At 62.9% G+C, this 115,343-nt stretch carries 85 protein-coding genes, 4 tRNA genes, 7 rRNA genes and 1 pseudogene (2 of these 97 running past the window's edge); 57 read left to right on the top strand and 40 right to left on the bottom strand.

Annotation, left to right across the window (positions count from 1 at the left end):
* Together AC1MEM_RS02750 and AC1MEM_RS02745 are read left to right on the top strand one after the other, a co-directional pair.
* A protein-coding gene (locus tag AC1MEM_RS02750) for a DEAD/DEAH box helicase (RefSeq protein WP_499475161.1) crosses the window boundary here: on the top strand, positions 1-452 show its 3' end. The gene continues 1,339 nt to the left of window position 1, outside the view; only the last 452 of its 1,791 coding nucleotides appear in the window; its start codon lies beyond the left edge, outside the window; its stop codon occupies positions 450-452.
* Between the two features lie 2 nt (positions 453-454).
* On the top strand, positions 455-2,407 hold the full coding sequence (locus tag AC1MEM_RS02745) for a DEAD/DEAH box helicase (protein ID WP_499475160.1): 1,953 nt from the start codon (positions 455-457) through the stop codon (positions 2,405-2,407).
* Here the strand turns inward: AC1MEM_RS02745 and AC1MEM_RS02740 are convergent, their stop codons facing one another.
* A complete protein-coding gene (locus tag AC1MEM_RS02740; protein ID WP_499475159.1) occupies positions 2,408-3,439 on the bottom strand; it encodes a lysozyme inhibitor LprI family protein in 1,032 nt (343 codons plus the stop codon).
* A 472-nt stretch (positions 3,440-3,911) separates the two neighbouring features.
* Here AC1MEM_RS02740 and AC1MEM_RS02735 point away from each other — a divergent pair, with 472 nt between their 5' ends.
* Positions 3,912-5,087, top strand: a complete 1,176-nt coding sequence (locus AC1MEM_RS02735; RefSeq protein ID WP_499475158.1) for an MFS transporter — start codon at positions 3,912-3,914, stop codon at positions 5,085-5,087.
* A 186-nt stretch (positions 5,088-5,273) separates the two neighbouring features.
* On the opposite strand, the gene AC1MEM_RS02730 is transcribed toward AC1MEM_RS02735, so the two are convergent.
* Entirely contained in the window at positions 5,274-6,113 is an 840-nt protein-coding gene (locus AC1MEM_RS02730; protein ID WP_499475156.1) for an AraC family transcriptional regulator, read from the bottom strand.
* A gap of 153 nt (positions 6,114-6,266) precedes the next feature.
* On the bottom strand, positions 6,267-8,105 hold the full coding sequence (locus tag AC1MEM_RS02725; protein ID WP_499475155.1) for a glycoside hydrolase family 2 protein: 1,839 nt from the start codon (positions 8,103-8,105) through the stop codon (positions 6,267-6,269).
* A gap of 90 nt (positions 8,106-8,195) precedes the next feature.
* Between AC1MEM_RS02725 and AC1MEM_RS02720 the strand changes: the two genes are divergently transcribed.
* Genes AC1MEM_RS02720 through AC1MEM_RS02710 form a run of 3 tightly spaced genes read left to right on the top strand, consistent with a single transcriptional unit; the run spans position 8,196 to position 10,963 of the window.
* A complete protein-coding gene (locus AC1MEM_RS02720) occupies positions 8,196-8,936 on the top strand; it encodes a DUF4254 domain-containing protein (RefSeq protein ID WP_499475154.1) in 741 nt (246 codons plus the stop codon).
* On the top strand, positions 8,821-9,666 hold the full coding sequence (locus AC1MEM_RS02715; RefSeq protein ID WP_499475152.1) for a glycosyltransferase family 2 protein: 846 nt from the start codon (positions 8,821-8,823) through the stop codon (positions 9,664-9,666). Before AC1MEM_RS02720 ends, AC1MEM_RS02715 begins: the two co-directional genes overlap by 116 nt.
* Positions 9,667-9,715: 49 nt before the next feature.
* On the top strand, positions 9,716-10,963 hold the full coding sequence (locus tag AC1MEM_RS02710; RefSeq protein WP_499475150.1) for a glycosyltransferase family 9 protein: 1,248 nt from the start codon (positions 9,716-9,718) through the stop codon (positions 10,961-10,963).
* A gap of 199 nt (positions 10,964-11,162) precedes the next feature.
* On the opposite strand, the gene AC1MEM_RS02705 is transcribed toward AC1MEM_RS02710, so the two are convergent.
* From AC1MEM_RS02705 to AC1MEM_RS02695, 3 genes are read right to left on the bottom strand one after another with little or no spacing between them, the layout of a single operon-like run.
* Entirely contained in the window at positions 11,163-12,215 is a 1,053-nt protein-coding gene (locus AC1MEM_RS02705) for a glycosyltransferase family 9 protein (protein ID WP_499475149.1), read from the bottom strand.
* Positions 12,216-12,264: 49 nt separating this feature from the next.
* Positions 12,265-13,623, bottom strand: a complete 1,359-nt coding sequence (locus AC1MEM_RS02700; protein ID WP_499475148.1) for a N,N-dimethylformamidase beta subunit family domain-containing protein — start codon at positions 13,621-13,623, stop codon at positions 12,265-12,267.
* Positions 13,620-15,299 (bottom strand): carbamoyltransferase family protein, encoded by a 1,680-nt coding sequence (locus AC1MEM_RS02695; RefSeq protein WP_499475147.1) that lies wholly within the window; start codon positions 15,297-15,299, stop codon positions 13,620-13,622. Before AC1MEM_RS02695 ends, AC1MEM_RS02700 begins: the two co-directional genes overlap by 4 nt.
* Positions 15,300-15,534: 235 nt before the next feature.
* On the opposite strand from AC1MEM_RS02695, the gene nudC reads away from it, so the two are divergent.
* Positions 15,535-16,353, top strand: a complete 819-nt coding sequence (gene nudC, locus AC1MEM_RS02690) for an NAD(+) diphosphatase (RefSeq protein WP_499475145.1) — start codon at positions 15,535-15,537, stop codon at positions 16,351-16,353.
* 6 nt (positions 16,354-16,359) lie between these two features.
* On the opposite strand, the gene AC1MEM_RS02685 is transcribed toward nudC, so the two are convergent.
* Positions 16,360-17,271 carry a hypothetical protein gene (locus AC1MEM_RS02685; protein WP_499475144.1) on the bottom strand — a complete coding sequence of 304 codons (912 nt, stop codon included), beginning with the start codon at positions 17,269-17,271 and terminating at the stop codon, positions 16,360-16,362.
* Positions 17,272-17,416: 145 nt separating this feature from the next.
* On the opposite strand from AC1MEM_RS02685, the gene folE reads away from it, so the two are divergent.
* From folE to AC1MEM_RS02670, 3 genes and pseudogenes are all read left to right on the top strand, one after another.
* Positions 17,417-17,983, top strand: coding sequence for a GTP cyclohydrolase I FolE (folE, locus tag AC1MEM_RS02680; protein WP_499477548.1), 567 nt, complete (start codon positions 17,417-17,419; stop codon positions 17,981-17,983).
* Between the two features lie 61 nt (positions 17,984-18,044).
* Positions 18,045-18,320: pseudogene (locus AC1MEM_RS02675) on the top strand (transposase); the annotation flags it as partial.
* 237 nt (positions 18,321-18,557) lie between these two features.
* Positions 18,558-19,190, top strand: a complete 633-nt coding sequence (locus tag AC1MEM_RS02670; protein ID WP_499475143.1) for a phosphatase PAP2 family protein — start codon at positions 18,558-18,560, stop codon at positions 19,188-19,190.
* 294 nt (positions 19,191-19,484) lie between these two features.
* Here the strand turns inward: AC1MEM_RS02670 and AC1MEM_RS02665 are convergent, their stop codons facing one another.
* The gene (locus AC1MEM_RS02665; protein ID WP_499475142.1) at positions 19,485-19,895 is read right to left on the bottom strand and encodes a hypothetical protein; all 411 of its coding nucleotides are present in this window, start codon (positions 19,893-19,895) and stop codon (positions 19,485-19,487) included.
* On the opposite strand from AC1MEM_RS02665, the gene AC1MEM_RS02660 reads away from it, so the two are divergent.
* Genes AC1MEM_RS02660 through AC1MEM_RS02645 form a run of 4 tightly spaced genes read left to right on the top strand, consistent with a single transcriptional unit; the run spans position 19,894 to position 23,859 of the window.
* Complete coding sequence (locus AC1MEM_RS02660; RefSeq protein ID WP_499477765.1) at positions 19,894-20,061, top strand: hypothetical protein; 168 nt, start codon at positions 19,894-19,896, stop codon at positions 20,059-20,061. The two genes, AC1MEM_RS02665 and AC1MEM_RS02660, sit on opposite strands and share 2 nt — an antisense overlap.
* Positions 19,997-20,656, top strand: coding sequence for a (2Fe-2S)-binding protein (locus tag AC1MEM_RS02655; protein WP_499475141.1), 660 nt, complete (start codon positions 19,997-19,999; stop codon positions 20,654-20,656). Before AC1MEM_RS02660 ends, AC1MEM_RS02655 begins: the two co-directional genes overlap by 65 nt.
* Before the next feature lie 9 nt (positions 20,657-20,665).
* The gene (locus AC1MEM_RS02650; protein ID WP_499475139.1) at positions 20,666-21,652 is read left to right on the top strand and encodes an FAD binding domain-containing protein; all 987 of its coding nucleotides are present in this window, start codon (positions 20,666-20,668) and stop codon (positions 21,650-21,652) included.
* Positions 21,649-23,859: a xanthine dehydrogenase family protein molybdopterin-binding subunit gene (locus tag AC1MEM_RS02645; RefSeq protein ID WP_499475138.1), complete on the top strand. Its 2,211-nt coding sequence runs from the start codon at positions 21,649-21,651 to the stop codon at positions 23,857-23,859. The genes AC1MEM_RS02650 and AC1MEM_RS02645 overlap by 4 nt, the downstream gene beginning before the upstream one ends.
* Positions 23,860-24,130: 271 nt before the next feature.
* Here AC1MEM_RS02645 and AC1MEM_RS02640 read toward each other — a convergent pair whose 3' ends face one another.
* The 7 genes from AC1MEM_RS02640 to AC1MEM_RS02610 all read right to left on the bottom strand — a co-directional run bounded on the left by AC1MEM_RS02640 (position 24,131) and on the right by AC1MEM_RS02610 (position 32,318).
* Positions 24,131-25,561, bottom strand: coding sequence for an efflux transporter outer membrane subunit (locus AC1MEM_RS02640; protein WP_499475137.1), 1,431 nt, complete (start codon positions 25,559-25,561; stop codon positions 24,131-24,133).
* A complete protein-coding gene (locus AC1MEM_RS02635; RefSeq protein WP_499475135.1) occupies positions 25,561-26,478 on the bottom strand; it encodes an efflux RND transporter periplasmic adaptor subunit in 918 nt (305 codons plus the stop codon). Before AC1MEM_RS02635 ends, AC1MEM_RS02640 begins: the two co-directional genes overlap by 1 nt.
* A gap of 1 nt (position 26,479) precedes the next feature.
* Positions 26,480-26,686: a DUF1656 domain-containing protein gene (locus tag AC1MEM_RS02630; RefSeq protein WP_499475133.1), complete on the bottom strand. Its 207-nt coding sequence runs from the start codon at positions 26,684-26,686 to the stop codon at positions 26,480-26,482.
* On the bottom strand, positions 26,683-28,689 hold the full coding sequence (locus tag AC1MEM_RS02625) for an FUSC family protein (RefSeq protein WP_499477547.1): 2,007 nt from the start codon (positions 28,687-28,689) through the stop codon (positions 26,683-26,685). Before AC1MEM_RS02625 ends, AC1MEM_RS02630 begins: the two co-directional genes overlap by 4 nt.
* 68 nt (positions 28,690-28,757) lie before the next feature.
* Complete coding sequence (locus tag AC1MEM_RS02620) at positions 28,758-29,225, bottom strand: MarR family winged helix-turn-helix transcriptional regulator (RefSeq protein ID WP_499475132.1); 468 nt, start codon at positions 29,223-29,225, stop codon at positions 28,758-28,760.
* Positions 29,226-29,763: 538 nt separating this feature from the next.
* Entirely contained in the window at positions 29,764-30,393 is a 630-nt protein-coding gene (locus AC1MEM_RS02615; RefSeq protein WP_499475130.1) for an HAD hydrolase-like protein, read from the bottom strand.
* 50 nt (positions 30,394-30,443) lie between these two features.
* Positions 30,444-32,318 (bottom strand): AI-2E family transporter, encoded by a 1,875-nt coding sequence (locus AC1MEM_RS02610; protein WP_499475129.1) that lies wholly within the window; start codon positions 32,316-32,318, stop codon positions 30,444-30,446.
* 244 nt (positions 32,319-32,562) lie between these two features.
* Between AC1MEM_RS02610 and AC1MEM_RS02605 the strand changes: the two genes are divergently transcribed.
* Entirely contained in the window at positions 32,563-34,191 is a 1,629-nt protein-coding gene (locus AC1MEM_RS02605) for an ATP-binding domain-containing protein (protein WP_499475128.1), read from the top strand.
* 168 nt (positions 34,192-34,359) lie between these two features.
* Positions 34,360-35,484: an acyltransferase family protein gene (locus tag AC1MEM_RS02600; RefSeq protein WP_499475126.1), complete on the top strand. Its 1,125-nt coding sequence runs from the start codon at positions 34,360-34,362 to the stop codon at positions 35,482-35,484.
* Between the two features lie 64 nt (positions 35,485-35,548).
* On the opposite strand, the gene AC1MEM_RS02595 is transcribed toward AC1MEM_RS02600, so the two are convergent.
* A complete protein-coding gene (locus AC1MEM_RS02595) occupies positions 35,549-35,989 on the bottom strand; it encodes a very short patch repair endonuclease (RefSeq protein ID WP_499475125.1) in 441 nt (146 codons plus the stop codon).
* A gap of 48 nt (positions 35,990-36,037) precedes the next feature.
* Between AC1MEM_RS02595 and AC1MEM_RS02590 the strand changes: the two genes are divergently transcribed.
* The 7 genes from AC1MEM_RS02590 to AC1MEM_RS02560 all read left to right on the top strand — a co-directional run bounded on the left by AC1MEM_RS02590 (position 36,038) and on the right by AC1MEM_RS02560 (position 49,868).
* On the top strand, positions 36,038-37,690 hold the full coding sequence (locus tag AC1MEM_RS02590; protein WP_499475124.1) for a DNA cytosine methyltransferase: 1,653 nt from the start codon (positions 36,038-36,040) through the stop codon (positions 37,688-37,690).
* Between the two features lie 195 nt (positions 37,691-37,885).
* Positions 37,886-40,000, top strand: a complete 2,115-nt coding sequence (locus AC1MEM_RS02585) for a sigma-70 family RNA polymerase sigma factor (RefSeq protein WP_499475123.1) — start codon at positions 37,886-37,888, stop codon at positions 39,998-40,000.
* An 8-nt stretch (positions 40,001-40,008) separates the two neighbouring features.
* Positions 40,009-41,523, top strand: a complete 1,515-nt coding sequence (gene mzaB / locus AC1MEM_RS02580) for an MZA anti-phage system associated ATPase MzaB (RefSeq protein ID WP_499475121.1) — start codon at positions 40,009-40,011, stop codon at positions 41,521-41,523.
* Entirely contained in the window at positions 41,520-44,372 is a 2,853-nt protein-coding gene (locus AC1MEM_RS02575; RefSeq protein ID WP_499475120.1) for a Z1 domain-containing protein, read from the top strand. The genes mzaB and AC1MEM_RS02575 overlap by 4 nt, the downstream gene beginning before the upstream one ends.
* Positions 44,356-45,363, top strand: a complete 1,008-nt coding sequence (gene mzaD / locus AC1MEM_RS02570) for an MZA anti-phage system associated PD-(D/E)XK motif protein MzaD (RefSeq protein WP_499475119.1) — start codon at positions 44,356-44,358, stop codon at positions 45,361-45,363. Before AC1MEM_RS02575 ends, mzaD begins: the two co-directional genes overlap by 17 nt.
* 2 nt (positions 45,364-45,365) lie before the next feature.
* A complete protein-coding gene (gene mzaE / locus AC1MEM_RS02565) occupies positions 45,366-47,177 on the top strand; it encodes an MZA anti-phage system associated AIPR family protein MzaE (RefSeq protein ID WP_499475118.1) in 1,812 nt (603 codons plus the stop codon).
* Positions 47,178-47,207: 30 nt separating this feature from the next.
* Complete coding sequence (locus AC1MEM_RS02560; RefSeq protein WP_499475117.1) at positions 47,208-49,868, top strand: AIPR family protein; 2,661 nt, start codon at positions 47,208-47,210, stop codon at positions 49,866-49,868.
* Positions 49,869-50,247: 379 nt separating this feature from the next.
* Here AC1MEM_RS02560 and AC1MEM_RS02555 read toward each other — a convergent pair whose 3' ends face one another.
* The 5 genes from AC1MEM_RS02555 to dnaA form a co-directional block, all read right to left on the bottom strand.
* Positions 50,248-51,378 carry a DUF262 domain-containing protein gene (locus tag AC1MEM_RS02555; RefSeq protein ID WP_499475116.1) on the bottom strand — a complete coding sequence of 377 codons (1,131 nt, stop codon included), beginning with the start codon at positions 51,376-51,378 and terminating at the stop codon, positions 50,248-50,250.
* Positions 51,379-51,990 carry a hypothetical protein gene (locus tag AC1MEM_RS02550; protein ID WP_499475115.1) on the bottom strand — a complete coding sequence of 204 codons (612 nt, stop codon included), beginning with the start codon at positions 51,988-51,990 and terminating at the stop codon, positions 51,379-51,381.
* Positions 51,991-52,259: 269 nt separating this feature from the next.
* Positions 52,260-54,761, bottom strand: coding sequence for a DNA topoisomerase (ATP-hydrolyzing) subunit B (gyrB, locus tag AC1MEM_RS02545; protein ID WP_499475114.1), 2,502 nt, complete (start codon positions 54,759-54,761; stop codon positions 52,260-52,262).
* 89 nt (positions 54,762-54,850) lie between these two features.
* The gene (gene dnaN / locus AC1MEM_RS02540; RefSeq protein ID WP_499475113.1) at positions 54,851-55,957 is read right to left on the bottom strand and encodes a DNA polymerase III subunit beta; all 1,107 of its coding nucleotides are present in this window, start codon (positions 55,955-55,957) and stop codon (positions 54,851-54,853) included.
* An 87-nt stretch (positions 55,958-56,044) separates the two neighbouring features.
* Entirely contained in the window at positions 56,045-57,433 is a 1,389-nt protein-coding gene (gene dnaA / locus AC1MEM_RS02535) for a chromosomal replication initiator protein DnaA (RefSeq protein WP_499475112.1), read from the bottom strand.
* A gap of 334 nt (positions 57,434-57,767) precedes the next feature.
* Between dnaA and rpmH the strand changes: the two genes are divergently transcribed.
* The 7 genes from rpmH to AC1MEM_RS02500 all read left to right on the top strand — a co-directional run bounded on the left by rpmH (position 57,768) and on the right by AC1MEM_RS02500 (position 63,177).
* Positions 57,768-57,902 (top strand): 50S ribosomal protein L34, encoded by a 135-nt coding sequence (rpmH, locus tag AC1MEM_RS02530; RefSeq protein WP_040378179.1) that lies wholly within the window; start codon positions 57,768-57,770, stop codon positions 57,900-57,902.
* Positions 57,903-57,977: 75 nt separating this feature from the next.
* Positions 57,978-58,343, top strand: a complete 366-nt coding sequence (rnpA, locus tag AC1MEM_RS02525) for a ribonuclease P protein component (protein ID WP_499477546.1) — start codon at positions 57,978-57,980, stop codon at positions 58,341-58,343.
* Positions 58,340-58,600 carry a membrane protein insertion efficiency factor YidD gene (gene yidD, locus AC1MEM_RS02520; protein ID WP_499475110.1) on the top strand — a complete coding sequence of 87 codons (261 nt, stop codon included), beginning with the start codon at positions 58,340-58,342 and terminating at the stop codon, positions 58,598-58,600. Before rnpA ends, yidD begins: the two co-directional genes overlap by 4 nt.
* 11 nt (positions 58,601-58,611) lie before the next feature.
* Positions 58,612-60,291: a membrane protein insertase YidC gene (gene yidC, locus AC1MEM_RS02515; protein ID WP_499475109.1), complete on the top strand. Its 1,680-nt coding sequence runs from the start codon at positions 58,612-58,614 to the stop codon at positions 60,289-60,291.
* Between the two features lie 128 nt (positions 60,292-60,419).
* A complete protein-coding gene (mnmE, locus tag AC1MEM_RS02510) occupies positions 60,420-61,799 on the top strand; it encodes a tRNA uridine-5-carboxymethylaminomethyl(34) synthesis GTPase MnmE (protein ID WP_499475108.1) in 1,380 nt (459 codons plus the stop codon).
* Positions 61,800-62,049: 250 nt separating this feature from the next.
* Positions 62,050-62,628, top strand: coding sequence for a DUF1439 domain-containing protein (locus AC1MEM_RS02505; RefSeq protein ID WP_499475107.1), 579 nt, complete (start codon positions 62,050-62,052; stop codon positions 62,626-62,628).
* A 342-nt stretch (positions 62,629-62,970) separates the two neighbouring features.
* Complete coding sequence (locus AC1MEM_RS02500; RefSeq protein ID WP_499475106.1) at positions 62,971-63,177, top strand: hypothetical protein; 207 nt, start codon at positions 62,971-62,973, stop codon at positions 63,175-63,177.
* A 19-nt stretch (positions 63,178-63,196) separates the two neighbouring features.
* Here AC1MEM_RS02500 and AC1MEM_RS02495 read toward each other — a convergent pair whose 3' ends face one another.
* Both AC1MEM_RS02495 and AC1MEM_RS02490 read right to left on the bottom strand, forming a co-directional pair.
* On the bottom strand, positions 63,197-63,817 hold the full coding sequence (locus tag AC1MEM_RS02495; RefSeq protein ID WP_499475105.1) for an Hpt domain-containing protein: 621 nt from the start codon (positions 63,815-63,817) through the stop codon (positions 63,197-63,199).
* Between the two features lie 4 nt (positions 63,818-63,821).
* The gene (locus tag AC1MEM_RS02490; protein ID WP_499475104.1) at positions 63,822-64,868 is read right to left on the bottom strand and encodes a CAP domain-containing protein; all 1,047 of its coding nucleotides are present in this window, start codon (positions 64,866-64,868) and stop codon (positions 63,822-63,824) included.
* Positions 64,869-65,005: 137 nt separating this feature from the next.
* On the opposite strand from AC1MEM_RS02490, the gene pssA reads away from it, so the two are divergent.
* Positions 65,006-65,794 carry a CDP-diacylglycerol--serine O-phosphatidyltransferase gene (gene pssA / locus AC1MEM_RS02485; protein ID WP_499475103.1) on the top strand — a complete coding sequence of 263 codons (789 nt, stop codon included), beginning with the start codon at positions 65,006-65,008 and terminating at the stop codon, positions 65,792-65,794.
* A gap of 9 nt (positions 65,795-65,803) precedes the next feature.
* Here pssA and AC1MEM_RS02480 read toward each other — a convergent pair whose 3' ends face one another.
* The 11 genes from AC1MEM_RS02480 to AC1MEM_RS02430 all read right to left on the bottom strand — a co-directional run bounded on the left by AC1MEM_RS02480 (position 65,804) and on the right by AC1MEM_RS02430 (position 75,958).
* Positions 65,804-66,112 carry a metal-sensitive transcriptional regulator gene (locus AC1MEM_RS02480; protein ID WP_499475101.1) on the bottom strand — a complete coding sequence of 103 codons (309 nt, stop codon included), beginning with the start codon at positions 66,110-66,112 and terminating at the stop codon, positions 65,804-65,806.
* 2 nt (positions 66,113-66,114) lie between these two features.
* Positions 66,115-67,029: an aldo/keto reductase gene (locus tag AC1MEM_RS02475; protein ID WP_499475100.1), complete on the bottom strand. Its 915-nt coding sequence runs from the start codon at positions 67,027-67,029 to the stop codon at positions 66,115-66,117.
* A gap of 323 nt (positions 67,030-67,352) precedes the next feature.
* Entirely contained in the window at positions 67,353-68,498 is a 1,146-nt protein-coding gene (locus AC1MEM_RS02470) for a D-alanyl-D-alanine carboxypeptidase family protein (protein WP_499475098.1), read from the bottom strand.
* 139 nt (positions 68,499-68,637) lie between these two features.
* Entirely contained in the window at positions 68,638-69,273 is a 636-nt protein-coding gene (locus AC1MEM_RS02465) for an alpha/beta hydrolase (protein ID WP_499475097.1), read from the bottom strand.
* Between the two features lie 15 nt (positions 69,274-69,288).
* Complete coding sequence (locus tag AC1MEM_RS02460) at positions 69,289-69,615, bottom strand: (2Fe-2S) ferredoxin domain-containing protein (protein WP_499475096.1); 327 nt, start codon at positions 69,613-69,615, stop codon at positions 69,289-69,291.
* A gap of 58 nt (positions 69,616-69,673) precedes the next feature.
* Positions 69,674-70,834 carry a VanZ family protein gene (locus AC1MEM_RS02455; RefSeq protein WP_499475094.1) on the bottom strand — a complete coding sequence of 387 codons (1,161 nt, stop codon included), beginning with the start codon at positions 70,832-70,834 and terminating at the stop codon, positions 69,674-69,676.
* Complete coding sequence (locus tag AC1MEM_RS02450; RefSeq protein WP_499475092.1) at positions 70,831-71,457, bottom strand: ABC-type transport auxiliary lipoprotein family protein; 627 nt, start codon at positions 71,455-71,457, stop codon at positions 70,831-70,833. Before AC1MEM_RS02450 ends, AC1MEM_RS02455 begins: the two co-directional genes overlap by 4 nt.
* The gene (locus AC1MEM_RS02445) at positions 71,454-72,401 is read right to left on the bottom strand and encodes an MlaD family protein (protein WP_499475091.1); all 948 of its coding nucleotides are present in this window, start codon (positions 72,399-72,401) and stop codon (positions 71,454-71,456) included. Before AC1MEM_RS02445 ends, AC1MEM_RS02450 begins: the two co-directional genes overlap by 4 nt.
* A 1-nt stretch (position 72,402) precedes the next feature.
* On the bottom strand, positions 72,403-73,281 hold the full coding sequence (locus AC1MEM_RS02440; protein WP_499475090.1) for an ABC transporter ATP-binding protein: 879 nt from the start codon (positions 73,279-73,281) through the stop codon (positions 72,403-72,405).
* Positions 73,281-74,411 (bottom strand): MlaE family ABC transporter permease, encoded by a 1,131-nt coding sequence (locus AC1MEM_RS02435; protein ID WP_499475089.1) that lies wholly within the window; start codon positions 74,409-74,411, stop codon positions 73,281-73,283. The genes AC1MEM_RS02440 and AC1MEM_RS02435 overlap by 1 nt, the downstream gene beginning before the upstream one ends.
* 56 nt (positions 74,412-74,467) lie before the next feature.
* The gene (locus AC1MEM_RS02430) at positions 74,468-75,958 is read right to left on the bottom strand and encodes a B12-binding domain-containing radical SAM protein (protein WP_499477545.1); all 1,491 of its coding nucleotides are present in this window, start codon (positions 75,956-75,958) and stop codon (positions 74,468-74,470) included.
* Between the two features lie 145 nt (positions 75,959-76,103).
* Between AC1MEM_RS02430 and rrf (AC1MEM_RS02425) the strand changes: the two genes are divergently transcribed.
* The 15 genes from rrf (AC1MEM_RS02425) to AC1MEM_RS02355 all read left to right on the top strand — a co-directional run bounded on the left by rrf (AC1MEM_RS02425) (position 76,104) and on the right by AC1MEM_RS02355 (position 94,638).
* Positions 76,104-76,216, top strand: a 5S ribosomal RNA gene (rrf, locus tag AC1MEM_RS02425).
* 207 nt (positions 76,217-76,423) lie between these two features.
* On the top strand, positions 76,424-78,859 hold the full coding sequence (locus AC1MEM_RS02420; RefSeq protein ID WP_499475088.1) for a penicillin acylase family protein: 2,436 nt from the start codon (positions 76,424-76,426) through the stop codon (positions 78,857-78,859).
* 459 nt (positions 78,860-79,318) lie between these two features.
* Positions 79,319-80,851, top strand: a 16S ribosomal RNA gene (locus AC1MEM_RS02415).
* A 76-nt stretch (positions 80,852-80,927) separates the two neighbouring features.
* A tRNA-Ile gene (locus AC1MEM_RS02410) sits at positions 80,928-81,004 on the top strand.
* Between the two features lie 11 nt (positions 81,005-81,015).
* Positions 81,016-81,091, top strand: a tRNA-Ala gene (locus AC1MEM_RS02405).
* A gap of 213 nt (positions 81,092-81,304) precedes the next feature.
* Positions 81,305-84,196: ribosomal RNA gene (locus tag AC1MEM_RS02400) — 23S ribosomal RNA — on the top strand.
* Positions 84,197-84,320: 124 nt separating this feature from the next.
* Positions 84,321-84,433: ribosomal RNA gene (gene rrf, locus AC1MEM_RS02395) — 5S ribosomal RNA — on the top strand.
* Together the 16S, 23S and 5S rRNA genes with 2 tRNA genes alongside form the textbook arrangement of a ribosomal RNA operon.
* Positions 84,434-84,666: 233 nt before the next feature.
* Positions 84,667-86,310 carry a DUF418 domain-containing protein gene (locus AC1MEM_RS02390; RefSeq protein WP_499475087.1) on the top strand — a complete coding sequence of 548 codons (1,644 nt, stop codon included), beginning with the start codon at positions 84,667-84,669 and terminating at the stop codon, positions 86,308-86,310.
* Positions 86,220-88,667: a penicillin acylase family protein gene (locus tag AC1MEM_RS02385; protein ID WP_499475086.1), complete on the top strand. Its 2,448-nt coding sequence runs from the start codon at positions 86,220-86,222 to the stop codon at positions 88,665-88,667. The genes AC1MEM_RS02390 and AC1MEM_RS02385 overlap by 91 nt, the downstream gene beginning before the upstream one ends.
* 426 nt (positions 88,668-89,093) lie before the next feature.
* A 16S ribosomal RNA gene (locus AC1MEM_RS02380) occupies positions 89,094-90,626 on the top strand.
* A 76-nt stretch (positions 90,627-90,702) separates the two neighbouring features.
* A tRNA-Ile gene (locus AC1MEM_RS02375) sits at positions 90,703-90,779 on the top strand.
* An 11-nt stretch (positions 90,780-90,790) separates the two neighbouring features.
* A tRNA-Ala gene (locus tag AC1MEM_RS02370) sits at positions 90,791-90,866 on the top strand.
* Positions 90,867-91,092: 226 nt separating this feature from the next.
* Positions 91,093-93,968: ribosomal RNA gene (locus AC1MEM_RS02365) — 23S ribosomal RNA — on the top strand.
* Between the two features lie 125 nt (positions 93,969-94,093).
* Positions 94,094-94,206: ribosomal RNA gene (rrf, locus tag AC1MEM_RS02360) — 5S ribosomal RNA — on the top strand.
* 174 nt (positions 94,207-94,380) lie between these two features.
* Positions 94,381-94,638, top strand: coding sequence for a hypothetical protein (locus AC1MEM_RS02355; protein WP_499475085.1), 258 nt, complete (start codon positions 94,381-94,383; stop codon positions 94,636-94,638).
* A 152-nt stretch (positions 94,639-94,790) separates the two neighbouring features.
* On the opposite strand, the gene AC1MEM_RS02350 is transcribed toward AC1MEM_RS02355, so the two are convergent.
* Positions 94,791-95,423, bottom strand: a complete 633-nt coding sequence (locus AC1MEM_RS02350) for a hypothetical protein (RefSeq protein WP_499475084.1) — start codon at positions 95,421-95,423, stop codon at positions 94,791-94,793.
* Positions 95,330-95,893, bottom strand: coding sequence for a hypothetical protein (locus tag AC1MEM_RS02345; RefSeq protein ID WP_499475083.1), 564 nt, complete (start codon positions 95,891-95,893; stop codon positions 95,330-95,332). The genes AC1MEM_RS02350 and AC1MEM_RS02345 overlap by 94 nt, the downstream gene beginning before the upstream one ends.
* A gap of 756 nt (positions 95,894-96,649) precedes the next feature.
* Here AC1MEM_RS02345 and AC1MEM_RS02340 point away from each other — a divergent pair.
* The 8 genes from AC1MEM_RS02340 (at position 96,650) to AC1MEM_RS02305 (ending at position 104,091) form a co-directional block, all read left to right on the top strand.
* Positions 96,650-97,756 carry an S-(hydroxymethyl)glutathione dehydrogenase/class III alcohol dehydrogenase gene (locus tag AC1MEM_RS02340; protein WP_499475082.1) on the top strand — a complete coding sequence of 369 codons (1,107 nt, stop codon included), beginning with the start codon at positions 96,650-96,652 and terminating at the stop codon, positions 97,754-97,756.
* A 36-nt stretch (positions 97,757-97,792) separates the two neighbouring features.
* Positions 97,793-98,371: an S-(hydroxymethyl)glutathione synthase gene (gene gfa, locus AC1MEM_RS02335; protein ID WP_499475081.1), complete on the top strand. Its 579-nt coding sequence runs from the start codon at positions 97,793-97,795 to the stop codon at positions 98,369-98,371.
* 57 nt (positions 98,372-98,428) lie between these two features.
* Positions 98,429-98,770, top strand: a complete 342-nt coding sequence (locus AC1MEM_RS02330; RefSeq protein ID WP_499475080.1) for a hypothetical protein — start codon at positions 98,429-98,431, stop codon at positions 98,768-98,770.
* Between the two features lie 232 nt (positions 98,771-99,002).
* Positions 99,003-100,808, top strand: a complete 1,806-nt coding sequence (locus AC1MEM_RS02325; RefSeq protein WP_499475079.1) for a methanol/ethanol family PQQ-dependent dehydrogenase — start codon at positions 99,003-99,005, stop codon at positions 100,806-100,808.
* Between the two features lie 93 nt (positions 100,809-100,901).
* Positions 100,902-101,324, top strand: coding sequence for a c-type cytochrome (locus AC1MEM_RS02320; protein WP_499475078.1), 423 nt, complete (start codon positions 100,902-100,904; stop codon positions 101,322-101,324).
* Positions 101,321-102,208 (top strand): quinoprotein dehydrogenase-associated putative ABC transporter substrate-binding protein, encoded by an 888-nt coding sequence (locus tag AC1MEM_RS02315; RefSeq protein ID WP_499475076.1) that lies wholly within the window; start codon positions 101,321-101,323, stop codon positions 102,206-102,208. The genes AC1MEM_RS02320 and AC1MEM_RS02315 overlap by 4 nt, the downstream gene beginning before the upstream one ends.
* A complete protein-coding gene (locus AC1MEM_RS02310; RefSeq protein WP_499475075.1) occupies positions 102,205-103,041 on the top strand; it encodes a hypothetical protein in 837 nt (278 codons plus the stop codon). Before AC1MEM_RS02315 ends, AC1MEM_RS02310 begins: the two co-directional genes overlap by 4 nt.
* A gap of 57 nt (positions 103,042-103,098) precedes the next feature.
* Positions 103,099-104,091: an ATP-grasp domain-containing protein gene (locus AC1MEM_RS02305; RefSeq protein WP_499475074.1), complete on the top strand. Its 993-nt coding sequence runs from the start codon at positions 103,099-103,101 to the stop codon at positions 104,089-104,091.
* A 37-nt stretch (positions 104,092-104,128) separates the two neighbouring features.
* Here AC1MEM_RS02305 and AC1MEM_RS02300 read toward each other — a convergent pair whose 3' ends face one another.
* The 3 genes from AC1MEM_RS02300 to AC1MEM_RS02290 are packed head-to-tail and all read right to left on the bottom strand — an operon-like array spanning position 104,129 to position 107,708.
* On the bottom strand, positions 104,129-105,094 hold the full coding sequence (locus tag AC1MEM_RS02300) for a beta-propeller fold lactonase family protein (protein WP_499475072.1): 966 nt from the start codon (positions 105,092-105,094) through the stop codon (positions 104,129-104,131).
* The gene (locus AC1MEM_RS02295) at positions 105,091-105,684 is read right to left on the bottom strand and encodes a cytochrome b (RefSeq protein ID WP_499477544.1); all 594 of its coding nucleotides are present in this window, start codon (positions 105,682-105,684) and stop codon (positions 105,091-105,093) included. The genes AC1MEM_RS02300 and AC1MEM_RS02295 overlap by 4 nt, the downstream gene beginning before the upstream one ends.
* 2 nt (positions 105,685-105,686) lie before the next feature.
* Complete coding sequence (locus AC1MEM_RS02290; protein WP_499475070.1) at positions 105,687-107,708, bottom strand: sigma-54-dependent Fis family transcriptional regulator; 2,022 nt, start codon at positions 107,706-107,708, stop codon at positions 105,687-105,689.
* A gap of 371 nt (positions 107,709-108,079) precedes the next feature.
* On the opposite strand from AC1MEM_RS02290, the gene AC1MEM_RS02285 reads away from it, so the two are divergent.
* The 3 genes from AC1MEM_RS02285 to AC1MEM_RS02275 all read left to right on the top strand — a co-directional run bounded on the left by AC1MEM_RS02285 (position 108,080) and on the right by AC1MEM_RS02275 (position 113,568).
* Positions 108,080-109,561 carry a DUF2868 domain-containing protein gene (locus tag AC1MEM_RS02285; RefSeq protein WP_499475069.1) on the top strand — a complete coding sequence of 494 codons (1,482 nt, stop codon included), beginning with the start codon at positions 108,080-108,082 and terminating at the stop codon, positions 109,559-109,561.
* Positions 109,558-111,042: a DUF3482 domain-containing protein gene (locus tag AC1MEM_RS02280; protein WP_499475068.1), complete on the top strand. Its 1,485-nt coding sequence runs from the start codon at positions 109,558-109,560 to the stop codon at positions 111,040-111,042. The genes AC1MEM_RS02285 and AC1MEM_RS02280 overlap by 4 nt, the downstream gene beginning before the upstream one ends.
* 168 nt (positions 111,043-111,210) lie before the next feature.
* Positions 111,211-113,568, top strand: a complete 2,358-nt coding sequence (locus tag AC1MEM_RS02275; RefSeq protein WP_499475066.1) for a TonB-dependent receptor — start codon at positions 111,211-111,213, stop codon at positions 113,566-113,568.
* Between the two features lie 152 nt (positions 113,569-113,720).
* On the opposite strand, the gene AC1MEM_RS02270 is transcribed toward AC1MEM_RS02275, so the two are convergent.
* Positions 113,721-115,343 carry the 3' portion of a TonB-dependent receptor family protein gene (locus AC1MEM_RS02270; protein WP_499475065.1) on the bottom strand. 537 nt of this gene lie beyond the right edge of the window, so only the last 1,623 of its 2,160 coding nucleotides appear in the window; its start codon lies off the right edge, out of view; its stop codon occupies positions 113,721-113,723.

The following is a 115,343-nucleotide window of genomic DNA, read 5'->3' as shown; positions in this document are numbered from 1 at the left end:
ACGAGCGCGCGCGCAGCCGCAATCCGGACGATGCGCAACTGGTGGCCGACCTGTGCGCGGCGGCCCTGGACGGCGGCTTGAAACCGGAGGAGATCGGCATCGTCACGCCGTTTCGCGCGCACGGGCGGGCGGTGCGCAATGCCCTGGTCGAGCAATTCGGCTGGCACACGGCGCGCGCCATCGTGGCCGACACGGTCGAACGCATGCAGGGCCAGGAGCGCGAATTGATCATCCTGACGCTGGCCGCGGGAGACTTGCGCTTCCTGGCGGCGGTCGCCGAATTCTTCTTCCAGCCCGAGCGCCTGAACGTGTCGGTGACGCGGGCGATGACCAAACTCGTGATCATCGGCCCCGAGCTGCCGCCCGAATTCAATTCGAACGACGAACGCATGGCGCGCAACTTGTCCCTGTACCGCAGCCTGCTGGCCACGGCGCGGCGCATCGAATTCTGATCATGGCGCTGTTTATCCCCGAATGGACGCGCGCCAGCGGCCGCCAGCTGCAACTCAAGCGCGTGCTCAATGCGTTGGACGAGGCGACCATCGTGCGCAAACCCTTGCGCGAGGAGGAGGAGGCGCCCGAACTGTTCATCGAACATGCCGAGCGCGGCTGGCTGGCGCTGGCCGTCGTCGACACGCCTTTCGATGGCCTCGACGCGCGCCAGCTGTTCGCCAGCGAAGCGCGCGCCGCCTTCGATGCCCGCTTGCAGGCCTGGCGCGCGGCCTTGCCCGAAGCGCTGCCGCTGCTGCTGGTGCTGTGGGCCTGCAGCGAGGACGAAGTGGCCGAGCTGGCCGGACAGGTCGACGCAAACAGCGTGCGCCTGCTGTCGCGCGAACGCTACCTGGAACGCGGCGCGGACGGGCTGGCGGCCTTGCAGCGATCCCTTGCGCCAGAGGATGAAGACGCACTGCGCAGGCGCTTCTTTCCCGAGTCGGGCGTCCCGCTGCCCTCGGTGGCACGTCGTCGCTTCCAGCGCAACAATGGCGCTAATTTGGGCGGATTGTTCCTCGATCCGCAACAAGAGTGGGCGAGCAAGCTGGACCTGGACTTGCCGGACGAACAGAGCCACGCTGCGGCCGACCTCTCCGTGCGCCTGGTGAACGGCGTCGCCGGCAGCGGCAAGACCCTGATCGCCCTCAGCCGCGCCCTGCTGCTGGCCGAGATGCATCCGCGCGAACGGGTACTGATCCTGATCCACAACACGCCGATCGTGGCGGATATTCGCGAACGCCTGCACCGCGCCCACGGCCGCCTGCCCGCCAATCTCGAGATCACGACTTATTCCGCCTGGGTCCACCGCCAGTGGCGCCGGGTGTATGGAACGCCGCTGGCGATGCCGGGTGACCCCATGCACTTGCCGCAGCTGGTGCGCAGCCTGCGCCTGCGCTGGCCCGACCTGAAACTGACGGACGCCCAGCTGGTCGAGGAATGCGACTTCCTCAACGAGATGCTGGTGACAAGTGAAGCCGAATACATGGACGCCAGCCGCGCCGGCCGCGGCTTTTCGCTGCGCGCGAAAGAGCGGCGCGAGGTGTGGGCGCTGTTCGAAGCGGTGACCGCAGCCTTGCGCACGGAGGGCCTGCGCATGTGGAGCGCGGTCGCCTCCGACGTCTGCCGCGCCCCAAGCCACGCCGCGCTCGAGCGTTACGAACACATCCTGGTCGACGAGGCGCAGTTCTTTGCGCCGTCCTGGTTCCATACCGTCAAACTGGCATTAAAACCGCAGGGGCGGCTGTTCCTGTGCGCCGATCCGAACCAGGGTTTCATGAAGAGCCGCCTCAGCTGGCGCAACGCCGGGCTCGATGTCGCCGGGCGCACCAAGAAGCTGCTGCGTTCCTACCGCACCACGCAGGCGATCCTGCGCACGGCCGGCACCCTATTGGCGCGCGCGGTGCAGGCCGATCCCGAGGATTACCTGGAGCCCGATTTCACCGGCATGGAAGAGGGCGCCGCGCCGATCCTGCTGCGCCTCGACACGCCGCAGGATGCGGTCGACCGCGCCGTCAACGAAATCGTCGCGCTGGTCGACACGCATGGCCTGCCCTTGTCCGCCTTCCTCGTGATCTATGGCCCGGACACGCCCAAGCAGCTGCTGTACCGTCGCCTGTGCGCGGTGCTGGGTATCAAACGTGTCTGGTGGCTGAACAAGGATAAAAAGCAGCCGCCCGACGGTTACGGTCCCGACTACCTGCGCCTGGCGAACCTGGAAACGGCGACCGGCCTGGAAGGCGGCGCCGTGTTCCTGCTGGGGATGGAGAGCCTGCTGGCGGTGGAAGAAGGCAGCGCTGCGCGCGAAGCCGATGCGCGCAAGCTGTATATGGCGATGACGCGTGCCAGTCACCGCCTGGTGATGCTCAGCACCGAAGAGGTGCCGGCCGACGCGCTGCCCCTGTTCAGGGCAGGCTGATCAGCGCCCGGCCGCAGCGTTGTCGAGCTCGGTCAACTGTTTTAAACGCCGCGCGGTCAGCTGGGCGCGCCAGCCGGAACCGGGCACCTGCGGATGGCGGATCGAACCAAACAGTTCCATGGCATCGCGGTAAGCGAGCCAGGCGCGCTGGGTCTTCTCGACGCCGGTCTTGCGGATCGTGCCCAGGTACGAGGTGCTGGCCGGGCGGTTCAGCATGAACTGGCGGTAGACCGCGTTCATTTTCTCTTCGAGGCTGGCAAATTCGCCTTCCGAAAACTGCGGCACCTTGCCGCCTTCGGCGTCGAGGATGTCGGCCGCGAACTGGTCGAGTTCGGCCGCCTGGACATCGAGCTGCAGCGAGCGGGTGGCGTTGCCGCCGGCATCGGTCTCGTAGTCGACCCGGTGCTGCGCAAAATAGTGAACCGCCTTGCTCGCCAACTCCAGGCCGAGCTGCTCCTTCCCATTCCAGCCGCGGGTCAGCGCCGCCAGCTGGCTGCTGCGCGACTTGTCGCGCTGGCGCTCGCGCATCGCCGCGCACTGGCCGCGCATGTCGGTGCTGGCGTCGTCGCAGACGTCGATCGCTTCCCGGTCCTCGCCGCTGGCGCGCCGGCGCAGGTGCCGGACCCGGCTCTTCATCTCGTCCACCGGGCTCTGGATGCTGCAGGCGTGCATCAAGGCCAGGTCGAACTGCGGCGTCATCCCGGCGCCATTCGCATACAGCATCATCAACACGCCATGCGACTGCGTGCGCGCCGCGCAGGCGTGCACGCGCTGCCAGTCGGCCTTGCCGGCGTCGGGCTGGTGCAGGGTGTCGTAGTAGAGCGCGGCGGGGTCGCAACGCCCTTTGTCGCGGGACGTGTTGTCCAGCACCTGGCGCGCCGGTTTTTCGTTCCTGACGCGCAGGCATTGGCGGTACCAGTCGGTGCCGCGCAGGACTTCGGGCGGCGCGCCATACACATTCGGGTAGGGGGCCGCCTGGACAGTGCTGCCGAGCAGGCCTGCCAGCAGGAAGGGCCAATACGCACGGGACATCGCGATCTCCTCAAAAAGTTTCCTATCGGAAGCTTTAACGCTACCCCGAGCGGGCAGGAGGAGTGGTGAGATCGCGCAATTTTCCCTGTTCGACAAGGGGGTGGATTGCTTGTTCCGGCAGGCTTTCAACAAGGGCTTTTACATTCCGTAACGCGTTTATTTGACAGGCGGTAAACAGCTCGTGTAGCCCTGCCAACCAACTACGTAGTTCTACTGTGAACACCACGCAACGCGCATAAATTTTTTCCGCGTGGAAAAGAAAAACGCGTTTCGTTTGCGTAGAATTGCCTCCCATCACTTCTTGACGCCAGCCAATAAACGGTTGGCGTTTGTTTTTTATACCCCTGTTAGCAGTCAGTTACGAACGGCAGAGCAGTCAACAAGACGCCACCGATCCCAGGCTGATCCGAAGAGTGGAGCCCTCCCGGACAGCAACTGAAGCGCAGGTTTATTCAAATTTGATTCGGAAATAATGCACACCACCGCTTCCGCTGTTCCCGCCCCGGTCTCTTCGTCGCGCAGCTCGGTCCTCGTCCAGGCGCAACAATATGCCCTGCCGATCATGTTCGCCCTGTTCGGCGTGATCATGGGTTCGTGGGCCGGCCGTATCCCGGCCCTGGCCGAACGCGTGCACGTGTCGCACTCGGCCCTGTCGATGGTGCTGCTGTGCGGCGGCGTCGGCGCCCTGATGTCCTTCCCGGTCTCGGCCTTCCTGATGGGCCGTTTCGGCGCCCGCAAGTCGTTGCTGGTCGCCGGCTTCGCCCTGCTGGCCGTGCTGGTGTCGATCGGCATGGCGCCGACCGTGCCGCGCCTGATGATGGCCGTGCTGATGCTCGGCATCACCGCCTCGACCTATGACGTGGCCATGAATGCCGCTGCCGCCAAGCGCGAAAAGCAGACCGGCACATCGCAGATGTCCATGCTGCACGGCCTGGCCTGCGGCGGCGGCCTGGTCGGCGCCACCCTCGGCAGCCTGATGGCCGGCCTGCACATTGCCCCGGCTACCCACTTCATCATGGTCGCCATCCCGCTGGCCGCAGCCCTGTACTTCGCGTACCAGGCGCTGGACATCGAAGACACGGCCGAGCAGGTCGAAAAGAAGAAGTTCGCCCTGCCGCGTGGCCCGATGGTTTTGCTGGGCCTGCTGGGCTTCCTCGGCTCGATGTCGGAAGGCAGCATCGCCGACTGGAGCGGCGTGTTCCTCAAGGAGCATTTCAACGTCGGCGACGGCATGGCGCCCCTGGCCCTGACCTGCTTCTCGGCGATGATGCTGATCTCGCGCCTCGTCGGCGACAAGATGAAGGCACGCTACGGCGCCCAGCGCCTGATCACCAGCGGCGCGATGCTGGCCGCCGCCGGCCTGTTCTTCGCCGTGCTGTCGCCGAACGCCTACCTGGCACTCGGTGGTTTCGCGGTCGCCGGCCTCGGCCTGTCGCTGCTGTTCCCGTTCGTGTTCAGCGCCGCCGGCGCCCAGGGTCCTGTGGCCCTGGCCGGTGTCGCCAGCATGGCCTACAGCGGCACCCTGATGGGCCCGCCGGTCATCGGCGCCATTGCCCACCACGTCGGCATGCAAATGGCGATCGGTTATGTCGGCGGCCTGTCGCTGGTGATTGCTTTCGTTGCCAGCCGTACGCGTTTGCTGAAGTAAGTTTTTCGGGGGACGTGGCGCTGTCGCGTGACCCGTCCGTGGTTTGCACGGTCCGCATGGGCATGCCGACCCTACGGACGGCGCTAACGGCGAGTTCGTACGAAACCCGGATCGTTAACGTCTCCCGTAGGGTGGGCATGCCCACGCGGATTCAAAACACCAATAACAGAACAGGCAACAGCCCCATTAGCCCATGCCAACCGGCGGCGCAACATCCTTCAGCCACTGCCGTGGCGACACCCCCACCAGCGCCGTAAACGCCCGCGTAAAAGCGGGCGCACTCGTATAGCCGGCCTGGCTGCTGACCACCTTCACCGCCATCCCCTTGCGCAGCAGGTCCTGCGCCAGCCCGATGCGCCAGCGCGTCAGGTATTCCCCCGGCGGCACGCCGACCACGTTCCTGAAGTGTTCAGTAAAACGCGCGCGCGACATGCAGGCTTCGCGCGCCAGCGTCTCGAGCTGCCAGGGTTCGTGCGGCCGCGCGTGGATCGCACCGAGCACCGGCGCCAGCTGGCGGTCGGCAAGGCCGGCCAACAGCCCCAGCGACAGCGTGCCGTGTTCGAATTCGTGGCGCAGCACCTGAATCATCAGCACATCGCACAGGCGGTCGAGGATCACGTCGCGCCCCTGGGCGTGCGCCGCCGCTTCCGCGAACAGCAATTCCAGCGTATGGGCGAGGGCCGGCATGGCCGCCAGCGGCAGGTACAAGCATGCGGGCAGGGCGCGCGCCAGCGGATTGGCGCCGCCGTCTTCGAAACTGATGTGGGCGCACAGCAGGGTGGCGCCGGCGCCTTCGGGAATCTCCAGCACGTGGGCCGTGCCACGTGGGTAAAAGACCATCGCCGGCTCGTCCACCCGTAGCGCCGGGGCGCCCTCCTGACGGAAGATCACCGGGCCGCTGCGCACCAGGTGCAGCTGCCCGGCCGACCGGCCCTCCGTAAATGCGTTCGCATCGCAAAAGACGCCGTTGAAAAATACGCGGGCACGAAACGAGTAGCGGCCGACCAGTGACGAGATCTTGTCCATAAGCTCAATTTGATGATTTGTAGCCTATTCTGGACGATCTGCATACTTTTGAGAAGTTAAATTGATGAAATTGTCGGGTCAGTAGCGTTGCAGACGACAGAGGCGGCGCCCGTAGCAGAGCCCGCAGGCCCCGCCTGGCGCTATTGCTGGTGTTCAGGCGTTCGGCCAGAGCGTACGGTGCAAGGCGGCGACCTGTTCCGGCGGCAATCTGGGCACGCGGTCGGCAGTGAGCAAGCCGTTCTGCTCGTGCTCGACATCGGTCAGCTGGGTGTAGCACAGCCCGGCGAGGAAGGGGAGTGAAGCGAGTCCCTCCATCAGCGTGCGGTAGCGTTGCGCCAGTTCGTCCTCGTTGCGCACGTTGCCGTAGTGGTCGTACAGGCGGTCGCGCCGCCGCTCGGCCTGTTCGGGCGCCAGCAGGTAGCCGCCGACTTCGGAAAACACGATCGGCTGGCCGCGGTACTGCGCACCCTGCAGGAACAGCGCCTTGCCCTTGTGCCAGCCGGTGTCCGGTGGCAGGCCGGACAGGCGCGTGCTGGCATAGCGTTCCAGCAGCGCCTCGACCGGGTGCGAATAATCGTGGATCGTGCAGACGTCGGTGACGTCGGTATGCTGCCAGCCGTCGTTGTCGATCACGGGCCGCGTCGCGTCGACCAGCCGCGTGCGCGCCACCATCCGCTCGAGGAAATCGTGCTGGTGCGGATGCCGGACGAGTTCCGGAAAGCCAAAGCTCTCCACCACCGGCACCCAGGCCACGATCGATGGATGGTTCGCATCGCGCATCACGGCGCGCAGCCACTCGATTTCGAGGCGCTCTTCCGATTCCTCGGACCACGAGCGGGCGTTCGGCATTTCTTCCCACACCATCAGGCCGAGCCGGTCGCACCAGTACAGCCAGCGCTCGTGCTCGATCTTCTGGTGCTTGCGTACGCCGTTAAAGCCGAAGCGCCTGGCCCACATGACGTCCGCGCGCAGCGCCTCGTCGTCCGGCGCGGCCAGCAGGGTGTCGGGCCAGTAGCCCTGGTCGAGCGCCATCAGCAGGAAAATACGCTCGCCGTTCAGGTGGAACCAGCCATCCTTGAGCTCGATCGAGCGCAGGCCCGCGTACGACTCGACGCTGTCGACCGGTTCGCCCCGGTGCAGCAGGCGCACCCGCAATTTGTACAGGTGTGGGGCCTTCGGCGACCACGGCTGCGGCATGGGAACCTGGGTGCGCAATTCGATGCAGGCGCTGCGGCTTGAGGCGCGCGCCTGGGCGCAGACGTGCTCGGAGTCGAGGTCGTCGAACACCTCGAGCTCGGCTTCCCAGTCGCTGCAGGGCCCGTGCAGGTAGACGTCCAGCGCCAGCGTGCCGTCCGGACGCGCCTCGGTCACGCGCAGGTAATCGATGCGCAGCGCGGACACCGGTTCCATCCAGACGTTCTGCCAGATCCCGCTGGTGCAGTAGTAGTAGATGCGCACCGGCGTGCCGGACGAAGACTGCTTGCCGCGCGGTTGATAGGGGTCCTGGCGGTCTTCGACGCGCAGCGTCACGCGGTTGGTGCCGGCTTTTAAATAAGGCGCGATGTCGAACGAGAAGGGCACGTGGCCGCCGCGGTTGCGGCCCGCCACGCGGCCGTTGACCCAGACGTCGGCCCGGTAGTCGACGGCGCCGAAGTGCAGGAGCAGGGCGCCGCTGTCCCAGCCCTCCGGTATCTCGACACTGCGCGTGTACCACATGACTTCATGGATCTCGCGGCTGCCGATGCCCGACAGGGTGGACTGGTAGGGGAACGGGACCAGGATCCGCTGGGGCAGTTCGCGGCCGTCGAACCAGTGCCCGGACAAGCCGGCGTTGGCGTCGTCGAAGGCGAACTCCCACCAGCCGTCGAGGCTGGCCCACTGCTGGCGCACCATCTGCGGACGCGGATAGGGAGCGCTCGGGGTGTCGAAGCTGCGCATGATATGGGTGAACCCAGGTGGTGGAGGGGACTGCTGTTTGTTTTGCGCTTTCATAAAGTGTACACCTGATCCCCACCGAACTTTCAAGCCCCTTCTCGTCTCCAAACATGGGCTGACAGGACAGCTCACACGGCGGAGGCGGAGATGGCGCACGGACTCGATGCAGGCTCGATCACCCAGTATCACGACGCGGTTTTGCGCCTCGCGGGAGGGCAGAGCGACCATCCGGGCAGCGGTCCCGGCGCCTGGATTGCGATCGCGGCGAACCACCGATTTAATTGTTTATTGTGGCGCGAAGAAGACAAAGCCCGCCGCCAGGACGTACCGGCCGACGACATCGCCGCCGGCAAGCGCCGCATCGACGCCTACAACCAGCAGCGCAACGACGCGGTGGAGGCCATCGACGAGGCGCTCCTCGCCAGCCTGGCGGACGTCGCACCGGCGCCCGAGGCGCGCCTGTCGAGCGAGACCGCCGGCGCCATGATCGACCGGCTCTCGATCCTGGCGCTCAAAATTCACCACATGCGCGCGCAGACCGAGCGCGGCGACGCAAAGGCGGACCACATCGAAGCTTGCACGGCGCGCCTCCAGCGTCTTGTCGGCCAGCGCGCCGACCTGTCCGGCTGCCTCGACCGCCTGCTGCGCGAAGCGCGCGAGGGGCGCGCCTATTTCAAGGTGTATCGCCAGTTCAAGATGTACAACGATCCGGCCCTGAATCCGTATTTGTACGGCCCGGCGCGCACGGCGGGCGCGCCGGACAGGGCGCCTCATGACGGGGTGTGTAGACGTCCTGATCCCGACTTGCGGCCGGCCGGCGGCACTGGCCGTGACGCTCACGGCGCTTGGCGCGCAGGCGGGGCCGCGCCTGCGCATTCTCGTCTCTGACCAGTCCGAGCGCCTTGCTGCCGAAGAGACGCCGGAAGTACTGGCGGTCTTGCGCTACCTGCGCGCACGCGGCATCGAGGTCGCCGTCCTGCGCCACCTGCCGCGCCGGGGCATGGCCGAACAGCGCGCTTTTTTGCTGGCACGGGCGAGCGCACCGACTTGCCTGTTTCTCGACGACGACGTCATCCTCGAGCCCGGCCTGGTCGCGCGGCTGCATGCGGCCCTGGTTGAACAAGGCTGCGGTTTTGTCGGCAGCGCCGTGCACGGGCTGAGCTATCTCGGGCAGGAGCGTCCGGCCCAGGAGGGGATCGAATTCTGGGACGGACGGGTGCGGCCGGAAACCGTGCGGCCCGGCAGCGCGGCCTGGCGCCGCCACCACCTGCACAGCGCCGCCAACCTGTTCCACGTGCAGTCGCGCGTGGCAGGGGGCCCCGATCGCTTGTACCGCGTGGCCTGGATCGGTGGCTGCGTGCTGTTCGACACCGATAAACTGCGCGCGTGCGGCGGCTTCGATTTCTGGCGCGACCTGCCGCTTGAACACTGCGGCGAAGATGTGCTGGCCCAGTTGCGCGTGATGGAGCGTTACGGCGGCTGCGGTCTGCTGCCCTCGGGTGCCTACCACATGGAGCTGGCGACGACGGTGACGGCGCGCGAGGTCGATGCGCCGTATGTGCTGCTGGGCGCAGGGCAGGGCCCGATGCCCGGGGCCGACGGCGCGGCGAGCGTATGAGTGCATCGGACGTGGTGTCGGGCACGCGTGGGAGGGCGCCGGCGCCTGGATGGGCGGCGCGATGACGGCGGCCGCCGCCGCTGGCGCTGGCCGGCTGCCGGACGTGCGCAAGATCGCGGTCTTGCGTCCGAATGCAGTCGGCGACTTCGTGTTTGCGCTGCCGGCGCTGCACGCGCTGAAACGCGCCTATCCTGAGGCAGAGCTGGTGCTGCTCGGACTGGCATGGCATGCGGACTTCCTGCATGGCCGGCCGGGGCCGGTCGACCGTGTCCTTGTCGTGCCGCCGCTGGCCGGGGTCGGCCTGGCGCCGGATGCCGACGACGCAGAGGCGCGGCGCGCTTTCGTCGCGACGATGCGGGACGAAGGTTTCGATATCGCCTGCCAGATGTATGGCGGCGGCAGGTATTCGAACCCCCTGGTCGCCTCCTTCGGTGCGCGCCTGACGGTGGGCGCGCGCGCCGATGGTGCGGCGCCGCTGGACCGCTGGCTGCCATACGCGGAACCGGCGAACCGGCGCCTGGCGCTGCTGGAGGTGGCGGCGCTTGCCGGGGCGGCGCAGCTGGCGCTGGAGCAGGAGCTGGCGGTGACGGCGGCAGATCGCGCGGCCGCCGCGGCGGTGTTGCCGGAGGCGGCATCGGCGATCGTCGCGGTATCTGCGGGCCGCGGCAGTGAGGGAGACACTGCATCGGCCGCCTTCGCCGCGCCGGCCACCGGGGTTGCCGCCGCCGGACCCGGAGATATTCCTGCCGCCGTCGGTGCTGGCCGCGCTGCGCCAGCCGGCGCGCCGCTGGTGCTGTTGCAGCCCGGCTCCTCCGATCCGCGCCGCTGCTGGCCGGCGGCGTCGTTCGCGGCCGTCGGCGATGCGCTCGCCGCCATGGGCGCGCGCATCGCAGTGAATGGCACGGCGGCCGAAGCGCCGCTGGTACGGCGCGTCATCAAAGCCATGCGTTCGCCTGCGATCGACCTGTCCGGCAAGCTGGACCTGGGCGGCTTGTGCGGATTGATCGAGCGCGCAGCCTGCGTCGTCTCGAACGACACGGGGCCCCTGCACCTGGCGCTGGCGATCGGAACGCCTTGTGCCGGCATCTTCTGGCTCACCAACCTGATCGACGGCACCCCACTGCGCCCCTCCCTGCTGCGCGCCGCCCTGTCGCTGCGCCAGGACTGCCCCGTCTGCGGCTTGCCGAACCTGCGCCAGCGCTGCAGCCACGACACCAGTTTCGTTGCCGATGTGCCGGTCGAGCAAGTGATCCGGATGGCGCGGGAGGTGCTGGCTTCCACGGGCCGGGACGATTGAGCGGGTGCCGCGACCGATGTAGCGGGACGTAGGGTGGGCGGCTCCACCCGGCTATTCGATCACCGGCCATGCCGGCGCCGCCCACGCGTTCAGCCAGCGCCAGCATCCTCGCGCCATTTCAGGCGTGCGTTGAACGCGTGGGCGGCGCAGGCGTCGCGAGTACACAAGCGTTTTGGATGGAGCCGCCCCTACGCTCCCGCTACCAGTACGGCCACATGCCCGCCCGGCGTTGGCGGTTGGGGTCGGTGCCGGCGAGCAGGGCGCGAGCGTGCTGGAGGACCGCGGCCGAGCGTTGCGCGTCCGGGTCCCAGATGCAGCGGTGGCGGTCGCGGTCGAGCGGGGCCCAGCGGGCGATGTCGGCCTTGCTGAAGATGACGACGCTCTTTAAACGCAAGCCGGCGGCGATGTGCGATACGCCGGTGTCGTTGCACACCAGCAGGCGGGCATTCTTCATCAGCGCCGCCATGGCGCCGATCGAAATCGGCGCCGCCGCATTGGTCGCGCGCGCCTGCATGTGGCGGGCGACTTCACCGGCCAGGTCCGCCTCCTCGCCTGAACCGGTCAGCACGACCCCGACGCCAAATTCGGCCGCCAGGCGGTCCGCTACCTCGGCAAAGCGCGGCGGCGGCCAGCATTTGTCGCGCTTGCGTGCCCCGGGATGCACGCAAATGTAATTGCCGGGAACCAGGCCGGCGGCAATGCCGCTGGCCTCGAGCTCCTGCCGGTCTTCCTGTGCGACGGGAAACTCGAGGTAGTCGCCGGCCGCGCTGGCGCCGAGGCGCTCGACAAGGCGCAGCAGGCGGTCCGGTTCCGCGCCGACTTCCGGATACGGGAACAGGACCGTGTGGTCGGTGGCGACCGCTTCGCCGGCGCAATAGCCGGCCATCGCCTGTGCGCCGAAGCCGGCGACGATCTCGTTGGTGACGGCGCCATTGCCATGCAACTGCAGCGCCAGCGTGAAACGGCGCCCGCACAGGTCGGCGTAGAAGGGCGTCAGTTCTTCCTGGCGCATCTCTTGTTCGGGCAGCAGCGGATGGCCGGGGAAGGGAAGGAAGTCGTCGATGTAATGGTGAAAGCGGCGCGCGAACTGGCGCGCCCAGGGCAGGCCGACCAGCGTGATCTGCGCTTTCGGCAGCGAGGCGCGCAGCGCACGCAGGGCCGGCACGGCGCACAGCATGTCGCCCGGGTGCAGCGCGCGAAACACGACGACGGATGCGATCTCGAGTCGGTGAAAAAGCGGACGCCGGGACACTGTTTCCTCCTTGGGTAAAAGGCAGGCAAGAGATGCAGGTGGGCGCGCGTCAATGCCGCAGCAGGCGGTCGAGGACGTTGCGGGTGATGCGCTCGACCTTGCGGTCGCGGCCATCGGCCAGCACTTGCGCCCAGTCGGTGGTGCCGGCCGAGAACACGGTGCCGCCCCGCTCGAAGAGGCCGAGCGTCGCCGCGTGCACGCCTTCGCCGGCGGCGTGGCGCTCGCGCGGCGGCAGCTCCTGCCAGCGGCGGTCGAGCGGGCAGGCGGCCAGCAACTGGTAGCCGGCCGGCGTGCCGTCTTCGTCGGCCCAGGCCGAGAGCGTCGCCTCGCCGCTCGCATTGTCGAAGGCGTCGAGTGGCGCGCCATCGCATTCGTAGCCGGCCAGCGGCGGCCAGGTATCGGCACCGAAGGCCTCGCCGCGTTCGAGGCCCGTGCCCGCGAACACCCAGTGCTCGGGCTGCTGGACGATGAACCCCTTGGTATGCCGTGCGCCGTCCCACCAGCCGCCGCCATGGCGGTAGCTGACGCCGCCCAGGGCATCTTCCGGCCGGCCGGCGCCGCTGGCCGGCCACCAGTGGTCGAAGGCGCCGCGCGGCCCGCCCTGGTGGCAGACCAGGGCGCGATCGCCGTCGACCAGGTGCACGCGCCACCAGCACAGGTTGGCGGCGAACCAGGCCACGTTGCCGCCGAAGGCAATGAAATCCTCGACCGCGTCGCGCGTGGTTTCGGTCCAGTATTCGTCGTGCCCGGCCGAGACCAGCAGCCGGTAGCGCAGCGCCAGTCCCGGGTCGGCATGAAGGTCGAGGTTGGTGCAGAACTCCGGGGTATAGCCCTGGCGCGCCAGCCAGCGGATGAAGCGCGCGTCCCAGTGGGCGAAGGTCTGGCGCTGCGAGGCGGCGTCGTAGTGGTCCGGCGCGCCCCAGGTCGGGCCGCCGATGCCGCCGCCCGGCCGCCTGAGCGAGACGCGTGCGCCTGGGGGATCGGCCGAGCGCGGCGGATTGGCGTAGTAGCAGCCGCCGCCACTGAAGTTGTAGGCGTGCCAGGTCGCCAGCGGCAGTTTATACAGCATGCCGCCACGGCGATGGCCGCGCACGACGAACAGGGCGGAGGCCGTCTCGAGCGCGAGCGACAGCGGCAGCTTGCCGCCGGCTTCCTCGAGGTGGGCGATGTACACGGCCGAGCTCCAGTGCGCCGGCACCGGGAATTCGTAGGCCGGCCAGCCCCAGTCGTCGCCGGCGCCGCGCTCCTGCGCCCGCTCGCCGGCTTGCCAGGACGAGCTGTGCATGGCCTCGAAGCCGTCGCGCCAGCGATAGAAGTGGACGCGAAAGCGCCGGCTGTCGGTGGCCACGTGCAGCACGAGGCGTTCGCCGGGCAGGACGCTGGCGCGGGCCGGATAGGCGCGGATCATTCCGGCTGCTCCGGTTCGACCTTCTTGCGCACCAGGTAGGGCGGCATCACCAGCGCGTGCAGCGGCATGCGCCGGAACGAAGCCACCGCCTGCGCCGGTGTTTCGACGATCGGCTCGTCCTTGCCGTTGAAGGAGGTGTTGAGCAGGACCGGCACCCCGGTGCGCGCATGAAAGCCGGATAGCAGCGCACGCAGCAGCGGGTCGCCGTCGGGCGCCACCGTCTGCAGGCGCGCGGTGCCGTCCACGTGCGTGATGGCCGGCACCGTGCTGGCACGTTCAGGGCGTACCGGCGCGGCAAACTGCATGAAGGGAGAGGCGCCCGGCACGTCGAAATACGCATCGGCATGCTCTTCCAGCACGACCGGGGCGAGCGGCCGGAACCATTCGCGCTGTTTCACGCGGGCGTTGATCCAGTCGCGCATGCGGCCGCTGCGCGGGTCGCCCAGGATGCTGCGGTGCCCGAGCGCGCGCGGGCCGAATTCGCTGCGGCCCTGGAACAAACCGACTACCTTCTGCGCGCACAGCAGGTCGATCATGCGCGCGCACAGGGCGTCGCGCCCGGACAGGCGTTCGACCAGCAGGTCGGGCGCGTCAGCCAGCGCGGCATCGATGTCTTCGCGGCGCGGCGCCGGGCCGAGGTAGTCGTCGCTCCAACGGTAGTCGCACGATAAACCCGCCAGTTCGGTCAATCCGTACACGGCGCAGCCGAGCGCAGTGCCGGCGTCGCTCGGGGCAGGTGGAATGAACACGCGTTTGAATGGCGTTTCGCGCAGCAGGCGTTCGTTGGCCGAGCAGTTCAGGGCGGTGCCGCCGGCAAAGCACAGGTTCTCGAGGCCGGTCTCGCCGTGCAGCCAGCGCGCCAGCGCCAGCAGCGCATCCTCGAAGGCGCGCTGGCCGGCCGCGGCCAGGTTGGCGCAATCGGAGAATTTGACGCCCGGCGTCCCGTAGCGAAAGCGCGCGCGTTCGGCCAGCAGCGCACGCCAGGGAGATGGAATCGTCACTTGCATGCCGTCGACATCGAGCGGCGGCAGCGTGAGGGCGGCGGCGTCGCCATGCGGGGCCAGCCCCATCACCTTGCCCTCGTTACCCTCGCCGGGAAACAGCGCCTGGGTCAGAAAAAAATAGAACATGCCCAGGCCCACCAGGCGCGCATCGTCGCGGTCCCACAACTGCTTGCCGATGCAGGCCACGCGTTCGCGGTTCGCTGTATAAAACGACGACACTTCGCGCCAGTCGCCGGGCACCTCTGCCGCGCCGCTCCAGTGTTCGGTGAACTCACTTGCCGCGCTGCCCTGCCCGTCGACCACCATCACCGCGGCCTCACGAAACGCAGAAGGGTGGAACACCGTGTACAGGTGGGCGAGGTGATGCGAGATGCGCAGGCGCCGGCAGCCGGGCGCGAGGATCAGTGTGGCGGCCAGCTCTTCTTCGTAGGCGGGCAGGGAATCGATTTCGGCGTCCGACGAAAAGCATTCGACCAGCACGTCGATCGGCCGCTCCAGGCCGGGCAGGGAGGGACGGTAATGTCGCTGCACGTCGCCGGGTTTGCCCCAGTGATGCTTTTGCCGGGTGAGCCGCTCCTTCTGGATCGCCCACACCAGCTGCGAGCCGTGCATCAGGCAAATGCTGGCATCCTGGGTGCGGTTTATGCCGAGCACGACGGGCGCATCGTTCATCGTCTTCTCCTGTTCTGTCGCAGCGATTCGTTCAACTTTGAGCAGGATGAGCTGCCCTTAGTTCGGCGGTTTATACGCGGCTGATGCAGGTTGGACGAAGGAGAAAAAACGGAAACTTGAAGGTTCGGCAGCTGTCTCAGGGAATGTGCCAAGGTCAGCAGTGAACCGCGACGGCAGGGCGCGCTCCGGCGCTGGTCAAGGTATGATGGGCCACCACTTTCACCATGACCCGACGATGCTGAAAACGCCCCCAAGCTTCACGCCGCTGATGGCGCCGCAGGACCATGCCGACCCCTTGAGCTTCGTCTTCCATGGCGGGCGCCTGCTGCTGCGCGAACACGACCTCGCCCTGCCCGATGCGGCCATGCTCGACAAGCTCGGGCTCGACCCGGCGAATGTCCAGCCGGTTGGGCTGTTGGGCGGGCGCTATTGCCAGGCAGGCTGGATCGAGCGAGAGGAGTTACCGGAAGGGTATGCCTGGCGCAGCCTGCGTTCGCTGTTCGCCGATTTCGACGAGTCGCTGCTCGGCCTGGCCGGGCGCGCATCGCAGATCGCGGAATGGGCGCGCACGCACCGCTTTTGCGGCGCCTGCGCCCATCCGATGGCGCGCGTGGCGCACGAGCGCAGTTTTAAATGCGCCAATTGTGGCCACCTTGCCTACCCGCGTATTTCGCCGGCGATGATGGTGTTGATCCGCAAGGGAGATGCCGTGCTGCTGGCGATGCACGTCGCCTCCCCGGCAAAACGGTTCACGCCGCTGGCCGGTTTCCTGGAAGCGGGCGAATCGATCGAGGAAGCGGTGCACCGCGAGGTGTACGAGGAAGTGGGGCTGCAGGTGACGAACCTGCGCTATTTCGGCAGCCAGTCCTGGCCTTTCCCGCACTCGCTGATGATTGCCTTTACGGCCGATTATGCGGGCGGCGAGATCCGCGTCGACCCGACCGAGATTGCCGAGGCCCGCTGGTTCGGGCCGGATGACGAATGGCCGGAACGCGTGCCGCATATGTCAGTTTCCAGCGTCCTGGTGGACGCGCATCGACCACCAGGACCTTAAGAACGCCTAGTTACTGCTTACGGCTGGCAGCGCCGGCGCGGTACGCACTTCGATCGCCGCCGGTGCGGTACCGGTCGCCACTTGCACCTGCACGTTGTCGTCCGGACGCGTCCCCGTGCTGCGCAATTGCACCGCGCGCTGCAGCAGGTCGAACCAGAACGGCGCGCCGAACAGGGTCGTGGAAGCCGTGACCAGCCAGCCCGCCGCCTGCAGGGCGAAGGCACTATCGAACACCGGCGGGAAACTTTGCCAGCCGATCGGCAGCGCCCACAGCTGGCGCAGGGTGTCGGCGTCAAGCGCGCCCGGGGCGGCGCCGATGTGGGCCGCCAGCTGCGGCTGCTGCCACAGGGTGCGGAACAGGGCGATGCTGTCGATGTTGAACAGGATCGCCAGCAGCAGCGAAATCAGGAACGAAATCAGCAGCTGGCGCCGTTTATAACTGCCCGACAGGCGCTGCATCGCATTGTCGAACCAGCCCGCGACCAGTCTCTGGAAGCGCTCCAGGTCGCCGCCGGCGCGCGCATACAGGCCCTGCAGGGCGCGCCGCACCTGCGGATCGGACACGGCGTCGATATCGGCACCCAGCCGCGCAAAGTTGCCCGGCACATGCTGGATGCTGTCGATCAGCGCGATCGCGAAATAGCCCGGTTCGATGTAGGATGGCCGGGCCGTCATCGTGCGCTCATCGGCCGCCTTGCCGTCGCTGTGCGGATTGACCAGCGGATGCGCGTATACCATCAGCGCCAGCGCGGTGAAGCGCGGGTCGTTCAGCATGCTTTTGATTCCCGCAAGCAGGGTGTTGGCACGCAGGCGGAACGCGGCCGCCAGCGCTTCCTGCACGGTGGCCACGATCAGCGCCACCGTCCCGTAACAAAACGTCAAACCGATTGCCAGTTCCAGTACCGAGCTTCCGAACATAGGCCGCCTCCATGGGGTGTGAACGGATTTACGCTAGCCCATCGCCGTAGCAGATGAGTCTGGTTTGCTCAAGAAAACGGCAGCGGCCGGTGGCATCGGCCCGTTTTCTATATACTGGCGGCAATCGTATTTTGAGGGTTATCCCATGTCTGACAAAGAAGCATTCACCGAACATGACTGGCGCCGTCTGCTGACCAGCCTCGGTGAAGATCCGGACCGTCCTGGCCTCCATGAAACGCCTGCGCGCGTGGCTAAAGCCTGGAAGCATTGGACCTCGGGCTACGACCAGGATCCGGTTTCCGTGCTGAAGGCTTTCGAAGATGGCGCCGAGCAGTACAACGAGCTGATCGTGGTGCGCGGCATCCCCGTCTATAGCCATTGCGAGCACCACCTGGCGCCGTTTTTCGGCAAGGCAACCGTCGGCTATCTGCCCAACGGAAAAATCGTCGGCCTGTCGAAGCTGACGCGCCTGGTGGATATTTTCTCCAAGCGCCTGCAGGTGCAGGAACGCATGACGATGCAGATCGCCAATGCGCTGATGGAAGTGCTGGAACCGAAGGCCGTCGGCGTTGTGGTGAAATGCCGCCACATGTGCATGGAAAGCCGCGGCATCCGCACCCAGGGCGAAGAAACGATCACCTCGTGCATGCTCGGCGAACTGCAGCCGAACCTGGCGCTGCGTACCGAGTTTTTGGCACTTGCCCGCGACTGATTAAGCTCCTCGGGAACCTGTTCCGGAACTTCCCCGTCAAAGCTAATTTGGGGAGAACGACATGACCAGGCCCGAATTCCCCAGCGACATTGGGCGCGAGCAGTTCGATCTCGTGCGCGACATGCTCGAGGCGGCGCGCCGCAAGACGCGCCCGCGCAAGCACGACCTCTACGACGTCTACTGCGCGGTGCTGTATTTCCTGTACACGGGGGCTGCCTGGCGCAGCCTGCCGCGCGACTTTCCCCCCTGGCGCACCGTGCATGAATATTTCACGCAATGGACGATGCTGCGCGACGGCGAACGCACGCTGCTCGAGCAAACGCTCGACAAGCTGGGCCGCGAGAAGGAACTTGCACAGCTGCATCGCTTGCTCCAGCCCCGCTAGCGCTTGCCTGGCGCTCCAGATGCGGCTGCCCGCAGCCGACGTGATTGCGCAACGTTCCGCCGATAAGTTCCGTCGCTGCCTGCAAGCCGACTGATCTTGCACTGGCTTGCGTCGCCTGCGCGTCGGTCTTGTCACAATCTGTTGCGATTTCGAATCGTGCGCTCCGAATGGCTGGGCTAAGCTGGGTTCTTGTCTTTCCCTCATCCCGGCGCCATGTTCGACTACCTGAATCAATCCCTGTTTTCCCTGTTCAATGCCGCGCCCGGGTTGTCCGGCTGGCGCCTGCATGGGGCGACCTTCGCCGCCGAATGGGTGATCATGGTCGTGCCGCTGGGCCTGGTGCTGATGTGGACGAATGGCGGGCCGGGCCAGCGCGAAGCGGCCGTGCGTGCCCTGCTGGCGGCGGTCGTGGCGCTGACGATCAGCAAGCTCATCGGCATGGTGTGGTTCCATCCGCGCCCCTTCATGGCGGGCATCGGCCAGACCTTCCTGCACCATGCGCCGGACAGTTCGTTCCCGAGCGATCACGCCACCAGCATGTTCTCGGTGGCCCTGGCGTTGATGCTGAGCCAGCTGCGCGAGGTGCGCCGTTTCGGCCTGGGATTGCTGGTGCTGGGCGTGGTGGTGGCCTGGTCGCGCGTCTTCCTTGGTGTGCACTGGCCGCTGGACATGATCGCGGCCTTCGTGGTCTCGGCGCTGGCCGCCATCCTCACCGACACCCGCGCCGGGCAGGCGGCTGCGGCCGCGCTGGTGTCGATGCTGCAGGCCGTCTATCGCCGGGTGCTTGCTGCCCCGATCGCGCGCGGCTGGCTGCGTCCTTGAGCGCCTCAAAAAGCCCTTATGGCTGAGTAATGCCGTTCAGTCAAGAAGGCCGCTTCGATTCACATCGGAGTGGCCTTTGTTCTCGAGGTCGACGCGCGGGCATGCCCGCCCTACGTTACACAGCGGTCTCGACCAACAATGACGGCGGTGGCGCACCGTACGGGGTCATCGAGGCCAATGGCCTCGATGACGGGTTCACTGGGCATGCCCGCGCGTTATGCTGGCCCAAGGCAGCTCATCCGCGCTTAACTGAACGGCATTACTCGTGGCTGAGGGCTTTTTGATACGCGCTTATTACCCCTTCGGCGTTGCCGCTTCGGCTTTTTCGAAGACGAGCTTCTTGTTCTCGTCGAAGTGGAACAGGCCGAGCGGCTTGCCCGTCACCTGTTCCGGCGCCTCCATTTCGCCGCAGGAATCAGTTTCCACGCGCCAAGCCTGTTCGCCGGCGCGCAGCGTGTAGACGTTCTCCCCTGATTCGAACAGCTCGATTTCCACGTCCGGTATCGGCAGCTTGCCCAACGCAATGCGGCGCTGGCAATCGGGCATGCGCGAGGCGAGCAGGTCGAGCGTGATGTCCTTCTTCCAGAAATATTCCTGCATCGCGCGCACAGTGAGTGCGTGCTGGTTGCCGTCGATGTAATACGTGGCCGAGTTGTCGATGCAGCCGCTGAGCAGCAGGGGAGCGAGCAGGAAAATTTTACGCATGGCATGGATTCCAGGTTGTGGCGCGGCTTTGCGCACCCTGGGCAGTATAGAACGCGTCTTTCTTGCCGTGCAACCGGGCCTGCCGGGCATCGTCGTTCCTGATGGCTACCGGACTCCCCGGTTTTGCGAATTCGGCCATGATGAAGTCCTTGTCTTCTCCCATTGAACCGAGCGAGACCATGCCAGACGACGACCAGACACCTGTGGCGCAACAGATGGCGCCACCCTACGTTCCTCCGCAGCCGCTGACGCTGCGCATCAACGGCCTCGAGCATCAACTGATGGTCGAGCCGCGCGTCAGCCTGCTCGACGCCCTGCGCGAGCGGCTCGCCCTCACCGGTACCAAGAAGGGCTGCGACCGCGGGCAGTGCGGTGCCTGCACGGTGCTGGTCGATGGCCAGCGCATCAATTCCTGCCTGACGCTGGCGGTCATGCACGACGGCCGCGAGATCACGACCGTCGAGGGCCTGGCCCGGGACGGCGCCCCGCATCCGGTGCAGGCGGCCTTCATGGACCACGACGGTTTTCAATGCGGCTATTGCACGCCGGGCCAGATCTGCTCGACGGTGGCGCTGCTGCGAGAAATTGCCGAGGGCCAGGCCAGCAGCGTGACGCGCGGCGAACGGCCGGCCGGCCTGAGCGACGAGGAAATCCGCGAGCGCATGAGCGGCAACTTGTGCCGCTGCGGCGCCTACCAGAACATCATGGCGGCAATCCGTACCGCCGCTGCTGACGGTAACGGTCACGGTAACGGTCACTAAGGAGACGGCGTGCATTCGATTTCCTACGAACGGGCGCGCGACGTCGCCCATGCCATCGAACTGGGCAGTACGCCGGGCAGCAAATTCATCGGCGGCGGTACCAACCTGCTCGACTTATATAAAAGCGGCATCGAGCGGCCGACACGGCTGATCGACGTCAGCCGCATCGCCCTGAACAGCGTCGAGCAATTGCCCGACGGCGGAGTGCGCATCGGCGCGATGGCCAGCAACACGCAGGCCGCCAACCATCCACTCGTGCGCGGGCCCTACCGCGTGCTGTCGGAGGCGATCCTGAACGGCGCCTCGGCCCAGCTGCGCAACATGGCGACCGTCGGCGGCAACTTGCTGCAGCGGACGCGCTGCTATTACTTCACCGATCCCGCCTTTAAACAGTGCAACAAGCGCGAACCGGGTTCAGGCTGCGCCGCGATTGACGGTGTTAATCGCATCCACGCGATCCTCGGCGCCAGCGACAGCTGCATCGCCACCAACCCGTCCGACATGGCCGTGGCCCTGGTGGCGCTGGACGCCACGGTGCGCCTCGCCGGCCCGGAGGGCGAGCGGTCGGTGCCGGTCGCCGAGTTCCACCGCCTGCCGGGCGATGCGCCGCAGTTCGACAGCGTGATCCGGCAGGGCGAACTGATCGTGGCAATCGACCTGCCGCCCTCTCCCTTCGCCGCGCATTCGCACTATCTAAAAGTGCGCGACCGCGCCAGTTACGCCTTTGCGCTCGTGTCGGTGGCGGCCGCCCTCGACCTGCAGGACGGCGTCGTGCACGACCTGCGCCTGGTGCTGGGCGGCGTTGCCCATAAACCCTGGCGCGCCGTCGAGGCGGAAGAGGTCGTGCGCGGCCAGGCGCTGGGTGACGAGGTCATCAGGCGGGCCGCCGCGGCCGCCGTGGCCGCGGCCCGGCCTTATCAACACAACGCATTCAAGGTCGAGCTGGCGCAGCGTGCCATCGTGCGGGCGCTGCGCACTGCGGGAGGACTCGCATGAAGATTGTCGGCGCACCCATCAACCGTACCGACGGCTGGGCCAAGGTCAGCGGCAGCGCACGCTATTCGGCCGAGCATCCAGTCGCCGGCCTGGCCCACGCTTTCCTCGTCACCAGCACCATCCCGAGCGGACGTATCCGTCACATCGACACGAGCGAGGCCGACAAAATTCCCGGCCTGCTGCTCGTCATGACCCACGAAAACGTGCTGCAGCTGCCGCGCGAAACGAAAGCCGGCAAAGTGTCGCCGCCGATCGGGCGTGTGCTGTCGCTGCTGCAGGATGCCGACGTGCACTACAACAACCAGCCGATTGCGGTGGTGGTCGCGGAAACGTTCGAGGCGGCCCGGGAAGCGGCAAGCCGCCTGCTTGTGGAGTACGACACGGCGCCGGCCCGGCTCGACTTCGACGAAGCAAAGCAATCGGTGCACCCGCCGGAAAAGGTGCTCACGCAAAAAACCGACACACGGCGCGGCGACCTGCATGCGGGCCTGCTGTCCGGCAGCACCAGCATCGATGTGAGCTACCGCACGCCGGTCGAACACCACAACCCGATCGAGCCGCACGCGACGATTGCCGCCTGGGACGGCGAACACCTGAGCTTGTATGACTCGACCCAATACATGAAAGGCGTGCAGCGCACGGTGGCCGGCACGTTCGGCATCGCGCCGGAAAAGGTCACGGTGCTGTGCCCGTATGTCGGCGGCGGCTTCGGCTGCAAGGGTTCGGTGTGGTCGCATGTGGTGCTTGCCGCCATGGCGGCGAAGATGGTCGACCGCCCCGTCAAGCTGGTGCTGGACCGCAACCAGATGTTCGGCCCGGTCGGCCAGCGTCCCGTGACCGACCAGCGCATGCGCCACGCCGCCATGCCTGATGGCCGCCTTACCGCGAGCAGCCACGACACCATCGCCTACACCTCGATGATCGAGGACTGGATCGAACCCTGCGGCCTCATGACGCGCATGATGTACGAAGTGCCGAACCAGGAAACGACGCACCGCCTGGCGCGCATGAATCTCGGCACGCCGACCTTCATGCGCGCGCCGGGCGAGGCCTCCGGCTCGTTCGCGCTGGAGTCGTCGATGGACGAACTCGCCTATGAACTCGGCATCGACCCGCTGCAATTGCGCCTGCAAAACTACACGGAACGCGATCCCGGCAAGGATTTGCCGTTCTCCAGCAAATCCCTGCGCCAGTGTTATGAGATCGGCGCCGAGCGCTTTGGCTGGAGCCGGCGCAACCCGGCGCCGCGGTCGATGCGTGAGGGAAACAAGCTGGTTGGCTGGGGCATGGCGACGGCAACCTACCCGACCAACCGCTCGAAAGGCAAGGCCTCGGCAACGCTGCATCCCGACGGCGCCGCCGTCTTCCGTTCAAGCACGCAGGATCTCGGGACCGGCACCTATACCGTGATGACGCAAATTGCCGCCGATGCGCTCGGCGTGCCGGCCGAACGCGTGCGCTTCGAGCTGGGCGACTCGCGCCTGCCGGAAGCGCCGGTGTCGGGCGGCTCGACCACGGTCGCCAGCGTCGGACCGGCGGTGCAGGCGGCGGGCAAGGCGCTGCGCCTGAAACTCATCGGCATTGCGCTGGCGGACGAACGCTCGCCGCTCTTCGGCGCGCTGGCCGATGAGGTCGATGTACTCGATGGCGAGCTGTTCCTGCGTCTTGAACCCGCCAGGCGCGAATCGATGGCGGCGATCGTGGCGCGGCAGGGCAGCGGACCGATCGAGGTCGAGGCCGAGGCCGACCCGGGCGACACCAGCGACCACTTTTCGATGCACGCTTTTGGCGCGGTGTTCGTCGAGGTGCATATCGACGAGCTGCTTGGCGAAGTACGGGTGCCGCGCGTGGTCGGCGTGTATGGCGTGGGCAAATTGATGAACGCAAAGACCGGGCACAGCCAGCTGATGGGCGGCATCGTCGGCGGTCTCGGCATGGCGCTGTTCGAGGAAACCGTGTTCGACCTGCGCAATGGCCGCGCCGTGAACGGCAACCTGGCCGAATACCATGTGCCGGTGCATGCCGACGTCAAGAGCATCGAGGTGGAAGTGGTCGAAGAAGACGATCCGCACGTCAATCCGCTGGGGGCGAAGGGGATCGGCGAGATCGGCATCACCGGCGTGGCCGCGGCGGTGGCGAATGCCGTATTCCATGCCACCGGGCGGCGGGTCCGGGATTTGCCGATCACCTTGGACAAGTTGTTGTAGGTGATCGGATGGCGAACCGCGTGGGCACATGATCGAATGGTGTACCGCGTGGAGTCAAGACTCCACCCTACGGCCAGCTGGTTTCGTAGGGTGGAGTCCCGACTCCACGCGGTACGGCAGTAACGAGCAGATAGCGCAACACGCGCGAGCGGCCCGAAACAGCCGCGTAACGTAGGGTGGGCTCTTGAGCCCACGCGGTACGGCAGCAAAGAGCAATAACGCATCACGCAAGTGCGCCCGCGAACAGCGGCGCAGGGCACGCCCCGTCGACTTACTTCTCCGCCCCTTCCCAGCCACCCCCCAGCGCCAGGAACAGGGTCACCTGGTCCGTCGCCAGCTTCGCAGTCGACGATGCCACCGCCGCCTCGTTCGACGCCAGCGTGCGGTCGGCGTCGAGCGTCGTCAGGAAGTCGGTGCGGCCAAAGCGATACAGTTTTGCCGCCTGCTGCGAGGCCAGCGCGCTCTGGTCGCGCGCCGCCTTCAGCGCCGCATTGCGGTCCAGTTCGCGGGCATAGTTCGTCAGCGCCGTTTCCGTTTCGCGCAGCGCATTCAGCACAACACCATCGAAGCGCGCCAGCGATGCCGCCGTGCCCGCCTCCGCCTGGGCGATGTGCATGCGCGCCGTGCCGGTCGAGGGCAGCGACCACGAGATCAGCGGCCCCAGGCTGTAGCGGAAGGTATTGCCATCGCCAAAGCCGGACAAGGTGCCCGTGCTGCCCACCGACAGCCCCAGGCTGATCTGCGGATACAGCTCGGCGGTCGCGACGCCGATGCGCGCCGTGCTGGCGGCCAGGCTGCGTTCGGCTTGCCGGATATCCGGACGGCGGCGCAGCAGCGCGGCGCCATCGCCCACCGGGATCGCGGCGGTCAGTACCGGCACGCGGCTGCACTGCGCCACCGCCTGCGGGAAGTGCGAAGGCGTCTCTCCCGTCAGCACGGCAAGCCGGTACAGCGCAGCGCGGCGCTGGGCCTCAAGCGGTGGCACCGCGGCGCGCAATTGTTCGAGCTGACCAAGCGCGCGGCTGTTGTCGAGCGCCGATCCGCGCCCGAGTTTCACGCGCTGCGCGGTCGAACGGACGAATTTATCCTGCAGCGCCACCGACTGCCGGGCAATCGCGATTTCCTCGCCGGCCGAGCAGGCCTCGGCATAGGCGCGCATCGTCTCGGCGGCCACCGTCACGTGGGCCAGGTCGCTGGCCGCCTGCGCGGTGTCCGAATCGGCATTTGCCGCCTCGACCGCGCGGGCGATCTTGCCGAACAAATCGAGCTGGTAGGACACGTGCAGGCCGGTGTCGTAGGTGCCGTGGTCCGGCAGCGCGTGGCCGACGCCGGCGGCTGCGCCCGAAGCCCGCCCAAAACCGGGAGCCGCCGAGACATCGACGCCGGGCCGGCCGAGCTGCTCGGCTTCCATCACCACGGCGCGGGCACGGGCCAGGTTGGCCGCGGCCACGCGCAGGTCGGTGTTGGCGGTGAATGCCTGCTCGATCAGGGCATCGAGCGTGCGGTCACGGTACAGGCGCCACCATTGGGCCGGCAGGGCCTGCTGGCTGAACGGTTTTTCGTTCGCGCCGAGGAAGGGCGCCGCGGCATCGGGCCGTCTCACGACCGCTCCCTCGGGCACCTTGTAATTCGGGCCGACGATCGTGCCGCAGGCCGCCAGCAAGAGCGGCAGCGCGGCCAGGCTAAGGGAACTTGCGCGCATTACGAGACCTTCCTGGCTGCGGCAGGTGCCGGCTGCGGCGCCTTCGATGCCACCGCCGGCAGCACCTGCACCGTCGCCGTCTGCCCCGCCACCAGGCGCACGCTATCCGGCACCGGATCGAGCGCGACGCGCACCGGAATCCGCTGCGCCAGGCGCACCCAGTTGAAGGTCGGATTAATGTTCGGCAGCATATTCGTGCCGATCGTGCGGTCGCGGTCCGAAATGCCTTCGGCGAAGCTTTCGACGTGGCCGGTAAGCTGTTGCTTCGCGCCCATCAGCGAGACGACGACCGGGTCGCCGAGGTGGATCGCCGCCAGCTTGGTCTCCTCGAAATACCCTTCCACGTAAAACGACGCGCGGTCGACCAGCGCCATTACCGGGTGACTCGCGCTGACATAGGCGCCGGTGCGCAGATCGAGGTTGGTCACCGAGCCGCTCACCACCGACACGACACGCGTGCGCTCCAGGTTCAGGCGCGCGGTATCGCGGTTCACCACGGCTTGCGCCAGGGCAGCGCGGGCTTGCTCGACGTGCGTCTGGCCCTGCTCGCGCATTTCCTGGGCCACCAGGTCGCCCAGCTGGACGTTGCGGCGCGCCTCGCGCTGCGCCTGGTTCAGTGCCACTTGCGCCGCCTCTTCGGCCGCCTCGGCCTGGCGCAGGGCCAGGTCGAAGCGCGCGCGGTCGACTTCAAACAGCACGTCGCCGGCATTCACTTGCTGGTTGTCGTGCACATACACCTTCGTCACCTGGCCGGTGACGTCGGGCGCGACCTGCACCACATAGGCTTTCACCCGGCCGTCGCGGGTCCAGGGTTCGATTTCATAGTGGCGCCACAGCTGCCAGCCCGCATAGATGGCGCCGGCGGCGGCGAGGACGGTGATGCCGACGCGGCCAATATTTTTTGAGGAGAAGTTCATGTCAAAACCAGTTGGATCCAATAAAAACAAGGCTGCCGAGCACAATGACGAACAGCGAAAAATCGAACAGCGCCGGGTGCCACACATGGCGGTAGAAGCCGGTGCGGGCGAGCAGCCGGTTGCACAGGCGCGAGACCACGTAGGCGAGCAGCGCCATCAGTAACAGCGGTGGAAAATAGATGCCGTAGAGGCTGACTTCACCGGTCATCGGATCTCCTTGTCGAGCAGGGGCGAGGGTTCATAGGGATTAGCTTGTGGAAACAGGTCGCGCCGGATGCCGGCCAGCGAGGCCAGCGCATCGCGCCGGGCGCCGGAGTTGCCAGCCGCGCTGACCGAGCGCAGGGCGTTGTCGATCGAGGCCAGCAGGCGTTCGTTCTCGACCGGGTCGACCTGCGGACGCGCCGCGAAATGCTGCGATAAATGTTCGAGCAGCGCCCACAGCGCGGCCTGGCTGCGGCCGAGCTCGCCGCGTACGGCGAGCAGTTGCGTCATGTTCAGGCCGATGCGCAGGTCGACCAGGGCGTCGGTCGCCTGCAGGTCCTGCTGCGGACCGGCCAGCGCCAGGCGCGGCGTCAGCAGGGCGATGCGGTCGACCATGCGTGCCGAAAATTCCGGCATCGACGGTACATGCCGGCCATCGCCGATGCGGGCCAATTCTCCCCAGCCTGCGCGCAGCAGGCGGCGCGCGGTCCAGCCGGCGCCGACACTGCGGAACACGCCCATCACCAGCACGGCGAGCGCCAGGCCGGCCAGCTGCGCCAGCGTCGAATTGATGAAGGAAGCGGCGTCCGCCGTATTCGTGTCCTGCAGGGCCAGCGTGCCGCAAATGCCGAACAGGAAAGGCATGGCCCGGCCGAAGGTGCCGGGACGGGCGATCAGTACGCCGAGCACCAGGAAGGCTGGGGCGCAAGCCAGGACGAACATCTCGAAGCCGTGGATCGCCGGCAGCACCGCCAGCAAATAGAAGGCGGACAGTGGCACCGAATAAATGGTCCAGACCAGGAAACCTTTGATGAAAGGCACCGGATCGTCCTGGGTCGCGAAGAAGCAGGACATCACGGCGGCCATCATCGGCACTGCGGCGCCGGACGGCCAGCCGGTCAGGATCCAGAAGGCGCAGCCGGCCAGCACGGCGATCACGGCCGCCGCGGCGGACACCAGGGCCATGCCGCGGTCCAGGTGCAGGGCTTGCGGTTTGACGGCAGGCAGGTCGAACGCCGCCTCCGGCAACATGCCGGCCGCGCCCGCCCCGATGTGTTTGCGCAGCGCGTGGGTGTCGACGCAGACGTCTACCAGTGCGCGCAGGCGGGCGCCCAGGTTGATTTGCAGCAGGTCGCGCCAGTCGGCATGGCGCGCGGCGGCAGGCGTCAGGGCGTCGATGGCCTCGCGCAGGGCGGCCGGGGTGACCGGCGGGGTGGCGTCGCGCCGGGTGCCGGTCCAGGCCGTGATGTCGGCCAGCAGCGCGCGCCAGCGCGCCGAGCTGTCCACGGCGCCCATGCCGCGCAGGGCGGATAAACGGTCTTCGATCGAGGACAGCAGGGGCACCATCGCGGCCAGGCGTTCCTGCAGCGCGTGGATGGCGTTCGCAGTCCAGCGCAGATGCGAGGTGTCGAAGGGGATATGGACCGACATCATGCGCAATTCCGTGATGTCGCCGGCCAGTTTGCGGCGCTCGAGCGAGCGCCTGGCCGATGCCGCCGTTTCCGTAGCCGGCGCCAGCGCATCCGCGATCCAGGCCTGGGCATCGCGCAGCGCGTGGTCGAGGCGCGCCAGCATCACCGGGCCGAAGCCTTGCGGGAACACGAGCGAGTGAACGACGGTCGCGCAACTGATGCCGAGCAGGATTTCCTCGACCCGTGCCAGGGCGACGTCGAACACGGTGCTGGGGTCGTTGACGGCGGGGAAAGCGATCAGCCCGGCGGTATAGCCCGCCAGCATCACCACATAGGAACGCGGCGTGCGGTCGAGCAGGGAGACATACAGGCAAGCGCCGACCCACAGCGCCAGCGCCAGCGACAGCAGCTCGGGCGAGTTCGCGAACATCGGCACCAGGATCACGGTGGCCAGGGCGCCGAGCAAGGTGCCGCCGAAGCGGAACAGGGCTTTCGAGCGCGTGGGCCCGGCGAAGGGCGCTGCGACGATATACGCCGTCATCATGGCCCAGAATGGACGCGGCAGTCCGATGCGCATCGACAGATATAGCGCGAGCATCGCTGCCGCAAAACTTTTAATCGAGAACAGCGCCTCGTTTTTCGAGGGCCAGCTTTTGGAAATCCACCTCACGCCTGCTTCTCTCCGGTCGACTCGGGCTTGCCGATGCGGGCCTGGATGCTGGTCAGCACGCGCAGGCAGGCGTCGATGTCGGCCGCATCGACCCCGGCGAAGACGCTGCGGCGAAACGGCAGCAGGGCTGCTTCCATCTGGGCGGCGCGGGTCTTGCCGTCTTGCGTCAGTTGCAGGATCCTGGCGCGCCGGTCTTGCGGGTCGTCGTGGCGCTCGATCAGGCCGCTTTCGATCAGCAGGTCGATCACGCGCACCAGGGACGATGGTTCCAGGCCCAGGGCGTCGGCCAGCACGCCCGGCCGCACGCCGTCCTGGCCGAGGCGGCCCAGGATCAGCACCGGCAGCGCCGTCGCCTGCGACAGGCTGTACTGCGACGCCACCTTGTCCGCCATCGATTTATAGGCGCGCGAGGCGTGGGTCAGCGTGGCGGTCAATTGGATCAGGGTCTGGTCGAAGGCGTCCATGGGGAGCGGCAGGTATTTTGATTGTGAAATTTTAGCATACGAAGTAAATTCGCGTAGGGTGGGCGGCTCCGCCGGTGAGCATGATGGCGCCGCGGTTCATGCGCCGCCCACACGTAAGGTCTGCGGACACGCGGCGGAATGAGAAACGGTGGTTGAACGCGTGGGCGGCGCAGGCGTCCCGTTTGTTCGGGCGTCAGGGTGGAGCCGCCCACCCTACGGTAATGCCGGTCACTTAAGCCGAAAATCAGCCTTCTTGCTGTGCGCCACCGCCATTACCTTACCGTCGGCTGTCGCATAACGTAGGGTGGGCATGCCCACGCGTTACGTTCGTCTATTGCATCCGTGGCGCCGACCGCTTGGTACATGGCTGTCGGACACAGTACAAGCTGTTTGCCAGCCGTAGGGCTGAGCATGTGTACGTAACGCGTGGGCATGCCCACCCTACGTTTATGCGGCTGCCAACGAAAAAACGAGTGAAAGCGGCAACGGCTTCGCTTGAGTGAGCGGCCTTAACCCTACGGGCGGGTTTTGGGTTTGTTTACAGCGTGGCAATCGCCGCCAGCGAGGCCGGCAGGTCGAACTCGTGTTCCGGCGCGACCTTGCGCAAGGCTTCGATCGGGGCGTAGCCCCAGTGCACGGCGGCAAAGGCGACGCCGGCCTTGCGCGCGGCGTCGGCATCGGTGGCCTGGTCGCCAATGTAGAGTGCGGCCCCCGGCGCCATCGCAGCACGTTTCAGGACCTTGCGGATGCGCGCGGTCTTGCCGAAAATCGACATGCCGCATTCGTACTGGCTGATCAGCGGAGCCAGTTCCGGTCCCAGCACCTGGCGCACGTTGTCTTCGGCATTCGAGGAGACGATGGTGAGTTTGACATCGCCGCGCGCCAGTTCGCGCAGGGCGGCATCGACTTGCGGAAACAGGCGCACCTGCCCGGCGTTTTCGCGCATCAGCGATTTGAAACTGGCGGCGGCCAGCGGCAGCTTCCAGGCCGGCATGCCGACGTGGCGCATCATCTCGCGCGTGCCGTAATGGCGCAGGCGCTCGATGTGCGCCAGGTCGACGCGCTGAAAGCCGTGCTCGTCAGCGATCTGGTTGAAGACGCTGAGAAAGAACGGAAACGAATCGGCAAGGGTGCCGTCGAAATCGAAAATGGCGAGGCGGTAGCGCATGATGTTTCCATCATACACAGGCTGGGTAATTGCCTGCTGACTGTTGCGCTTCAGACTTGCGCGGCGCGCTCCGGGACCACGAAGGCCAGGCTCTCCTCGAACGAGCGCAGCACCATGTCGACATGCTCCTGCACCACCGTCTGGTTGGCCGCCGTCTCGCCGAAGGGCAGGCGGATCGTCACCAATAATGCGTTCGGCAATCCTGCCCGTAGCTCGTCGGCTACGCGCTGCCACTGTTCCAGCATCGATTCGACCGGGTAGGTGATGAACACGGTCGAAATCAGGTCGGCCTTGTCCGGACCGGGCGTGTCCTGGTCGGCGCCGACCACCACGCTGCGCGCGTCGACGTCGAGTTCGCGCAGGGTACGCACCAGCAGCTCCGTCAGCACGTCGTCGCGCTCGGTGCCCAGGCCCGCGCACAGCACGATGGAGTGCGAAGGCACGTCGAGCGAACCCTGCCAGCGGCCCAGGCGCGCTTCGCGCATCTTGCGCAAATGGGCGCCGACGTTCGCGTCGAGCAGCGAAACGCGGCCCTTGCGGCGGCGGTTGCGGCCGATTTGGTTCGATACCGGCGTCAGCATCGCGGCGACATCGGCGATCGTGGTGCGCATGTGCGCCGCCTGGACGGTTTCGAGCTGCCCGGTGCGCTGTTCCGCGGCGACCATGGCGATTCCCGGCAGCAGGATCTGGTCGCAATAGCGCGCGAAGCTGTGGCGGCCGAGGTAGCTGCGCGCGTCGGAAATGATACTGTGTGTCTCACCCGCCAGCACGCGCTGGTAGAAGCGCTGGGCCCCGTTCACGTTCGGCACGTCGCCCAGCAGGATCGTTACCGGTTCCAGCGCGCGCACGTGGCGCCCGGCCACCACCAGGCACAGGGTCAGCGGCGTGGACAGCAGCAGCCCGACCGGACCCCACATCGCGCCCCAGAACAGCGCCGAGACGATCACGGCCAGCGGCGACAGGCCCGAGCTGTGCCCGTACACCTTCGGTTCGACCACGTTCGCCACCATCAGCTCGAGCGCGACGAACAGTGCAAGACAGGACAGCGCCATCGTCCAGCCCGGATCGATGGCGGCCACGAACACGGTGATCAGCACGCCCGCCACCATCATGCCGAGGTAGGGCACGAAGCGCAGCAGGCCCGACAGCGCGCCCCACAGCGCAGCGTGCGGCACGCCGAAGGCCCACAGCAGGCCGCCGATCAGCGTGCCGAAGGTGAGGTTGACGACGAACTGCGACAGGAAGAAGCGGGAAACGCCGCGCGTCGCATCGGACAGGGCGCGCACCGTGCGGCTGATCTCGGCCTGGCCGGCCAGGCGGATGACGCGGTCGCGCAGGGATTCGTGTTCGAGCAGGATGAACACCAGCAGCACCAGCACCAGGCCCGCTTCGCCGATCGGCCCCCAGGTCATGGAAAACAGGCGCGCCAGGGTGTCGCGGGTGGTGGCGCGCGGGGCGCGGATTTCGACCGGCAGCGGCTGATTCGCGCCCGTGGTCAGCGTGCCGCGCCGCACGGTGACCGGCGGCAGCGGCGGCATCGGCGACTGCGGCGTCACCGCACTCAGTTCGGCTTCCAGGCGCGCGAACGGGCGTTCCGTCAGTTCACGCACGCGTTCGATTTTGGAGCGGATCGCGGCCCGGTATTCCGGCAGGTCGCGCGTGACGGCCACCAGTTGGAACGCGAGGATGGTGCCGATGCCGATCACGCAGGTTCCCGCCAGCAGCACCGACACCAGCGTCGCCGGCAGGCGCGGCAGGCCGATGCGGCGCAGGGAGCGGATCAGCGGCGCCAGCACCAGGCTGAGGACCGTCGCCAGCGCCAGCGGTTCGAGCACGTCGCGTCCGAAATACAGCAGGCCCAGGAAGCAGGCGACGGTGACGACCGAATTGGCGGTGAGGTTATTGAAGAGGCTTGATTCGCGCATCGGGGGCAGTGCTGGGCGTGGACGATCGTTAATGGACGCCGGCGCAGGACATCGCCGGCGCCAGCAGTCTAGCACCAATGCCAACCCGGCTGTTCGCCAGGGCGCGGGGCCTGTTTTCAGGGCTGCCCACCACGCCCGCCGCGCTGTCGGGCGGCTCGCGCGCGCCTCGCCGTTCAATAGTGTGTTTGCTTCCCATGAACAGCCTTACAATCTTGTCATCTTCATCATCTGCGAAGCGTCGATCATGGCCCAAATCCATCCTGCCGGCTGGCGCGAGATGTCCGTCACCGGCACTGCTTCCCGCGAGATCGAAACGCTGGCCCTGCTCGAGCAGCGGCTCTCCGACACGCCCTACAGCATCTACCACGGCGTGCACTGGACCAACGTTGAACGGGGGTTTTCCGTCTACGGCGACGTCGACTTCATCATCGTCGCCCCCAACGGGCGCATGCTGCTGATCGAGCAGGTCGCCGGCTTCCTCAACGAGACCCCCGACGGCCTGCTGAAGAACTTCCAGGGCAAGCCGAGAAAGATACGCGCCCACATCCTGCACACGATCGAAGGCCTGACGCGCCGCTACCAGGGCGAACTGTCGATCGACTACCTGCTGTACGCCCCCGACTACACGGTGCGCGACCCGAACCTGGCCGGCATCGACCCGCGCCACATCATCGACGCGACGAGCAAGGGACGCCTCGCAAAAGTCATCCGCGAGGCGCTGCCCATCACCGACAAGACCGACGAATTCGACAAGGTCACGCGCTTCCTCGGCGACACCCTGAGCCTGCGGCCCGACCCCAGCTCGATGATCGGCTCGGCCACGCAGATGGTGACGCGCCTCTCCGGCGGCCTGGCCACCTGGGCGCGCCGCCTCGAATTCGAACCCTTCCGCCTGCGCGTGGTCGGCACCGCCGGCAGCGGCAAGACGCAATTGGCGCTGGCCGAATACCAGGCCGCGATCGACGCCGGGCTGCGCCCTTTATATGTCTGCTTCAACCGTCCGCTGGCCGACCACATCGAGAAACTCGTGCCGCCGGGCGGGCGCGTCTCCACTTTCCACATGCTGTGCGACGCCTGGATGCGCGCCCAGGACGTGACGCCCGATTATTCCTCGCCCGACGTCTGGAACGACATCGAAAAGGCGCTGGCCGATGTCGCGCTGCCGGAAACCTGGCAGTACGACGTGCTGATCGTCGACGAAGGCCAGGATTTTTCCACCGGCTGGCGCGACATCGTGCTCGCCATGGTCAAGCCGGGCGGGCGCGCCATCTGGCTCGAGGACCCGGACCAGAATTTATATGGCAAGCAGATGGTGGCGCTGCCGGGCTGGGTGAAACTCCATTCCGACACCAACTACCGCAGCCCGCGCCAGATCGTGCAGATGCTCAAATCGATGGGCGCCGCGCGCGAGCCGGTGGAGGCGGGCAGTCCGTTCAAAGGCGCGGACATCGAGGAGCTGACGTATCCGGAAGGCGATACGGAGGCGATGCTGGCCCAGACCCGGCGTGCGGTGACCTCCTGTCTTGCGGCCGGGTTTGGGCGGCACGATATCGCGATCTGTTCCTTCCGCGGGCGGGAGAAATCAGCGATCCTCAACCTGGATAAACTGAGCGACGCGCATACCTTGAAATCGTTCACGGGGTCGTATGACCTGTTCGGTAATCCCGTGTTTCGCGAGGGCGGGTTGCTGGCGGAATCGGTGTATCGCTTCAAGGGCCAGTCGGCGCCGGCGCTGATTTTTACGGAGATCGATTTCGAGGATATGACCGATCTCGTGCTCCGTAAACTGTTTGTGGGGATGACGCGGGCGAGACTGAAACTGGTGCTGGTGATGAGTGATCGGGCGGCTTTGCAGCTGCTGGACCGGATGTAACTACCATCGATCCTGAAACATTTGCTCACCTAACGCGTGGTAACCCTTCTGCAAGCTCGGCTATGATGGCGCCCCGGCCGGCACGATCGACAGCAATGCGCTGCGCTCGCGCCGGAAAGCGTTGTTGAAGATATTGTCGGGATGTGGATGGCAGCAGGGAATCGCGTAGTGGCCCCAGCAGCGGGCGCGCAGCACACACAATTCGGTCTCATCAATCTGTTGAAGGCAGGCGCCGCGCAGCTGATCGTGCTGCATCACCTGGCGTTCTACGGCCCGATGGCCGACCACGCCCGGCCGCTGGCGCCGGATTTGTTCGACTGGCTCGCCGGTGACGCCCGCATCGCCGTCCAGATCTTCCTCGTTATCGGTGGTTTTCTTGCTGCCAAATCGCTGGCACCGCAGGGTCTCGCCAGGTCCGGCAATCCACTTTCCGCAATGTGGCGGCGCTATACCAAACTGGCTCCTCCCTTTGTCATCGCGACTTTGCTCGCGGCCGGTGCGTCCGCCATCGCGTCCGCCTGGATGACGCACGACTCGATCTCCAGCGCGCCGAGCGTGACGCAACTGGCGGCGCACGTGCTGCTGCTGCACAGCATGCTCGGTTACGAATCGCTGTCTGCCGGGGCCTGGTATGTCGCCATCGATTTCCAGCTGTACGCGGGGGCGGCGCTGCTGTTGTGGCTATGCGGGCGCCTGTCTGGCGGTCTGGACCGGCCGTGGCTGGTGCCGGTCGTGATGACGGTGGTCGTCGTGTCCTCGCTGTTCTACTTCAACCTCGATGCCGACTGGGATGTGTGGGCGCCGTATTTCTTTGGCAGCTATGGGCTGGGCATGCTGGCCTGGTGGGCGGGCGATCCGGCGCGCAAGCCGTGGGCGGTGGTGCTGCTGTTTTTAATGATGGCGGTGCCGACGCTGGCGGCGTTGACGCTGGATTTCAGGAGCCGGATTGCGGTGGCGCTCAGTGTGGCGTGTGTGCTGATGTTGCTGGGGCGGGTGAGGGTTCAGTCAGGGGCGGGATGGGCGGTGGCGAATTGGCTGGGAAAGAACTCGTATTCGATTTTCTTGGTGCACTTTCCGGTGTGTCTGGTGGTGAATGCGGCGTTCACGCGGTTTGTGCCGGCGGATACGGAGTGGCAGGCGGTTGGGATTGTGGTTGCGTGGGTGGCGAGCTTGGCTGGCGGTGCAGCATTCTTCCGTTGGGCAGAAGCTCCGCTTGGGCGCATAGCTGGCGTGCGCAGCAGTTCCGCAGCGGTGCTTTCGTTCGATGCACAGCAGCTGACGACGGGTCGATAATAGTTAGCGTCGCAATGCTGGGTTAATGCAAGCACTGCCTCATGGTTGCCCCCTCATTCGGGCATCAAGAAACAAAAGCGTCATTAAAGATGCCAAGGGCAGTAATCTCGTCGCACAGTCGTTCGAGCCTTTCCTGTGCAGTTCGGCGAAGTTCGCACTCCCAGACCACAATCACTCGCCAACCTGCCGCTTCGAGTGCTGCCTGCTTTCGGGTGTCTCTTTCTACGTTCACACTAAATTTTTGATTCCAGTGCTCGACGTTCGATGCCGGTGTTGTTGTATATCGGCAACCGGGATGCCGATGCCAGAAACAGCCGTGGACAAAAATAGCGACCTTGTATTTAGGCAAAACCAAGTCCGGAGACCCGGGAAGGTCACGGGTGTGGAGCCTGTAGCGGAAGCCCTTCGCATGGAGGTATTTTCGCACCGTCATCTCGGGTTTCGTGTCTTTCGACCGAATTCCGGCCATCATTCTCGACCGCGTGGCTACATCGACTACATCCATTTTTCCTGGTATCCTACGCCCCCACGCAAGCTCTCACGTTAGGCAAAGTTGCTCATCGAACCGCAATCCATTTTTACGGGTGATATTCCCATCGTCGATCTCTTTGCCGGACCCGGAGGTCTTGGCGAGGGATTCTCGTCGGTGAAAGATGATCCTTTCAGGATAATTGTATCGGCAGAAATGACTTCCTCTGCGCGCAGTACGCTTCGCCTGCGGGCTTTCTATCGTCTGCTCAAGCGCCGAGATGAAAATGCGCTCGACTCCTACTACCGATTCTGCAATGGGCAGTCGGAGCTTCCCTACGACGATACAAACCACGACGCATGGGTAGAGTCGGGAGAGGAAGCGCGACAGCTCGAGCTGGGCAAGGCGGCTGACAACGAAGAGCTGGACAGGCGGATTTCGGACCATGATTTAGGGCCGAACACGCCTTGGGTGCTGATCGGCGGCCCGCCATGCCAGGCATATTCACTAGTTGGACGCGCTCGCAACCGAGGGAAGGTCGAGTACCGCGCTGAAGACGATCATCGTCATTTCCTCTACAAGGAATATTTGAGGATCATCCAGAAGTACCGTCCTGCGGTATTTGTGATGGAAAACGTGAAGGGCATCCTTACTGCGACTGTAGGTGGGAAAAAGATTTTCGAGACAATTCTTCAGGATCTTTCGGACCCGGACAAGGCAATGGACATGCCGTCCTCCGGGAGCGGATATCGCATTCACTCGCTGACCTGTGCCACCAGCTTTTCGGCCAAGGACTCGCCGCGCAAAATAGACGTGCACGATTTCGTGATCAAGGCTGAGCAACACGGGATTCCCCAAGCGCGGCACCGTGTCATTCTCATCGGCGTGCGCGACGATATTGGCCTCGGCACTCCTGGCCAGATCGAAAGAGCGCCCGAGGTTACGGTCGAGCAGGTCATTGGCGCGTTGCCTCGGCTGCGTAGCCGGCTCAGCAAGGAGCCGGACTCGAGCGAGAGCTGGGCCGATGTCGTATCGAATCACTTCGGCGAAATGGCTCGAGAGGTCGGAGCGAAGCAATCTCAAGCCGAGCTGCGCGAAGCGCTTGAGGACGCCTCAAGAGCGATTGCGCGTGGACTTGGTACCGGTAGTAATCAGTTGCGCAAGCTGGGAACGGACGACGACAATGCAGCACTACTTGATGGCTGGTATCACGACCCTCGGCTCCAAGTATGGCTGAACCATGACGCGCGCGGACACATGCGAACGGACCTGCGCCGCTATGCGTACGCGGCTGCGTTCGCATCTGCATTCGGATGGTCGCCAAAGGGGCACGGCGAGTTTTCCCTGCAAGGACTGCGGCCAAACCATGAGAATTGGGAGACCGGAAAATTCTCGGATCGATTCCGGGTCCAGTTGCGAAAGCGTCCGGCCACGACCGTGACCAGTCACATCTCCAAAGATGGCCATTACTTCATCCATTATGACCCAAGGCAATGCCGGAGTTTAACGGTGCGGGAGGCGGCGAGATTGCAGACCTTCCCCGACAACTACTTTTTCCAGGGAAACCGGACTGAGCAGTTCCATCAGGTCGGAAATGCCGTACCTCCTCTCCTTGCCAAAAAAATTGGAGACATCGTCTTTGCCTTGCTGCGGGGCGGCGATGCAGGGACGTCGGCGCCTGCGCAACAGGATTTGTGGGTACAGGACGCTCCAGAGAATGCCCGCCTGTGCACCTAGCTCGAACCCAGAGGAAAATAATTTACGCTCGAAAATCGCTTCGGTGACTATTCGTTAGTTTTGGCTCCAGGAAAATGAGTAATAATGGGAAGAAATATTCCTGACTCATCTTGAAGCGCATCATTGAATGTCCAGTTACGACCGTCCGGTGATCGTTCTCCGTTTCTTTCTCCTGTCGGTGAAATCGGAACGGCAATGATGCAGCCAGCAAAGAAGCTCAGTCCTCTGTTTCGGCTTGCATTGAAGTCCGGAGCCGTTGAAGCTATCGCGCTGCACATCATTCGTGGGGAATCGCCCAACGGACGCGATGCTGCGGGTCTGACTCCGCTCATGATCGCGGCGATTCACAACCAACTGGCATCCTGTGCAAAACTCATCAGCCTTGGCGCTGATGCGTCGCTGCTGAGCGCGGGCGGCAGGACGGCAGTGGAGCTGGCGCTTGAGCACGGCCACCTTACCCTTGCTGCGGTTCTCGCGCCAGCAGCGTCGTCTGACGCTCGCGCGCCCGATGCTGTCGGCATTCGTGATCCTCTCCTCTTCCAAGGCTTTCCGGACGAGTCTGCGCCTGTTAATACAGTTCAGCCGAAGACAGGCGACGGCAGTGCTGAGGAGGTGCTCGTGGCGTCTGTCGACGCCATCTTGGTAGAGAGCGTGGATGCCGAGGAGGTCGAATGCGTCGAAGACCTGAACGGATGGGCTGCTGACGAGACCGTCAGTGCGCCTGCTCATGACGCAAGCTGCGTGGCAGCGGCAAGAGAAGCTCAGCGGCGGATTTCCGAGCATCGCAGGGTCAGTGACGAAACCGACTGGTCGACTATCGAATTCGATCTTCCGGAAGCTCGTGTAGCGCAGACCTCTCTTCAGCTGGAGGATCTGGCCGCAATCGAATACCTCATCGCGGGCGGGCTGCGCGATGGCTATGTTTTAGCTGACGATCTTCAACATGCACTCGAGGCAGACTGCGCCCCGGAACTCGAACGTGCGCAGGAAGTCGTGGAACGTATTCTCGACGATCTCGGCGTCCTGATCGAATGCGACGGCCTGCCACTTCCAAGAGTGGATCCGGATGCTGGTGATGTCGAGCTTGCGGACGCGCTGGACATGCTGGGCGAGGATCTCACCCAGCTTCGCGAACCTGTTCACTTTTATCTCACCGAAGCTCGCCGATACGACCTCATCAAGCGGGAAGATGAGGAAAGGCTGGGGCGGCAGATGGACAGTGCGCTTGGGGCGTTAACCCGCGTCCTCGCTTCGTTGCCCGAGCGCGATTGGCTCGTCTTCTCTCCACGGAAGATTGAAAGCGGGACCCCCGAGGAACTGGAGGAGGGCGATGAAGGGCCGGAGGATGTCGAGCCAGTCGAACCTGATGAAGCACCGGACAGCGGTGATGGAGTGCAGGGCGACTTTCGTTCATATGTGCAGTCCGTCCGCAACGACGCACCGGAAAACGGCCGTGATGCGGCAGTGCCGCGGCCGACTGCGACCGACTTGGAGGGGATGCTCGAGAGCGCAGGTCGTCTTGAGCGAACCGCTGCCGATGTCCTGACATCGTCCATTGCCGCGTACGAGACCGCACGTGACCGCCTTGTGACTGCCAATCTTCGTCTCGCAATTTCGCTCGCCCACAAATATCGCTACAGCGGGTTGCCGCTTGAGGATCTGATTCAGGAAGCGAACATCGGTCTCATGCGCGCGGCCGAGCGCTTCGACTTCCGGCGTGGTTTCAAATTTTCGACGTATGCGACGTGGTGGATACGTCAGGGCATTAGCAGAAGCGTGCAGGATACCTCGCGCATCATCCGAGTACCTGTTCACCAAGGCGACAAAATTAATATTGTGAATCGTGCGCGGCGCGAGCTGGAATACGGGCGTGCAGCGGAGGTTCGCGCCGCGGAGATTGCGAACCACCTCTCCTTGTCGTTGCGGGAGGTGCAGCGGATCATTCGTTCCGACATCGGAGTCGTGTCGTTCGACGATTGCGGGCCCGGCCTCGAGCCATACACGCCAGATCCCTCAAGCATCATTGATCCGATCTCCGACCCCTCGCAGACGTCTTGCGACCGCAGCCTGACGGCCGCGATCGCGCGCATGTTTGCCGAACTCGACGAGCGGGGGCGTGAGGTAGTCATCGCGCGCTTCGGCTTCGATGGAGCCGGCGGCAAGAGCCTCGAAGAAGTCGGACAGAAGTTCGGTGTTACCCGTGAGCGAATCCGGCAGATTGAAGCCAAGGTCCTGTCAAAGTTCCGGCACACATCCCGTATAGAGGTGCTCGCGCCCTATGCACCCATCTTCCGTCAAACGACTGACTGAAAAGAACAATGAAAAAGAACGGATTCCGCCACGCGCCACCGCGCGCGGTCGCCATGATCGAAGCGCTGCGCGGACTGGGTTACAGCACCGCCACGGCGCTTGCCGACATCATCGACAACAGCATCGCTGCCGGAGCAAAAAATGTCGAGCTGACATTCGAATGGAATGGCAAGGAAAGTCGTATCCGTATAGAGGATGACGGCGGGGGCATGAGCGCCGTTGAGCTGGACTGTGCAATGCGCCTCGGGGAAAAGAACCCGCTGGACCGCCGGGACAAAAATGACCTCGGCAGATTTGGTCTTGGCTTGAAGACTGCCTCTTTCTCGCAGTGCCGACGTTTGACCGTCGCATCGGTCGGGCTGGACGGATTGCAATGCCTTCGCTGGGATCTCGATGTCCTGGCCGCCAGCGAAGGCGATGGCTGGCATTTGCTGGAAGGGCCGCACGACAGTGCTGGCGAGTTGGTCGAACAGTTCGATAACCGTTCGCATGGCACCCTGGTGTTGTGGGAGGTCCTTGATCGCGTCGTCACGGACAGCTACGGCGAGCAGGATTTTCTCGACATGATCGACCGGGTCGAGCGGCATCTGGCGATGGTGTTCCACCGTTATCTCGAGGGCGCGCGCCCTCGTCTCCGGCTGCGCATTGCTGGCAAGGCGATCAGCCCTTGGGATCCGTTTCTGTCTGGTCATCCGGCCAAGCCATGGCATTCACCGCCGGCGTCGTTTCCCGGAATGCCCGGAGTGGAAGTGGAGTGTCACGTCCTCCCGCACAAGGATCGGCTCACCTCAAAGGAGCACGAGTCAGCGCAGGGGCCGGACGGCTGGACGGCACAGCAGGGCTTCTACGTCTACCGCAACCAGCGCCTGCTGGTGGCAGGGAGCTGGCTCGGGCTGGGCCAGGGACGTGGGTGGACCAAGGATGAGGCACACCGACTTGCCCGCATTCGTCTCGATATACCTAACTCGGCCGATGAAGCGTGGAAAATCGACATCCGGAAATCGACTGCCAGGCCGCCGGTGGAGGTCCGCGCTTGGCTCGCAAGGCTTGCCGACGAGACGCGCAGCAGGGCACGCAAGGCCTTCGCACTGCGTGGCCAGGCTCCTCGAAACCGAAACGGCGAAGAGGTCAGCCAGGTATGGCGTTCGCAGAAGTTTTCGGGCGGAATGCGCTACCGCATCGACACCGACCATCCCGCCGTGCGCGCCGTGCTTGACGACGCGCGCGCGCTGGCCCCCCAGGTGCTGGCAATGCTGCGTGTGATCGAGGAGACCGTACCGGTTCAGCGGATCTGGCTCGATACGGCCGAAAACCGGGAGACTCCGCGCACGAGCTTTTCCGGCGAACCGCCTGCAGCAGTCACCGAGGTGTTGATGGTCATGTACCGAAACATGGTTTTGCTCAAGGGCATGTCGCCGGCCATGGCCCGCAGTCGTCTTCTGCTATCCGAGCCATTTCAGAATTACCCTGAACTGGTGGGCTCGCTGCCCGACCAGCCTCCCGAACTGGAAAAGAAACCATGACGTCACAAGTCGAAGCCAACAAGGCGAGCGTTATCAAGATCGTGCAAGAGCTGCTGTTCAATGAACCCGACAAGAGCGCCATCACGCCCGCACTGATCGCGGAAAAGATCGCGCTGGTGCTGATGATGAACCAGCGCTGGGGTGAAGGCCTCGATCGCGACGCGGTGTCGGACGAGCTGATCCGCCGGTTCAGCGTGTGGCGTAGCCAGGACAGTTGGCTCGAGAATAACGAAGGACATGTGCCGTGGCTGACGCCCGAGCGCAAAAATGACTGGCGTTACTGGCAGCGATACCGGGAGTTTCAGGAGGCCCGCATGGCATGGGAGGCCGTTGACGGTCTCGACAAGTCGTCCGACCGCATTCTGGGCATGCTGGAAGACCCCCAGCGCAAGGGACCTTGGGACCGCCGCGGCCTCGTGGTCGGCCACGTTCAGTCCGGCAAGACCGGCAATTACACTGGCCTTATCTGCAAGGCGGCCGATGCCGGCTACAAGATCATCATCGTCCTCGCCGGCATGCACAACAACCTGCGTACGCAGACGCAGATGCGCCTCGACGAGGGCTTCCTTGGATTCGAGACCAACCCATCTGCCGAAGGCATGCGTCTCATCGGCGTTGGCACCATTGACCAAGATCCTTCAATCCGGCCGAACTACGCGACCAACCGAACGGAAAAGGGCGACTTCATTGCCAGCAATGTCAAGAATCTCGGGGTAACGCCGGAAGCACTCCCGTGGCTGTTTGTCGTGAAGAAGAACAAGACCGTGCTGGCCAGACTGCTGCGCTGGATTCAGACGCATGTTGCCGACGCGGTGGAACCAGAGACCGGCCGCAAGGTCGTCACGCACCTGCCTCTCATGATCATCGACGACGAAGCCGATCACGCCTCCGTCGATACCGGGGCGCAGGTCTTCGATGCCGACGGCAAGGCGGACGAGGATCACCAACCCACGGCGATCAATGGCCTTATCCGGCGGATCCTGCATGCGTTCCATCGCAAGGCCTATGTCGGATATACGGCCACGCCGTTTGCCAACATTTTCATTCACGAGCGTGGGACGACAGCTGAGGCCGGGCCAGACCTTTTCCCAGCTGCGTTCATTCACAATCTTGGTTCGCCTTCCAACTATATTGGCCCGGCGCGTGTTTTCGGTCTCTACAATGGTGATGAGCGTCAGGGCAGCCTGCCGCTTGTGCGCACCGTCGACGATCACTGCAGCAAGGATGGGCGTTCTGGCTGGATGCCGGTTGGACACAAGAATACCCACGTTCCGTCGGATGCCGATGAAAGCGCTCTGCCAGCCTCCCTGCGCGAAGCCATTGACGCGTTCATCCTGTCCTGTGCCGCGCGCCACGTCCGCGGACAGAAAGCACAGCACAGTTCGATGCTGGTTCACGTTACCCGCTTCAATGCAGTTCAGCTCGAAGTCCACGCACGCGTCGAACAATACGTGCGCTCCATCGATCAGCGCCTGTCGCGACGGATAGGACATCAGCCGGTTCTGGACAGGCTGGCCGGTCTGTGGGCGACTGATTTCGAGCCTACTACGGCAGAGATGGCGGAAAAGGTGCCCGACGCAGGTCCCTTCACTTTCAGCACTTGGGGAGAAATCGCTGAGGTTCTGCCGCTCGTGGTCAGCGAGATCAGCGTGCGGGTAATCAATGGCACAGCTGGCGACGTGCTGGACTACACTGAAACCGCTGATGGGCTGAAGGTAATCGCAATTGGAGGCGACAAGCTGGCGCGGGGACTGACGCTGGAAGGACTGTGCACGAGCTACTTCTTGCGTGCTTCGCGGATGTACGACACGCTCATGCAGATGGGGCGTTGGTTCGGCTACCGCCCGGGCTATCTTGATCTTTGCCGACTCTATACCACTTCGGACTTGGTCGAATGGTTCGAGCACATTGCCGACGCATCCGAGGAGCTGCGCGACGAGTTCGACATGATGGTGGAAAGCGGCGGCACCCCGCGCGACTATGGCCTGAAGGTTGTGTCCCACCCCGTGCTGATGGTCACCTCGCGCCTGAAGATGCGCTCCGCGAAGAGCCTGTTCCTGTCGTTCAGCGGACACGTCATAGAAACCGTGGCACTGCATCGGCGGAAACAGCAAATCGACTCCAACTTCACGGCATTCAAGGAACTGGTCGCCATCATGGGCCAAGGCACGAAAAATCCGGTACAGAAGCGCCCCGGGCCGGACGACCGCTGGAACGGTGTGCTGTGGGAGAAGGTGCCGCATGATTACGTCATCGATTTCCTCGGTGCATACAGCACGCATCCGGAGGCGATGAAGGCGAATAGCCTTCTGCTGCGCGAATTTATCGTGTCGATGGTAAAGGCAAATGAACTGACCGAGTGGACGGTGGCGGTGATCGGTGGCGGCCAGTCCGACAATCCGATCGACGTTGCCGGCGTGTCGGTACAGCGCGCGAAGCGCGCAGTGAAATCACATACTGAGGACCGTCAGTCGATCGGTCGCCTCCTTTCACCCAAGGACGAGGGCATCGACCTCGGTATCGAGGCTTGGATGGCCGCGCTGGCCGAAACGAGAAGCATCTGGAAGGAAGACCCTGCCAGCCTGAAGAATCAGAGCGAGCCAGAGGTCCCGAGCGGACCAATTCTTCGCCGAGTTAGGGGGCATGGTGCTCCGGGCGTGCAGGCTCATCCGGAGCGAGGCGTGCTGCTCGTCTACCTCCTTGATCCAGAGATTAAGGATGTTGCGCCACTGACACTAACGCCTGTCGTCGCTTTTGGCATCAGCTTCCCTGGAAGCCGTTCCGGTACAAAGGTCGAATACAAGGTCAATAACGTCCTTTGGGAACAGGAATATGGCGCCGCTGATTAACGAGGAAGTACTAGCTGCCTGGCGGGCTCTCGCCAGCGACTCGCATGGCGAGGGTGGTTGGCGCTCCATTCCGATTTCGGGACTGGCAGGGGGCCGTCTCCACGCAGCTCGGCGGTTCCCGGAAAACTGTGAAGCTATCATTATCGGGTTCTCATCAGTCGCGCTGCCTGCACCGTCGATGCTGCCGGCCGCAGCTGGCTTTCGCGTGGAACGCGCTTCGGTAGGACTGCCCGGCGAATGGCTTGCGCTGGTTCGTCAGGAGGAGGGCGGCATCGAACTGTTCTCGAGAATGGTGACCGATGTCGTGGCAGCAATCGCGGCAAACGCAGAGTCGTCGCATCAGCGAAAAATGCAGATTTTCCTTGGCCGCATTCGGGCATGGCAGCAATTCATGAGCAGGAGCTCGGGAGCATTAAGCGCTGAAGCCGAACTGGGATTGAGCGGCGAGCTTGTATGTCTTGAGCGCCTTATCGCCGCTGGCCTGGATCTGCATGCGGCAGTCGAAGGCTGGCGTGGGCCGCATGATGGCCTCCAGGATTTCGAGGTCGGGTCGGGTGCAATCGAGGTCAAGAGCACGCTGGCTCACGACGGCTTCCCGGTCACCATCATGTCCTTGGCGCAGCTGGATGATTCAGTTCGGCAGCCGCTGTTCCTTTTCGGCTGCCGCTTCGCCGCAGGGGCAGACGGTCTGTCGCTTGCCGCCAGGGTGGCGGCGCTGCGCAGTGTGCTCGACAGCGACCCTGCCGCTGCGGCCCTGTTCGAGAACGCATTGTTGCATGCCGGGTTCGTGGACGCGCATGCAGAACATTACACCCGCTGTCTGACGGTGTCGGAAGGGCGATTCCTGCGTGTCGGCGAGACCTTTCCACGCCTCGTCGCCGCGAACGTGCCCGCTGCCATCCGCCACGCCCGCTATGAAATCGATCTGGACGCGGCCGATGTTCCCGCAGCCACGATCGAACATGTCCTCAATATGACCGGAGCCATCTGAGTATGGAACTCATCGATTTTTTGCACCAGACGCAGCATGACGTAAGGCAGGAAATGGCGGCACGCGCTGCCGAACCTGGAGGAGAAACACCGTTTGCCGAGCTGGTTTTCACTGAGGTGGTCACGCGACACATGTCCGATATCGGCATGACCTTCGAACCCGAGATCTGCCACTATTCTGCTCGAGTAGGGGAAGGAATATTGAAGCTCAGCGGCTACGCGCTGTCAGAGGACGTCGACCAGCTCGACCTGTACGTCAGTCTGTACGAGGGATGCGACGAACTGGTGGGAATTCCGGATTCCGAGACTACCCGCGCGGCGGAACAGTGCTCACGCTTCCTCAACCAGTGCGTGTCGGGCACGCTGTCCACAAAAATGGACGAATCGCACGATGCTTTTGCACTGGTTCAGACGATCGAGAAGGCGTACGCGGACCTCGACCAGATCCGCATCTACGTTCTCACCGACCGCAAGGCGAAAACTCGCAATTTCCAGGCACGCCAGATCCAGGGCAAGACGGTCAAGCTCGAGGTGATGGACATCGAACGCTTGTTCAATCACTGGCAAGGCGGAAAGCCGCGGGACGAACTGGTAGTGAATTTCAGCGATGTCTGCGGAGGATCCCTTCCGTGTGTCTGGGTGTCGGACAGCGAAGCGGAATATGACTACGCGATGACCGTGTTCCCCGGCGAGGCATTGCGCTTCCTCTATGAGAAATACGGCCCGCGCATCCTTGAGGCGAATGTGCGTTCATTCCTCAGTCAGACCAACATGGTCAACAGGGGAATCCGTGACACGCTGCGGGATCAGCCGGAGCGGTTCATGGCGTACAACAACGGCGTCGTCATCGTCGCGGACGAAGCACACTTGGAGCGCGCTGCTGACGGCAGTCCGGGCATTGCGTGGCTCAAGGGGATGCAGGTCGTCAACGGCGGACAGACCATGGCCTCGATCTTTTTCACCAAGAAGAAGTTCGCCGGAGTCGATCTTCGCAAGGTGCGTGTTCCTGCAAAGATCATCGTGCTGCGACGGTCGGACGAACTTTCCGAGGATGCGCTGATCGCCGACATCTCCCGCTATGCGAACTCGCAGAGCGCCGTGAAGGGTTCGGATCACTACGCGAACAAGCCATTCCATGTCCAGATGGAGAAGCTGGCCCTGACAACCTACTGCCCGGACGGTGTCGGGCGCTGGTACTACGAGCGCGCAGCGGGCAGCTACAAGGTGATGCTCGATCGAGAGGCGAAATCGTCAGCCGATCTCCGACGTCTGCAGGACTCGATGCCGACGAGCCGCAAGCTGACCAAGACCGATTTCGCCAAGTACCTTTGCGCCTGGATGCAGCTGCCTGATCTAGTCAGTCTGGGGGGACAGAAGGCATTCCCGATCTTCATGAGAAAGGTGATGCAGGCCGACGACGAGACGCCGATTCTTCCGGACGCTGCCGAGTACAAGCACATGATCGCGAAAGTGATCATCTTCAAGGCGGCGACACGCCTGCTGAAGAGCCGTTTCCCGGCGTTCAAGGCGAACGTGACTGCTTATACCGTCGCGGTCGTTTCGCTGATGCTTGGAGACCGGATCAATCTCGACGCCATCTGGCAAAAGCAGGGCATTTCGACTGAACTCGGGAATCAGATCGTCGCGTGGTCGGACGAGGTGAACGACAAACTACACCGCACAGCGAACGGGCGAATGCTGTCGGAATGGGCCAAGAAGAAGGAATGCTGGGAGATCCTGTCGGCGCATCCATGGTCGCCACCGGATCAGAGCATCCCTGAAGTGACAGCGACATGCGCACGTCCCGTCCTCTGATCACACTACAACGCAGTTCCAGGAGCAAGAATGATATTGAAGGATTTTCTCTCGGCCGTGCACAACGAGGTGCGCGACAGAATGGCGGCCGACGCCGCATCGACGGGGGGAGCGCCCCAGTTCGCCGAACTCGCGTTCACCACCGTATTCGCTCGCCACATGGCGGAACGAGGCATCACTTACGATCCGCAGTCATGCCGCTACTTCGCTTCTGTCGACCAACAGGATCTCCGGCTCAGCGGATATGCTCTTTCCGATGAGCTAGACAGACTGGACGCCTTCGTCAGCGTGTACAGCGGCGATGAAGAGCCCCGGTCCATCAGCGAGCAGGACGCACTCGATGGTGCCACGCAGTGCGGCCGTTTTCTCGAGATGTCGGCCCGCGGCACGCTGGGCGCGCACGTCGACGCGTCGCACGATGCATTTCTACTGATTTCCACCATTGCCAGTGCGTGGCCCGGCATGTCGCAAGTGCGCATCCACGTGCTGACCGACATGTGTGCAGGCACGATGTTCCTGCCGTCGCTCGAAATCGCGGGAAAGACCGTGGCCGTCGAGGTTGTGGATATCGAGCGTGTCTTCGATCAGCAACAAGGCGTCGAGCTGCAATCACGTTTTCGTGCCCTGTCCGCGTTTCGCGAAGAATGGATGGCATCGATACAGGCCGACGTGCTGGCCAGTGGAGAAAGTGAAATTGCCATGTTCGCCGACGATGCGGCGGCACGCCTGACCGACGCCGAGGAGTTCGCAGACTTCCAGCGTTGTCAGTTTGACGGAACCGCTGCAGGACGCGGTCCGATGCGTGTCGACGGCCACGCGTTCGACGATATGGATGGAACGCTGGCGCTGATGGTTTCCGATTTTTCCGGCGCTGTCGATATCGAGCATCTTGGAATCGATGACGCGTGCGTCTGTTTCGACGCACTGGAGAGATTCCTTGATGCATCGCTGGACGGAGATCTGTCGAGGGACGGCAGGCTGGCAGGAACCCCGGTCGCCGGGCTCGCTGCGGAGATCGTTCGCATGAAGCCCGGCATCCTGCGCATTCGGATGTATCTGGTCACCGACCGGCTGGCGGATACCAGCGGCGAACTTCCGGGAAAGGATGCGCTTTCGGGCATTACGTTGGAGCGGCATGTGTGGGATGCGGCGCGCTTCCATAGGGCTTCGGAATCCGTCAGCGGACGTGACGATCTGGAAGTGGACTTCTGCGCCGACGGTGGCAGCGGAATTCCTGCGTTGCATGCCGGCTCTGCCGATGGCGACTACGAGGGATACCTCTGCACCATTGCGGGGCCAGTCCTTGCTGAAATTTATGAGCGCCATGGAAGCCGCCTGCTTGAAGGGAACGTCCGATCCTTCCTTAGCACGAAGGGAAAGATTAACTCGGCCATCCAAGTCACCATTGCCGAGAAACCGGAGATGTTCTTCGCGTATAACAACGGCATCGCGGCGACTGCCGAGGCCGTCGAATTCGATCCTGCCACCTCGCGGATCGTCAGTGCGATCAATCTGCAGATCGTCAATGGTGGTCAGACCACGGCGTCGCTGGCGGCAGCATGGCGCGCCCGGCACGACCTGTCAAAAGTCTGCGTGCAGATGAAGCTGTCCGTGCTCTCCCCGGCACGCGCGGGCGAACTCATACCGCTGATCGCGCGATTCGCCAATAGCCAGAACAAGGTCAACGAATCGGACTTTTTCGCGAACCACCCTTACCACCACCGGCTGGAACAGTTGTCCGAACGCGTCATCGCACCAGCAGTCGATGGAGCAGAGCAGACGCGATGGTATTACGAACGGTCGCGCGGACAGTACGTCAACGAGCAAAAGAACCTCGACAGCGGCGGCAAAAAACGCTTCCTCGCGGTGAACCCGAAATCGCAGCTGCTGACGAAGCTCGATGTCGCCAGGTACGAGAATACCTGGAAGGGACTGCCGCACAAGGTCAGCTGCGGCGCACAGAAGAACTTCGTTTTCTTCGCGAGCTGGCTAGCGAAACGCTGGACCGAGAACGACAGCGCGTTCGATGAACTCTATTTCAGGAATCTGGTTGCGATGTCGATCCTGTTCCGTCATACCGAACGCCTCGTCGGGGACCAGTCCTGGTATCAAGGCGCATACCGCGCCAATATCGTCACCTACGCTCTCGCTGTGCTCCAGTTCACGGTGCTCAAGAGCGGGAAGGGGCGTCAACTTGATCTTGACGTGATATGGAATACGCAACGTGTTCCCGAAGCGCTCAGTGACCAGATTGCGGCTACCGCAAAGGCTGTGCTCGGGGTCCTCACCGATCCGGGACGTCCACGTGCAAACGTCACGGAATGGGCCAAGCAGGAAGCCTGCTGGGAGCGTGCACGCGATGCCGCCGTGCCGCTGAGCCAGCAGGTCTTCGATGATCTGGTCGACCCGATCGCGCGAAAGTACACTGAAGGCAGCGGAGTACAGCAGGTGGGTTATGGAGTCTTTGCGCGGACGGCTGTTCTTGGCATCCGGCCGACGCAGTGGGAGGAATTGCGGGAGTGGGGCAGCGCAAACGCCATGCTCGACGTGCGCGAGACGGAACTGCTGCGGTCTGCTACCCGGATTCCCAAGTTCGTTCCGTCAGTGAAGGAATGCGAGCGGATCTGGTCGATTCGCTCGAAGCTGATCAAAGAGGGGTTTGAGGAGCCCGGCGAGCGTCACAGAGCCTGATTCCTTTGGTCCCGTGCCCCTTGCCGAGTCTTCGCATGTCTAAGGGAATCACTACGTTACTATGTGCATAAGCGGTGTTCTGGCAAGAAGCGGGTCTACAGTTATGACGCCCGCTCTTTTCGGAGATCGTTGAGTATAGGACTCGTTGTCCCTAGGTGTCCTCGACAGGTTCAGTCAAGTCCAAGGTCAACTGCGAGTGCGCTCTACATCCATACCAGAACAAACTGACACTCGTCTTCGCAAGCGACTTCGTGTCTGCCCATCCATGCAGTTACCGCCGTCGGATCGTCAGCCAAGTGACCTGTTGGCCGATACTCTGAATTTCCACGCGCAGACTGAGCTCGCAGATAGGGCCACCTTCTATTGTCTGCGGCTCGTTTTAGTCTGCCAATTTGGCTTTTCTAATCATCGACTCGAGAAATTTTCCGCGGAACTCTCTAGCTGTTTTTTGATTGACGGCCTCGCGCGCGTAGCTGAAGTACCTTTGCTCCATCGGGGATAGTTCGACTTTTTCAGGAGCATTGAGACCAAGTTCTGCAACACTTGCCCGCCAATCTAGTTGCGTCAATGCTTCACCTAACTTGATCGCATCGATCAGCGAGAGGTCAATTTTGTCCAGCTCGACAATCAGGGAGAACAGATTGGCTTTTTTGTACCATCTAGATGTTCGTTTGATTGGCAACGTACGCATAAAACGGACGACTGCTAGCAATCTATCTTTCACGTCTGGGCCTTGATCGAAACTATCGTTGTTTCCCTCAATGTACAATTTAAGTTTCTCGTACCTTGCGAAGTATTCCTGGCTTTCCAGTGTTGCCACTAGAGTCATGATGTACTGGAGAGCGTACATCCGGGATATATCGGTTTCCGAAAATACTCCATCTTCTTCTTCTTCGCTGCCGTGAAAAAATTCCACGAACTCTTTTCTTTCGTGTTCTGGAATTACGTACAGAACATTTTCCAAGTCAAAATCCGGCTCGATTAGCTGCTTCGCAAAGCAAACGAATTCGCTGTCTCCCCACTGCGCATGAAGTCGCTCAGTCGTGTTTAAGGAATAGTCAGTCTTATTTATCCTTTGGAAAATTTCCCTAACCTGCTCTGGACTAACATCCTTCAAGTATCTTACCGACACTTCGTAATTCAGGAACCGTTTACGTGCTTCACTGCCAAGTTCGGAAAACTTTGGTATCGCACGACAAGGGAGCGCGAACACATCCGTCGCCTCGATATAATCTTGGATTGTAGTTAACCGTTGTTGGCCATCAACGATTTCGTCGATAAGTATTAGTTCTTGTTGATCAAGTATTCCCGGTGCTAAATAGATTTCTGGAAATGGGTAATTGTGCAGTATTGTGTCGATGAAGTTTTCTTTGTGAGTGCGTTTCCAAACCAATTTTCGTTGGTAGTCTTTATTTACTTTCAGTTGCTTGTTTCTCAGCTTGTTATAGATCTCGATTATTTTCTGGTTGTTTGCGGGTATGCTGAACTCTAAACCTTTTTCGTCGTTCATTTATATTTCCAGTTCATTAATCAAAGACCTGAGTCGCTCCAAATTGCGCATTTGGTAATGTTTTAGGTAAAACCAATCTGCATAAAATCCGATCGATATTTTTCGGCCGTCAAGTTTTTTTCGCCAAGTTTCTGCAGTTTCTTTCCACGTGGCTGTCGAATAATATATGGTGGGCAGTAAATCAGGCCTCAGCCATCCCTTTGCTAAATACGCCGCATACTGTCCAAACAGGTCACGGCCACTGCGATAAAAGTCATTGCTATTCCAATTCGTTTTCGTCCATTCCTTGTCGAAATGGCGCGATAGGAAAAAGATTTCTTTTGCAATTTTTTCGAAGCAGACATTGTTAATTATGGCGATATCGATATCGGATTTTTTCCTTGGATTTTTTGATAGCTTAAATTCATGGTCGAACTCGCGGAAGCTCTGAGTCTTCACTGAAAATCCGAGTTTTGAAGAGCCCACAATTACAATATCGTTTATGTTAATGCAGAGGGCTCGGGCCAAGTCGTCGCGAAGCCCATACTCCCAGTCACATTTATTGAGAACTTGATTAAACAAGAAGCTACGTCCGTCTATTATATGCTTTTGAAAAACCTGTTCAATTGGCATGCTTGAGGCGAGATCAGTGCGCAGTAGATGGCTTAGACTCATTGTGAAAAGGCGTGCCCGACATTAGATTAGAGTGTTTTAATTTATCACATATAGTGGAAGATGGAAAAAATCATCTAGCGCAGACTCTTAAATCCAGCTTCGACCAGCCTTGAGTACGACGTCAAATCAGCTTTTGGTGGTGTATCTGAGTCCCGATGAGAACCGAACGTCGCAGGCCAAAAAAAAGCCAACCTCGACGGTTGGCTTTTTTTCGCAGCATTCCCGAATCAAACGTCGATATTCCCCGCCTGCAACGCATTCGACTCAATAAAGTTCCTGCGCGGCTCCACCTCATCGCCCATCAGCGTCGTGAAGATCTGGTCCGCCGCAATCGCGTCCTCAATCTGCACGCGCAGCAGACGACGCACGGTCGGATCCATCGTGGTTTCCCACAACTGCTCCGGATTCATCTCGCCCAAGCCCTTGTAACGCTGCTTCGACACGCCGCGTTCGGCTTCTTCGCGCAGCCAGATCATCGCTTCGTGGAATTCGCGCACGGCGAATTCCTTCATCTTCTCGCCTTCGCCACGGCGCATGATGGCGCCTTCGCCCATCAGGCCCTGGAAGGTCGCTGCGGCGTTGGCCAGCACGGCGTAGTCGTTGCTGAGCACGAAGTCGGCATCGATGGACGTCACATAGACGTTACCGTGGCGCATGCGCTCGATGCGCAGGGAATGCTTTTCGCTGATCTCGTCCGAGCGCACGACCACGCGTACGGCCGGGTCGTTGATCGCCGCTTCCATTGCCTTGGCCGACACCTCGGCAGCTTCCAGCGTCGCCATGTCCAGCGTCACGCCGCTCATGATGGCGGTCAGCGCCGCGCGGTCGATCACGCGCGTCAGGCGCATCATGATGGCGTTGGCCAGGTTGTACTGGCGCACCAGTTCGGCCAGCGCTTCACCGGTGATCGGCTCGGCGCCTTCGCGCGGGAGCAGGGAGGCGCCGTTCAGCGCCACCATCATCATGTAGCTCGCTTCTTCGACGTCGTCCTTCAGGTAGCGCTCGTCACGGCCGGCCTTGACCTTGTACAGCGGCGGCTGGGCAATGTAGATATGGCCGCGCTCGACCAGCTGCGGCATCTGGCGGTAGAACAGCGTCAGCAGCAGGGTGCGGATGTGGGCGCCGTCGACGTCCGCATCGGTCATGATGATGATGCGGTGGTAGCGCAGCTTGTCGACGTTGAATTCGTCCGGGCCGATCGAAGTGCCGAGCGTGGCGATCAGGGTCGTGATCTGCTCCGACGACAGCATCTTTTCGAAACGCGCTTTTTCCACGTTCAGCACCTTGCCGCGCAGTGGCAAAATTGCCTGGAACTTGCGGTCGCGGCCCTGCTTGGCGGAGCCGCCTGCCGAGTCACCCTCGACGATATACAGTTCGGCCAGCGCCGGGTCGCGTTCCTGGCAGTCGGCCAGCTTCGAGGACAGGCCGAGGCCGTCCATCACGCCCTTGCGGCGGGTCAGGTCGCGCGCTTTACGGGCCGCTTCGCGGGCACGGGCGGCTTCGACGATCTTGCCGCAGATGATCTTGGCGTCGTTCGGCTTTTCGTTCAGGAAGTCGGTCAGCGTCTTGGCGACGATTTCCTCGACCGGGCCGCGTACTTCCGACGAGACCAGCTTGTCTTTGGTCTGCGACGAGAATTTTGGCTCAGGCACTTTCACCGACAGCACGCAGGTCAGGCCTTCGCGCATGTCGTCGCCCGAGATTTCCACTTTCGCTTTTTTGGCGAAATCGTGCTCGTCGATGTATTTGTTGATCACGCGCGTCATCGCCGCACGCAGGCCGGTCAGGTGGGTGCCGCCGTCGCGCTGGGGGATGTTGTTGGTGAAGCAGAGCACTTGCTCGTTGTAGGCGTCGTTCCACTGCATCGACACGTCCACCGAGATGTTGGTGTTTTGGTCGGACATGCGGTCGCCAGTGGCCTGGAACACCGTCGGGTGCAGGACCGTTTTGGCTTTGTTGATGTATTCGACGAAGCCGCGGGTGCCGCCTTCGAAGGCGAAGATTTCTTCCTTGCCGGTGCGCTGGTCGGAAAGGCGGATGTTGACGCCGTTATTCAGGAACGACAGTTCGCGAATACGCTTGGAGAGGATCTCGTAATGGAATTCGACGTGCGTGAAGATTTCTTCGTCGGCCCAGAAGTGCACCTCGGTGCCGCGCTTTTCGGTTTCGCCGATCACCTTCATCGGGGAGACTTCCACGCCGTCGACGATCTCGATTTCGCGGTTCAGCGGAACGCCGCGGACGAATTCCATCTGGTGGATCTTGCCTTTTTGGCGCACGGTCACGCGCAGCAGCTTCGAGAGCGCGTTCACGCAAGACACGCCGACGCCGTGCAGGCCGCCCGACACCTTATAGGAGTTCTGGTTGAACTTGCCGCCGGCGTGGAGTTCGGTCAGGGCGATCTCGGTCGCCGAGCGCTTTGGCTCGTGCTTGTCGTCCATCTTGACGCCGGTCGGAATGCCGCGGCCGTTGTCGGCGATCGAGATCGAATTGTCGGCGTGGATCGTGACGTGGATTTCAGTGCAGTAGCCGGCCAGCGATTCGTCGATCGAGTTGTCCAGCACTTCGAAGACGAGGTGGTGCAGGCCGGTGCCGTCCGAGGTATCGCCAATGTACATGCCCGGCCGCTTGCGGACCGCTTCCAGGCCTTCCAGAATTTGAATCGAGGCGGCGCCGTAATCGTCCGACTGCATCGGCGACTGGGGCATTTGATTGGTGTTATCGGACATGGACTGCTTTCTCAAAAAACTGTGTATTCAGACTGCTGATACCGATCGCGCCGGCTGGGTCAGCCCGCGCGATCAAGACGACGCATCGCTTAGATACGCATCGGCATGACGACGTATTTAAAGTCGCCATTGTCGGGAATCGAGATCAGGGCCGACGAGTTCGAGTCGCCCAGGGCGATGTTCACCTGGTCGCACTTGAGGTTGTTCAGCACGTCGAGCAAATACGTCACGTTGAAACCGATGTCGATCTGGTCGCCGCCGTAGTCGATCTCGAGTTCTTCGACCGCTTCTTCCTGGTCGGCATTCGTCGAGCTGATCTTCATGCTGCCCGGGGTGATGATGCAGCGCACGCCCTTGAACTTATCGCTGGTCATGATCGCGGCGCGCTGGAGCGAGCGCAGCAGTTCGTCGCGGCTGATCGTGAAGTCGTTCTTGTAACCCTTCGGGATCACGCGGGTGTAGTCGGGGAATTTACCCTCGACCAGCTTCGACACCAGTTCGATGTCGGCGAAGGTCAGTTTCACCTGCGAGCCGGCGATGTCGAGCTGGACGGTTTCGTCGCTTTCTTCCAGCAGGCGCTGCAGTTCGATGATGGTCTTGCGCGGGATGATGACTTCCTGGCGCGCGAATTCCTGCTCGGCTTCGACCTGGCAGAAGGCGAGGCGGTGGCCGTCGGTGGCGACTGCGATCACCTTGTTACCGTCCAGCACCAGCAGCAGGCCGTTCAGGTAGTAGCGGATGTCCTGCTGGGCCATCGCGAAGTGCACCATGTTGAACAGGTGCTTCAGCGTCTTTTGCGGCAGGGTGACGGTGGCATTGTAGGTGTCCGCGACCGAGACGGTCGGGAATTCCTCGGCGGCCAGCGTTTGCAGCGCGAAGCGCGACTTGCCGCTCTGCACAGTCAGGCGCTTGTTGGCCAGCGTCATCGTGACGTCGCCCGATTCCGGCAGGGCGCGCAGGATGTCGAGCAGTTTACGGGCGGCGACCGTGGTGCCGGTGATGTCGTCGCCGGAGCCGATGTTGGCCAGCGTCGTGATCTGCACTTCGGTGTCGGTCGACAGGAAGGAGACGCTCTCGCCGTCCTTGCGGATGAGGATATTGGCCAGAATCGGCATGGTGTGCCGACGCTCGACAATACCGCTCACGATCTGCAGTGGCCGGAGAAGCGTGTCTCGGGTGGTTTTGACCAATTGCATATTTGTCCTCAGAAGGGTTATTTACTGAAATTATTACTACTGCACCATTTTGCCAATTGCCGGGGGCAAATACTACCCCCAGCTGGCTTAGCCCTTCAGGGTCTGCTCGAGCACGTGCAATTCGTGGTTGCACTCGGCGTTCTTCTGGCGGTCGCCGGCGATCTTGCGCACCGCGTGCAGCACGGTCGTGTGGTCGCGGCCGCCGAACAATTCGCCGATTTCCGGCAGACTCTTCTGCGTCAATTCCTTGGCCAGGTACATGGCGATCTGGCGCGGGCGGGCGATGTTCGCCGGGCGCCGCTTCGAATACATGTCGGCGACCTTGATGTTGAAGAAGTCGGCGACCGTCTTCTGGATGTTTTCCACCGAGATCTGGCGGTTCTGCACCGACAGCAGATCCTTCAAGGCTTCCTTCACGATATCGATCGTGATGTCCTTGCCGTGGAAACGCGAGTACGCAAGAATTTTGCGCAGCGCGCCTTCCAGCTCGCGCACGTTCGAGCGCAGGTGTTTCGCCACGAAGAAGGCGACGTCGTCCGACAGGACCACGCCCTCGGACTGCGCCTTTTTTAGCAGGATCGCCACCCGCATTTCCAGCTCCGGCGGCTCGATCGCCACCGTCAGGCCGGAGTCGAAGCGCGAGATCAGGCGGTCGTCCATGCCCGTGATTTCCTTCGGATAGGTATCCGAGGTGATGATGATCTGTTTCTTGGCCGCGATCAGCGCCTCGAACGCATAGAAGAACTCTTCCTGCGTACGGCTTTTCCCGCCGAAGAACTGGATATCGTCGATCAGCAGCATGTCGAGCGAGTGGTAGTAATGCTTGAAGTCGTCGAAGCCTTTGCGTTGATAGGCGGTGACGACGTCGCGCACGTACTGCTCGGCGTGGATGTAGCGGATGCGCGCGTTCGGGTTGTCGACCATCACCTGGTTGCCGATCGCATGGATCAAGTGGGTCTTACCGAGGCCGACGCCGCCGTAGAAGAACAGCGGGTTGTAGGACACGCCCGGGTTGTTCGCCACCTGGATCGCGGCGGCGCGCGCCAGCTGGTTGGCTTTACCGGTCACGAAACTGTCGAACGTCAGGTCCGGGTTGATGCGGCTCTGCTCGCGCTTGGGCGAGTTGGCGATGTTCAGGTTTTGCTGGTGCGGTTCCGGGATCGACGGGCGCAGCTGGCCCGGTTCAACCTGGTTGACCGGGGCAGGGCGCACCGCGTCCGGCTTTTTCACGTTCAGGCGCGGGTCGAGCACGAACTGCACTTCGACCGGGGCTTCCCAGTACTGGCAGGCCAGCGCCGTGATGCGGTTGGCGAACTGCGTCTTCACCCAGTCGAGCTTGAATCGATTGGGCGCTGCAATGCGCAGCTTGCCGTCCTCGTAATCGAGGGCGACGAGCGGTTTGATCCACGCGCTGTATTGTTGCGGCGTCAGCTCGAGCTCCAGTTGTGCGGAGGCGGTCTGCCAAAAATTTTCCATGTGTGCGGCTTATTGATACGTAACACGCTATTTTACCCGTCTGCGCGCAAGTTATCCACAGGTTGCGCCAAGTTTTTCGGGGCGGCTGGGGATAAAGACGAAGTTATCCCGAGGTCGGAAACAACAGCTGCCTTGACAGCGCAGCCTCAAATAGAGTCTAATTCAGGGTTCCCCGTCCGCCTGCCTGTCAGTCAAGCAATTTTGGCCATGAAATGCACGGACGATGCTGTGGCGTGACGCTGGCTTAACATCTGCGAACTGTCATTGGCGCCGATTCCTGACGAGAGACGTCAGACCCGATTTTGCATCCTATTTTGCTTTAAGCGAGACCACCATGAAACGTACTTACCAACCTTCCGTCGTTCGTCGCAAGCGCACGCACGGCTTCCGCGCACGTATGGCTACCCGTGGTGGCCGTCAAGTCCTGAACGCACGCCGCGCCAAGGGCCGCAAGCGTCTGGCTGTCTAAGCCAGCTCGCCTGCTCCCCTGCGGTCGGTCATGACAGGCGAAGGTTCGCACGACTTCGCGCGCGCTCGGCGCATTTTGAAAACGGATGAATTTTCATCCGTTTTTCGTTTGCGGCCAGCGCAAAAATCCGCGCATTTCGTGCTGTACACCCGTCCCAGCCCGCTGCCTCATGCGCGGTTGGGCATCGTCGCGGCCAAGCGCTTTGCGCCGCGCGCCGTCACGCGCAATACCATCAAGCGCATCACGCGCGAACTGTTCCGCACGAACGAGATCCAGGCTGTCGATTGCATCGTCCGCCTGGCGCGTCCGGTGAACACCAAGGCGGGTCCAGCGACCAACAGCGCGTTGAAACGCCTGCTGCACGCCGAGCTGTCGCGCCTCCTTGCGTCGCAACGTCCACGCCGTCCCGCAGGATCGGCAACGGCAGCGCCGACACCATGAAAACCCTGCTCATCTGGATTGTGCGTGTTTATAAACTCGTGCTGTCGCCGATGCTGGGGCAGAATTGCCGCTTTTATCCGTCCTGTTCCAGTTACGCCATCGAGGCGCTGCACACCCATGGTGCGCTGCGCGGTAGCTGGCTGGCCGCGCGCCGCCTCGGCCGCTGCCATCCCTGGAACGCGGGCGGCGTCGATCCGGTACCCCCGGCTCGGCACAAGCATTCCCACACAGCCGCTTGCGGTTGCAACCACTCCTGATTATTACCTCAATGGAAATCAATAAACGTACCATTCTGTGGATTGTCTTCGCCATCTCGCTTGTCGTCCTGTGGAATAACTGGATGGTGTCGAGCGGTAAGCCGTCGATGTTCTCCCCCGCGCCGCCGGCCAAGGTCGCGCAGGCGCCAGCCAATGGCGCCGCCGCCACCGGCACGACGACCGGTGTCCCGGCCGCCGGCCAGCAGGGCGCCGTTCCAGGCGCGGTGCCGGGCCAGCCGGCCGCGCCTGCCCCTGTGCGCGCCGAGGTCATCACCGTCACGACCGACGTCATCAAGGCCGAGATCGATACCGCCGGCGGCGTGATCCGCCACCTCGAGCTGCTGAAATACCCGGACCACTTCGACAAGACGAAGAACCAGGTGCTGTTCGACGTCTCGGGCAACAACACGTATCTGGGCCAGACCGGCCTGATCGGTTCGACCCCGGCCGGCGTCCTGCCTAACCACAACACGGTGTTCGTGGCGCGTCCCGGCACGCGTACCCTGGACAACGGCAATGCCGTGCAAGTCGTGCTCGACGCGGAGCAGGGCGGCGTCAAGCTGACCAAGACGCTGACCTTCAAACGCGGCGACTACGTCATCGACGTGCGTCACGACGTCACCAACCTGACCGCGGCGCCGGTGCAGCCTTCGCTCTACCTGCAACTGCAGCACGACGGCAACAAGCCGCCGGGCGGTTCGTGGTTCATGCCGAGCTTTCCGAATAGCCCGATCGTGTGGACTCCGGAAGACAAGTACAAGAAGCTGAGTTTCGAAAACATCGAGAAGGGCAAGGCCGAGCACGCAACGAAGGCGAATGGCGGCTGGGTGGCGGTTTCGCAGCACTTCTTCGTGTCGGCATTCATTCCGGCTGAAAATACTCCGCGCGACATCTTTACCAAGAAGATCGCCACCAACCTGTATGCGATCGGCACCGTCCAGCCGCTCGGCACCGTGGCGCCGGGCGCCACCGTCTCGAACACGGCGCGCCTGTATTCGGGTCCGCAGGATGAGAAAAAGCTGGAGAAAATCACCCCGGGCCTGGAACTGGTCAAGGACTACGGCATGTTCGCGATCATCGCCAAGCCGCTGTTCTGGATCATCGACCAGATCCACCAGCTGCTGGGCAACTGGGGCTGGACCATCATCGCCTTCACGATCCTGATCAAGCTGGCCTTCTTCCCGCTGTCGGCCGCCGGCTACCGCAGCATGGCGAAGATGCGCGTCGTGACGCCGAAGATGCAGGCGATCCGCGAGCGCTACAAGGCCGATCCGGCCAAGATGCAGCAAGCCACGATGGAGCTGTACAAGACTGAGAAGATCAACCCGCTGGGCGGCTGCCTGCCGATCCTGGTGCAGATGCCGGTCTTCCTGGCCCTGTACTACGTGCTGCAGGCCTCGGTCGAGATGCGCGGCGCGCCATGGGTGGGCTGGATCCACGACCTGACCCAGCCTGACCCGTTCTACATCCTGCCGGTGCTGTACGCGATCTCGATGTTCGTCACGGCGCGCCTGAACCCGCAGCCGGCCGACCCGATGCAGGCGAAGATGATGATGTTCATGCCGCTGGCGTTCTCGGTCATGTTCGTCTTCTTCCCGTCGGGCCTGGTCCTGTACTGGGTGGTGAACAACCTGGTGTCGATCGCGCAGCAGTGGGTGATTACCAAGAAGTACGGCACGGCGACGAAGTAAAACCGCCTGTGCAGTAGACGAAAGCCCGCGGATTCCGCGGGCTTTTTTTATTGTTGCGTAGGGTGGGCACCCCGTGCCCACCCTACGGTACACCCGATGCTTCGCATAAATCATCTACAATTCGCCCCATGAAGCTAGATACCTCTCCCATCGCGGCCATCGCTACCGCACCAGGCCGCGGCGGCATCGGCGTGGTCCGCGCCTCCGGTAAATCGCTCGGCCCGCTGATCGAAGCGCTGTTCCCCGACGCCAGACTGGCGCCGCGCCACGCGACCTATATCCCCTTTAAATCCGTCGACGGCAGCGTCATCGACCAGGGCCTCGCCCTGTACTTCAAGGCGCCGCATTCCTATACCGGCGAAGACGTGCTCGAACTCCAGGGCCACGGCGGCCCGGTCGTGCTGCAGATGCTGCTGGCGCGGGTGCTGGAAGCGGGCCGCGAACACGGCCTGCGCCTGGCCGAGCCCGGCGAATTCACGCGCCGCGCCTACCTGAACGACAAGCTCGACCTGGCCCAGGCCGAAGCGGTCGCCGACCTGATCGACGCGTCCACGGAAGCGGCGGCGAAGTCGGCTTCCCAGTCCTTGTCGGGCGCCTTCTCGCAAGTCGTGCACCGGCTGGTCGAGCAGACGATCAATTTGCGCATGCTGGTCGAGGCCACGCTCGACTTCCCGGAAGAAGAAATCGATTTCCTGGAAAAATCGAATGCACGCGGGCAGCTAGCCGGCATCATCGAATCAGTGGAACACGTGTTCCGCCAGGCGGCGCAGGGCGCCTTGCTGCGCGAAGGCCTGAATGTCGTGCTGGTCGGCCAGCCGAACGTGGGTAAATCGTCGCTCTTGAATGCGCTGGCGGGGGCGGAAGTGGCGATCGTCACGCCGATCGCCGGCACCACGCGTGACAAAGTCAGCGAGACGATCCAGATCGAGGGCATACCGCTCAATATCATCGACACGGCCGGAATCCGCGCGATCGACGACGGCATCGACGTGGTCGAGCGCATCGGTATCGAGCGCACCTGGGGCGAAGTCGGCAAGGCCGACGTGATCCTGCACCTGCTCGACGCCAGCCTTGGGCCGAGCGCCGCGGACGAGACCATCGTCGCCGCCTTCCCGGCCGGGGTGCCGGTGGTGCGCATCTGGAACAAGATCGATTTGTCGGGTCACCGCGCGGCGGTCGAGGGCGCGGCCGACGCGACGCATATCTATTTGTCGGCGAATGAAAAGACCGGCATCGACTTGCTGCGCGCCGAATTGCTGCGCATCGCGGGCTGGCAGCAGACGGGCGAATCGCTGTACCTGGCGCGCGAACGCCACCTGATCGCGCTGCGTGGGGCGCGCCAGCACCTGGATGTGGCGGCACAGCATGCGGCGCAGGATGATCAGTCGCTGGACCTGTTTGCCGAAGAGCTCAGATTGGCGCAGGATCAGTTGTCCAGCATTACCGGAGAGTTCACGCCGGACGATTTGCTGGGGGTGATTTTCAGCCGCTTCTGTATCGGTAAGTAAGCACTCCCGTCCGTTGTGCACCGTACGGGGCCATTGATGCCAATGGCATCAATGACGGATTCACCGGGCGCTTGTGCCCACGCGGTCGTACATTTGCGTACTGCAAAGGTAGCGAAGACCAATCTACTTGGCATTGGCGTCACGTTTCGACTTGCATCTGCCGCACCGCGTGGACTCAAGAGTCCACCCTACGAAAACCACCCGTCTCCGCAGCGCATGCTACCCTTGAGCCCGAACCCAAGGAGCTGGCATGGCTGAAAACCTCCCCCTGCGCGCACGGCGCGTCTTCCTCATCGCTTCAAGCCTGGCTGCGGCCGCCGCCCTGAGCTCCTGCGCCAGCATCCTCGGCCCGCGCGAAGTCGACGTGCCGCTCCATAAACTGCAGGCCAGCCTCGACCGTCGTTTTCCGATGGATAACCGCCTGCTCCAACTGTTCGACGTCCGCCTGTCTCGCCCGCAACTGGCGGTGCTGCCGGGCGACCGCGTCGCGCTCACGCTCGAAGCCAGCGTCGCCCAATCCTTCCTGCGCAACCCCTTGGCCGGCACGCTGGCCTTCTCGGGCCGCCTGTATGTCGACCCGGCGCGAAGCGGCGTGTACCTGGCCGAGCCGCGCCTGGAACGCTTCGACGTCAACGGGCTGGACGAGTCGGTCACGCGCCAGCTGTCGCGCGCGGCGAATGGCTTGCTCGACAAGGCGATCCTCGATATTCCCGTCTACAGTTTCCGAATGGACGAGCTGAGCTATGCCGGCGTGCAGTACGTGCCGACCCGGATCGCCACCACGTCCAATGGCCTGCGCGTCTCGCTGGAGCCTGCTCCGCAACGCTGAACAGCGCTCTTTCCCTGTTACAAAATCTCGCAATTAAACGCCCGCGCACGATTGGCTGACCGCCGGGATCGCTTACCGACACTGCTATGATTTCCGCGGTTGACATCGCTTTTTACGGCTGCGCGGCGGCCGTTGGGCGATCTGTTGCAGGCTTGCCGCAAGGCGCCCGATGTGCTGATAACGACGTTGCGACTGCGCCGGGTTGGGCGCAAACTTGTTCTTCGTAACGGCTGTGGCAGCGCCGCCGCATCGGAACATTCCTGTTGCGATTACTCATGCTCCGAATGTTCCGCTACAGTAATCTTGCTTGACGACTTGACGTGCTGCCGTAGGGAGTGGACCTTGGAAACGATACAAGACAGTGTGATGAACGACGGTGCGGCCTCCGAATCGCTGCCCCCCGCCACGGTGCAAACCAGGCCGTCGCGCGTAAGCCTGCCGCCGAAAGGTTCGTGCTGGTACTGCGACAAACCGGTCGACAGCGTACGCCGTTTCTGCGGCAAGGACTGCACCGACGCTTTCGACGAAGAAGCGGAATACACGCGCTGAACGCGCGCCTCCCGCTTCTCTAGCTTCCGGCCCGCCTGGGCCGGTCGAGCAGATCCAACGCGCGTTCGTAATCGAAATTCGCTACCGCCGCGCTCAGTTCCTCAAATTCCCGCTTTCCCAGATACGCGCTCAGTTGACTGTGCGCCCCAGCCACCAGCTCGACCGCCGCGCCGTCGCCGATGTCGAGCATGATGCGCAGCCGGGCCATGCTGTTGCCTGGCGCGGGTACGGGCGCGCGTGGCGTTTCCTGCGCCAGCAACACCATCGCATCGAGTTCGCGCAGCAGCGCCTGCAGCACGGCGTCGGCATGGGCGAGCAGTGCATCGACGCCGCCGGCACCATCGCGCAAGCCATGTTCCAGCGCCAGCGCCGCCGCGTACAGCGCCGGGGCTTCGATCATTCCGGCCGCGCCCTTGAGCGTATGGGCCAGGCGCCGCGCCTCGGGCCCGTCGCCGGCGTCAATCGCATGGCGGATCGCACTGGCGGCGCTGCGGTAATTATTGCGAAAGCGCGCGAGGGCGCGCAGGTAGATGGCGCGGTTGCCCATCAGGCGTTCGACGCCGGCCTCGATGTCGAGGACCGGCGGCGCGCGGGGCACGTCCGGGGAAGGTGAAGGCGAGCCGGGCTGGTGCGCCGTCATCCGGTCAGCGGGTGGTGAACGACCAGCTGCGCGTGACTGGCGCGCTGTCGGCGGTGCCGGTGAAGCTGACGTCGTAGGTCGTGTTCGCCGCCAGCGGCGCCAGCGGAACGATCGCGGCTGACGAGCTTCCGGTGTGTGGGTCGTTGGCATTCGACAGCAGGCGGACAGAGAGTTCGGCGCCCCCGTGCGGACGGATGGTAAAGCCGGTGACCCTGAGGTTCACGTCGATGTTGGCATGCACACTGACCGGATAGCCGACCTTATCGACGCCGCAGCCGGGTGCCGGATTTTCCTTGCAGGGAGGGACAGGATTCGGTGTTTCGGTATAGTTGAAGAAGACAGGCGTCACGGCAGTCTGACCATTAAAGGGCCAGACCGCCACCTGGCCACTGGGCAGGCCGGCGCCGTAGCCATTGTTGGCGGTAAAGTTAGCGGTGAAATAGTTATACCCTTGGGCATTGGTTGCCGCGCCGGTGCCGATTTCCTTGAAGATAGGTTCAAAAATGACGAAGCGGTGGTAGACCGCTGTGATCAGTTCTTCAGCCATGTACTGGCCGGAATTATTGGGGGTACCCGAAATGACTTCGCCATACGCGCGCGAGGCGAGCGTGTTGAACACGTAGCCGGCGGCGGCCAGGCGATCCTGTGTTTTAGCGCCGGTAAAGCCTTCCGTGCCGGTAACCTGGTCGTGCGAAATGGGGTTGGTGGAATTAACGTTGATGCGCAAGTAATCTGAGTGGCCCTGCGCCGCAATGTCGATAACGGTGCTGTGCGTGAGCGTCGACATGCCGATCAGGCCGCGGCGGTAATTGATCCACTCTCGGCCATCGAGCGCGATATTGCCGGTGGCGAGCGGCGCACCCGGCCCGGTCGGCGTATCCGTCACCGGCGGCGCCGGCGTCAGCGGATCAGGGATGGCGGGCTGGGTCGGCGTGTTTGCGACCGGTGCCGGAGTCGCGCTGGTGCCGCCGCCTCCACCCCCGCAAGCGGCCAGGGCCGCAGCGGCGATGCACGTCGCCACCATCATCTTCGCCCGAAGGAAATTGCTCATCCGTATACCCCTGACCTGAATCTGCACCGAAAGGCACATTCTAGGACAAATCGAATATGCACGACGGTGGGCGCCGTGCGCGACCGGGTCCGTGCGCACTGTAGAATAGGGTCATCCTTCTTTTGCCCGGACCCGAATTGAACCAATCCCGTCCCGCACGCCTTGCGCGCGCCAAGTTCGCCTTGCCGAGTTTTGTGACCCTGCTGTCGATTGCCTGCGGCTTCGGCAGCATCGTCATCTCGGTCGACAACGCCCAGGTCGGTGAGCCGGGAGACTTCCGCCTCGCTGCCATCCTGCTGGTGCTGGCCGGCGTGTTCGACGCGCTCGACGGTTTTGTTGCACGCGCCACCAATACCCAGTCCGATTTCGGTGTCCAGCTCGATTCGATCGCCGACGTGATGAATTTCGGCTGCGCCCCGGGTTTGCTGCTGTACTGCTACGGTTTCGCCCAGATGACTGCTGCGCATCCCACCATCGTGCGCATGGGCGGCCTTGCCTGTTTCATCTTTGTCGCTTGCGGCGCGCTGCGCCTGGCCCGTTTTAATATTTCGGTCGGGCGCACCGATCCGCGCTATTTCGTCGGCATGCCGATCACGGCCGGCGCTGCCTGCGTCGCCGCGGTCGTGCTGGCCTGGCCTGACCCCGTCGTCAACAATACCCAGGCCTTCGCGGTGATGGCGCTGATGGTGGCGGTCGGCACGCTGATGGTCTCGACGGTACGATTTCCTAGCAGCAAGCAACGCCTGAGCAAAAGCATCATAGGCGTGATTGTCGCCGCCGTTCTGCTCCTCGTCATACTGCGGACGCGCTTTTTCGTGCTTTTCTTCTTGCTGTACATCGGCGCGACGCTGCTGCTGAACATTGCATGGCGCTCCGGCTGGCGCGGCATCGCGCCGCCCATCGTTTACGGGGACGAGGAAATCTGAGGCCTCGCGCTAGGCGAACTTGTCCAGCAAGGCCGCCAGCCGGGCAGCCACGGCCCGTGCGCTGTCGAGGTCGTCGGCCGCTTCGCTGTGGGTCACCACGCTTGCCGTGAGCAATTGAACGAACGAGCGGTCGAGCGCCTTGCGCGCCGCCGCCATCTGCTGGGCCACCGCCTCGCAATCGGCCGGCTCGGCCGCCAGCGCAATCAGCTTCTGCACGCCGCGCAATTGCCCCTCGATGCGCGCCAGGCGGTTCAATAAATCCTTCTTCTGCTGCTGCGTCAGCGCGTTTCCTTCGACGATTTTGAGCGGCTCGGCCATGGTCACGCCACCTCGTGGCCGCGCGCCGCGCGCAGGACCGCGAACCAGTCGCTGCGCTCGAGGGCAAAGCTGGTAGCGGCCACGGCTGCCGCGACGGAGGCGACCTTGCCGCTGCCGGTGAGCGGCATCGGCCGGCTCGGCAGCGCCATGATCCAGGCGAACACGACGCTGGTGAACGACTGGCCGAGACGGTCCGCGATCTCCTGGATCACGGCGCGCAAGCTGGCGCCGTGGGCGTCCTGCCCGCTGAACAGGCGCCCGCCGCCCAGCGGCGACCAGATCATCGGAGAAATGCCCAGGTCTTGCAGGCCGTCGAAGGTCTCGTCGAACAGCGGCGCCGTGTGCAGCGGCGAAAATTCCACCTGGTTCGTCGCCAGCGGCACACGCCGGTTCAGCGACTCGAACTGGTGGCGGGTGAAATTCGACACGCCGACCTGGCGCACCTTGCCCGCCGCCTGCAGGCGCGTAAAGGCTTCGGCGACCTCGTCGAAATTCATCAACGGGTCCGGGCGGTGGATCAGCAGCAGGTCGAGATAATCGGTATCCAGCTGGCGCAGGGAGTGTTCGCAGGAAGCGACGATGTGTTCCAGGCTGGTGTCGTAATGCTGGATCGTGTGCGCGGGACGGCTTGGGGACACGAGTTTGATCCCGCATTTGCTGACGATTTCCATGCGGCCGCGCAGCGAAGGCTGGGCGCGCAACGCTGCGCCGAACAGGCCCTCGACGCTGTAGTTGCCATAGATGTCGGCGTGGTCGAAGCTGGTCACGCCCATCGCGATGCATTCCTCGATGAAGGCGATGCGCTGCTGCACCGACATATCCCATTCGCCCAGGCGCCACATGCCGGCGATGATGCGCGACAGGGCGAGGCCATCCTTGCGGGTGGTGATGCGAGGGCAGGCGAGGGACGTGGTCATGGCGGGGCTTTCTTGCTTGAAAAGTAACGAGGCATTATAGCTCCCGCCTTTACGCGCACGAAGAGCAGACGGTAGGGTGGGCGCCCTGTGCCCACGCGGAAATCTGCTTGGCCTGCGGCTGTTTTCCGATGATTCCACGCGCTCCGCGGATTGCTGTGCAGCTCGGAAGGACCGCCGGGCTGAGCATCGTTTCCCTTGGGCACGGGGCGCCCACCCTACGGCCCGCTAACGGTATCGCAGTCCGGAGACATCAATTATTCGCACAAACAAAAATGCCCGCCAGGCGCGAACCGGGCGGGCATTCTCATGAATGAAGCAACAGCTTACTTGATCATCAAACGCAGCGAATCCCAGGCGCGCCCAAAGATGCTCGCTTCCTGCACTTCTTCCAGCGCCACCACCGGCAGCACCAGCAGCGGCTTGTTGTCGACCATCATCTTCAAGGTACCGACGCGGCCATTTCTCGGCAGCGGGGCGACCAGCGGGTCCTTGCGTTCGAGCACAGGCTTGAGTTTGCCGGCGACGCCCTTCGGTACCGTCACCAGCACGTCGTTCGTGAAGCCAATCTTGACGGTCGATTGCGAGCCTTTCCACACTTCCGGCGTGGCGATCGCCTGGCCCTTCGAATACAGTTTGACGGTGTCGAAGTTCTGGAAGCCCCAGTTCAGGAGTTTCTGGCTTTCCTGGGTACGCACCCCGTCCGAGCTGGTGCCGGAGACGACCGAAATCAGGCGGCGCTCGCCGGAATTGCCGTTCGGACGGTGGGCCGAGGCGATCATGCTGTAGCCCGAGGATTCGGTGTGACCGGTCTTCATGCCGTCGACGGTCGGGTCCAGCCACAGCAGGCGGTTGCGGTTCTGCTGGGTGATCTTGTTATAGGTGAACTGTTTGACGGAGTCGATCTTGTAGAACTCCGGGAAGTCGCGGATCACGTTCTTGGCCAGCGTTGCCAGGTCTTGCGCGGTCGAGAAGTTGTCCGGGCTCGGCAGGCCGTGCGGGTTGGCGAACTTCGTGTTCTTCATGCCCATGCGCTGGGCTTCACGGTTCATCAGCACGACAAACGTGCCTTCGTCGCCGGCAACGGCTTCCGCCAGCGCGACGGCGGCGTCGTTACCCGACTGAATCATCAGGCCGTGCAGCAGGTCGTCGACGCTGACCGGCGTGGCCGGGTCGATGAACATCTTCGAGCTGCTCGAATCGACTTTCCAGGCGCGCGGCGAGACGTTGACCATCGTGTTCAGGGCGAGCTTCTTGTCGCGAATCGCCTCGAAGACGACGTAGGCGGTCATGACCTTGGTCAGCGAGGCCGGCTCGATGCGCATGCCCGGGTCCTGGGCCGCGATGACCTGGCCGCTGGTGGCGTCGAGCAGCAGCCAGGATCTTGCCGCGATCTGCGGGGCTGGGACGTTTTGCGCGCCCGCCGACATCATCAACAGGCTGGCCGCGACGGCCGCAATCAGTTTTTTCATGGGAGCTTAATGTAAATGTAAGTCAGGTGAAGTCAGTAGGGGTGGTGCGGATGCCGCGGGATGTCAATAGAACATTGCCCGCCAGCATGGATTCAATGAAGTGCCTAATTATAGGCCAGTGCAGGTGGACTGTAACGCGTCAATTGTCACGCCGCCACATTTGCAGGACAAGATTTTTGATCGGGTTGAGACGTTTGTGGAAGAAGTGATCTGCCCCCGGAATGACGATCACCGGGATTTCCTGCGGCCGCGCCCAGTCGAACACCATCTGCAGGGTGATCGTGTCGTCCAGCTCGCCATGGATCAGGATCGTGTCTTCCGGCACGCTCGGCAGCGGCCATTTGCCGGCGGCGGTGCCGACCAGCACCATACGCTCGATCGCGTCCGGCTTGCCTTCGTTCACCAGGCGCGCGTGCAGCTGGGACTGGACAAAGGTACCGAAGGAAAAGCCGGACAATGCCACCGGCAGGCCGGGGTATTCCGCCAGCATGTGTTCCATCATGAAGGCCATGTCGTCGACTTCGCCATGGCCGCGGTCATGCTCGCCCTCGGACTGGCCGACGCCGCGGAAGTTGAAACGGGCGGTGGCGTAGCCGAGCGTCACGAAGGTGCGCGCCAGCGTTTGCGTGACCTTGTTTTCCATCGTGCCGCCGTAGAGCGGATGCGGGTGGGCGACCAGGGCGATGCCGCGCGGCGCGCCTTCCGGCAGGTCGAGCATGCATTCCATCTTGCCGGCCGGGCCGTCCAGGGTAAAACGTTTCGAAAACTTGTTCATGTACTTTAAAAAAAATCAGATTTTCAGGCGTTCGACAACCTGGCCACCCAGGATGTGGGTATCGATGATGTCGTCGATGTCGCTCGTATCGACATAGGTGTACCAGGTCCCTTGCGGGTAGATGACGACCACCGGGCCTTCTTCGCAGCGCTCGAGGCAGCCGGCCTGGTTGATGCGCACCTTGCCGGGCTCGTTCAGGCCCAGCGCCTTGATGCGCTTCTTGGCGTGCTTTTGCGCGGCTTCGGCGCCGGCCTTGCCGCAGCTCTCGCGGCAATTTTCGCCTTCCCGCACGTTCATGCAGAAGAATACGTGGTGTTCGTAATACGGTTTGTTGTCGCTCATGTCGTTCTCGCTATCCTTGACGTGGCCAGCCGCAATGATACGCGTTCTGAAGTGGGGCCTAACCGCGATTGAGTTTATGGGACGGCAGCAGCAGGAACCACAAGGCAAAAAACGGCCACAACAGCGACAGGAACTGCGCCGCCCCATTGAAATTCAGGAATTTGCCCTGCACCCAGCCCTGCAGTGTCAGCGTGAAATACGGGTTCGCGGGAATCGTGTTCACCACGATCAGGCTCAGTACGAGCGTCACCACTGCCAGCCTTCTCTGCGCCAGTTGCGGCGCAAACGCGAGGCCGGCCAGCATGATCAGGCCGATCAGGAAGCCGCCCTCGGCGCCCGGCGTGATCCAGACAAAGGCGTTATCGGGCCGGAACAGCAGCGAACTGGCCAGCGTTTTGAGTACCAGCGCCGCGGCCAGCATCAGGATCATCAGGGTGTAGCGCGGCGCGCCCCGGCGTAGCAGGCACAGCAGGGTGAGTGCGGCGCCTGTCATGCCGCAGGCGGTGATGATCGTCTCGGACAGCCAGTACTGCTCGACGCTCATCGCCGGTCCCGGGCGCAGCATGGCGATCAGGTCGATGTCTGCCTCGAACCAGTCCGACAGCCAGCCAGAGATGATGGGCAGCACCTGGCCGTGGCCGAATAAAAAACTTTGCGGATAGATCTGGGCCAGCGGCCACAACGCAAGCAGCACCAGGCCCTGGCTGGCGTGCGGCGCGAACCAGCGTTTGCGCAGGCGATACAGCCGTCCCTGGTCGAGCAGGCTGCGCGCCAGCAGCGGGCCGATGCAGGCGCCGACGAAGGCGCCGGCCGCATTGGTGAGCAAATCGAGGTTCGAGGGCACGCGGCTGGGCAGGAAATTCTGCACCGCCTCCATCGTGCCCGAGACCAGGAAGCCGATGATCGCCGCCAGCAGCGCCGCCCAGACCCCGCGCACCAGCGGGTACATGGCCAGCGCCAGCAAGATGCCGAGCGGGATATAGCCGACGACATTCACCGTCACGTCGAAGCCGGTCCAGTAGCGCTGCTTGACCAGGTTCATGAACGACAGCAGCGGCAGGCCATTGCTGCGCCAGCCCGTGAACGGATACCAGCTGGCGTAGACGATCAGGAGCAGGTAGGCCAGCAGCGTGGCACGCACGACGGGCGAACCGCGGCGCGGCGCTTCCAGGCCTGGCGCAGCGTCATGCCCGTCCGGGTGCGCTTCCGCTTCGGTCATCGCTGGCGGCGATCGGAGGCGAGCCAGGCGATGATGTCGGCGGCGACGGCGTCGGTGCTGCCGGCCAGCGCACGCGCGCCGCCGGCCGCGTCGGCACTTGGCGCCGGCGTCGCACGCATGAACGTCTTCTGGCCGGACAGCGCGTGGCCGTCGAACAGCGAGGCGCGCAGGACCACTTGGCCTTCGCTGGCCGTGGTGCTGGAGAATGCGTGCGAAAAATCGTCGATCTCGATGCGCAGGCTCGGCACGTCCGTGGCCGAATCGGTGGCCGACAGCACTTTCACGCCAGCCTGCGCCAGGCGCGACTTGATGCGCTGCGTTACCAGCAGCAGTGGATTCGCGCTCCAGCGGCTGTTGGCATAGGTGCGCGCCTGCAGCGGGTCGTTGTAGTTCAGGCGGTAGACCATGCGCTCGTTCTCGAAGGTCGGCGAGCCGGTCGCATCCATCACGACGATGGCCGACAGCGGCGCCTGGGCGACCGGTGCGGTAGGCGCGCCGAGCGGGCCGAAATCGAACTGCGTGTTGGCGCCGGCGTTCTTGTTCGAGGCGCAACCAGCAACAGCAAGGGCGAGGACGGCGGCGCCGAGGAGGCGGGGCAGGTGGTTGTTCAAAATGATCCTCATTTGGTCGGGGCGACGAAGCCCGGCTCGCCGGGGCCGGGTTGGACGTTCGGATTGCCGAACAGGATGCCCTGCGGGCGGTCCGACAGCGAGTCGGCGGTGCGGCGCACCGAACGCAGCGCGGTGCGCGCCTCATCCGTCATGCGGGTCAGGTGCGGCAGCGTTTCCGCTTCCAGGTCGCTGGTCACGCCCTGCAGCGAGCCGATCGCGCCGTTCAGGCGGGTCAAGGGACCGTCCGGCGCCTGCAGGCCGGTCGCGAGGCGGTTGTAATTGTCGGCGGTCGCCTTGGCGCTGTCGGAGAAGGCGCCGAAGGCGTTGACGCTGTGGTCGATCTTGTCGGCCAGGGCCGGCAGGCGGTCGATCGTCGGGCCGAGTTTTTCCGGAATCGCGCCATAGGCGGCAGCCGCCTTGCTGATGTTGTCGAAGGCACCGATGATGGTCTTCTGGTTCTCGTCGCTCATCAGGTTGTTCAGGCGCGCCGTGATCTGCTCGGTGCGGTCGAGGATGGCGACGCCGCGCTTTTCCAGCTGGTCGAGCAGGCCCGGACGCAGCGGAATGCGGCCCACGTGGGCCGGGTCGGTTTTCAGCAACGGCGAACCGGTGCGGTCGTCGTCGAGCTGGATGAAGGCGATGCCGGTCACCCCCTGGTAGCCGAGCGAAGCGAAGGTGGTGGTGGTGATCGGCGAGCCGTCTTCGACCGACAACCTGATCAAAATCTGGCCGGTCACCTTCGGGTCGAACACGATCTCGTCGACGCGTCCCACTTCGAGGCCGCGGTAACGCACCGTCGCCTGCGGGTTCAGGCCCGGGATCGACTGGGTGGTGACGATTTCATACGGCGACAGTTCGGACTTGTCGCGGTTCAGCCAGAGGCCCACCAGCACGGTGGCCACCAGCAGGGCGATCGTGAAGACGCCCGTCATCAATGCATACGATCGGTTTTCCATGTCACTCCTTCGGTTCTTCTTCTTCGGCTTCGTCGCGTTCGTCGCGTTCTTCATCGCGCTCATCGAGCACTTCTAGTGCCCGCCGTCCGCGTCCGCCGAGGAAGAATTGTTTGATGAACGGATGGTTCACCCGCAGCACGTCGCGCGACGGACCCACCGCCAGCACGTGCTTTTCGGCCAGGACCGCGATGCGCGAAGACAGCGCAAACAGCGTGTCGAGGTCGTGGGTGACCATCACGACGGTCAGTTTCAGTTCCCGGTGCAGGGCGTGGATCAGCGTCACGAACGCGTCCGACGCATCGGGGTCGAGGCCGGCGGTCGGCTCGTCCAGGAACAGCAATCTCGGTTCCAGCGCCAGCGCGCGTGCCAGGGCCGCGCGCTTGGTCATCCCGCCCGACAGGTCGGCCGGCATTTTGTTGGCGTGCTCCGCGCCCAGGCCGACCATGTCCATTTTCAGCAGCACGGCATCGCGGATCACGTCTTCGGGCAGGGCGCGCAGTTCGCGCATCGGCAGGGCGATGTTGTCGAACACGGTCAGCGCCGAATACAGCGCGCCTTGCTGGAACAGCATGCCCCAGTGGTTGCGCATGCGCTGCAGCTGCGCCGGTCCCGCTTCGCTGATGTCCTCCCCGAACACGCGCACGCAGCCGCGCGTCGGGGTTTCCAATCCCAGCATCTGGCGCAGCAGCACGGTTTTGCCCGTGCCGGAGCCGCCGACGATCGACAGGATCTCGCCCGCATAGATCTCCAGGTTCAGGTCCTGGTGCACGACGGTCTTGCCGAACTTCGTCCACAGGTTGCGAATATCGACCACCGGCGCCCCGACGTCTTCCTCGGGCTTGCGGTTCAGGCGCTGCGGGCCGCGGCTGGTCTCTCCCATCAGAACCCCACGCCACTGAAGATGATCGCAAACACGGCGTCGGCCAGGATCACGACCGTGATCGCGGTGACGACGGAGGTCGTGGTGCCGCGGCCCAGGCTTTCGGTGTTCGGCTTGATGCGCAGGCCGAAGTGGCAGGACACCAGCGCGATCAGCATGCCGAAGGTCATCCCTTTCAGCAGGCCGATGATGTAGTTCACCAACGGCACGGCGTCCGGGAGCTTTTGCAGGAAGTAACGGAACGACAGGCCCAGTTCGAGCTTGGCCGACGCCATGCCGCCGATCAGGGCCATGGCATCGGTCCAGACCACCAGCAAGGGCATCGAGATCGCCAGCGCGACCACCTTCGGCATGATCAGGCGGAAACCGTGCGAGATGCCCATCACCAGCATGGCGTCGAGTTCCTCGGTCACCTTCATCACGCCCAGCTGGGCCGTGATCGACGAACCCGAGCGGCCGGCGACCAGGATCGCCGCCAGCAGCGGCCCCAGTTCGCGGATCACGCTCATGCCGAGGATGTTGACGAGGTAAATGTCACCGCCGAACTGGCTCAGCTGCTGGGCCGAGAGATAGGACAGCACGACGCCGATCAGGAAGCCGACCAGGGCCGTGATGCCGAGCGCCTGGAAGCCGGCATGATAAATGTTGGCCGAGATCTCGCGCCACGGCCCCATGTCCGGGCGCCGAATAAAACGGCCCAGGTCCTGGACCAGGCGGCCGATCAGTTCAATGAAACCGTGCAGGTGTTCAAAAAAATTGAGCAGGCCGGCGCCGAGCACGATGATCCAGTTCAGCGGACTGGTTCTGGTACGCGGCAGGGTGTGGCGGCTGGCCTGTTCGATGCGGGCGAACAGTTCTTCCTGGCGCGGGTCGAGTACCAGTTGCTGCGGGCGCTTCTTGCCCCAGGCATTCCAGAACAGTTGGGCTCCGATGTGGTCAATGCTGGCCACGCCGGTCAGGTCCCATTCGAGTTCGGCCTTCTTCAGGCTGGTGAAGGTCCGGTTGATCCCCTTGAGCAGGCCCTTATGGCTCAGCGCATGCACCTGCCAGATGCCGCTTGCCATGACAGATTGCGCCGCGCCGCCGGCGGAGTGTTCGATGGTTAATGTTGGCGTATTTTCAATCTGCATTGTTGCAGTGTAAAAGGATTTCGCTGTCTCTGCCATTCAAGCGGTGTCTAGCGTGTTCAGGCCGCGAGGTGGCGGACCTGCCTGGAAGGTGCGGCAACTGGTGCGACCGGCTTCTCCTTTTTCGCCGCATCGATGCTGCCGGCGTAATCGCTGGCCACCAGGGCGAGCGCACGTTCGCGGTCCATGCCGGTCACCTGCAGCCATTCGGCCACCAGTTTGGCAAGCCGGTCGAGGGCGATGCGGTGGGTGGCGTCGGTTTTGGTATAGATCCAATCCGAAAACGCCATGAAGTTCTCGAACGGACGCACGCCCAGCAATTCGCGCGTGGTATTGGCAAAGCGGCCGGAGTTGGCCACCAGGTCCCAATAGCGCGCGAAACGCACCAGGCGCTGCATGCTCGGAAAATCGATCAGGCTGGTCGCCAGCACGGTGTAGGGCGGATACGGGTCGTACACCATCTGGAACGGTTCGGTGTGGCGAATGATCGGCGTGCCGCGCAGGCGTTTTAATATACCGAACTGGATCTCGTGCGCACCCAGGCTGACCAGTTGATCGAAACCGCGCGCGAAGCTGGCGATGTCTTCGCCCGGCAGGCCCGCGATCAAATCGACGTGCAGGTGGGCCTGCGAGTGCTCGCACAGCCAGCGGATATTGTCCGCCGCCTTGTCGTTGTCCTGGCGCCGGCTGACCAAAGCCTGCACCTCGGGATTGAAACTCTGGATGCCGATCTCGAATTGCAGGGCGCCCGCCGGGAAGCGCGCGATCATCTCCTTCAGCGCTTCCGGTAAATGATCGGGCACCAGCTCGAAGTGGGCGTAGACCGGGTCTTCCGGATGCGCGTCCAGTTTATCGAGGAAGAACTGCATGATCTTCATGCTGGTCTTCACGTTCAGGTTGAAGGTGCGATCGACGAATTTGAACAGGCGCGCGCCGCGGACATATAAATCTTCCATCTGCGCCAGGAAAGCGTCGAGGGGGAAGGGCCAGGCGGTTTTATCGAGCGACGACAGGCAGAATTCGCATTTGAAGGGGCAGCCGCGCGAGGCTTCCACATATAAAGTGCGGTGCGCGATGTCTTCATCGCTATATAGAGAGTAGGGCAGGGCGATGTCCGCCATCGGCGGCTGCACGCCGGCGTGCAGCTTCATCAGGGGCTGGGGACCATCCAGGATCTGGGCGCACAACTGCGGAAACGTCACGTCGCCCCAGCCAGTGACGACGTAATCGGCCAGTTTGACAATCTGCTGTTCGTTCGTTTCAAACGACACTTCCGGGCCGCCGAGGACGATCGTCACCTCGGGCGCCACGCGTTTGAGCATCGCGACGATGCGCGTCGTCTCTTCGACATTCCAGATATACACACCGAAACCGATGATGCGCGGGTGCTGGGCCAGCAGGCGTTCCACCACCTCGGTGGTCTTGGCGCCGATGACGAATTCCTGGATCCGCGTGTCCGGGCCGAGCGGCCCCATGTTCGCCAGCAGGTAGCGCAGGCCCAGGGATGCGTGGGCGTAGCGGGCGTTCAGGGTGGACAGCAGGATGGTCATGGCGGGCAGCGTTTCGGGCAAAGGGGGCATTTTACGCGCTGGCGCTGCAATTCGTGCTGGCGCTCCCGGATCTTGCCTGTTAGAATGCGATCCGGAATTCAGGGAGTTGTTGCCCAGTTGTGGAACAGCATCCCAGCAAGTTATGCCTGATGACCATAGCAAGTCGGTCCCACCCCTTCCCATCCCGAACAGGACCGTGAAACGACTTTGCGCCGATGATAGTGCTGCAACCAGTGTGAAAGTAGGTTATCGTCAGGCTAAGTAATATGGAAGAGCCCACCAGCAGCGCTGGTGGGCTTTTTTCTATTCTGCACGTATTTTTCGTTTGCACACCCATCAATTCCGCTAGGTAAAAACGCGGCTGCGCTCGCTACACTGTATTTCCCCGCCGAGGCTCGGCGCCACGCCCGGGACATCAGATTGTCTTTCATTTCGCCACGCGGAGTCTCCGCAGAAAGCGTCCACATGAAACGTCAGCAAGCGCAATCCCACCGTTTTTTCTTCCTCTGCCGCGCGGCTGCTGCGGCCACGCTCCTTGCCGGCTTGGCCGCCTGCAACAGCCACGATGGCCCGACCGTTGCCGCAGCGTCGGTACCGCCGGTCGCCACCGCGTCCCGGATCAGTGTCGACGTCGCCCGTACTACCTACGGCGTGCCGCATCTGCGCGCCAAGGACTTCCGCAGCCTCGGCTATGGCCTGGCCTACGCCTATGCCCAGGACAATATCTGCATGTTTGCCGATTCGGTGCTGACGGTGCGCGGCGAGCGCTCGCAGTTCTTCGGCGGTGAAGCGCGCGCGCCACGGCGTTCGGAGACCGGCGACGAATATGGCGCCGCCAGCGGCTTCATGGACCTGAAAAACGAAGACAGCGACTTCTTCTTCAAGGGCTATCTCGACATCGAGCAGCTGCGCGCCGGCTATGCCGCGGGCGCCGCCGAGCCGCGCGAACTCGTCGAAGGCTATGTCGAGGGCTATAACCGCTACGTGAAAACGTTTGCCGGCCAGTATCCGGCCGCGTGTAACAACGCCAAATGGGTGCGGCCGATCTCGGTCGACGACATGTACCTGGTCATGGCCGAGAAGGCCTTGCATGCAACGGGCCAGGTGTTTGCGAAGGAATTCGTGGCGGCCGGGCGGACTCCCGGCACGGCGGCGTTCGCTCAGGGGCGTGCGCGCAAGTTCGATCCGGCCTTCCTGCTGGCGCGGCTCGATAAGCTCAATCGACAAGGCTTCGGCAGCAATGCGCTCGCCGTCGGCAAGGATGTATCGGCCAGCGGCCGCGGCCTTCTGCTCGGCAACCCGCATTATCCCTGGACCTCGGCCGACCGCTTCTACCAGGCCCACCTGACCGTGCCCGGCAACTACGACGCGATGGGCGTGATCATCGGCGGGATACCGGCCATCGTCATCGGTTTCAATCGCGACATTGCCTGGAGCCACACGGTCACCACCGCGCTCCACTTCACCACCTTCCGCCTGGCGCTCGACCCCGCCGACACGGCCGGCACCACCTACCTGTACGATGGCGCGCCAGTCAAGATGACGTCGAAGACGGTGCTGGTCGACCTGCTGCAGATGGACGGGGCACTCATCAAGCGCAGCAAGACCTTCTGGTTCAGCCAGCAGGGCGCGGTGATCGTCAAGCCGGAAGCGGGCATGACCTGGACGGCAAGTGCCGCCTATGTGCTGGCCGACCCGAACCGCAACAACACCCGCATGCTCGAACAATGGCTGGGCATCGGCAAGGCAGTCAATGTGCAGGCCATCAAAGCCTCGCTCGACAAGACGATTGGCTTGCCCTGGGTAAATACGCTGGCGGCCGACCGCGACGGCAACGTGCTGTTTGCCGACGCCAGCGTGGTGCCGCACATGGACGCACCGACATTCGGCAACGGTTGCCTGCTGCTGCAGGCGGCGTTGCTGTTCGACGGTTCGCGCAGCAGCTGCGGCTGGGGGGCGGATGCCAACGCGCCGGCGGGGATTTATTCTCCTGCCAACGGACCCTGGGCGATCCGCACCGATTATGTCGGCAATTCGAACGACAGCTATTGGCTGAATAATCCCAAGGCCTTGCTGACCGGCGCGGCGCCCTTTGGCTATTCTCCGCTGTATGGTCGCGTCGGGGTCGAGCAGAGCCTGCGCACGCGGATCGGCTTCAAGCAGTTCGACGAGCTGGTGCAGGCGAAGAAGGTGGCGCTGGCCGACCTGCAGGCGCTGGCCTTCGCGGATCGCCTGTATGCGGCCGAGCTCGTCCTGCCGGAATTGCTTGGCGCCTGCACAGGTAACGCCGACCCGGTGCTGGTGCAGGCCTGCACCGCGCTGGCCGCCTGGGACCGTCACGTCAACATCGACAGCCGCGGCGCCGTGTTGTTCCGCGAATTCTGGAACAGCGCCGTGGCGATCCCGAACAAGTGGGCGGTGCCATTTAATCCCGCCGACCCGGTGAATACGCCGAACGGTGTGGCGTCGGCGGCGGTGCCGGCCATGCTCGCCGCACTCAAGAGTGCCGCGCTCAAGCTGCAGTCGCTCGGCATTCCGCTCGACGGCAAGCTGGGCGATTACCAGACCGAGACCCGCAACGGCATCCGCATCCCGCTACACGGCGGCATCGGTAACACCGACGGCTCCTACAACTCCCTGACCATGCGTGGCGCGCTCACCGCCACCGGCTACAACGGCGTGCACTGGGGCGAGAGCTATATACAGACGGTGACATTCGACGACCAGGGACCGCTGGCCCAGGCCATGCTGACCTATGGGCAGTCGACCGACCCGAGGTCACCCCACTATGCGGACCAGGTGAGCGTGTTCTCCCGCAAGGAATGGCCGGTGTTGCCGTTCAGCGAAGACAAGATCAAGGCCGATCCGAACTACCAGCCGCAGACCTTGACGAGCGACTGAGCCGCTGTTGTGTCGGAAAAACGCAGTCCGCAAGAAAGCACTTGCGGACTGCGGCCGGGCTTGGCTATAATTCGCCTCCGCCAACGTGGCCCGGCTGAAAACGACAACGAAATCAAGTAGTTGTGTGGACAAAAGGAAGCGCAGAATCTCTGCGGTGTAGCAAAAAAGAGGTTGACGAAAAACGCGAAACACTGCACAATCTCATCTCTCTGCTGCTGACAAACAAAACGCTTTGTCGACAAGTAGCAAAACGCAGTACCGAACAAGTTCTTTAAAAATTAACAGTCGATAAGTGTGGGCGTTTGATGAAGGTGCCAGTGGCTTCGGTCACTGATTACTTAAATTATCAAATGTTCACAAAAAAGAAATACGTTGTCTCAGCAATGGGATAACGGTCAGTATTTTGAGTGAGCGACCCGCTAGCAATAGCGGTGGCAGCAATGCCAACAAACAGAGATTGAACTGAAGAGTTTGATCCTGGCTCAGATTGAACGCTGGCGGCATGCTTTACACATGCAAGTCGAACGGCAGCGCGGGGCAACCTGGCGGCGAGTGGCGAACGGGTGAGTAATATATCGGAACGTACCCAAGAGTGGGGGATAACGTAGCGAAAGTTACGCTAATACCGCATACGATCTAAGGATGAAAGCAGGGGACCGCAAGGCCTTGTGCTCCTGGAGCGGCCGATATCTGATTAGCTAGTTGGTGAGGTAAAGGCTCACCAAGGCCACGATCAGTAGCTGGTCTGAGAGGACGACCAGCCACACTGGAACTGAGACACGGTCCAGACTCCTACGGGAGGCAGCAGTGGGGAATTTTGGACAATGGGCGCAAGCCTGATCCAGCAATGCCGCGTGAGTGAAGAAGGCCTTCGGGTTGTAAAGCTCTTTTGTCAGGGAAGAAACGGCTCGAGCTAATATCTTGGGCTAATGACGGTACCTGAAGAATAAGCACCGGCTAACTACGTGCCAGCAGCCGCGGTAATACGTAGGGTGCAAGCGTTAATCGGAATTACTGGGCGTAAAGCGTGCGCAGGCGGTTTTGTAAGTCTGTCGTGAAAGCCCCGGGCTCAACCTGGGAATTGCGATGGAGACTGCAAGGCTTGAATCTGGCAGAGGGGGGTAGAATTCCACGTGTAGCAGTGAAATGCGTAGAGATGTGGAGGAACACCGATGGCGAAGGCAGCCCCCTGGGTCAAGATTGACGCTCATGCACGAAAGCGTGGGGAGCAAACAGGATTAGATACCCTGGTAGTCCACGCCCTAAACGATGTCTACTAGTTGTCGGGTTTTAATTAACTTGGTAACGCAGCTAACGCGTGAAGTAGACCGCCTGGGGAGTACGGTCGCAAGATTAAAACTCAAAGGAATTGACGGGGACCCGCACAAGCGGTGGATGATGTGGATTAATTCGATGCAACGCGAAAAACCTTACCTACCCTTGACATGTCAGGAAGTCTTGAGAGATCAGGATGTGCCCGAAAGGGAACCTGAACACAGGTGCTGCATGGCTGTCGTCAGCTCGTGTCGTGAGATGTTGGGTTAAGTCCCGCAACGAGCGCAACCCTTGTCATTAGTTGCTACATTCAGTTGAGCACTCTAATGAGACTGCCGGTGACAAACCGGAGGAAGGTGGGGATGACGTCAAGTCCTCATGGCCCTTATGGGTAGGGCTTCACACGTCATACAATGGTACATACAGAGGGCCGCCAACCCGCGAGGGGGAGCTAATCCCAGAAAGTGTATCGTAGTCCGGATCGCAGTCTGCAACTCGACTGCGTGAAGTTGGAATCGCTAGTAATCGCGGATCAGCATGTCGCGGTGAATACGTTCCCGGGTCTTGTACACACCGCCCGTCACACCATGGGAGCGGGTTTTACCAGAAGTAGGTAGCTTAACCGCAAGGGGGGCGCTTACCACGGTAGGATTCGTGACTGGGGTGAAGTCGTAACAAGGTAGCCGTATCGGAAGGTGCGGCTGGATCACCTCCTTTCTAGAGTAGCACCGGGCCTTGAGCCCAGTCACCAAACGTCCACACTTATCGACTGTTGAACAAAGAACACAGTTTCGGGGCTGTAGCTCAGCTGGTTAGAGCACCGTGTTGATAACGCGGGGGTCGTTGGTTCGAGTCCAACCAGCCCTACCAGTCGTACCCATGGGGGATTAGCTCAGCTGGGAGAGCACCTGCTTTGCAAGCAGGGGGTCGTCGGTTCGATCCCGTCATCCTCCACCATTAAAAGTGCAAACGTAAGCCTCTGCGGTTTAGGTTTGATCTTTTAGAGATTAACTGTTGTTCTGTTCTTTAACAATCTGGAAGAAGTAAAGTTTTATTGAGCACGCACGACAGTGCGTGCTCTGGGTAGTAACAAATCAACAAACATGCAACAAGCTGTACTCTTATTTCTATGACCGCTTCCTGGTTAGTCGCCAGGAGCTAACGTTATAGGGACAAGCGAATAAGTGCACATGGTGGATGCCTTGGCGATTACAGGCGATGAAGGACGTAGTAGCTTGCGATAAGCTGCGGGGAGCGAGCAAACACGCTTTGATCCGCAGATTTCCGAATGGGGAAACCCGGCCTTTTAGGTCATTGCATGCTGAATACATAGGCATGCAAAGCGAACGCGGCGAACTGAAACATCTAAGTAGCTGCAGGAAAAGAAATCAACCGAGATTCCCAAAGTAGTGGCGAGCGAAATGGGAAGAGCCTGTACGTGATAGTCGATTGGATAGTGGAACAACCTGGAAATGTTGGCCATAGAGGGTGATAGCCCCTTACACGAAATTCAAACGGTGATACTAAGCGTACGACAAGTAGGGCGGGACACGAGAAATCCTGTCTGAACATGGGGGGACCATCCTCCAAGGCTAAATACTCGTAATCGACCGATAGTGAACCAGTACCGTGAGGGAAAGGCGAAAAGAACCCCGGGAGGGGAGTGAAATAGATCCTGAAACCGTGTGCATACAAACAGTCGGAGCGGACTTGTTCCGTGACGGCGTACCTTTTGTATAATGGGTCAGCGACTTACATTCAGTGGCGAGGTTAACCGAATAGGGGAGCCGTAGAGAAATCGAGTCCGAACAGGGCGACAGTCGCTGGGTGTAGACCCGAAACCAAGTGATCTACCCATGGCCAGGATGAAGGTGCGGTAACACGCCCTGGAGGTCCGAACCCACTAATGTTGAAAAATTAGGGGATGAGCTGTGGGTAGGGGTGAAAGGCTAAACAAACTTGGAAATAGCTGGTTCTCTCCGAAAACTATTTAGGTAGTGCCTCAAGTATCACCATCGGGGGTAGAGCACTGTTATGGCTAGGGGGTCATTGCGACTTACCAAACCATTGCAAACTCCGAATACCGATGAGTGCGAGCTTGGGAGACAGACGTCGGGTGCTAACGTCCGGCGTCAAGAGGGAAACAACCCAGACCGCCAGCTAAGGTCCCAAAGATTGGCTAAGTGGAAAACGAAGTGGGAAGGCTAAAACAGTCAGGATGTTGGCTTAGAAGCAGCCATCATTTAAAGAAAGCGTAATAGCTCACTGATCGAGTCGTCCTGCGCGGAAGATGTAACGGGGCTAAGCCAGTCACCGAAGCTGCGGATATTTTTCGAAGTACTTGTACTTTGATCGATATGGTAGGAGAGCGTTCTGTAAGCCTGCGAAGGTGTCTTGTGAAGGATGCTGGAGGTATCAGAAGTGCGAATGCTGACATGAGTAGCGATAATGGGGGTGAAAAGCCTCCACGCCGTAAGCCCAAGGTTTCCTGTTCAACGTTCATCGGAGCAGGGTGAGTCGGCCCCTAAGGCGAGGCAGAGATGCGTAGCTGATGGGAAGCAGGTTAATATTCCTGCACCGTCGTATGATGCGATGGGGGGACGGATCGCGGAAGGTTGTCTGACTGTTGGAATAGTCAGTTTCTGCTTCATAGAAGGCACTTAGGCAAATCCGGGTGCGTAATTCAAGGGAGTGGGACGAGCGGCCTTGTGCTGCGAAGCAATCGGAAGTGGTTCCAAGAAAAGCCTCTAAGCTTCAGTCATACGAGACCGTACCGCAAACCGACACAGGTGGGCGAGATGAGTATTCTAAGGCGCTTGAGAGAACTCGGGAGAAGGAACTCGGCAAATTGGTACCGTAACTTCGGGAAAAGGTACGCCCTTGTAGCTTGACCACTTTACTGTGGAAGGGTGAACGGGTTGCAATAAACTGGTGGCTGCGACTGTTTAATAAAAACACAGCACTCTGCAAACACGAAAGTGGACGTATAGGGTGTGACGCCTGCCCGGTGCTGGAAGATTAAATGATGGGGTGCAAGCTCTTGATTGAAGTCCCAGTAAACGGCGGCCGTAACTATAACGGTCCTAAGGTAGCGAAATTCCTTGTCGGGTAAGTTCCGACCTGCACGAATGGCGTAACGATGGCCACACTGTCTCCTCCCGAGACTCAGCGAAGTTGAAATGTTTGTGATGATGCAATCTACCCGCGGCTAGACGGAAAGACCCCATGAACCTTTACTGTAGCTTTGCATTGGACTTTGAACCAATCTGTGTAGGATAGGTGGGAGGCTTTGAAGCGGGGACGCCAGTTCTCGTGGAGCCATCCTTGAAATACCACCCTGGTTTGTTTGAGGTTCTAACCTTGGTCCGTTATCCGGATCGGGGACAGTGCATGGTAGGCAGTTTGACTGGGGCGGTCTCCTCCTAAAGTGTAACGGAGGAGTTCGAAGGTACGCTAGGTACGGTCGGACATCGTGCTAATAGTGCAATGGCATAAGCGTGCTTAACTGCGAGACCGACAAGTCGAGCAGGTACGAAAGTAGGACATAGTGATCCGGTGGTTCTGTATGGAAGGGCCATCGCTCAACGGATAAAAGGTACTCTGGGGATAACAGGCTGATTCCTCCCAAGAGTTCATATCGACGGGGGAGTTTGGCACCTCGATGTCGGCTCATCACATCCTGGGGCTGTAGCCGGTCCCAAGGGTATGGCTGTTCGCCATTTAAAGTGGTACGTGAGCTGGGTTTAAAACGTCGTGAGACAGTTTGGTCCCTATCTGCCGTGGGCGTTGGAAATTTGAAGGGGGCTGCTCCTAGTACGAGAGGACCGGAGTGGACGAACCTCTGGTGTACCGGTTGTCACGCCAGTGGCATTGCCGGGTAGCTAAGTTCGGAAGAGATAACCGCTGAAAGCATCTAAGCGGGAAACTTGCCTTGAGATGAGATTTCCCGGAGCCTTGAGCTCCTTGAAGGGTCGTTCGAGACCAGGACGTTGATAGGCTGGGTGTGGAAGTGCAGTAATGCATTAAGCTAACCAGTACTAATTGCCCGTACGGCTTGTCCCTATAACCTTAGCAGGTCATGGAAATTCGAATACAGTGTGCTGTTTGTTGATTCACACTACCTGAACTTTACTTCCTCCAGATTCTGAGCTGTTGTCCATGAGGACGGCAACTCGTACAAGTTATGCCTGATGACCATAGCAAGTCGGTCCCACCCCTTCCCATCCCGAACAGGACCGTGAAACGACTTTGCGCCGATGATAGTGCTGCAACCAGTGTGAAAGTAGGTTATCGTCAGGCTAGTTATATAGAAAAACCCCGTTGAGCTGATGCTCGGCGGGGTTTTTCGCTTTGTGCGCCGCTTTGTCGGCCGCTTTTTTGTCCATTTGTCGCCTGTTTCCCCGTTCTTCCTCTCGACCACACCGCACCGGATTGCATTTCAGCCGTGCTTTCCGACGTTTCGTCGCAAACAACCGGCCCTCTGGCGCCCTCGGGAATACGATTTGTCGATCGATAACCGGAAAGGGACTGCGATGGACACACCAACTGGCAGGGCGAACCTGGCGCCCGTGGTAGAGAACGAACGGATTCAATCGCTCGACGTCGTGCGCGGATTTGCTCTCATCGGCATCCTCATGATGAACGTCGAGTATTTCAACCGCGCCATTTCCCAGCTCGGTTCGGGAATGCCGGCAGGCCTCACCGGCGCAAATCTCTGGGTGACTTATTTCGTCCAGTATTTCGTCGTCGGCAAGTTCTGGACGATCTTCTCGCTCCTGTTCGGGATGGGCTTCGCCGTGATGCTGAGCCGCGCCGAACGCGCGGGACGCAACTTCCTCGTTCCCTACCTGCGCCGCATTGCGGCACTGGCCATCTTCGGCGCCCTGCACAGCATCTTGCTGTGGTCCGGCGACATCCTGTTCAGCTACGCGGTCGGTGCTGCAGCGCTCCTGATCGTCCTCTATGGCCGCCCGAAGTGGGTGGCAGCGGCCATTGTCCTCTGTGTCGGCGGCGCCTTCATTCCTGGAATGAACTGGCTCGGCGGCGTCGCCGGCGGCCTGGCATTCTTCAGTCTCGCCGGCTGGTGGCTGCGCGGGGAGCAGCGCCTGAAACGCTTCGGACGGCCGCCGGTCATCGGTGTTGTCCTGCTCGCGTGCGGCGTGGTCGCGCTGATTGCGGGCGTCGTCATGTGGGTCTTGCCGAACACCCCGCGCGAGGCGCGTATCGGCCTGCCGGTCTTGTCCATCGCGCTGCTCGCGCTTGGCTACCTGACGAACCGGTTTCATCAAGACCAGTCTGCGCGCCCCTGGCGCCTTGGCGTCGGCATCTATTGCTTCTCGTTTTTCATGATGACGGCAGCCGGCGCCTCGATGTACTTCTTCCCCGAGAAGCCGGCCGCGGTGGTGAGCAAGGCGGAAGCGAAAAAGCTCGAGGAGCGCGCGGCCGAGCGCGCCAAAAATCTCAAGGAGCGCAAGGAGCGGATCGAGAAAGAGACCAAAGTGCTGACGACCGGGACCTACGCCCAGGGCGTCGCCATGCGCGCCGAGCGCTTCGCCCAGCATGCGCCCGGCGAAGTCGGGTTTGCCACGATCCTGATCGGCATGTTCCTGATCGGCACCTGGTTCGTCCGCGCCGGCATCATGGACAATGCGCGCGCCCACTTGCCGCTGTTTCGCAAGCTGGCGACGGTCGGCCTGCCGCTCGGCATCGGCCTCGGCCTGCTCGGTTCCAGCATTGCCGTGCGGTCGGTGCCCGGTGCGAACGGTGCGGACGGCTGGCAACTGGCATCGGGCCTGCAAATGCTGGGTAACCTGCCGGCCTCGCTCGGCTATGCCAGCCTGGTGATCCTGATGCTGCACAGCGCGAGCCTGTTCAACAAGGTCAGCGTGCTCGCTCCTTTCGGCCGCATGGCCTTGACCAACTACCTGTCGCAGTCGCTGATCGCGTCGATCTTCTACTTCGGCTATGGATTCGGCCACTGGGGCGCGTCGCGTGTCGACCAGATGCTGTTCGTCGCCGTCGTCGTCGTGCTGCAGATCGCGTTCAGCCACTTCTGGCTCTCTCGCTTCCGCTACGGACCGATGGAATGGTTGTGGCGCGCGATCACCTACTGGACCATCCCTCCGATGCGCATCACCAAGGCGGCGCCGCTCGCACCGGCGGAGATGCCGGCTTGAGGTGGCGTCTCCGGTATGCCTGCGCGGCGCTGTTGATTGGCGCCGCATTGCCGGCGAGCGCGCAGCCGGTCAAGGTCGCCGGCTTGCGCCAACCGGCGCGGATCCTGATCGACCAGTGGGGCGTGCCGCATATCTACGCGGCGAGCCAGGACGACGTCTTCTTCGTCCAGGGTTACAATGCGGCGCGCGATCGCCTGTTCCAGATCGACCTGTGGCGCCGCCGGGGGCTGGGCGAGCTGTCGTCCGTGTTCGGGCCCTCGTATGTCGAGCAGGACCGGGCCGCGCGGCTGTTCCTGTACCGCGGCGACATGGCCGCGGAATGGGCCGCCTATGGCAAGGATGCGCAAAACACCAGCACCCGCTTTGTCGCCGGTATCAACGCCTATATCGACACCATCGCGCGCAAGCCCGAACTGCTGCCCTTCGAATTTCGCCAGCTCGGCTACCAGCCCGCGAAGTGGCAGCCGCAAGACGTGGTGCGGATCCGCAGCCATGGCCTCACGCGCAACCTGACCCAGGAATTCGCCCGCGCACATGTGGTGTGTCATGCCGGACTGGCCGCCGACGCCGTGCGTGCGCAGCTGTCGCCCGCCTGGACGACACGCGTGCCGGCGGGACTGGACCCCTGCCTGCCGGACGAGGCGCTCGACGTTTTTACGCGTGCCACCGATAACGTGCGGTTCAGCCGCGAAGCCGTCCAGCTGGCACGCACGATGCCCAATGAAGAGACGCTCGAGGGCAGCAATAACTGGGTGATCGCGCCCTCACGCACGCGGAGCGGCAGGCCGATCCTGGCTAACGACCCACACCGCGCCTACGGTGCGCCTTCGCTGCGCTACATCGTGCACCTGACTGCGCCCGGGCTCGACGTCATCGGTGCGGGCGAGCCCTCGCTGCCGGGAGTATCGATCGGCCATAACGGCAAGGTCGCCTTTGGCCTGACCATTTTCAGCATCGACCAGGAAGACCTGTACGTCTACGAAACCAATCCCGCCAATCCGATGCAATACCGCTACCAGGGCGGCTGGGAAACCTATCGCATCGTGAAGGAACAGCTGGCGGTGCGCGGCAAGCCGCCGCAGACGGTCGAGCTGCGCTTTACCCGCCACGGCCCGGTGATTTACGAGGACCCCGGCAAGCACCGCGCGCTGGCGGTGCGCACCGCCTGGAGCGCGCCCGGCATGGCACCTTATTTCGGCAGCATCGACTACATGAAGTCGCAGGATTTCACGCAGTTTCGCCAGGCGATGCGGCGTTGGGGCGCGCCGACCGAAAACCAGGTCTACGCCGATACCGCCGGCAACATCGGCTGGGTGGCCGGCGGCCTCGCCCCGGTGCGTCCCAACTGGGATGGACTGCTGCCGGTGCCGGGCGACGGCCGCTATGAATGGAAGGGTTTCCTCGACGGCGACAAGCTGCCCTTCGTGCTCAATCCGCAACAGGGCTGGTTCGCCTCCGCCAACGAGATGAACCTGCCCGACAGCTTTCCCTACCGCGCGCACAAGCTCGGCTTCGAATGGCCGGACAATGCCCGGGCGTGCCGCATCGCCGAGGTGTTGTCGAAAACGCCGAAGGCGAGCATGGAGGATATGCAGCGCTTGCAGAACGACGTCGTCTCATTGACGGCGCGGCGCCTGGTGGCCCTGCTGAAACCCTTGTCCTCGCGCGAGGCGAAGACGCAGGCGGCACTGAACCTGCTCCGGGGCTGGAACGGCGAGGAGGGCGCCCAGTCTGCGGAAGCGGCGCTGTATGAAGTATGGTGGTCGCGTCATCTCGGCAGGATGTTCCTGGACGCGACACTCACGCCTGACGCGGCACGTGCCGTGGGCGCCCCGCATACCAGTGTCCTGCTCGCGGCGCTCGAGCAGCCTGGCGCCCGCTTCGGTGCGAACGCACAGGTCAAGCGCGACAAGCTGTTGCTGGCCAGCCTGGCTGCGGCCTGGGCCGACATGGAGCGGCTGCAGGGAAGAGATGCGAAGCGCTGGCAGTGGGGCAATATGCAGTTCAGCTACTTTGTCCACCCGATGGCGCCGATCCTCGACAACGCCGCTCGTGCGCGCGTGAATGTGGGGCCGCTGCCGCGGGGAGGCGGCGCCTATACGGTCAACGTGTCCGGCTACCATCCTGAAAATTTCTGGCACGCGCATGGGCCATCGTTCCGCATGGTGCTCGACGTGGGGAACTGGGACAACTCGCGTGCGATTAATACCCCAGGCCAATCCGGCAACCCGGACAGTGCCCACTACCGCGACCTTGCAAGGAGCTGGGCTGAAGGCAAATATTTTCCGCTGCTGTACTCACGCGCGGCGATCGCAAAGGCAACGCAGGAGACGATCGAGCTGGTCCCGGCACCTTGATGCGCGTGAGGCCTTGCGCGGCGCGGCCAGCTTTGTTATAGTTCGCCTCCTCGCGAAAACGACAACGAAATCAAGTAGTTGAAGTCGCAACGAGAAACCGCAGACTTTGCGGTGTAGCAAAAAAGAAGTTGACGAGAAACAGAAATTGCTTCATACTCTTCTTCCTCTGCTGCTGACGAACAAAACGATTCGCAGAATGCAGCAAGGCAGTACCGCCCTCGGCGGGAGCCCAAGTTCTTTAAAAATTAACAGTCGATAAGTGTGGGCGTTTGATGAAGGTGCCAAGAACTTCGGTTCTTGATTACTTAAATTATCAAATGTTCACAAAAAAGAAATACGTTGTCTCAGCAATGGGATAGCGGTCAGTATTTTGAGTGAGCGACCCGCTAGCAATAGCGGTGGCAGCAATGCCAACAAACAGAGATTGAACTGAAGAGTTTGATCCTGGCTCAGATTGAACGCTGGCGGCATGCTTTACACATGCAAGTCGAACGGCAGCGCGGGGCAACCTGGCGGCGAGTGGCGAACGGGTGAGTAATATATCGGAACGTACCCAAGAGTGGGGGATAACGTAGCGAAAGTTACGCTAATACCGCATACGATCTATGGATGAAAGCAGGGGACCGCAAGGCCTTGTGCTCCTGGAGCGGCCGATATCTGATTAGCTAGTTGGTGAGGTAAAGGCTCACCAAGGCCACGATCAGTAGCTGGTCTGAGAGGACGACCAGCCACACTGGAACTGAGACACGGTCCAGACTCCTACGGGAGGCAGCAGTGGGGAATTTTGGACAATGGGCGCAAGCCTGATCCAGCAATGCCGCGTGAGTGAAGAAGGCCTTCGGGTTGTAAAGCTCTTTTGTCAGGGAAGAAACGGTGGGGGCTAATATCCTCCACTAATGACGGTACCTGAAGAATAAGCACCGGCTAACTACGTGCCAGCAGCCGCGGTAATACGTAGGGTGCAAGCGTTAATCGGAATTACTGGGCGTAAAGCGTGCGCAGGCGGTTTTGTAAGTCTGTCGTGAAAGCCCCGGGCTCAACCTGGGAATTGCGATGGAGACTGCAAGGCTTGAATCTGGCAGAGGGGGGTAGAATTCCACGTGTAGCAGTGAAATGCGTAGAGATGTGGAGGAACACCGATGGCGAAGGCAGCCCCCTGGGTCAAGATTGACGCTCATGCACGAAAGCGTGGGGAGCAAACAGGATTAGATACCCTGGTAGTCCACGCCCTAAACGATGTCTACTAGTTGTCGGGTTTTAATTAACTTGGTAACGCAGCTAACGCGTGAAGTAGACCGCCTGGGGAGTACGGTCGCAAGATTAAAACTCAAAGGAATTGACGGGGACCCGCACAAGCGGTGGATGATGTGGATTAATTCGATGCAACGCGAAAAACCTTACCTACCCTTGACATGTCAGGAATCCTTGAGAGATCAGGGAGTGCCCGAAAGGGAACCTGAACACAGGTGCTGCATGGCTGTCGTCAGCTCGTGTCGTGAGATGTTGGGTTAAGTCCCGCAACGAGCGCAACCCTTGTCATTAGTTGCTACATTTAGTTGAGCACTCTAATGAGACTGCCGGTGACAAACCGGAGGAAGGTGGGGATGACGTCAAGTCCTCATGGCCCTTATGGGTAGGGCTTCACACGTCATACAATGGTACATACAGAGGGCCGCCAACCCGCGAGGGGGAGCTAATCCCAGAAAGTGTATCGTAGTCCGGATCGCAGTCTGCAACTCGACTGCGTGAAGTTGGAATCGCTAGTAATCGCGGATCAGCATGTCGCGGTGAATACGTTCCCGGGTCTTGTACACACCGCCCGTCACACCATGGGAGCGGGTTTTACCAGAAGTAGGTAGCTTAACCGTAAGGGGGGCGCTTACCACGGTAGGATTCGTGACTGGGGTGAAGTCGTAACAAGGTAGCCGTATCGGAAGGTGCGGCTGGATCACCTCCTTTCTAGAGTAGCACCGGGCCTTGAGCCCAGTCACCAAACGTCCACACTTATCGACTGTTGAACAAAGAACACAGTTTCGGGGCTGTAGCTCAGCTGGTTAGAGCACCGTGTTGATAACGCGGGGGTCGTTGGTTCGAGTCCAACCAGCCCTACCAGTCATACCCATGGGGGATTAGCTCAGCTGGGAGAGCACCTGCTTTGCAAGCAGGGGGTCGTCGGTTCGATCCCGTCATCCTCCACCAAAAAGCTCAAACGTAAGCACGTAGATGTTTAGGTTTGATCTTTTAGAGATTAACTGTTGTTCTGTTCTTTAACAATCTGGAAGAAGTAAAGTTTTTTTAAGCGTTCGATGCGTCAGCAATGATGTAGCGAACACTTAGGGTAGTAACAAATCAACAAACATGCAACAAGCTGTACTCTTATTTCTATGACCGCTTCCTGGTTAGTCGCCAGGAGCTAACGTTATAGGGACAAGCGAATAAGTGCACATGGTGGATGCCTTGGCGATTACAGGCGATGAAGGACGTAGTAGCTTGCGATAAGCTGCGGGGAGTGAGCAAACACACTTTGATCCGCAGATTTCCGAATGGGGAAACCCGGCCTTTTAGGTCATTGCATGCTGAATACATAGGCATGCAAAGCGAACGCGGCGAACTGAAACATCTAAGTAGCTGCAGGAAAAGAAATCAACCGAGATTCCCAAAGTAGTGGCGAGCGAAATGGGAAGAGCCTGTACGTGATAGTCGATTGGATAGTGGAACAACCTGGAAATGTTGGCCATAGAGGGTGATAGCCCCTTACACGAAATTCAAACGGTGATACTAAGCGTACGACAAGTAGGGCGGGACACGAGAAATCCTGTCTGAACATGGGGGGACCATCCTCCAAGGCTAAATACTCGTAATCGACCGATAGTGAACCAGTACCGTGAGGGAAAGGCGAAAAGAACCCCGGGAGGGGAGTGAAATAGATCCTGAAACCGTGTGCATACAAACAGTCGGAGCGGACTTGTTCCGTGACGGCGTACCTTTTGTATAATGGGTCAGCGACTTACATTCAGTGGCGAGGTTAACCGAATAGGGGAGCCGTAGAGAAATCGAGTCCGAACAGGGCGACAGTCGCTGGGTGTAGACCCGAAACCAAGTGATCTACCCATGGCCAGGATGAAGGTGCGGTAACACGCCCTGGAGGTCCGAACCCACTAATGTTGAAAAATTAGGGGATGAGCTGTGGGTAGGGGTGAAAGGCTAAACAAACTTGGAAATAGCTGGTTCTCTCCGAAAACTATTTAGGTAGTGCCTCAAGTATCACCATCGGGGGTAGAGCACTGTTATGGCTAGGGGGTCATTGCGACTTACCAAACCATTGCAAACTCCGAATACCGATGAGTGCGAGCTTGGGAGACAGACGTCGGGTGCTAACGTCCGGCGTCAAGAGGGAAACAACCCAGACCGCCAGCTAAGGTCCCAAAGATTGGCTAAGTGGAAAACGAAGTGGGAAGGCTAAAACAGTCAGGATGTTGGCTTAGAAGCAGCCATCATTTAAAGAAAGCGTAATAGCTCACTGATCGAGTCGTCCTGCGCGGAAGATGTAACGGGGCTAAGCCAGTCACCGAAGCTGCGGATATCCTTTATTGGATATGGTAGGAGAGCGTTCTGTAAGCCTGCGAAGGTGTCTTGTGAAGGATGCTGGAGGTATCAGAAGTGCGAATGCTGACATGAGTAGCGATAATGGGGGTGAAAAGCCTCCACGCCGTAAGCCCAAGGTTTCCTGTTCAACGTTCATCGGAGCAGGGTGAGTCGGCCCCTAAGGCGAGGCAGAGATGCGTAGCTGATGGGAAGCAGGTTAATATTCCTGCACCGTCGTATGATGCGATGGGGGGACGGATCGCGGAAGGTTGTCTGACTGTTGGAATAGTCAGTTTCTGCTTCATAGAAGGCACTTAGGCAAATCCGGGTGCGTAATTCAAGGGAGTGGGACGAGCGGCCTTGTGCTGCGAAGCAATCGGAAGTGGTTCCAAGAAAAGCCTCTAAGCTTCAGTCATACGAGACCGTACCGCAAACCGACACAGGTGGGCGAGATGAGTATTCTAAGGCGCTTGAGAGAACTCGGGAGAAGGAACTCGGCAAATTGGTACCGTAACTTCGGGAAAAGGTACGCCCTTGTAGTTTGACCACTTTACTGTGGAAGGATGAACGGGTTGCAATAAACTGGTGGCTGCGACTGTTTAATAAAAACACAGCACTCTGCAAACACGAAAGTGGACGTATAGGGTGTGACGCCTGCCCGGTGCTGGAAGATTAAATGATGGGGTGCAAGCTCTTGATTGAAGTCCCAGTAAACGGCGGCCGTAACTATAACGGTCCTAAGGTAGCGAAATTCCTTGTCGGGTAAGTTCCGACCTGCACGAATGGCGTAACGATGGCCACACTGTCTCCTCCCGAGACTCAGCGAAGTTGAAATGTTTGTGATGATGCAATCTACCCGCGGCTAGACGGAAAGACCCCATGAACCTTTACTGTAGCTTTGCATTGGACTTTGAACCAATCTGTGTAGGATAGGTGGGAGGCTTTGAAGCGGGGACGCCAGTTCTCGTGGAGCCATCCTTGAAATACCACCCTGGTTTGTTTGAGGTTCTAACCTTGGTCCGTTATCCGGATCGGGGACAGTGCATGGTAGGCAGTTTGACTGGGGCGGTCTCCTCCTAAAGTGTAACGGAGGAGTTCGAAGGTACGCTAGGTACGGTCGGACATCGTGCTAATAGTGCAATGGCATAAGCGTGCTTAACTGCGAGACCGACAAGTCGAGCAGGTACGAAAGTAGGACATAGTGATCCGGTGGTTCTGTATGGAAGGGCCATCGCTCAACGGATAAAAGGTACTCTGGGGATAACAGGCTGATTCCTCCCAAGAGTTCATATCGACGGGGGAGTTTGGCACCTCGATGTCGGCTCATCACATCCTGGGGCTGTAGCCGGTCCCAAGGGTATGGCTGTTCGCCATTTAAAGTGGTACGTGAGCTGGGTTTAAAACGTCGTGAGACAGTTTGGTCCCTATCTGCCGTGGGCGTTGGAAATTTGAAGGGGGCTGCTCCTAGTACGAGAGGACCGGAGTGGACGAACCTCTGGTGTACCGGTTGTCACGCCAGTGGCATTGCCGGGTAGCTAAGTTCGGAAGAGATAACCGCTGAAAGCATCTAAGCGGGAAACTTGCCTTGAGATGAGATTTCCCGGAGCCTTGAGCTCCTTGAAGGGTCGTTCGAGACCAGGACGTTGATAGGCTGGGTGTGGAAGTGCAGTAATGCATTAAGCTAACCAGTACTAATTGCCCGTACGGCTTGTCCCTATAACCTTAGCAGGTCATGGAAATTCGAATACAGTGTGCTGTTTGTTGATCACATTACCTGAACTTTACTTCCTCCAGATTCTGAGCACGTTGCCCACCAGGGAACGCCGCTCGTACAAGTTATGCCTGATGACCATAGCAAGTCGGTCCCACCCCTTCCCATCCCGAACAGGACCGTGAAACGACTTTGCGCCGATGATAGTGCTGCAACCAGTGTGAAAGTAGGTTATCGTCAGGCTAGTTATAAAGAAAAAACCCGCTCAGAGATCTGAGCGGGTTTTTTTTCGTCCGTCGCTTTATGCGCCAGTTAGAGGAACGTATGCGCCGGCACAGCGCAACAGACCGATCGGGCTTGAAACCGCGGCAACCAGAACTACAATCAAGACAGGTCTCCCCTTGGAGGATCCTGGAAATGGACACTCGACATCAACGCACAGCGCGGCGTATCGCGACCGCACTGGTGCTGGCCGCCGGCCTCGGCGGCTGCGTGTACGCGCCGCCCTACGCTGCCTACGACCCGTATTATTACCCCAGCTATGGCTATCCGACCTATGTGGGCCCACCTGTGACCCTCGATTTCGGCTTCGGTTACTACAGCAATCATCACGGCGGCGGACGTTATGGTGGCTACGGCGGGCGCGGCTGGGGACACGGCGGCCGCCGGCATTGAGAACGACCCCGCAACCGGCACCGGATGACCGACGATTCCGGCATCACGACCGGTGATTCCGCCCAGGGGGCGAAACGCGGTACGTCCGGCCGCGATCGGAATCCACACGACCGTACCCGCGATGCAGCGGTCCGCCCGGCTCGCTGCCGCCATCAGGTAAACATCGAGCGCACCTGGGCCACAATCCGGTCGAGGTCGGCTGCGGTGAAGCCGTCACGAAACTCGCCCGTCTCCTCTCGCCTTTCCACCTCCTCCCATTGTCGATCGTCCAGCGAGGTTTTGATGTACTTGTCGCCCTTCTCCTGGCGGAGCGATTCGATCGCCTGGCCGGTGGAAGTGGGAAGTTGGCTGACCTCGACCGGCCGCAGGTTGGCGCTGCCCCAGGCGCCGACGCGGCCGCGCACGATCGCCGGTGCCTTCTGCGATTCGACGAACACCACCTTCTGACCCCACAAGCCCAGCGTATCCATTCCGCCGCTCTTCATGCCGACGTGGACGATGTCGAAGTTGTAGGTAGCGGCCATGAAATCGAAGAAGCCATTCTCCTTGAAGCGGCCACTGATATTGCCGAGCTTCCGCCAGAATTCGCCCAGATCGAAGACGTAGGGCAGGCCCAGGGTTCGCTGGTTGAATCCGTCGCCGACGGTCAGCACCGCCACGGCCGCCGGGATGCCGGCCCATAGCGCCTTGCTCAGTTGCTCGTTGCCGAAAGTCGAGGAGTCATACTGCGGATTCGCGCCTCCCTGCGGCCGGCCCGGGCCCGTACCGGTCGGCGCGACCCGCATCCCGGAGGTGCGGCCCCAGATGCAGACGAAGCGCGCGCGCCTGACGATGCTGTCGATCCCATCTTCGCGAAGAACGGACCGGCGAAGGCGGTCGCCGCGGCGGCGTAGCCGGCTTGCTCGGGCGACTGCGGATTGCGGGTGATCTCCGCCCAGGCTGGAGTCAGGGGCTGGCCCTGCGTCATGTTCTTCACGACCTGGGAGGCGAGGAAGGTCGCGTCATAGGGGCTGATGAAGTCCGCTGCCTTCAACTTGCTCAGCTGCCCCATCACGTCGACCATGCGGTTCTTGCTGCGCGGCGCGGTGACGTAGACGCATACATCGCCGCCGTAGGTGTTGGCGACGCTGCCGAGCGCGGCGTCCCAGTCGGCGCGCAGCATGCCGACGCCGAACCCCTCGGCCTGCAGGACGAGAATGGCGCAAGGGAGTTTCGGCGGCGCAGACGTGAGCTCCGTGGCCACCGCCGCGTACAAATGGGGAAATCTCCTGATTGCCAGCTACCGATCAGGAAGTTCAAACCTGGCGGCCACGCAGCGGGTGTCGAGAAGTTTCGTCGTCCTGGCGTCATTGCATAATGGATGCACTTGACGATCTCGTCACTGCTCGTGAAGTCTGGTGATATGTCGATCTCAACGACGCTATACATCGGACGCTCCCGGTTGCTCGCGGAAGGCGGACAGGGACCTTGCGCCCCCATCGCCCCAGCGGGTTCTGATGACGACAACAGCTCGTGCCATGTCTTTCTTTGACATCGCATCGAGCCGAGCTTTTGAGAATCCAGTTGCTGGAAGACAGAAGAATCAAGCGCATGCGCGGTCATATCGCGCTGCATCCGCCCTCGAGCCATGGCGCGACAAGGTCCGGGGATGCGTGAAAAGCATGCTCCGTCCGTGAGGAATGCGTCAACATATTTATTAGTTTTAATCGTTTAGTTGCAACACGGGCCCATCGTGGCGTGTTTGTTCCGCACATCCCTTAAAACGCACTTGCCCAGGCCGACTACTGCCTGCAACCGGTGGCACGACCCTTGCATTCCACGCTCTCCAGGTGCACCCGGCCCCATCCCGCGTGAACGCAGCCGCGTAGCGCGGAACACCTGTCCCCTGATCGGAACAACGAGCATTGCGCGAGCACTGCGCTGTTGCAGATTTGGAGCGACAGCCGGCGCGGGCACACTGTTTTTCAACCCGTCCGCCCACGTGGTGGACTTCATCGACAAGAAAGATGCCATGAAAACGAGAGCTGCCATTGCGTGGAAGGCCGGAGAACCGCTGTCCATCGCCGAGGTTGACCTGGAAGGACCGCGTGCCGGCGAAGTGCTGGTCGAAATCAAGGCGACCGGCATATGCCATACCGACTACTACACCCTGTCCGGTGCCGACCCCGAAGGCATCTTTCCCGCCATCCTGGGCCATGAAGGCGCCGGTATCGTGCTGGAAACCGGCCCCGGTGTCACCTCGGTCAAACGCGACGACCACGTGATTCCGCTGTACACGCCCGAATGCCGGCAATGCAAATTCTGCCTGTCCCGCAAGACCAACCTGTGCCAGTCGATCCGCTCGACCCAGGGCCGCGGCCTGATGCCCGATGCGACTTCCCGTTTTTCGCTCGATGGCCAGCCCCTGTTCCACTACATGGGCACCTCGACCTTTTCCAACTACATCGTGGTGCCCGAGATCGCCCTGGCGAAAATCCGCGAGGACGCCCCCTTCGACAAGGCCTGCTACATCGGCTGCGGCGTCACCACCGGCGTCGGCGCCGTCGTGTTCTCGGCCAAGGTCGAGGCCGGGGCGACGGTCGTCGTGTTCGGCCTGGGCGGGATCGGCCTGAACGTGATCCAGGGCGCGCGCATGGTGGGCGCCGACAAGATCATCGGCGTCGACATCAATCCCGGCCGTATCGACATCGCCCGTAAATTCGGCATGACCCATTTCGTCAACCCGAACGAGGTCGGCAACGTCGTCGACCACATCGTGCAATTGACCGATGGCGGCGCCGACTTCTCCTTCGAATGCATCGGCAACACGCAGGTGATGCGCCAGGCGCTCGAGTGCACCCACAAGGGCTGGGGCCAGTCCTTCATCATCGGCGTCGCCGCGGCCGGACAGGAAATCAGCACGCGGCCGTTCCAGCTGGTCACCGGACGCCAGTGGAAAGGTTCCGCTTTCGGCGGCGCGCGCGGACGCACCGACGTGCCGAAGATCGTCGACTGGTACATGGACGGCAAGATCAATATCGACGACCTGATCACCCACACCTTGCCGCTCGAACGCATCAACGAGGGCTTCGAGCTGATGAAGAGCGGGCAGTCGATCCGCTCGGTAGTGCTGTACTAAAGCCGCAGTCCAAACCAACCAACAGGAGACGCGATCATGAGCAATGCAGTGAACATCCACCCCGCTGTCGATAACCTCAAGCGGGCAGCGGCCGGTTTTGCCGGCGGCACCTTGTCCTGCCTGTGCGCCAGCAATCCAGTCACAGTCGAGATCAAGGGGCAAGTCGCGCACAACCACGTCTGCGGCTGCACCAAATGCTGGAAGCCGGCCGGCGCGCTGTTTTCGCAGGTGGCCGTGGTCGGGCGCGAAAACGTCAGGGTGACGGCCAACGAGGACAAGCTGCAGGTCGTCGATCCCAGCGCCACCATCCAGCGCCATGCCTGCCGCGACTGTGGCGTGCACATGTATGGCCGCATCGAGAACACGGGACACGCGTTTCACGGGCTCGACTTCGTGCACACCGAGCTTTCAAAAGAAAAAGGCTGGGCCGCGCCGGAATTCGCCGCCTTCGTCTCCTCGATCATCGAAGCGGGCGCTGCGCCGGAAGAGATGGGCGCGGTGCGCGCGCGCCTCACCGAGATCGGCCTGCCGCCCTACGACGCCCTCTCGCCGGCCCTGATGGATGCGATCTCGACCCACGTCGCCAAGACGCGCGGTGTACTCAAGCAGGCTTGATGCGCACGCGGCGGCGGTCCGCATGGGCCGCCGCAGCCAAGCGCACACGGAGACAACATGAAACGAATCCTTTTGCTCCTGGCGGCCTGCACGGCGCCGCTGGCCGCCCAGGCCCACGATTTCCCGACCAGCGGCCGGGTCGAGTACGTGCTCGAGTGCATGCAAAAACACGAAAGCAAATACGAGTACCTCTACAAATGCTCCTGCGTCGTCGATCACATCGCCAAGGCAATGCCCTATGACGATTACGTGACGATGTCGACCGCCCTGCGCAACCAGACCATGGGCGGAGAACGCGGCGCCGAGTTTCGCGATCCGCCGTCGGTGAAGGAGATGGCCAGCAAATACAAGGCGCTCCAGGCCAGCGCCAACAAGGCGTGTTACGTGCCGCAAAGCTGAACCCGGTGTGCCGCGAGGCGCTGCGCCGTGGATGGCACAGATGCGGCGCCGACTGTCACGAATCCTGAACATGGTGCCACGCAACACGCACTGGGCTGGGGCCAAATGGCAGGGGCCGTGCCGGTGGCACGACTGGCACGTTAAGTGCTGTGCTGTTGGTGGGGCTACCCGCCTGTCGATGTCTGGAAGCAGGATCAGTCGCACCGCTTATAAAACCAAAGGAGACTTAACCATGTCATTTACGAAAAGACTCATCCGCTGGTGGCCGTGCCTGGCGCTGGCTGCAGCCCCGGCATTCGCCGCCGCCTCCGATGTCGAACAACTGACCAAGGACCCGAAAAACTGGGCCATGCAATCCGGTAACCTGGCGAACCAGCGCTACAGCGAACTCAAACAGATCACCAGCAAGAACGCCAAGAACCTGCAAGTGGCCTGGACCTTCTCCACCGGCGTGCTGCGCGGCCACGAAGGCGGGCCGCTGGTGGTGGGCGACACGATGTACATCCACAGCCCCTTCCCGAATAAAGTGTTCGCGATCTCGCTGGAAGACCAGAGCATCCGCTGGAAGTACGAGCCGAAGCAGGACGCCACGGTGATCCCGGTGATGTGCTGCGACACCGTCAATCGCGGCGTGGCCTACGCCAACGGCAAGATCTTCCTGCAGCAGGCCGATACCACCCTGGTCGCGCTCGACGCCAAGACCGGCGCCGAACTGTGGAAGGTCAAGGTGGGCGATCCGAAGCTGGGCGAAACCACGACCAATACGCCGCACGTGTTCAAGGACAAAGTCCTGACCGGCATCAGCGGCGGTGAATTCGGGGTGCGCGGGCGCATCACGGCGCACGACATGAATACCGGCAAAGTGCTGTGGAAGGCCTACAGCACCGGACCCGACAACGAATTGATGGTCGATCCCGCAAAAACGATGACCTGGACTGACGGCAAGATGGCGCCGATTGGCCCCGATTCCTCGCTCAAGACCTGGCAGGGCGACCAGTGGAAGCTGGGCGGCGGCACGACCTGGGGCTGGTACAGCTACGACCCGGCGACCAACCTGGTGTATTACGGCACCGGCAACCCGAGCACCTGGAATCCACGCCAGCGTCCCGGCGACAACAAGTGGTCGATGACCATCTTTGCGCGCGACCTCGACACCGGCATGGCGAAATGGGTGTACCAGATGACGCCGCACGACGAGTGGGACTATGACGGCGTCAACGAAATGATCCTGGCCGACATCAAGGTCAAGGGCCAGCCGCGCAAGGCGCTGGTGCACTTCGACCGCAACGGCTTCGGCTATACGATGGACCGCGTCACCGGCGAATTGCTGGTGGCCGAGAAATTCGATCCGAAGGTCAACTGGGCGACCCACGTCGACATGAAGAGCGGCCGTCCGCAAGTCGTGGCCAAGTACAGCACCGACAAGAACGGGCCCGACTTCAATTCGAAGGGCATCTGCCCGTCCGCCCTCGGCACCAAGGACCAGCAGCCGGCCAGCTATTCGCGCAAGACGGGCCTGTTCTATGTGCCGACCAACCACGTCTGCATGGACTATGAGCCCTTCCAGATCGAGTACACCGCCGGCCAGCCCTATGTCGGCTCGACCCTCTCGATGTATGCCGCGCCGAACAGCCATGGCGGCCTCGGTAACTTCATCGCCTGGGATGCCGGTACCGGCAAGATCGTCTGGTCCAAGCCGGAGAAGTTTTCGGTCTGGAGCGGCGCGCTGTCCACCGCCGGCGACGTCGTGTTCTACGGCACCCTGGAAGGCTACCTGAAAGCGGTCGACAACAACGGCAAGGAGCTCTGGAAGTTCAAGACCCCGTCGGGCATCATCGGCAACGTCCACACCTGGGAATACAAGGGCAAGCAATACATCGGCGTGCTGTCGGGTATCGGCGGCTGGGCCGGGATCGGCCTCGCGGCCGGCCTGACCAAGGGCACCGAGGGCCTGGGCGCGGTGGGCGGCTACAAGGACCTCGCCAAGTACACCGAGCTCGGCGGCGTCCTGACCGTGTTCGCCTTGCCTGACCGTTGATCGGAGACGCATCATCGAGCCGTGTGATTCACATTGAGGACGGTCGCCGGCCGCAGCAGGCCGGTGACCGTCTTCGCCCAGCCAGGAATGAACATGAACAGACTCACGAAAAAAGCAGGACTCACCGCCGCCGCCTGCTGCACGCTGGCGGCCCTGTCCGGATTGCTGTCGGCCGGCGCCCTTGCCGCCGATGCCGCGCCCTACAAAGTCGCGGACGGCCACAAGGTCGATGCGCAGACCCTGAGCGGCTGGAAAACCTGGCGCGCCATGGCCTGCGAGCGCTGCCACGGCGCGGCGCAGGAAGGCATGGTCGGGCCCTCGCTGGTGAACAGCCTGAAAGTGCTGAGCAAGGACGAATTCAAGGCCACCGTGCTCAAGGGGCGGATCGAGAAAGGCATGCCGAACTTTGAGAACAGCAAGATGGTGACCGAGAACATCGACAACCTGTACGCCTACCTGAAGGGACGTTCGGACGGCGCCATCGAACCGGGCCGCCTGCAGGAGATCGGCAAATGAGGTGGGCGCCGCTGCTGGCAGGCGCGGCCTGCGTCCTGGCCGGGCTGCCTGGCCCGGCGAGCGCGCAGCCTGGCGCGGAACCCGGACAGGACAAGGTGCTGCGGGTCTGCCAGGACCCGAATAACCTGCCGCTGTCGAACCGCGCGCTGGCCGGTTTCGAGAACAAGATCGCGGCCCTGTTTGCCGAGCAACTGGGCTGGAAGCTGGAGCACACCTGGTATCCGCAGCGGATGGGATTCATCCGCAATACCTTGCGCGCCAAGGAAGAAAACACGGACCGCTACAAGTGCGACCTGGTCGTCGGCGTCGCCAAAGGATTCGACATGGCCGCGACCACGCGGCCGTATTACCACTCCACTTACGCCCTGGCCTATGTCCGGGGCAAGGGACTGGACGGGGTGCGCAACCTCGACGATTTGCTGGCGCTCGATGCCGGACAACGCAAGAAGCTGCGCTTCGGCGCCTTCGCCGGTTCGCCCGTCACCGACTGGCTGCTGCAAAACGGCCTGATGGAGCAAGTCTCCTGGTACCAGAGCCAGACTGGCGACGCCGAGCAGTATCCCGGTGAAATCATCGAAAAAGACCTTGCGAGCGGCAAGATCGACGTCGCCTTTGCCTGGGGGCCGATTGCCGGCTATTTCGCGAAGAACGCACGTTCGGCGCCGATCGCCGCCATTCCCCTCGTCTCAAGGCCCGGCATGAAATTCGATTTCGAGATCGCGATGGCGGTGCGCCATGGCGACAAGGCGTTTCGGCAGCGTATCGATCAATTGATCGTCGCCAACGAAGCGAAGATCCACGCGATCCTCGCGGAATACGGCGTGCCGCTGCTCGAGCAGCAGGGCGCGGCGGCATCGGCGGCGCCAGCCGTGAAGGCGCCATGAGCCGCCCGCCGCCATGCCCCCCGGCCGCGGGCCTGCGCGCCGGCACCCTTGCCATCCTCGCCGCCCTCTCGACCGGCAGCGCCGCCGCGCAGCAGGTGTCGCCCGCCGAAGTCCTGATGTTCGAGACCGACCACCTGGCGCGGATGAAGGCGCCAGCGACACTGGTCTATGAATTCCGCAAGCTCAGCAACGTCGAACCCGCGTTTACCGACAGCGTCCAGCTCGACGTGTCGAGCAGCAAGGGGCAGGTGCACGCGGCGCTGCACTTTCTCAGCGGCGCGCGCCAACGCGAGCTGCCCGAGGTGGACGACGCCCACGGCAACCCGGTGCTGCTCGGCTTTCTCGAGCACGACATCGCCGAGATGAAGCGGCTGACCGGCGGGTCCGTTACCTACTTCCGCAAGCGGATCCGGATGGCGCTGGCCACCAGCGCGCAGGTGACGCCGCAACGCATCACTTACCAGGGCAAGACGGTCGAGGGGAAGGCAGTACGCATCCAGCCCTACCTGGACGATCCGATGCGGGCGCGCTTCGAGATCTATACGCGCAAGACCTATACGTTTGTCTTCAGCGACGCGGTACCGGGCGGTGTCTACCAGGTGCGCACCTCGCTGGCGAATGCCGCAGACGGCCGGACGCCGCCGGGCACGGTGGTGGCGCGCACGGCGGCGCCAGCCGTGGCGACACCGACCGCGGCAGCGCCGGGAGCCTCGGCAGTGCCCGCCGTGGCGCAGCCTGGCGTGGCCCCGCCCGGCCAGGCGCGCGCAGGCGCGGCTCCCCCCGTCATCGACGAAACGCTTACCCTGGTCAAGGTCGTCGGCCCCAACCGCTGAGCTCGCGGATGGACGCTGCCTGGACATGGAATCAGCCGGAGGCACAGGATGGCGCCCTTGAAAGTATTTGCTTTCGATTATGTGACGGAGGGCGGGCCGACCGCACGCGCCCTGCCGAATTCGTTCACGCAGCAGGGGAGCATGCTGCGCGATGCCCTGCTGGCCGACCTCGGCGCCTTGCCGGGTGTCGAAGTGTGCACGATGGCGATGCTCGACGGGGCCGGGCCGCACGATACGCCGGCGGCGCGCTCCTTTGGCGAACGCTTCGCCGCCTGCGTCGCAGCGGCGGACGCGGTATGGCCGCTGGCGCCGGAATCGGAGGGACTATTGGAAAGCCTGTCGCGCGACATCCTGCGCGGCAAGCGCATTCTCCTCGGTAGCGCGCCGGGCGCCGTGCGCGTCGCGGGGAGCAAGCTGAAGGTGGCAAGGGCGCTGGCCGACAGCGGCGTGGCCACCGTGCCCACCTACCGGCCGCACGCCGCCTTGCCGGAATGCGAGGGCGCCTGGGTCGTCAAGCCGGAAGACGGCGCCGGCTGTCTCGATACCCGCCTGTTCAGCGATCGCGCGGCGGCGCTGGCGTGGATACGCACCAGCGCGGCGCAAGGATATGTTTTACAACCATTCGTCGGGGGCAAGCTGGTGAGCCTGTCGCTGATCTGCTGCGACGGCACGGCGCGGCTGCTGGCGCGCAACCAGGAACGGGTCGCGGTGCGCGACAACCGTTTTCATTTCCTCGGCAGTACCGTGAATGGCGTCATGGATGCCGACGGCGCGCTCGAGCGCCTGGCGCAGCAGGTGGCGGCCGCCTTGCCTACCTTGTGGGGCTATGTCGGGGTCGACATCATCCTGAGCGAGCACGGCGCCGTGGTCCTCGATGTCAATCCGCGCCTGACAGCGGCGTATGCGGGGCTGCACGCCTCGATCGGCTGCAACCCGGCCGGCCTGGTCATCGATTTGTTGAAGGGTCCGGCGGGAATGCCGGCGCCGCCCGCGCGCCACCGCGCGGTCAGCGTCGACGTCGGCAGTTTTCCGGGCGATGCGCCGGCCTGACCACCGGGCTGTGCAGTCCGGTTGCGCGCGGGACTGCTTACCTGATCACCACGCCCCACGGCAGTTTGCCGACCGGGATGTCGCGCAGCTTCGTGCGGCTGGCCGTATCGATGACCGTCACGCTGTTCGAGCGGCCGTTGGCGACATACAGTTTCTTGCCGTCCGGCGTGAGCGCCATGTTCCAGGGGCGCTGGCCGACCGGCACCGTCGCCACGACCTGGTTGCTGGCCGTGTCGATCACCGACACGTTCGCATCGCCCCCGTTCGACACATACACGTACTTGCCGCTCGGATGCACGGCGATGCCGTTGGCGCGCAGCCCGGCCTTGATGCGCGCGACAATGGCGAAACTGGTGGTATCGATCACGAATACTTCGTTGCCGTTTTCGGTGGCGACATAGGCGCGGCTACTGTCTGGCAAAAAGCCGATGCCGCGCGGACGGGCGCCGACCGCCACTTGCGCCAGTTGCTTGCGGCTGGCGAAGTCGAGGATGTCGACGGCGTCGCCTTCCTCGGCGCTGACGAAGACCAGGCGTCCGTTCGGACTGAGCACGGCGTGCTCCGGATTCTTGCCGCGCACGGGAATCGAAAACGCCAGGGTATTGGTGCGCGTGTCGGTGACCGCGATCTCGTTCTTGCCCTCGACCGCCGCGATCACCCAGCGGCCGTCCGGGGAAATCGACACGCCTTCCGGCGATTCGCCCAGCGCCACCACGCCGCCCAGCTTGCGTGGTCCCAGTTCGACCAGCTGCAGGCGGTTGTTCGGCTGGTCGCTGACATACAGCCAGCGGCTGTCCGTGCCCACGGCCAGGCCGCGCGGTTTCGATCCGCCGGGCAGCTCGGCGACTACCTGGTCGGTGGCGGTGTCGATCACCGAAATCGTGCCGGCACCCTCGTTCGGGACATAGGCAAAGGGAGCGGCAAGCGCTGAAACAGAAACGGCAAGGGTAGCAGTAAAGGAAACAACAGCGGCGGCAAGACGGCGGACGGACAGCAGGGTCATCGGTTCTCCACAGACAGATTAACAGGCGTGCGATCGCCATGCGCGCGGCGGGGCGGCCACATACGCAGCAGCAAGCCATCGCGATCGACGAGCATGTGCTTCGCCACGGCGAGCACATGCACGGCAACGAACAGCGCCAGCAGCAGCGCGGCAAAGTGGTGGGCGCCATTGAAAAAGGCGTACAGGGTCTTGTCGTCCGGTCCCCAGGGCGCCCAGCGCATCATATTGAAAAACTTGATCCCGTGCCGGCTGAAGTTCGAAGCGAGATAGCCCGACAGCGGCAAGGCGAGCATGCACAGGTAGAGGAACGCATGGCTGAGCCTGGCCCCCGTGCGTTGCCAGCGCGGTGTCGTCTCCGCCAGCGGCGGCGCCCTGTGCGCCAGGCGCCAGCCCAGGCGCAGCAGGATCAGGAGGCCGATCAGGATGCCGGTGCTCTTGTGCAGGTTGACGTAATAGCCCCGTGCCGGTGTGCCCCGCGGGATATCGTCGAGCAGCAGGCCGAAGGCGTACTGGCCGAGCAGCAGCAGCGCGACGACCCAGTGCAGGGCGATCGCGGTGCCGGTGTAACGCGCGGATGCCGAGGCGACCATACTCAATGGAACAGCGATTTCTCGGGGTGCTCGATATTCAGGCGCTGCAGCTTGCGGTAGAGCGTGTTGCGGCTGATGTTCAGATCGCGGGCAACGCCGCTCAGGTTCCACTGGTGGCGCTTCAGTTCCTGCAGCAGCACCTCGCGTTCGGCGCATTCGAAGGGATTCAGGCCCAGGCCGGGTTTGGTACCGGGCGCGGCGGCGGTGGCAGGCATGGGCGCGGCCTCGGCAACCGGTGCCGGAGCCGCTGTCGCTGCAACGGCCGGAGCGGCATCGGCCAGCCCGTGGCGGTATTCGGGCGGCAAGTCATGCACGCCGAGCCGATCCGTTTCGCGCAGCGCGATCATGGTGCGCAGCAGGTGGCGCAGCTGGCGCAGGTTGCCGGGCCAGCGCTGCCGCTCGAGCAGGTCGAGCAGGCTGTCGTCGAGTTCGACCGGACACCCGGCGTCGCTTTCTTCAAACGCCAGCTGGCGGATCAGCGCGCAGCGGTCATGGCGTTCGCGCAGCGGCGGCATGGTGAAGGTGACGCCTTGCAGCCGGTAGTACAAATCCTCGCGAAAGGCCCCGCTCTCGATTTTTTTCGCAAGGTCGCAATGGGTGGCGCTGACCACGCGGATGTCGAGCTTGACCGGTGTTTCGCCGCCGAGCGGCACGACCTCGCGCTCCTCGAGCACGCGCAGCAGCCTGGCTTGCAGGGAAACCGGCATGTCGCCGATCTCGTCGAGGAACAGGGTGCCGCCATTCGCCTGCAGCAGCTTGCCGCGCTGCCCCTCCTTGCTGGCGCCCGTAAAGGCGCCCGCGCGATAGCCGAAGAGTTCGCTTTCGACGAGGGATTCCGGGATCGAGGCGCAATTGATCGCGACGAAAGGGCGGCTGGCGCGGCTGCCGGACAAGTGGATCGCCCGCGCGAAGCGTTCCTTGCCGGTGCCGGTCTCGCCCAGCAGCACGATGGAGACGTTGCGCTCCATGACGCGCTTGGCGGTGTCGACATTGGCGCGCATCGCCGGATCGCCCAGGTGCAGCGCATCGAGCGGGCTGGCCTCGCCCGGCGCGGGCAGGGCCGCCGCGCCGCGCTGTGGACGCCGCACGCCGGTGTTCGCCACCGGCTGGTAGACGACGGCGAAAAAGCGGGCATTGCTGCGCACTTCGAAGATCGGGACCGGGTGGAAGGCGCGCCGCGTGCTGCTGTCGACCAGCCCGGAAAAGGTGACGTTGAACAGTTCGCAGACATCGCGGCCGACGATGTCGCCCGGGTGCGTATAGCCGAGCAGGGACAGCGCCGCGCGGCTCGCCGCCAGCACCGTGCCGGTGATGGAGAGCGCGATGGCGCCTTCGCTCAGGGTGCCGACGAACTCGGGCCGGTTGTGGAAGCGCAGGATGAAGTCGTGGCGGAACTGGTGCAGGAAGACCCGGTTCTCGATCATTTGCACCGACATGCTGACCAGGGCCAGCGTGTGCTGCTGGGCCAGGCGCGATTCGCCGGAGGCGTCGAGCACGCCGACCAGTTCGCCCTCATGGTCGAAGATCGGCGCCGCGGCGCAGGACAGGCCGATATTGCGCGACAGGTAGTGTTCGTCCTGGTGCACCGTGAGCGGACGGCGTTCGACCAGGCAGGTGCCCATGCCGTTGGTACCCTGCACGCGCTCGCTCCAGACCGCGCCCTGCATCAGGCCGGTCTTGGACGCAGCGTGGGTAAAGGCGGGGTCGCCGAAATAATTGAGCAGCACACCGTCGCGGTCGGTCAGCATGATCGCGTAGCCGGAGCCGGCCAGCTGCTGGTACAGATTCGCCATCTCGACCTTGGCGACGGCCTGCACGTCGGCCAGGCGTTCCTGGCGCTCCTGCAACTCGTAGGGCGCCACCACTTCGGGCTCGGCGCAGCTGTCGGGGTTGAGCTGGTATTCGTTCAGACAACGGATCCAGGACCGCGTGATGCGGTTACCTGTCGCAATGCAGTCGGCGCCGATCCGGTCGTGGACAACCGAATGGACGCGCTTGACGTGTTCCACGGCAAACTTCGACATCTTGTCTCCTGGGTCCGTAACGAGGGGCGGCGCTGGCGCCGACGACTGTTACTTTGTGGACTGTTTTGTGAGGTTGACACCCCATCTATTGTGAAGAATACACCCTTCAGCCATCAAATTGTCGGTCAGTTTCCCGGAATTTTGAATACGCGATGGGGCCGTATGCAGCTCACATAACGAAGTACAGAGCGACATCAGCGGGAGTGCATATGCAGGGAACATCGGAAGGGATTAATGGTCGCCGCTGCACGGCCCGCCGCCATCGCTCGGTCGACAGGACCCGACCCGGCTGTCGGCCCGAACGCAATGGAAAGCCATTCTGGTGCACAATCTCGCTTGCGATGTTGCCAATCCAATAAAACAGGACGAGCATGAACGAACAAGTTGCACGACGGGTCGTGCTGGTGCGCGCGATCGAAAGCGCCGATACCGGCCACCAGGTGCTGAGCGAAGACGACCGCAAGTACGCCAGCCGCAGCGCACGCGAGCTGGCGGCCTGGCAGGCGGCCGACAGCAAGGCCGCGCTCACCCAGGAACATTTTCTCGAGCAGCGCTCCGAGCAAATTTTGAAACGACTGGCCGAGCGCACGCCGGCCTTCGCCACCTTCCAGCGCCGCGGCCTCGGACTGCCGGGCATCTGGGCGGCGCTGCCGGTGCTGGCCCTGTTCGCCGGCGCGCTGCTCGACCGCATCGCCGATCCGCACCGGGTCGACCTGCTGTCCGCGCCCCTGCTGTTCATCATCGGCTGGAACCTGCTGGTCTACCTGGTGCTGCTGGTATGGGCCCTGATCCCCGGGCGCAAGACCGGCTGGGCGGGGCAGGGATTGTTGCGCCGCCTGAGCGTCGGCAAGGCCGCGCTGCCGCGCAAGCTGCCGGGCGCGCTCGCCACCGGCATGACCAACTTCATGACCGAATGGGCCGTGCTGAGCGAGCCGCTGACGCGCGCGCGCCTGTCGCGCACCGTGCACCTGTCGGCCGCCGCCTTTGCCCTGGGCGCCGTGCTGTCGCTGTATGCGCGCGGCCTCCTGACCCAATATGTCGCCGGCTGGGAAAGCACCTTCCTTGATGCCAGCCAGGTCCACACCCTGCTGTCCTGGCTATTCACACCCGTCCTGTTCGTCTTCCCCTTTTTGCAGGGCTTCACCCTGGCCGACATCGAATCGCTGCGCTTCAGCGCCGGCACCCCGGCCACCGGCGGCGAGCGCTGGGTGTATTTATATGGCGCGACCATCCTGCTGCTGGTCGTGCTGCCGCGCCTGCTCCTGGCAGGCTTCGCAGCTTGGCGCGCGCGGCGCCTGGCGCGGCGCTTCCCGCTCGAGCTCGAACATCCGTATTTCCGCCGCCTGGCCGACAGCATCGGTGCCGGCACCCCGGCCCTGCTGCGCGTGCTGCCCTACAGTTTTACCCTCGACGAGGCGCGCGACCGCGGCCTGTGGACGGTGGCCGCGATGGCGCTGGGCGCCCAGGCACGCGTGCTGCTGCGCCCAACCGTTCCCTATGGCGAAGAGCCGAAGGATGCGCTGGGCGACACGCCCGCCGATGACGCCGGCGTCACCGTCACCGCTGCCCTGTTCAGCCTGGCGGCCACGCCCGAAAAGGAAAATCACGGCGCCTTCCTCGACTACCTGGTGCGCGCCAGCCGCCGCGGCGTCGCCGTGCTGCTCGACGAATCGAGCATGACCGAACGCGGCGCGGGTCAGGCCGGTCTCGAGGCGCGCGTGGCCGAACGCATCGCCCTGTGGCGCCAGTTCTGCAGTTTCCATGGCACCGCCGCGACCGTGGTGAACCTGGTCGACCCGGATAAACGCCCGATCGAACTGGGCGCGGGCCTGGCCCTGCCGGAGCTGCGATGAGTGAAGCCCCCGTCAAAATCCAGTTCGCCCTGGTCTCGCACACGAACAACGGCAAGACGACCCTGGCGCGCACCCTGGTCGGCGTGGACGTGGGCGAAGTGCGCGACGCCGCCCACGTGACGACCTTTGCCGAAGCCCATCCCCTGCAGACCAGTCCGGCGGGCGACACCCTGCTGCTGTGGGACACCCCCGGCTTCGGCGATTCGGTACGCCTGTTGAAACGGCTGGCGCTGGCCGGCAATCCGATCGGCTGGTTTCTGCGTGAAGTGTTCGACCGCTACCGCGACCGTCCGTTCTGGCTCAGCCAGCAGGCTTTGCGCGCGGCCAGGGACGAGGCCGACGTCGTCCTTTACCTCGTCAATTCGTCGGAACGCCCAAGCGACGCCGGCTATCTACCGGCTGAGATGAATATCCTCGAATGGCTCGGCAAACCCGTCGTGGTGCTGCTCAACCAGATGGGTCCGCCGCGTCCCGGGGCGCAGGAAGGCCTCGAGCAGCAGGAATGGAAAAAACATTTGTCGCGTTTCGCAGTCGTGCGCGACGTGCTGGCGCTGGACGCCTTCGCGCGCTGCTGGGTGCATGAACACGTCTTCTACGAGGCGGTGGCGCCGCTGGTCGCGCCGGACAAGCAGGCGGGTTATGCGCGCCTGCGCGCGGCCTGGGAAGCGCACAACCGCCAGCGCTATGCCAGCGCCCTGCGCATCTGCGCCGAACAGGTGGCGGCCGCAGCGCGCGACAGCCAGCCTGTGCTTGATGCGGGCGGGGGCTTCCTGCGCAGCGCACTGAAAGCGGTGGGCTTAAGCAAGGACCAGCAAAAGCGCCAGGAGCTGGCGATGGCGGCGCTGGTCGAACGCCTGAACGGCGAGATCAACAAAGCCACCATGCGCATGCTGGTGCTGCACAAGGTCGATCCGGGCGAAGCGCGCGCTGTCAACACCCGCGTGCGCGAAAACTTCGCCGTGCGCGCGCCGATCGACCGGGCCCAGGCCGGCCTGCTCGGCGCGGTGGTGTCGGGCGCGGCCACAGGCCTGTCGGCCGACCTGATGGCGGGCGGCTTGACCCTGGGGGGCGGCGCGCTGCTCGGGGCGATCGTCGGCGGCCTGACGGCGGCCGGCGCCGCCTGGGGTTTCAATGGGCGCGGCGAGGGCGACAAGCCCGGTGTGCAGTTCGCCGACGCTTTTCTCCACACGCTGCTGGTCGGCGCCGTGCTGCGCTACCTGGCTGTGGCCCACTTCGGGCGCGGGCGCGGCAACTATGTCGAAAGCGAAGCGCCGGCCTTCTGGCAGGCCGAGGTCGAGGCGGCGCTGGGCGCGCAGCCGCTCGGCACACTGTGGCAGGAAGTGCGCGCCGCGCCCGACCTGGGCAAGGCGGCGGCCCGGGTGTTCACGGTCGTCGAAGCGGCGGCCAACGCCACGCTCGCGCGCCTGTATCCCGGCGCCGCCGCGGCCTTGCTGCAGGAGTCGACGGCAGCCTCCCTGTGACACCTGTTCCAATTTGGCACAAGCGCGTGCGCATTGACGCGTTCTCGCCATGGCACGCCGTTTGCTCGTACAGGTCATTGTCCCGTTCGATAACAGCAGGAAGCACCCTATGAAGCACAGCATCACGCGGTCGCCGTCCGCGCACCATGGCCAGCAAGCGGTGAACCCATGAGCGCGCGCTTGCTGGCCGGCGCATTCGGCCTGGCGCTGCTGCCGGCCGCAGCGGCGACGCCCGAGTCCGGGCCTGTGCCCGAGCCCCAGCCACCGGTGGCACGGGTCGAAGTCGTCGGCGTCGTGCCTTTTGCCGCTGGCGGCGGCGACCTGCGCCTGCTGCCGTATGGCGTGCAAACGCTCGAACGTGCGGCGCTGCGCGACGCCGGCGGCGGCAACCTCGTCGACAACATGGCGCGCCGCCTGCACGGCGTGAACGTCAACGAGATTTCCGGCAGTCCCTTCCAGGCCGACCTGACGTATCGCGGCTTTCGCGCCTCCCCGATCCTCGGCACCGGCCAGGGCCTGTCGGTGTATCTCGACGGCGTGCGCGTGAACGAGCCCTTCGGCGACGTCGTGAACTGGGACATGCTGCCGGAAGCGGCCCTCGCCCGCCTGTCGCTGGTGCCCGGCTCGAACCCTTTATATGGCCTGAACACGCTGGGCGGTGCGCTCGCGCTCGAAACCCGCTCCGGCCTGGAGGACCCCGGCGCCGAACTGGCGCTCACGCTCGGCGAGCACGGGCGGCGCCGCGCCGACCTCGCCTACGGTGTGCGCGGCCCGGACGGCTGGCACGCGTTTGCGGCCGCCACCCTGTTCGAGGAGGATGGCTGGCGCGATCATTCCGACGGGCGCCTCGGCAACCTGTTCCTGAAAGCGGGCCATGAGGGCGAACGCACCGACTGGCAGTTCACGCTGCTGGGCGGACGCAGCCGCCTGCTCGGCAATGGCCTGGTACCGGGCTACCGCGACGAGGACGGCGAACGCCTGCCCGGCCTGTATGACACGGACCGGCGTGCCGTCTACACCTTCCCCGACCGCACCCGCAACCGCCTGCTGCAGGCGGCCGTGCGCCTGAACCACCGCTTCGATGCGGCGACCGAGCTGACCGCCTCCGCTTACCTGCGCAACAGCCGGCGCGACACCGTCGGTGGCGACGTCGGCGACGAGTACGCCGATGTCGTCGAGGATTGCGCCGCCGGTTTCCTCGCCGACGGCAGCCCGGTCGATGCCGGCGACTGCGGCCTGACGCGCGCGCAGGCGCAGGCCCTCCACCCGGCCAGCCTGAATACCACCAGTACGCGCCAGCGCGGAAGAGGGGCGAGCATCGACCTGGCGCGCCGCTACGGCGGCCACCGGTTCAATCTCGGCGCGACCTGGGACAGCAGCCGTGTCGGCTTCGCGCAATTCGAGCAGGCAGCCTTTTTTACGCCGGCACGCGGCGTCGAGGCCGAACCTGGCGAGGAGCGTGAACCGGCATCCTCCGTCGACGGCACTTCGCGCGCTGTGGGCGTGTATGCCGCCACCACGGTGGCGCTGGCGCAGTCGACCCACCTGACGGCCTCGATGCGCTACAACCACGCCCGCGTCGGCAATACGCTCACCACCGAAGACGGACCCAAGGCGCCGGAAGCGTTTATTTATCGCCGCCTGAACCCGGCGCTCGGTTTCACCCACGAGCGCGGGCCGCTGACCTGGTTCGCGAATATCGCCCAGAGCAACCGGGTGCCGACCGTGATCGAACTTGGCTGCGCCGACCCGGATGAACCGTGCCGGCTGCCGGTCGGGCTGCAATCGGATCCCTACCTGAAGCAGGTGGTGGCGCGCACCATGGAGGCGGGCCTGCGCGGCGGGCAGGGGCGGTCCGGGTTCACCGCCACGCTGTACCGCACGGTCAACCGCGACGACATCCTGTTCAGCCGCGCCGGGGCTTCGCGCGCCGGCTATTTTTCGAATTTCGATCGCACCCGCCACCAGGGCGCGGACCTCGGCGCGCACGGTCAGTGGGGGCTGCTGCGCGCGCGCATCGACTACAGCTACCTGCGCGCGACCTACGATGCGGCCGGCACGCTGTTCACCGGGGCGCGCACGGTGACGGTCGGCCGCGGCACGCCGATCGCCGGGCTGCCGCGCCATACCCTGAAACTGGGCCTGGACTGGGACCTGCGGCCCGGCCTGGTGCTGGGGACGGACTTGCAAGCGCTGTCGCACGCGCCGGTGCAGGGCAACGAAGACGGGTTGATCGCGGATGCGGCAGAGGGAGAAGAAGCGCGCCGCGCCGACTGGAGCGTGCGCGGCTACGCATTGGTGAACCTGCACGCGCGCTGGCGCTTTTTGCCGGGCTGGGAGTTGTTTGCGCGGGTAAATAACGTCTTCGACCGGCGCTACGAAAGTTTTGGCGCGCTGGCGACCGACATGTTCCCGGACGGGCAGTTGCTGCAGCCGCCAGCCGGTGCGGTGACGCCGGCGCAGGCGCGTTTTGTTGCGCCGGGTGCGCCGCGGACGTTCAATGCGGGGGTGCGGTACCGGTTTTGAGTAGGGTGGGCGCCCCGTGCCCACACGGAAGCATGCATCGTGGCGACCCATATGATGGCCGCTTTGATCGATCATTCACCGGCGCTCGCCGCGATGTCCCGTCTGCTCCACGTTCCGCGTGGGCACGGGGCGCCCACCCTACCTGCACCGCCTTAAAACTGATACTGCCCACTCACCCCCAGCACCCAGTTCCTCCCCGGCGCCCCTTCATAAAACCGCCGGTTCGCATCCCCCACGATCACCGACCCCACATACTGCCGGTCGAACAGGTTGTTCAGCCGCACGAACTCCTTGAAACGCCACCCGCCCGCCTGCTGGCTGGCCTGCGCCCGCGCATTGAAAATCGCATAGCCCGGCGCGGCCTGCGCGGTGTTCGTGTCTTCCGCATAGACGCGGCCGTTGGCGATCGTCTCGAGCGCGGCGCCGTAGCGTCCGGCCGCTTCCTTCCAGCCCAGCTCCCCGTACACGCTGGTCTTCGGCACGCCCGGCAGGCGGCTGCCCTCCGGCACCGCTCCGAAACCTTCGTCGTAGATCGCGCGCAGCGCCGACAGGGCCAGCTTCGCATTCCAGCCGGCGCCCAGGTCGGCGTCGACCGACAGCTCGCCGCCCTGGCGCAGCGTGGCGCTGGCGTTGCGGTAGCTGGTGCGGCCGCCGCTGGAAACGTCGACCACCAGTTCGTCCTGGGTCTTCACCTGGAACAGCGCCGCATTCACCCGGATGTCCTTGCCGATGACGGTTTTGAGGCCGGCCTCCAGATGGGTGCCGGTGGCCGGCCCCAGGTTAAAGTTAAAGCCGGCGCCGGCGCCCGAATAAAACAGTTCGTTCAGGGTCGGGGTCTCGAAGCCGCGCGCGGCGCTGGCATACACGTTCAGGGTCGGCGAGATTTTATAGAGCAGGCCGATCAGGGGCGTCGTATGGCTGTAGCGAACTTCGCCGCTGTCGTTGCCATTCGAGAGGTAGCGGTCGTCGACCTCGAAGCTTACGCGGCTGCGGCGCAGGCCGCCCGTGACGACCCAGTTGTCGCGCTCCCATTCCATCTGCAGGTAAGGGTCGACGTTGGCGACCTTGTCTTCCTCGTCGCGGCGCAGGCGTCCGCGCAGGCCGAACTCCGTTTGGGCCCCATTCACGACGAAGTTCTCGAAGCCCTGGCGCGAATCGGTCGAGCGGCCGGCGTCGATGCCGACCGTGGTGCGCAGGGTGCCGCCGGCCAGCTCGCGCACGTCGCGCCAGTTGACGTCGACGCCGTAGAAATCGCGGTCGAAGTCGACCACGCCGCCCGAATGGGTGCTGGGCGCCTGGAAGCCGCGCGAGAACGACTGGTACTGCACCACGCGGCGGTTGCCGCCATACGCGGTGAGCTGCAGCCGATTCGCGCCGAAGCGGCTTTCCCAGGTTGCCCCGAACTGCTTGTGGTCGATGCTTTTCCGGGTGTTGTAGCGCTCGGCCAGCGTGCGCTGCGGGAACTGGGTGTCGGTGGTGTCGATTTCGCCGGCACGCGGATCGCGCTGGTAGGTGTTCCAGGTAACGCCGAGCGGATCTTGCGTGTCGTTCTGGCGCAGGCCGCTGGCGGTCAGCACGAGGCGGCTGGTAGCGGAGGTGGCCGCGGTCAGCTTGGCATAGGCCTGTTCGCGGGTGGCCGCGCCGTGGTCGCGAAAGCCGTCGGTCTCGAAGCGGGACGCGTCCAGCAGGTAGCCGAGATTGCCGGAGCTGCCCTGGGCGTTCAGGTCGAATTTATGCATGCCGTCGCTGCCGCCCGTCACGCTCGCCTCCACCGA

It is taken from the genome of Telluria sp. AIW5, assembly GCF_056680575.1.
This window is presented reverse-complemented; position numbering and strand designations above follow the sequence as displayed.

What these genes read in the sequence shown, in the direction of transcription:
- AC1MEM_RS02745 (WP_499475160.1), top strand. Translation starts at nt 455, where the DNA reads ATGGCGCTGTTTATCCCCGAATGGACGCGCGCCAGCGGCCGCCAGCTG.
- AC1MEM_RS02740 (WP_499475159.1), bottom strand. Translation starts at nt 3,439, where the DNA reads ATGTCCCGTGCGTATTGGCCCTTCCTGCTGGCAGGCCTGCTCGGCAGC.
- AC1MEM_RS02735 (WP_499475158.1), top strand. Translation starts at nt 3,912, where the DNA reads ATGCACACCACCGCTTCCGCTGTTCCCGCCCCGGTCTCTTCGTCGCGC.
- AC1MEM_RS02730 (WP_499475156.1), bottom strand. Translation starts at nt 6,113, where the DNA reads ATGGACAAGATCTCGTCACTGGTCGGCCGCTACTCGTTTCGTGCCCGC.
- AC1MEM_RS02725 (WP_499475155.1), bottom strand. Translation starts at nt 8,105, where the DNA reads ATGAAAGCGCAAAACAAACAGCAGTCCCCTCCACCACCTGGGTTCACC.
- AC1MEM_RS02720 (WP_499475154.1), top strand. Translation starts at nt 8,196, where the DNA reads ATGGCGCACGGACTCGATGCAGGCTCGATCACCCAGTATCACGACGCG.
- AC1MEM_RS02715 (WP_499475152.1), top strand. Translation starts at nt 8,821, where the DNA reads ATGACGGGGTGTGTAGACGTCCTGATCCCGACTTGCGGCCGGCCGGCG.
- AC1MEM_RS02710 (WP_499475150.1), top strand. Translation starts at nt 9,716, where the DNA reads ATGGGCGGCGCGATGACGGCGGCCGCCGCCGCTGGCGCTGGCCGGCTG.
- AC1MEM_RS02700 (WP_499475148.1), bottom strand. Translation starts at nt 13,623, where the DNA reads ATGATCCGCGCCTATCCGGCCCGCGCCAGCGTCCTGCCCGGCGAACGC.
- AC1MEM_RS02695 (WP_499475147.1), bottom strand. Translation starts at nt 15,299, where the DNA reads ATGAACGATGCGCCCGTCGTGCTCGGCATAAACCGCACCCAGGATGCC.
- nudC (WP_499475145.1), top strand. Translation starts at nt 15,535, where the DNA reads ATGCTGAAAACGCCCCCAAGCTTCACGCCGCTGATGGCGCCGCAGGAC.
- AC1MEM_RS02685 (WP_499475144.1), bottom strand. Translation starts at nt 17,271, where the DNA reads ATGTTCGGAAGCTCGGTACTGGAACTGGCAATCGGTTTGACGTTTTGT.
- folE (WP_499477548.1), top strand. Translation starts at nt 17,417, where the DNA reads ATGTCTGACAAAGAAGCATTCACCGAACATGACTGGCGCCGTCTGCTG.
- AC1MEM_RS02660 (WP_499477765.1), top strand. Translation starts at nt 19,894, where the DNA reads ATGGCATGGATTCCAGGTTGTGGCGCGGCTTTGCGCACCCTGGGCAGT.
- AC1MEM_RS02665 (WP_499475142.1), bottom strand. Translation starts at nt 19,895, where the DNA reads ATGCGTAAAATTTTCCTGCTCGCTCCCCTGCTGCTCAGCGGCTGCATC.
- AC1MEM_RS02655 (WP_499475141.1), top strand. Translation starts at nt 19,997, where the DNA reads ATGGCTACCGGACTCCCCGGTTTTGCGAATTCGGCCATGATGAAGTCC.
- AC1MEM_RS02645 (WP_499475138.1), top strand. Translation starts at nt 21,649, where the DNA reads ATGAAGATTGTCGGCGCACCCATCAACCGTACCGACGGCTGGGCCAAG.
- AC1MEM_RS02640 (WP_499475137.1), bottom strand. Translation starts at nt 25,561, where the DNA reads ATGCGCGCAAGTTCCCTTAGCCTGGCCGCGCTGCCGCTCTTGCTGGCG.
- AC1MEM_RS02635 (WP_499475135.1), bottom strand. Translation starts at nt 26,478, where the DNA reads ATGAACTTCTCCTCAAAAAATATTGGCCGCGTCGGCATCACCGTCCTC.
- AC1MEM_RS02630 (WP_499475133.1), bottom strand. Translation starts at nt 26,686, where the DNA reads ATGACCGGTGAAGTCAGCCTCTACGGCATCTATTTTCCACCGCTGTTA.
- AC1MEM_RS02625 (WP_499477547.1), bottom strand. Translation starts at nt 28,689, where the DNA reads ATGCTCGCGCTATATCTGTCGATGCGCATCGGACTGCCGCGTCCATTC.
- AC1MEM_RS02620 (WP_499475132.1), bottom strand. Translation starts at nt 29,225, where the DNA reads ATGGACGCCTTCGACCAGACCCTGATCCAATTGACCGCCACGCTGACC.
- AC1MEM_RS02615 (WP_499475130.1), bottom strand. Translation starts at nt 30,393, where the DNA reads ATGCGCTACCGCCTCGCCATTTTCGATTTCGACGGCACCCTTGCCGAT.
- AC1MEM_RS02610 (WP_499475129.1), bottom strand. Translation starts at nt 32,318, where the DNA reads ATGCGCGAATCAAGCCTCTTCAATAACCTCACCGCCAATTCGGTCGTC.
- AC1MEM_RS02605 (WP_499475128.1), top strand. Translation starts at nt 32,563, where the DNA reads ATGGCCCAAATCCATCCTGCCGGCTGGCGCGAGATGTCCGTCACCGGC.
- AC1MEM_RS02595 (WP_499475125.1), bottom strand. Translation starts at nt 35,989, where the DNA reads ATGGATGTAGTCGATGTAGCCACGCGGTCGAGAATGATGGCCGGAATT.
- AC1MEM_RS02585 (WP_499475123.1), top strand. Translation starts at nt 37,886, where the DNA reads ATGATGCAGCCAGCAAAGAAGCTCAGTCCTCTGTTTCGGCTTGCATTG.
- mzaB (WP_499475121.1), top strand. Translation starts at nt 40,009, where the DNA reads ATGAAAAAGAACGGATTCCGCCACGCGCCACCGCGCGCGGTCGCCATG.
- AC1MEM_RS02575 (WP_499475120.1), top strand. Translation starts at nt 41,520, where the DNA reads ATGACGTCACAAGTCGAAGCCAACAAGGCGAGCGTTATCAAGATCGTG.
- mzaD (WP_499475119.1), top strand. Translation starts at nt 44,356, where the DNA reads ATGGCGCCGCTGATTAACGAGGAAGTACTAGCTGCCTGGCGGGCTCTC.
- mzaE (WP_499475118.1), top strand. Translation starts at nt 45,366, where the DNA reads ATGGAACTCATCGATTTTTTGCACCAGACGCAGCATGACGTAAGGCAG.
- AC1MEM_RS02560 (WP_499475117.1), top strand. Translation starts at nt 47,208, where the DNA reads ATGATATTGAAGGATTTTCTCTCGGCCGTGCACAACGAGGTGCGCGAC.
- AC1MEM_RS02555 (WP_499475116.1), bottom strand. Translation starts at nt 51,378, where the DNA reads ATGAACGACGAAAAAGGTTTAGAGTTCAGCATACCCGCAAACAACCAG.
- AC1MEM_RS02550 (WP_499475115.1), bottom strand. Translation starts at nt 51,990, where the DNA reads ATGCCAATTGAACAGGTTTTTCAAAAGCATATAATAGACGGACGTAGC.
- gyrB (WP_499475114.1), bottom strand. Translation starts at nt 54,761, where the DNA reads ATGTCCGATAACACCAATCAAATGCCCCAGTCGCCGATGCAGTCGGAC.
- dnaN (WP_499475113.1), bottom strand. Translation starts at nt 55,957, where the DNA reads ATGCAATTGGTCAAAACCACCCGAGACACGCTTCTCCGGCCACTGCAG.
- dnaA (WP_499475112.1), bottom strand. Translation starts at nt 57,433, where the DNA reads ATGGAAAATTTTTGGCAGACCGCCTCCGCACAACTGGAGCTCGAGCTG.
- rpmH (WP_040378179.1), top strand. Translation starts at nt 57,768, where the DNA reads ATGAAACGTACTTACCAACCTTCCGTCGTTCGTCGCAAGCGCACGCAC.
- yidD (WP_499475110.1), top strand. Translation starts at nt 58,340, where the DNA reads ATGAAAACCCTGCTCATCTGGATTGTGCGTGTTTATAAACTCGTGCTG.
- yidC (WP_499475109.1), top strand. Translation starts at nt 58,612, where the DNA reads ATGGAAATCAATAAACGTACCATTCTGTGGATTGTCTTCGCCATCTCG.
- mnmE (WP_499475108.1), top strand. Translation starts at nt 60,420, where the DNA reads ATGAAGCTAGATACCTCTCCCATCGCGGCCATCGCTACCGCACCAGGC.
- AC1MEM_RS02505 (WP_499475107.1), top strand. Translation starts at nt 62,050, where the DNA reads ATGGCTGAAAACCTCCCCCTGCGCGCACGGCGCGTCTTCCTCATCGCT.
- AC1MEM_RS02495 (WP_499475105.1), bottom strand. Translation starts at nt 63,817, where the DNA reads ATGACGGCGCACCAGCCCGGCTCGCCTTCACCTTCCCCGGACGTGCCC.
- AC1MEM_RS02490 (WP_499475104.1), bottom strand. Translation starts at nt 64,868, where the DNA reads ATGAGCAATTTCCTTCGGGCGAAGATGATGGTGGCGACGTGCATCGCC.
- AC1MEM_RS02480 (WP_499475101.1), bottom strand. Translation starts at nt 66,112, where the DNA reads ATGGCCGAGCCGCTCAAAATCGTCGAAGGAAACGCGCTGACGCAGCAG.
- AC1MEM_RS02475 (WP_499475100.1), bottom strand. Translation starts at nt 67,029, where the DNA reads ATGACCACGTCCCTCGCCTGCCCTCGCATCACCACCCGCAAGGATGGC.
- AC1MEM_RS02470 (WP_499475098.1), bottom strand. Translation starts at nt 68,498, where the DNA reads ATGAAAAAACTGATTGCGGCCGTCGCGGCCAGCCTGTTGATGATGTCG.
- AC1MEM_RS02465 (WP_499475097.1), bottom strand. Translation starts at nt 69,273, where the DNA reads ATGAACAAGTTTTCGAAACGTTTTACCCTGGACGGCCCGGCCGGCAAG.
- AC1MEM_RS02460 (WP_499475096.1), bottom strand. Translation starts at nt 69,615, where the DNA reads ATGAGCGACAACAAACCGTATTACGAACACCACGTATTCTTCTGCATG.
- AC1MEM_RS02455 (WP_499475094.1), bottom strand. Translation starts at nt 70,834, where the DNA reads ATGACCGAAGCGGAAGCGCACCCGGACGGGCATGACGCTGCGCCAGGC.
- AC1MEM_RS02450 (WP_499475092.1), bottom strand. Translation starts at nt 71,457, where the DNA reads ATGAGGATCATTTTGAACAACCACCTGCCCCGCCTCCTCGGCGCCGCC.
- AC1MEM_RS02445 (WP_499475091.1), bottom strand. Translation starts at nt 72,401, where the DNA reads ATGGAAAACCGATCGTATGCATTGATGACGGGCGTCTTCACGATCGCC.
- AC1MEM_RS02440 (WP_499475090.1), bottom strand. Translation starts at nt 73,281, where the DNA reads ATGGGAGAGACCAGCCGCGGCCCGCAGCGCCTGAACCGCAAGCCCGAG.
- AC1MEM_RS02435 (WP_499475089.1), bottom strand. Translation starts at nt 74,411, where the DNA reads ATGCAGATTGAAAATACGCCAACATTAACCATCGAACACTCCGCCGGC.
- AC1MEM_RS02430 (WP_499477545.1), bottom strand. Translation starts at nt 75,958, where the DNA reads ATGACCATCCTGCTGTCCACCCTGAACGCCCGCTACGCCCACGCATCC.
- AC1MEM_RS02420 (WP_499475088.1), top strand. Translation starts at nt 76,424, where the DNA reads ATGAAACGTCAGCAAGCGCAATCCCACCGTTTTTTCTTCCTCTGCCGC.
- AC1MEM_RS02390 (WP_499475087.1), top strand. Translation starts at nt 84,667, where the DNA reads ATGGACACACCAACTGGCAGGGCGAACCTGGCGCCCGTGGTAGAGAAC.
- AC1MEM_RS02385 (WP_499475086.1), top strand. Translation starts at nt 86,220, where the DNA reads ATGGTTGTGGCGCGCGATCACCTACTGGACCATCCCTCCGATGCGCAT.
- AC1MEM_RS02355 (WP_499475085.1), top strand. Translation starts at nt 94,381, where the DNA reads ATGGACACTCGACATCAACGCACAGCGCGGCGTATCGCGACCGCACTG.
- AC1MEM_RS02350 (WP_499475084.1), bottom strand. Translation starts at nt 95,423, where the DNA reads ATGCGGGTCGCGCCGACCGGTACGGGCCCGGGCCGGCCGCAGGGAGGC.
- AC1MEM_RS02340 (WP_499475082.1), top strand. Translation starts at nt 96,650, where the DNA reads ATGAAAACGAGAGCTGCCATTGCGTGGAAGGCCGGAGAACCGCTGTCC.
- gfa (WP_499475081.1), top strand. Translation starts at nt 97,793, where the DNA reads ATGAGCAATGCAGTGAACATCCACCCCGCTGTCGATAACCTCAAGCGG.
- AC1MEM_RS02330 (WP_499475080.1), top strand. Translation starts at nt 98,429, where the DNA reads ATGAAACGAATCCTTTTGCTCCTGGCGGCCTGCACGGCGCCGCTGGCC.
- AC1MEM_RS02325 (WP_499475079.1), top strand. Translation starts at nt 99,003, where the DNA reads ATGTCATTTACGAAAAGACTCATCCGCTGGTGGCCGTGCCTGGCGCTG.
- AC1MEM_RS02320 (WP_499475078.1), top strand. Translation starts at nt 100,902, where the DNA reads ATGAACAGACTCACGAAAAAAGCAGGACTCACCGCCGCCGCCTGCTGC.
- AC1MEM_RS02315 (WP_499475076.1), top strand. Translation starts at nt 101,321, where the DNA reads ATGAGGTGGGCGCCGCTGCTGGCAGGCGCGGCCTGCGTCCTGGCCGGG.
- AC1MEM_RS02310 (WP_499475075.1), top strand. Translation starts at nt 102,205, where the DNA reads ATGAGCCGCCCGCCGCCATGCCCCCCGGCCGCGGGCCTGCGCGCCGGC.
- AC1MEM_RS02300 (WP_499475072.1), bottom strand. Translation starts at nt 105,094, where the DNA reads ATGACCCTGCTGTCCGTCCGCCGTCTTGCCGCCGCTGTTGTTTCCTTT.
- AC1MEM_RS02295 (WP_499477544.1), bottom strand. Translation starts at nt 105,684, where the DNA reads ATGGTCGCCTCGGCATCCGCGCGTTACACCGGCACCGCGATCGCCCTG.
- AC1MEM_RS02290 (WP_499475070.1), bottom strand. Translation starts at nt 107,708, where the DNA reads ATGTCGAAGTTTGCCGTGGAACACGTCAAGCGCGTCCATTCGGTTGTC.
- AC1MEM_RS02285 (WP_499475069.1), top strand. Translation starts at nt 108,080, where the DNA reads ATGAACGAACAAGTTGCACGACGGGTCGTGCTGGTGCGCGCGATCGAA.
- AC1MEM_RS02280 (WP_499475068.1), top strand. Translation starts at nt 109,558, where the DNA reads ATGAGTGAAGCCCCCGTCAAAATCCAGTTCGCCCTGGTCTCGCACACG.
- AC1MEM_RS02275 (WP_499475066.1), top strand. Translation starts at nt 111,211, where the DNA reads ATGAGCGCGCGCTTGCTGGCCGGCGCATTCGGCCTGGCGCTGCTGCCG.